90 protein-coding genes (2 of these 90 cut by a window edge) are annotated in these 115,343 nt (G+C 70.1%); 44 read left to right on the top strand and 46 right to left on the bottom strand.

The genetic code is table 11. The features are described from left to right. The 3 genes from RT282_RS05670 to RT282_RS05680 form a co-directional block, all read right to left on the bottom strand. Positions 1–404, bottom strand: partial view of a PLP-dependent cysteine synthase family protein gene (locus RT282_RS05670; RefSeq protein WP_313312360.1) — the beginning only. Its footprint begins 679 nt before the window's first position; only the first 404 of its 1,083 coding nucleotides appear in the window; the start codon lies at positions 402–404; its stop codon lies off the left edge, out of view. 28 nt (positions 405–432) lie between these two features. Then, complete coding sequence (locus RT282_RS05675; protein ID WP_313312361.1) at positions 433–1,590, bottom strand: GGDEF domain-containing protein; 1,158 nt, start codon at positions 1,588–1,590, stop codon at positions 433–435. An 80-nt stretch (positions 1,591–1,670) separates the two neighbouring features. After that, positions 1,671–4,259, bottom strand: a complete 2,589-nt coding sequence (locus RT282_RS05680; protein WP_313312363.1) for an FtsX-like permease family protein — start codon at positions 4,257–4,259, stop codon at positions 1,671–1,673. A 136-nt stretch (positions 4,260–4,395) separates the two neighbouring features. Between RT282_RS05680 and RT282_RS05685 the strand changes: the two genes are divergently transcribed. Further along, positions 4,396–4,830 (top strand): Hsp20/alpha crystallin family protein, encoded by a 435-nt coding sequence (locus RT282_RS05685; protein ID WP_313312365.1) that lies wholly within the window; start codon positions 4,396–4,398, stop codon positions 4,828–4,830. Between the two features lie 21 nt (positions 4,831–4,851). Here the strand turns inward: RT282_RS05685 and RT282_RS05690 are convergent, their stop codons facing one another. The 4 genes from RT282_RS05690 to RT282_RS05705 form a co-directional block, all read right to left on the bottom strand. Further along, on the bottom strand, positions 4,852–5,529 hold the full coding sequence (locus tag RT282_RS05690; RefSeq protein ID WP_312306707.1) for an ABC transporter ATP-binding protein: 678 nt from the start codon (positions 5,527–5,529) through the stop codon (positions 4,852–4,854). Next, positions 5,526–6,497: a tRNA (adenosine(37)-N6)-dimethylallyltransferase MiaA gene (miaA, locus tag RT282_RS05695; RefSeq protein WP_313312368.1), complete on the bottom strand. Its 972-nt coding sequence runs from the start codon at positions 6,495–6,497 to the stop codon at positions 5,526–5,528. Before miaA ends, RT282_RS05690 begins: the two co-directional genes overlap by 4 nt. Continuing rightward, positions 6,494–6,931, bottom strand: a complete 438-nt coding sequence (locus RT282_RS05700; protein ID WP_313312370.1) for an HIT family protein — start codon at positions 6,929–6,931, stop codon at positions 6,494–6,496. The genes miaA and RT282_RS05700 overlap by 4 nt, the downstream gene beginning before the upstream one ends. Positions 6,932–7,081: 150 nt before the next feature. After that, on the bottom strand, positions 7,082–8,101 hold the full coding sequence (locus tag RT282_RS05705) for a porin (RefSeq protein WP_313082681.1): 1,020 nt from the start codon (positions 8,099–8,101) through the stop codon (positions 7,082–7,084). Positions 8,102–8,240: 139 nt separating this feature from the next. On the opposite strand from RT282_RS05705, the gene RT282_RS05710 reads away from it, so the two are divergent. Together RT282_RS05710 and RT282_RS05715 are read left to right on the top strand one after the other, a co-directional pair. Then, positions 8,241–8,864: a Crp/Fnr family transcriptional regulator gene (locus RT282_RS05710; protein WP_312306702.1), complete on the top strand. Its 624-nt coding sequence runs from the start codon at positions 8,241–8,243 to the stop codon at positions 8,862–8,864. 222 nt (positions 8,865–9,086) lie between these two features. Further along, positions 9,087–11,312, top strand: coding sequence for a diguanylate cyclase (locus RT282_RS05715; protein ID WP_313312371.1), 2,226 nt, complete (start codon positions 9,087–9,089; stop codon positions 11,310–11,312). 88 nt (positions 11,313–11,400) lie between these two features. Here the strand turns inward: RT282_RS05715 and xdhB are convergent, their stop codons facing one another. Both xdhB and xdhA read right to left on the bottom strand, forming a co-directional pair. Beyond that, positions 11,401–13,821 (bottom strand): xanthine dehydrogenase molybdopterin binding subunit, encoded by a 2,421-nt coding sequence (gene xdhB, locus RT282_RS05720; protein ID WP_313312372.1) that lies wholly within the window; start codon positions 13,819–13,821, stop codon positions 11,401–11,403. After that, entirely contained in the window at positions 13,818–15,329 is a 1,512-nt protein-coding gene (gene xdhA, locus RT282_RS05725; RefSeq protein WP_313312375.1) for a xanthine dehydrogenase small subunit, read from the bottom strand. Before xdhA ends, xdhB begins: the two co-directional genes overlap by 4 nt. 190 nt (positions 15,330–15,519) lie before the next feature. Here xdhA and RT282_RS05730 point away from each other — a divergent pair, with 190 nt between their 5' ends. The 9 genes from RT282_RS05730 (at position 15,520) to RT282_RS05770 (ending at position 27,573) form a co-directional block, all read left to right on the top strand. After that, entirely contained in the window at positions 15,520–16,452 is a 933-nt protein-coding gene (locus tag RT282_RS05730) for a LysR family transcriptional regulator (protein ID WP_312306698.1), read from the top strand. 81 nt (positions 16,453–16,533) lie between these two features. Next, the gene (locus tag RT282_RS05735) at positions 16,534–18,123 is read left to right on the top strand and encodes an ABC transporter ATP-binding protein (RefSeq protein WP_313312378.1); all 1,590 of its coding nucleotides are present in this window, start codon (positions 16,534–16,536) and stop codon (positions 18,121–18,123) included. Continuing rightward, positions 18,110–19,186, top strand: coding sequence for an ABC transporter permease (locus RT282_RS05740; protein WP_313312379.1), 1,077 nt, complete (start codon positions 18,110–18,112; stop codon positions 19,184–19,186). Before RT282_RS05735 ends, RT282_RS05740 begins: the two co-directional genes overlap by 14 nt. After that, entirely contained in the window at positions 19,186–20,106 is a 921-nt protein-coding gene (locus tag RT282_RS05745; RefSeq protein ID WP_312305884.1) for an ABC transporter permease, read from the top strand. Before RT282_RS05740 ends, RT282_RS05745 begins: the two co-directional genes overlap by 1 nt. Before the next feature lie 39 nt (positions 20,107–20,145). Beyond that, the gene (locus tag RT282_RS05750) at positions 20,146–21,306 is read left to right on the top strand and encodes a BMP family ABC transporter substrate-binding protein (protein WP_312305882.1); all 1,161 of its coding nucleotides are present in this window, start codon (positions 20,146–20,148) and stop codon (positions 21,304–21,306) included. A 50-nt stretch (positions 21,307–21,356) separates the two neighbouring features. Further along, positions 21,357–22,511, top strand: coding sequence for a BMP family ABC transporter substrate-binding protein (locus RT282_RS05755; protein ID WP_313312380.1), 1,155 nt, complete (start codon positions 21,357–21,359; stop codon positions 22,509–22,511). 132 nt (positions 22,512–22,643) lie between these two features. After that, the gene (locus RT282_RS05760; protein ID WP_312305878.1) at positions 22,644–23,948 is read left to right on the top strand and encodes a DUF3422 domain-containing protein; all 1,305 of its coding nucleotides are present in this window, start codon (positions 22,644–22,646) and stop codon (positions 23,946–23,948) included. A gap of 30 nt (positions 23,949–23,978) precedes the next feature. Next, positions 23,979–25,028 (top strand): adenosine deaminase, encoded by a 1,050-nt coding sequence (locus tag RT282_RS05765; protein ID WP_313312382.1) that lies wholly within the window; start codon positions 23,979–23,981, stop codon positions 25,026–25,028. Between the two features lie 133 nt (positions 25,029–25,161). Further along, the gene (locus tag RT282_RS05770; protein ID WP_313312383.1) at positions 25,162–27,573 is read left to right on the top strand and encodes a penicillin acylase family protein; all 2,412 of its coding nucleotides are present in this window, start codon (positions 25,162–25,164) and stop codon (positions 27,571–27,573) included. Positions 27,574–27,693: 120 nt separating this feature from the next. On the opposite strand, the gene flhC is transcribed toward RT282_RS05770, so the two are convergent. The 3 genes from flhC to bfr form a co-directional block, all read right to left on the bottom strand. Continuing rightward, on the bottom strand, positions 27,694–28,233 hold the full coding sequence (gene flhC / locus RT282_RS05775; RefSeq protein ID WP_312759792.1) for a flagellar transcriptional regulator FlhC: 540 nt from the start codon (positions 28,231–28,233) through the stop codon (positions 27,694–27,696). A gap of 56 nt (positions 28,234–28,289) precedes the next feature. Next, positions 28,290–28,619 (bottom strand): flagellar transcriptional regulator FlhD, encoded by a 330-nt coding sequence (gene flhD, locus RT282_RS05780; RefSeq protein ID WP_312759793.1) that lies wholly within the window; start codon positions 28,617–28,619, stop codon positions 28,290–28,292. 253 nt (positions 28,620–28,872) lie between these two features. After that, entirely contained in the window at positions 28,873–29,349 is a 477-nt protein-coding gene (gene bfr / locus RT282_RS05785) for a bacterioferritin (RefSeq protein ID WP_312305867.1), read from the bottom strand. Positions 29,350–29,543: 194 nt separating this feature from the next. Here bfr and ahpC point away from each other — a divergent pair, with 194 nt between their 5' ends. Beyond that, positions 29,544–30,107 (top strand): alkyl hydroperoxide reductase subunit C, encoded by a 564-nt coding sequence (ahpC, locus tag RT282_RS05790; RefSeq protein WP_312305865.1) that lies wholly within the window; start codon positions 29,544–29,546, stop codon positions 30,105–30,107. Between the two features lie 111 nt (positions 30,108–30,218). Next, positions 30,219–31,787: an alkyl hydroperoxide reductase subunit F gene (gene ahpF / locus RT282_RS05795; protein WP_312305861.1), complete on the top strand. Its 1,569-nt coding sequence runs from the start codon at positions 30,219–30,221 to the stop codon at positions 31,785–31,787. A gap of 94 nt (positions 31,788–31,881) precedes the next feature. Here the strand turns inward: ahpF and RT282_RS05800 are convergent, their stop codons facing one another. Further along, the gene (locus tag RT282_RS05800) at positions 31,882–32,346 is read right to left on the bottom strand and encodes a hypothetical protein (RefSeq protein ID WP_313312387.1); all 465 of its coding nucleotides are present in this window, start codon (positions 32,344–32,346) and stop codon (positions 31,882–31,884) included. Positions 32,347–32,544: 198 nt separating this feature from the next. Here RT282_RS05800 and mgtE point away from each other — a divergent pair, with 198 nt between their 5' ends. Beyond that, positions 32,545–33,882, top strand: coding sequence for a magnesium transporter (gene mgtE / locus RT282_RS05805; RefSeq protein WP_313312388.1), 1,338 nt, complete (start codon positions 32,545–32,547; stop codon positions 33,880–33,882). 33 nt (positions 33,883–33,915) lie between these two features. On the opposite strand, the gene RT282_RS05810 is transcribed toward mgtE, so the two are convergent. The 3 genes from RT282_RS05810 to RT282_RS05820 form a co-directional block, all read right to left on the bottom strand. After that, positions 33,916–34,341, bottom strand: a complete 426-nt coding sequence (locus RT282_RS05810; protein ID WP_312759801.1) for a pyridoxamine 5'-phosphate oxidase family protein — start codon at positions 34,339–34,341, stop codon at positions 33,916–33,918. A gap of 167 nt (positions 34,342–34,508) precedes the next feature. After that, complete coding sequence (locus RT282_RS05815; protein WP_313312389.1) at positions 34,509–35,414, bottom strand: DMT family transporter; 906 nt, start codon at positions 35,412–35,414, stop codon at positions 34,509–34,511. A 133-nt stretch (positions 35,415–35,547) separates the two neighbouring features. After that, a complete protein-coding gene (locus tag RT282_RS05820) occupies positions 35,548–37,107 on the bottom strand; it encodes a fumarate hydratase (RefSeq protein ID WP_312305847.1) in 1,560 nt (519 codons plus the stop codon). Between the two features lie 180 nt (positions 37,108–37,287). Between RT282_RS05820 and fumC the strand changes: the two genes are divergently transcribed. Further along, complete coding sequence (gene fumC / locus RT282_RS05825) at positions 37,288–38,697, top strand: class II fumarate hydratase (protein ID WP_312305843.1); 1,410 nt, start codon at positions 37,288–37,290, stop codon at positions 38,695–38,697. A 123-nt stretch (positions 38,698–38,820) separates the two neighbouring features. Here the strand turns inward: fumC and RT282_RS05830 are convergent, their stop codons facing one another. The 5 genes from RT282_RS05830 to proV all read right to left on the bottom strand — a co-directional run bounded on the left by RT282_RS05830 (position 38,821) and on the right by proV (position 45,259). Further along, a complete protein-coding gene (locus RT282_RS05830) occupies positions 38,821–40,119 on the bottom strand; it encodes a DNA topoisomerase IB (RefSeq protein WP_313312391.1) in 1,299 nt (432 codons plus the stop codon). A 219-nt stretch (positions 40,120–40,338) separates the two neighbouring features. Then, a complete protein-coding gene (proX, locus tag RT282_RS05835) occupies positions 40,339–41,370 on the bottom strand; it encodes a glycine betaine/L-proline ABC transporter substrate-binding protein ProX (protein WP_313312392.1) in 1,032 nt (343 codons plus the stop codon). A gap of 172 nt (positions 41,371–41,542) precedes the next feature. Then, positions 41,543–42,580 (bottom strand): glycine betaine/L-proline ABC transporter substrate-binding protein ProX, encoded by a 1,038-nt coding sequence (gene proX, locus RT282_RS05840; protein ID WP_313084091.1) that lies wholly within the window; start codon positions 42,578–42,580, stop codon positions 41,543–41,545. A gap of 64 nt (positions 42,581–42,644) precedes the next feature. Further along, on the bottom strand, positions 42,645–43,949 hold the full coding sequence (proW, locus tag RT282_RS05845; protein WP_313312393.1) for a glycine betaine/L-proline ABC transporter permease ProW: 1,305 nt from the start codon (positions 43,947–43,949) through the stop codon (positions 42,645–42,647). Positions 43,950–43,972: 23 nt separating this feature from the next. Next, on the bottom strand, positions 43,973–45,259 hold the full coding sequence (proV, locus tag RT282_RS05850; RefSeq protein ID WP_313312395.1) for a glycine betaine/L-proline ABC transporter ATP-binding protein ProV: 1,287 nt from the start codon (positions 45,257–45,259) through the stop codon (positions 43,973–43,975). A 769-nt stretch (positions 45,260–46,028) separates the two neighbouring features. Here proV and acs point away from each other — a divergent pair. Next, positions 46,029–48,023, top strand: coding sequence for an acetate--CoA ligase (gene acs / locus RT282_RS05855; RefSeq protein WP_313312397.1), 1,995 nt, complete (start codon positions 46,029–46,031; stop codon positions 48,021–48,023). Positions 48,024–48,183: 160 nt separating this feature from the next. After that, on the top strand, positions 48,184–48,663 hold the full coding sequence (locus RT282_RS05860) for a LapA family protein (RefSeq protein WP_312306349.1): 480 nt from the start codon (positions 48,184–48,186) through the stop codon (positions 48,661–48,663). Positions 48,664–48,751: 88 nt separating this feature from the next. Here the strand turns inward: RT282_RS05860 and RT282_RS05865 are convergent, their stop codons facing one another. Further along, positions 48,752–49,057 carry a c-type cytochrome gene (locus tag RT282_RS05865; RefSeq protein ID WP_312306351.1) on the bottom strand — a complete coding sequence of 102 codons (306 nt, stop codon included), beginning with the start codon at positions 49,055–49,057 and terminating at the stop codon, positions 48,752–48,754. 107 nt (positions 49,058–49,164) lie between these two features. On the opposite strand from RT282_RS05865, the gene RT282_RS05870 reads away from it, so the two are divergent. Further along, positions 49,165–49,407: a TIGR04438 family Trp-rich protein gene (locus tag RT282_RS05870; protein ID WP_312306353.1), complete on the top strand. Its 243-nt coding sequence runs from the start codon at positions 49,165–49,167 to the stop codon at positions 49,405–49,407. Positions 49,408–49,430: 23 nt separating this feature from the next. On the opposite strand, the gene RT282_RS05875 is transcribed toward RT282_RS05870, so the two are convergent. Genes RT282_RS05875 through hemC form a run of 4 tightly spaced genes read right to left on the bottom strand, consistent with a single transcriptional unit; the run spans position 49,431 to position 53,517 of the window. After that, a complete protein-coding gene (locus RT282_RS05875; RefSeq protein WP_313312400.1) occupies positions 49,431–50,696 on the bottom strand; it encodes a heme biosynthesis HemY N-terminal domain-containing protein in 1,266 nt (421 codons plus the stop codon). A gap of 4 nt (positions 50,697–50,700) precedes the next feature. Further along, complete coding sequence (locus tag RT282_RS05880; RefSeq protein WP_313312402.1) at positions 50,701–51,774, bottom strand: uroporphyrinogen-III C-methyltransferase; 1,074 nt, start codon at positions 51,772–51,774, stop codon at positions 50,701–50,703. Beyond that, complete coding sequence (locus RT282_RS05885) at positions 51,764–52,579, bottom strand: uroporphyrinogen-III synthase (RefSeq protein ID WP_313312403.1); 816 nt, start codon at positions 52,577–52,579, stop codon at positions 51,764–51,766. Before RT282_RS05885 ends, RT282_RS05880 begins: the two co-directional genes overlap by 11 nt. Then, on the bottom strand, positions 52,576–53,517 hold the full coding sequence (hemC, locus tag RT282_RS05890) for a hydroxymethylbilane synthase (RefSeq protein ID WP_313312406.1): 942 nt from the start codon (positions 53,515–53,517) through the stop codon (positions 52,576–52,578). Before hemC ends, RT282_RS05885 begins: the two co-directional genes overlap by 4 nt. A gap of 136 nt (positions 53,518–53,653) precedes the next feature. Between hemC and ppc the strand changes: the two genes are divergently transcribed. The 4 genes from ppc to sugE all read left to right on the top strand — a co-directional run bounded on the left by ppc (position 53,654) and on the right by sugE (position 60,628). After that, entirely contained in the window at positions 53,654–56,530 is a 2,877-nt protein-coding gene (ppc, locus tag RT282_RS05895) for a phosphoenolpyruvate carboxylase (RefSeq protein ID WP_313312407.1), read from the top strand. A 15-nt stretch (positions 56,531–56,545) separates the two neighbouring features. Then, positions 56,546–58,759, top strand: coding sequence for a YccS family putative transporter (yccS, locus tag RT282_RS05900; RefSeq protein WP_313312409.1), 2,214 nt, complete (start codon positions 56,546–56,548; stop codon positions 58,757–58,759). A 145-nt stretch (positions 58,760–58,904) separates the two neighbouring features. Further along, positions 58,905–60,125, top strand: coding sequence for an MFS transporter (locus RT282_RS05905; RefSeq protein ID WP_313312412.1), 1,221 nt, complete (start codon positions 58,905–58,907; stop codon positions 60,123–60,125). A gap of 188 nt (positions 60,126–60,313) precedes the next feature. Continuing rightward, positions 60,314–60,628, top strand: a complete 315-nt coding sequence (gene sugE, locus RT282_RS05910; protein ID WP_313312414.1) for a quaternary ammonium compound efflux SMR transporter SugE — start codon at positions 60,314–60,316, stop codon at positions 60,626–60,628. A 73-nt stretch (positions 60,629–60,701) separates the two neighbouring features. Here the strand turns inward: sugE and RT282_RS05915 are convergent, their stop codons facing one another. The 8 genes from RT282_RS05915 to RT282_RS05950 all read right to left on the bottom strand — a co-directional run bounded on the left by RT282_RS05915 (position 60,702) and on the right by RT282_RS05950 (position 71,490). Further along, positions 60,702–61,850: an FUSC family protein gene (locus tag RT282_RS05915; protein ID WP_313312417.1), complete on the bottom strand. Its 1,149-nt coding sequence runs from the start codon at positions 61,848–61,850 to the stop codon at positions 60,702–60,704. Further along, the gene (locus RT282_RS05920) at positions 61,847–62,323 is read right to left on the bottom strand and encodes a MarR family transcriptional regulator (RefSeq protein WP_313312420.1); all 477 of its coding nucleotides are present in this window, start codon (positions 62,321–62,323) and stop codon (positions 61,847–61,849) included. The genes RT282_RS05915 and RT282_RS05920 overlap by 4 nt, the downstream gene beginning before the upstream one ends. An 81-nt stretch (positions 62,324–62,404) precedes the next feature. Continuing rightward, positions 62,405–64,711, bottom strand: a complete 2,307-nt coding sequence (locus tag RT282_RS05925) for an NADP-dependent malic enzyme (RefSeq protein WP_313312421.1) — start codon at positions 64,709–64,711, stop codon at positions 62,405–62,407. A gap of 173 nt (positions 64,712–64,884) precedes the next feature. Beyond that, positions 64,885–66,372 (bottom strand): nucleobase:cation symporter-2 family protein, encoded by a 1,488-nt coding sequence (locus tag RT282_RS05930; RefSeq protein WP_313312424.1) that lies wholly within the window; start codon positions 66,370–66,372, stop codon positions 64,885–64,887. Positions 66,373–66,696: 324 nt separating this feature from the next. After that, positions 66,697–67,965 carry a M20 family metallopeptidase gene (locus RT282_RS05935; RefSeq protein ID WP_313312427.1) on the bottom strand — a complete coding sequence of 423 codons (1,269 nt, stop codon included), beginning with the start codon at positions 67,963–67,965 and terminating at the stop codon, positions 66,697–66,699. 22 nt (positions 67,966–67,987) lie between these two features. Beyond that, a complete protein-coding gene (gene uraD / locus RT282_RS05940) occupies positions 67,988–69,763 on the bottom strand; it encodes a 2-oxo-4-hydroxy-4-carboxy-5-ureidoimidazoline decarboxylase (RefSeq protein WP_313312429.1) in 1,776 nt (591 codons plus the stop codon). A gap of 67 nt (positions 69,764–69,830) precedes the next feature. Then, positions 69,831–70,787, bottom strand: a complete 957-nt coding sequence (gene puuE, locus RT282_RS05945) for an allantoinase PuuE (RefSeq protein WP_313312432.1) — start codon at positions 70,785–70,787, stop codon at positions 69,831–69,833. A gap of 34 nt (positions 70,788–70,821) precedes the next feature. After that, positions 70,822–71,490 carry a GntR family transcriptional regulator gene (locus RT282_RS05950; RefSeq protein WP_312306965.1) on the bottom strand — a complete coding sequence of 223 codons (669 nt, stop codon included), beginning with the start codon at positions 71,488–71,490 and terminating at the stop codon, positions 70,822–70,824. Between the two features lie 93 nt (positions 71,491–71,583). On the opposite strand from RT282_RS05950, the gene RT282_RS05955 reads away from it, so the two are divergent. Together RT282_RS05955 and RT282_RS05960 are read left to right on the top strand one after the other, a co-directional pair. Then, on the top strand, positions 71,584–72,909 hold the full coding sequence (locus tag RT282_RS05955; protein WP_313312437.1) for a glycerate kinase: 1,326 nt from the start codon (positions 71,584–71,586) through the stop codon (positions 72,907–72,909). A gap of 99 nt (positions 72,910–73,008) precedes the next feature. Then, positions 73,009–74,073, top strand: a complete 1,065-nt coding sequence (locus RT282_RS05960) for an NAD(P)-dependent alcohol dehydrogenase (protein ID WP_313312438.1) — start codon at positions 73,009–73,011, stop codon at positions 74,071–74,073. A gap of 67 nt (positions 74,074–74,140) precedes the next feature. On the opposite strand, the gene ggt is transcribed toward RT282_RS05960, so the two are convergent. Next, positions 74,141–75,943: a gamma-glutamyltransferase gene (ggt, locus tag RT282_RS05965; protein ID WP_313312441.1), complete on the bottom strand. Its 1,803-nt coding sequence runs from the start codon at positions 75,941–75,943 to the stop codon at positions 74,141–74,143. Between the two features lie 132 nt (positions 75,944–76,075). Between ggt and uraH the strand changes: the two genes are divergently transcribed. Continuing rightward, positions 76,076–76,426: a hydroxyisourate hydrolase gene (uraH, locus tag RT282_RS05970; protein WP_312760677.1), complete on the top strand. Its 351-nt coding sequence runs from the start codon at positions 76,076–76,078 to the stop codon at positions 76,424–76,426. A 161-nt stretch (positions 76,427–76,587) separates the two neighbouring features. Here uraH and RT282_RS05975 read toward each other — a convergent pair whose 3' ends face one another. Continuing rightward, positions 76,588–77,115, bottom strand: coding sequence for a hypothetical protein (locus RT282_RS05975; RefSeq protein ID WP_313312443.1), 528 nt, complete (start codon positions 77,113–77,115; stop codon positions 76,588–76,590). Positions 77,116–77,183: 68 nt separating this feature from the next. On the opposite strand from RT282_RS05975, the gene xdhC reads away from it, so the two are divergent. From xdhC to argE, 8 genes are all read left to right on the top strand, one after another. Next, positions 77,184–78,047: a xanthine dehydrogenase accessory protein XdhC gene (xdhC, locus tag RT282_RS05980; protein WP_313312446.1), complete on the top strand. Its 864-nt coding sequence runs from the start codon at positions 77,184–77,186 to the stop codon at positions 78,045–78,047. Between the two features lie 177 nt (positions 78,048–78,224). Next, complete coding sequence (locus RT282_RS05985) at positions 78,225–79,451, top strand: urate hydroxylase PuuD (protein ID WP_313312450.1); 1,227 nt, start codon at positions 78,225–78,227, stop codon at positions 79,449–79,451. Positions 79,452–79,521: 70 nt separating this feature from the next. Further along, on the top strand, positions 79,522–80,796 hold the full coding sequence (guaD, locus tag RT282_RS05990; protein WP_313312649.1) for a guanine deaminase: 1,275 nt from the start codon (positions 79,522–79,524) through the stop codon (positions 80,794–80,796). Between the two features lie 94 nt (positions 80,797–80,890). Further along, entirely contained in the window at positions 80,891–81,457 is a 567-nt protein-coding gene (gene dcd / locus RT282_RS05995; protein WP_312304286.1) for a dCTP deaminase, read from the top strand. A gap of 131 nt (positions 81,458–81,588) precedes the next feature. Next, positions 81,589–81,822 (top strand): hypothetical protein, encoded by a 234-nt coding sequence (locus tag RT282_RS06000; protein WP_313312457.1) that lies wholly within the window; start codon positions 81,589–81,591, stop codon positions 81,820–81,822. 62 nt (positions 81,823–81,884) lie between these two features. Next, a complete protein-coding gene (locus tag RT282_RS06005) occupies positions 81,885–82,751 on the top strand; it encodes a neutral zinc metallopeptidase (protein WP_313312460.1) in 867 nt (288 codons plus the stop codon). Between the two features lie 40 nt (positions 82,752–82,791). Beyond that, positions 82,792–84,252, top strand: coding sequence for a DEAD/DEAH box helicase (locus RT282_RS06010; protein ID WP_313312465.1), 1,461 nt, complete (start codon positions 82,792–82,794; stop codon positions 84,250–84,252). Positions 84,253–84,378: 126 nt separating this feature from the next. Further along, on the top strand, positions 84,379–85,539 hold the full coding sequence (argE, locus tag RT282_RS06015) for an acetylornithine deacetylase (protein ID WP_313312468.1): 1,161 nt from the start codon (positions 84,379–84,381) through the stop codon (positions 85,537–85,539). Positions 85,540–85,637: 98 nt separating this feature from the next. On the opposite strand, the gene RT282_RS06020 is transcribed toward argE, so the two are convergent. From RT282_RS06020 to nosZ, 7 genes are all read right to left on the bottom strand, one after another. Next, the gene (locus RT282_RS06020; RefSeq protein WP_313312470.1) at positions 85,638–86,273 is read right to left on the bottom strand and encodes a nitrous oxide reductase accessory protein NosL; all 636 of its coding nucleotides are present in this window, start codon (positions 86,271–86,273) and stop codon (positions 85,638–85,640) included. Between the two features lie 11 nt (positions 86,274–86,284). Further along, positions 86,285–86,836, bottom strand: a complete 552-nt coding sequence (locus tag RT282_RS06025) for a nitrous oxide reductase accessory protein NosL (protein ID WP_409519456.1) — start codon at positions 86,834–86,836, stop codon at positions 86,285–86,287. Further along, entirely contained in the window at positions 86,833–87,648 is an 816-nt protein-coding gene (locus RT282_RS06030; protein WP_313312475.1) for an ABC transporter permease, read from the bottom strand. Before RT282_RS06030 ends, RT282_RS06025 begins: the two co-directional genes overlap by 4 nt. Before the next feature lie 15 nt (positions 87,649–87,663). Continuing rightward, complete coding sequence (locus tag RT282_RS06035; protein WP_313312477.1) at positions 87,664–88,611, bottom strand: ABC transporter ATP-binding protein; 948 nt, start codon at positions 88,609–88,611, stop codon at positions 87,664–87,666. Next, on the bottom strand, positions 88,586–89,857 hold the full coding sequence (locus RT282_RS06040; protein ID WP_313312480.1) for a nitrous oxide reductase family maturation protein NosD: 1,272 nt from the start codon (positions 89,855–89,857) through the stop codon (positions 88,586–88,588). The genes RT282_RS06035 and RT282_RS06040 overlap by 26 nt, the downstream gene beginning before the upstream one ends. After that, a complete protein-coding gene (locus RT282_RS06045) occupies positions 89,854–92,463 on the bottom strand; it encodes a 4Fe-4S binding protein (RefSeq protein WP_313312482.1) in 2,610 nt (869 codons plus the stop codon). Before RT282_RS06045 ends, RT282_RS06040 begins: the two co-directional genes overlap by 4 nt. A 216-nt stretch (positions 92,464–92,679) precedes the next feature. Further along, on the bottom strand, positions 92,680–94,626 hold the full coding sequence (nosZ, locus tag RT282_RS06050) for a TAT-dependent nitrous-oxide reductase (RefSeq protein WP_313312483.1): 1,947 nt from the start codon (positions 94,624–94,626) through the stop codon (positions 92,680–92,682). Between the two features lie 261 nt (positions 94,627–94,887). On the opposite strand from nosZ, the gene RT282_RS06055 reads away from it, so the two are divergent. Both RT282_RS06055 and RT282_RS06060 read left to right on the top strand, forming a co-directional pair. Continuing rightward, positions 94,888–95,385, top strand: coding sequence for a c-type cytochrome (locus RT282_RS06055; protein ID WP_313312484.1), 498 nt, complete (start codon positions 94,888–94,890; stop codon positions 95,383–95,385). 20 nt (positions 95,386–95,405) lie between these two features. Further along, on the top strand, positions 95,406–96,482 hold the full coding sequence (locus tag RT282_RS06060) for an FAD:protein FMN transferase (RefSeq protein WP_313312486.1): 1,077 nt from the start codon (positions 95,406–95,408) through the stop codon (positions 96,480–96,482). Positions 96,483–96,590: 108 nt separating this feature from the next. Here the strand turns inward: RT282_RS06060 and RT282_RS06065 are convergent, their stop codons facing one another. Further along, positions 96,591–97,436 (bottom strand): symmetrical bis(5'-nucleosyl)-tetraphosphatase, encoded by an 846-nt coding sequence (locus RT282_RS06065; RefSeq protein WP_313312488.1) that lies wholly within the window; start codon positions 97,434–97,436, stop codon positions 96,591–96,593. A 344-nt stretch (positions 97,437–97,780) separates the two neighbouring features. Here RT282_RS06065 and RT282_RS06070 point away from each other — a divergent pair, with 344 nt between their 5' ends. From RT282_RS06070 to RT282_RS06090, 5 genes are all read left to right on the top strand, one after another. Then, entirely contained in the window at positions 97,781–98,080 is a 300-nt protein-coding gene (locus tag RT282_RS06070) for an H-NS histone family protein (RefSeq protein ID WP_312304316.1), read from the top strand. Positions 98,081–98,364: 284 nt separating this feature from the next. Next, on the top strand, positions 98,365–101,313 hold the full coding sequence (locus RT282_RS06075; RefSeq protein ID WP_313312490.1) for an aconitate hydratase: 2,949 nt from the start codon (positions 98,365–98,367) through the stop codon (positions 101,311–101,313). Positions 101,314–101,413: 100 nt separating this feature from the next. After that, positions 101,414–104,746 (top strand): EAL domain-containing protein, encoded by a 3,333-nt coding sequence (locus RT282_RS06080; RefSeq protein ID WP_313312492.1) that lies wholly within the window; start codon positions 101,414–101,416, stop codon positions 104,744–104,746. Then, positions 104,743–107,241, top strand: a complete 2,499-nt coding sequence (locus RT282_RS06085; protein WP_313312495.1) for an EAL domain-containing protein — start codon at positions 104,743–104,745, stop codon at positions 107,239–107,241. The genes RT282_RS06080 and RT282_RS06085 overlap by 4 nt, the downstream gene beginning before the upstream one ends. Before the next feature lie 66 nt (positions 107,242–107,307). Continuing rightward, the gene (locus tag RT282_RS06090; protein WP_313312497.1) at positions 107,308–108,531 is read left to right on the top strand and encodes an FAD-dependent monooxygenase; all 1,224 of its coding nucleotides are present in this window, start codon (positions 107,308–107,310) and stop codon (positions 108,529–108,531) included. Between the two features lie 33 nt (positions 108,532–108,564). Here RT282_RS06090 and RT282_RS06095 read toward each other — a convergent pair whose 3' ends face one another. Further along, positions 108,565–109,443, bottom strand: coding sequence for an ornithine carbamoyltransferase (locus tag RT282_RS06095; protein WP_313312499.1), 879 nt, complete (start codon positions 109,441–109,443; stop codon positions 108,565–108,567). 102 nt (positions 109,444–109,545) lie between these two features. Then, positions 109,546–110,808: an MFS transporter gene (locus RT282_RS06100; protein ID WP_313312501.1), complete on the bottom strand. Its 1,263-nt coding sequence runs from the start codon at positions 110,806–110,808 to the stop codon at positions 109,546–109,548. Between the two features lie 193 nt (positions 110,809–111,001). Here RT282_RS06100 and RT282_RS06105 point away from each other — a divergent pair, with 193 nt between their 5' ends. The 3 genes from RT282_RS06105 to RT282_RS06115 all read left to right on the top strand — a co-directional run. Then, entirely contained in the window at positions 111,002–112,000 is a 999-nt protein-coding gene (locus RT282_RS06105; protein WP_312759750.1) for a helix-turn-helix domain-containing protein, read from the top strand. 258 nt (positions 112,001–112,258) lie between these two features. Further along, positions 112,259–114,430, top strand: coding sequence for a DUF1566 domain-containing protein (locus RT282_RS06110; protein WP_313312503.1), 2,172 nt, complete (start codon positions 112,259–112,261; stop codon positions 114,428–114,430). A 39-nt stretch (positions 114,431–114,469) separates the two neighbouring features. After that, positions 114,470–115,343, top strand: the 5' portion of a protein-coding gene (locus RT282_RS06115; RefSeq protein ID WP_313312506.1) for a fibronectin type III domain-containing protein. Its footprint extends 1,655 nt past the window's final position; 874 of the gene's 2,529 nt are visible here — the first part of the coding sequence; it begins with the start codon at positions 114,470–114,472; its stop codon lies beyond the right edge, outside the window.

Consider the following 115,343-nt stretch of genomic DNA (forward strand, 5'->3'; position numbering starts at 1 on the left):
TGGCAGCGTCCGCCGTAGAACTCGATCAGCGCGATCTTCTCGGCCGACGTGCTGCGCGGCATGACGGCCACGAACGGCAGGCCCAGCAGCCGCGCGAAGTAGGCCTCGCTCACAGCCGTGGAGCCGCTGGAGGCCTCGACGATGGTCGAACCCTCGCGCACCCAGCCGTTGCACAGTGCGTACAAAAACAGCGAGCGTGCCAGCCGATGCTTCAGGCTGCCCGTGGGGTGGGTGGATTCGTCCTTCAGGTACAGGTCGATGCCGACGCGCTCGAACGCCGGCAGCGGCAGCGGAATCAGGTGTGTGTCGGCGCTGCGCTGGTAGTCGGCCTCGATGCGGTCGATGGCCTGGTGCAGCCAGGACGGCGCGGCGGCAGGAGCGGAGGAAGAGGGCGTATGCGGCATGGGCGCGATTGTCCCAGGCGCCTGGCGGCTATTGGGCCCATTCGATGCGGCTGCGCCCGGCCGCCTTGCCACGGTAGAGCGCGGCATCGGCCTCCTGCATGGCCGCGTCCAGCCCGTCCGGGCCATGGAAGGGGCGAGAAACGCCCACCGTCGCGGTGCAGCGCAAGGGCTCGGGCGCGCCGGGCAACGGCACCGCCAGCTGCTCGATGGCCGAGTGCACGCGCCCGGCCAGCTGCCTCACGCCCTCGTCGTCCGCGTCCAGGCAGACGATGGCGAATTCTTCGCCCCCTGGGCGGCTGACCAGGTCTCCGCCGCGCGCGTTGCTGCGCAGCACCTCGGCGACCTGGCACAGCACCAGGTCGCCGGCCTGGTGGCCATGGGTGTCGTTGATGCGTTTGAAGTGGTCGAGGTCCAGCATCAGCAGGCGTGCGGGTCCCGCGCTGCGTATGCCGAAATGCCCCTGCAGGCCGGCCAGCAGGCCACGCCGGTTCAGCAGTTGCGTCAGCGGGTCGCGCGCCGCCGTGGCGCGCAGCTCGTCGGTCAGCCGGCGCAGCACCAGCCAGATCATGGCGGGCGCCAGCATCGTCGCCAGGAAGGACATGTAGATGTAGAACACGACCTGGAAGCGATGCTTCATATCCAGCGCTTCCAGGCCGCCCTGCACCACCAGAACGCCCTTGATGGCGTTCATCACGCCCAGACCCCCGATGAGCAGCGCGAACAGCGCCATCTCCATGCGCAGATCCTTGGCGATGTCACGCATGGCGTAGATCACCCCAAGGGTCATGGCCAGGAACATCAACACCATGACGAGCGCCAGCATCGCGTAGCGGGCGACCGGGCCCGCCAGCCACTGCACCAGTACCTGCGCCGCTGCATAGGCCAGCGCCAGGCCAAGCAGAGGCTTGAGCAAGGGAGCCGGCCGGCCAAAGAACCGCATGGCCCCCACCCAATAGGCCAGGGGCGTGCACACCGTCAGCGTGTGATTGACCACGCCGGCCGCATTCCAGCCTGGCCCGCCGCCCAGCAGCTGCAGCACATAGGCCGAGCCCAGCAGGGCGTTGCCCAGCGCGAACGCGTCCATGCCCAGCCGGTTGCCCTGCAGGCGCCTGCCGATCAGCCAGAACATGATGGCAAAGAAGATCAGGTGCATGCAGAGCATGCCGACGATGACGGTGGCGACCATGAACGGGGAAGAAGGCGAGCGGCGGGGCAGACGCGGGGGGCCTGCAGTGTCCCCGATCTGCGGCCCGCCTGCCGCCTGCGCTACCAGTCTTCCTTCACCGCCATGACCGCGTCCCGTCCCGCCGCCATGCGGCCCGTGGCCCAGGCGGTCAGCGTGCCCGCGGCCACCACGGCCAGCGCCAGCGCGGCCAGGCGCGCCCAGGGCACGGTCAGGTCCATGGTCCAGTGGAAGCTCTGCGGGTTGACCACGTGCACCAGCACCACGGACACCGCCAGGCCCAGCAGCGTGCCGGCCACCGTGCCCACCGCCGTCCAGGCCGCGCCCTCGCCGGCCACCACGACCAGGATCTGGCGCCGCGTCAGGCCCAGGTGGGCCAGCAGGCCGAACTCCTTACGCCGCGCCAGCACCTGGGCGCCGAAGCTGGCCGCCACGCCGAACAGCCCGATGGCGATCGCCACGGCCTGCAGCCAGTAGGTGACGGCAAAGCTGCGGTCGAAGATGGCCAGCGAGCGCGCGCGGATGGCGCCGGCCGAGGTGAACTCCAGCGCCTGCGCATCGGCGCCCAGCTGCGCGTGCGCCAGCGCCAGCACGGCCGCGCGCACGGTCTCGTCGCTGGCGCCGGGCACCGGCCACAGCGCCAGGTCGCTGGCACGCGCGTCACCCGTCAGGCGCACCCAGTCCTGCCGGTCGATGGCGATGGCACCGTGCTGGCGCACGTAGTCGCGCCACACGCCCGCTATGAAAAAAGAAGCGGCTTGCGCTTGCCCCGCCTGCGCTACAGGCCTAAAAGACTCTGAGAGCGCCGGCCAGTCGGCGCCCGGGCGCACACCGTACAGGTCGACCACGGCCTCGCTCACGTACAGGCCCACGCGCCCCGGCGGCACGGGCAGCGGTGCGCCCAGCAGCGGCAGGGCATGGGACGCATCGGGCAGCAAAGGCCGCGCCAGCAGGGCCACGGGCGCCCGGCCCGGGGCGATCTGCACGCTGCTCACGCGCAGCGGCTGCACGCGCGCCACGGCCGGCAGGCGCTCCACCTGCCCGACAAAGTCGGGCGGGAACACCGCCGCATCGTCGCCCGCCACGCTGCCGGCCGCGCGCAGGTACAGCGGCGCGGGCAGCACGCCGCCCAGCCACTGGTCGACCGAGGTGCGAAAGCTCGCCACCATCACCGTCAGCGCCACCGACAGGCTGAGCGCCGCCACCACCCCGCCCACGGCCACGGCGGCGCTGGCGCGCTGGCGCTGGGCCCGGGCCAGCGCCAGCAGGCGCAGCGGCCCGCGTGCCGCCAGCGGCGCCAGCAGGCCCAGCAGCAGCTGCACCAGCCAGGGCAGCAGGGCAATGCCGCCGACCAGCAGAAGACCCACCGACACATAGGCCGCCAAAGGGATGCCAAAAATGGGCGGAAGCAGCGCCAGCAAAGCGCTGGCAGCTATCAAAAGCAGACCGACCCAGGCGCGTGCGGCGCGGGTCTCGGCCAGGCCCACGCCCTTGAGCGCCGGGGCCGGCGCCAGGCGCTGGGCCGCGCGCGCCGGCCACCAGCCGCCGGCCAGCGCCGCCGCCACGCCCAGCAGGCCGTACAGCAGCGCGGCGGCGCCGCTCCACTGCAGCGCCGGCTGCACGCCGCTGAAGTAGCCCCCGCCCAGGTCGCCGCCCAGCAGGCGCAGGGCCAGCGCCGCCAGGCCCGTGCCCAGCGCCACGCCGGCGGCGCTGCCCAGGGCGCCCAGCAGGCCGGCCTCCAGCAGCACCAGGGCCAGGCGCTGGCGCGGCGTGGCGCCCAGCACGGCCAGCAGCGCCAGCTGCGGCGTGCGCCGCGCCACGGACAGCGCCAGCACCGAATACACCAGGAAGGCGCCGGTGAACAGGGCCACCAGCGCCAGCACCGTCAGGTTGACGCGGTAGGCGCGCGAGAGCTGGTCCACCTGCGCGGCGGCGCTGCCGGGCGGGGCCAGCACGGCGCCGGGCGGCCAGCCGGGTAGGGCGGCCAGGTGGCGCTGCAGCGCGTCCGGCCGGGCGCCGGGCTGCAGCAGCAGGTCGATGCGGGTCAGTTCGCCGCCGCGGCCGAACAGATCCTGCGCGGCGCCGATGTCCATCACCGCCAGCGGCGCGCCGCCGGCCGCCACGCTGCCGGCCACGCGCACCTGCACCTGCCGCAGCCCGGCCTGCAGCGCCAGGCGGGCGTCCGCGCCCGGCTGCAGGCCGAGCGCCTGCGCGGCGCTGGCGTTCAGAAACACGGTGGCCGGGGCAAACAGCGCCAGCCGGTCGGCGCCGGGCGCCAGCCGCGGCATCAGCTGCGGGGCCATGGCGGGCAGGGCCAGCGCGTCGGCGCCCACCACGCGCAGGGCAACCGGGACCGAGGTGCGGCCGGGCGCGTCGCGCCGGGCGGTGGCCGCCAGCTCCAACACCGGCGCGGCGCGCGCCACCTGCGGCGCGGCGGCGACAGTGGCGAACACCTGCTCGGGCAGCGCGCCGCGCGCCGCGCGCAGCTGCAGGTCGGGCTGGCCGCCGGCAGCGCGCACGGCGCGCGAGAACTCGTCCAGCGCCGAGGCGTTGATCAGGTGCACGGCCAGCGCCAGCGCCACGCCCAGCATGACGGCGGCCGCCGCGACCAGGTTGCGCCCCGGGTTGCGGCGCATGTCCTCCCAGGAAAGGGTGCGCAAAAAGCCAGCCATGGGGACATTGTGCGGGCCGCGCCCGGGTGGTCTTGAAAGCCGCGCCGGCGTACGTATTTACCCGCTATCCCGCCGACCGGCGGGCCTGTTCCACCTCTCTTCTTTGTGTACTTGCCTCATGAAAAGGAGCTTTGACATGAACTCTCTGGTTTCTCGTGGCAGCAGCAGCCTGTTCGACGACTTCTTCAAGGACTTCGCCCCCGGCTTTTACGTGCGCCCGCTGCACGGCGACAACCTGCCCCAGCCGTCGCAGATCAAGATCGACGTGAAGGAGGACGACGGCGCCTACACCGTGCAGGCCGAACTGCCCGGCGTGCCCAAGGAAGACATCCACGTCTCGGTCGACGGCGCCGTGGTCACGCTGCGCGCCGAGGTGCGCCAGCACGACGAGAAGAAGGACGGCGAGAAGCTGCTGCGCAGCGAGCGCTACTACGGCGCGGTGGCGCGCAGCTTCCAGCTGCCGATGGAGGTCGAGGCCGGCCAGTGCAAGGCCCGCTACGACAACGGCGTGCTGAGCCTGACGCTGCCCAAGAAGCAGGGCGGCCGCGTCCAACGCCTGTCCATCGAATAAAGCGGGGGGGGCTGCGCGGGCTCAGGGCTGCGTGTGCGCGGCCGCCCGCATGCCCTGCGCCGTCAGCCGCAGGCTGCGGTCGGCCCGCGCCGCCGCTGCATCCGAGTGCGTGACCAGCACCAGCCCGGCGCGGTGCTCGCGCGTCTGGGCGACGAGCAGATCCATGACCTGGGCGGCCGTGCCCGGGTCCAGGTTGCCGGTGGGCTCGTCGGCCAGCAGCAGGGCGGGGCGGTGCACCAGGGCGCGGGCAATGGCCACGCGCTGCAGCTGCCCGCCGCTGAGCTGCTGCGGCAGCCGCCCACCCAGGCCGTGCAGGCCCACGGCGTCCAGCATCTGCTGCACGCGCTGCGGGTCGGGCCGGCCCAGCAGCATCAGCGGCAGGGCGACGTTCTGCGCCACGTCCAGGTGCGGCAGGACGTGGAAGGCCTGGAAGACGAATCCCACGTGGGCGCGCCGCCACAGGGCGCGCTGGGTGTCGTCCAGCGGGCCGAGGTCCAGGCCCTGGTGCAGCACCTGGCCGGCGTCCCAGTGGTCCAGACCGGCCAGGCAGTTGAGCAGCGTGGACTTACCCACGCCCGAGTCGCCGACGATGGCCACGAACTCGCCGCGCTGCACCTGCAGATCGACGTTCTCGAACACGGCCTGCGCGCCGTAGCGCCGGGCCAGGCCGCGCAGTTGCAGCAAGGGTGCCGTGCTCATGCGGCCATGTCCGATTGGACGTGCGCACAGACGGCGCGCACCAGCTCCTGGGTGGCGCCGGGTGCGTCGCAGGCGATGGTGCGGCGCTGCGGCATGCCACGCAGCCAGGTGATCTGTCGCTTGGCCAGCTGGCGCGTGGCGGCGATGCCGCGCTCGGGCAGGCTGGCCATGGGATGCAGGCCGTCCAGCGATTCCCAGGCCTGGCGATAGCCCACGCAGCGCATGCTGGGCAGGTCGGGGTGCAGGTCGCCGCGCGCGCGCAGGCGCATGACCTCGTCCAGAAAGCCCGCGGCCAGCATGGCGTGAAAGCGCCGGGCGATGCGGTCGTGCAGCCAGGCGCGGTCTTGCGGTTCCAAGGAAAAAAGGGCTCCAGCGCCCATGGGGCTTGCGCTGGCAGCTCCTGTTTTTGTCGTATGAAAGCTCGACAGCGGCCGGCCGGAGACGTGCCATACCTCCAGCGCGCGCTGGATGCGCTGGCTGTCGCCGGGCGCCAGCCGTGCGGCGGTCTGCGGGTCCACCTGGGCCAGGCGAGCGTGCAGGGCGGGCCAGCCCTCGGCGGCGGCCTGGGCGTCCAGCCGCGCGCGCACGTCGGGATCGGCGGCGGGCATGTCGTCGATGCCGTCCATCAGCGCCTTGAAGTACAGCATGGTGCCGCCCACCAGCAGCGGCAGGGCGCCGCGGGCCTGGATCTCGCGGATGTGCCGCGTGGCGTCCTGCACGAACTCGGCGGCGCTGTAGGCCTCGCGCGGGTCGCGGATGTCGATCAGGTGGTGCGGCACGGCAGCGCGCTCGGCCGGCGTGGGCTTGGCGGTGCCGATGTCCATGCCGCGGTAGACCAGGGCCGAGTCGACGCTGATGATCTCCACCGGCACGCGCGGCGCCAGCGCCCGGGCGATGGCCAGCGCGGCGTCGGTCTTGCCCGAGGCAGTGGGGCCGGCCAGGGCGATGGCGGCCCGGGCGTGCGTCACAGCGCCGCGCGCAGCCGGGCCGCGTAGTCCTGCAGCACCTGCGCGCCTGGCTCCTTGCGCGGCCAGGACAGGGCGATGCCGTCGCCCTCATGGCGCGGCACCACATGCATGTGAAAGTGCCCCACGGTCTGCCCGCCCACGGCGCCGTTGGCCTGCAGCAGGGTCAGGCCGGCCGGGTCGAAGGCGGCCTGCACGGCCAGCGCCACGCGGCGCACGGTCTGCATGACGGCGGCGGCTTCTTCGGGCGTCACGTCGGCCAGGGTGGCGGCGTGGCGGCGCGTGGCCACCAGCACGTGGCCGGGGGTGACCTGGCCGATGTCCATGAAGGCCAGGGTCAGCTCGTCCTCGCACACCAGGGCGGCGGGGATCTGGCGCGCCGCCAGGCGGCAGAAGATGCACTCGCCGGGGGGCGAGGTGTCCACGAACATGGGCATGGCGGTGACCTCCGTCTTTGCTATGAATAGATGAGCTTCCGGCGCTTGACTGACGGGCGCTGGAGCCCGTTTTGGCTTGAAATTTTCCGGGGCGAAAAGCAAAAGCCACGCGGCGGGCGGCGCCGCGTGGCTTGCCCGGCCCGCGGGCGCTCAGAAGCGGTGGCGGATGCCCACGCCGAAGCTGTTGCCGGTGCTCTGGCGCGTGATCTTGTCGTTCATCAGCATGGCGTACACGTCCGTACGCTTGGACAGGTTGTAGTCGTAGCCCACGGTCAGCGTCTTGCGGTCGACGTCGGCGGCGGTGAGTTCGGTGCGCGCCCACGAGGCCAGCACCTTGCCGGCGCCCAGCGGCGCGGACAGGCCCAGCTGCAGCGTCTTGGCCTTGCCCGGCAGGTTGTCGGCCTCGGCCTGGCCGTAGGTCAGGTAGGGCTTGACGACGGTGAAGTCATACGCGGCGCCCAGCATCCAGTCCTTCTTGGTGGTGCCCAGGTAGGCGCCCTGGCCGGGGTTGGCGATCTGGTCGCGCTCGTAGTAGCCGGTCAGCAGCAGCGGGCCGCCGAAATAGAAGAAATTGGCGCCCACGTTCTTCTTGCCGTTGTCGCCGGCCTGCTCGCCGAACTGGTACTGCAGGTTGGCCTTGAAGCCGCCGATGTCGGGCGTGGTGTAGGCGATCTGGTTGCTCCAGCCGGTGTCGGAAGGCGTCGTCGCCTGCCAGCCCGAGGCGTTGAACAGCGGCACGTTCATGTGCAGGATCAGCGGCGCGAAGGTGAACGAGTCGCCCAGCGGGTTGGCCAGCACGGAGGGCAGGAAGTTGGGCGCCATCCAGCGGCCCAGGCGCAGCGTGCCGAAGCCGCCTGACAGGCTGACGTTGGCGTCGCGCGAGAAGAAGGTGTCGCCCGGAAAGCGCCCCTGCGTGCCATCGTCCACCTGGATGAAGGAGGTCAGCGCAAAGCCGGCCTTCAGCCCGCCGCCCAGGTCCTCGGTGCCGGTGAAGCCGAACCACGAGGTGGTCATGCCACCGCTGTTGACGACGGTTCTGCGGCCGGCGTCGCCCGCCATGCGGATGGAGCCGGCGTAGACGTCGGTCAGCCCGGTGATCTGGACGGAGCTTTGCGCGTGGGCGCCGGCGGCGCACAGCACGGCGGCCAGCGTGAGGAGTTTGCGGTGCATGGGGTTTCCTGTTCTTGAGGGAAAAAAGGCCCTGCGGCCCGCGGGTATTGTGTGCGAATGGCAGGCCGGTGGCGGCCTTGGGGCGCATTTTTGATATTGCTCAAAGCGCCCGGCGAGGGGGCGCGGCACAGTGGGCGCCATGTTGCCCCTCCCGTCCTCCGAACCATCCGCCCAGATCGAGGTGGCCGCCGCGGGCGAAGTGCTGCGCGAGCGCCACCAGCAACCGTTCTCCGTGCTGTACCTGGACAGCGGCCGCGTCCTGATGGGCGTGCGCGAGGAGGGTGTCATGCGCCACCAGTTGGGTGTGGTGGAGGGGCCGACCTGGCTGGACGCGGCCACCGCGCTGCTGGATCAGCCCAGCGCTGTGGACATCGTCGCCGACACCCGCGTACAGCTGCGCCGCGTGCCGCTGGAGGACTTCCGCCGCGGCCTGGAGCAGCTGCCCGAGTCGGCGCAGATCCTGCTGCGCGACATGGCCACCGGCTACTGCCGCCAGACCGAACTGGCCGTCAGCCGCCTGGCGCAGGACGCCGAGGCGCGCTGCGCCCAGTGGCTGCTGCGCCACGCGCAGAGCGACGACAGCGGCAGCCTGCGCGTGACGCTGCAGCAGCGCAAGCGCCTGATCGCCGCGCAGCTGGGCATCGCCCCCGAGACGCTGTCGCGCGTGCTGCGCCAGCTGCGCGAGCACGGGTTGATCTCCGGCACGGGCAACGTGCTCAGCCTGCCCCAGCCGCGCGCGCTGCGCATGGTCGCCGGCGGCTGAAGGCGCGCGCGCCGGCAGGGCCGGCCAGCTGACCAGCTGTCGGATTTTTCCGTCAGGGTTTTCCTGCGCGGCTCCGAGGGTTGTACCCCAAGCGCATGGGCGATGGCGCTACGTATATTGGTTGGCGCCCGCACGGCACGCTGCGGGATCGCAGCCTTCGCCCCCCATGTCCCGCGCCACGCCCTTCTTCTCTGGCACAGGTGCTCCGCTTGTGGAGCACGCATGACGCCACCCAGCCACGTCGCCGCACTGCACGCGCCGCTGCCCGCGGCCGACGGCCCGCTGCCCGCGCTGGCGGCCGACGCACTCCTGCACGAGGAACTGCAGGAGGACGAGCGTGATGGCGGGCCCGAGGGCCTGTCGGGCTGGTTCCCCGGCCCTCTGGTGCGCCGCCTGCTGCTGGTGGCTGTGTTGGCCGTGGCGGCCGCAGGCGCCCTGGCCGGCTGGCTGGTCTGGCGCGCCGCTGCGCAGGACGCCATGCAGCGCCTGGTGGTGCAGCAAAGCGACGAGGTGGAGCTGGTCTCGCGCCTGCTGGCCAGCAAGATCGAGCAAAGCCAGAAGGTGCTGGCCACCGTGGCCGAGGGCATCACGCCGTCCATGCTGGAGTCGCCCGCCTCGCTCGAATGGCTGCTGCAGCAGGGCCTGCCTGCCGTGCGCTTCTTCGACGCCATGCAGGTCGCGCGCAAGGACGGGCAGCTGAGCGTGAACCTGCGCTACGGCCAGCTGGAAAAGGCCTCGGCCCTGGACCCGGCCGAGCGCGACTACCTGCTGCGCACCCTGGTGGACGGCAAGCCTCTGGTGTCCGAGCTGATCGGCACCACGGCGCAGGACGCGCGCGTCATGTTCACCGTGCCGCTGCTGCGCGAAGGCCGCGTGAGCGGCGCCGTGGCCGGCGTGCTGCGCCTGCAGTCACAGGGCCTGCTGCCGCACTCGCTGGCCCTGCCGGCGCGGCCCGAGTCACAACTGATGGTGTTCACGCGCGACGGCATCATCCTGTCGCACCCGCAGCCCGAGCGCGTGCTGGGCGACGTGCGCGACGAGCCCGGCCTGGCCGAAGCCTTTGAGCGCTGGCGCAGCCGCGGCAAGCCCCTGAGCGGCACTGAGGACATGACCGAGCTGCGCTCGGGCTACGTGGTCAGCCTGTCCAGCGTGCCCATGCCACAGTGGATGGTGGCCCGCGTCACCCACGCGCAGGCCATGCTGGCGCCGGTGCAGGGCGTTCAGCGGCGCGCCTGGGCCCTGGCGGCAGCCGCCACGCTGGCCGTGAGCCTGCTGGCGCTGGCGGCACTGGTCTGGCTGGCCCGGCCGCTGGCCCAGCTGCGCCAGCGGGCGATGCAGCTGCTGGAGTCCGATCCCGCCATGCCTGCGCCGCCCGAGACGGAGGCCGGCGCCAGCACCTGGCCGCGCTCGGCCGGCGAGGTGGACGACGTGGTGCATGTGTGCACCCGGCTGCTGGCCCACCGGCGTGTGCATGAGCAGGACTCTCAGGCCCTCATGCGCCAGCTGCAGGCGGTGCTGGCGCACGTGCCCCTGGGCATCGCCGTGACGCGTGCCGAGCGCGTGGAGGTGGTCAGCCTGCAGGCCTGCCGGCTGCTGGACTACACCCCGGCCGAGCTGTATGGGCGCGACCTGCTGGACCTGCTGGCGCCGGCCAGCGTCGAGGTCGGCAGCATGGCGCGCCAGGTGCGCGCCCAGTTCGCCGCGCACGGCGCCTTCGACGGCGAACTGCCGCTCTTGCGCCGCGACGGCGGCGTGCAGTGGGTGCGCGCCCAGGGCCAGCTAATCCACGCCGGCGAGCCCGACCGGGGCACGGTGTGGATGCTGGAGGACTGCACCGCCACGCGCGATGCGCGCCAGCAGCCCGACTGGAAGGGCGAGCACGACACGCTGACCATGCTGCCGCACCGCGCCGCCTTCGAGCAGCGCCTGCGCGCCCTGCTGGCGGCCCGCGCCGGTCGCGACGGCATGCCGGCGCCGGGCCGCGCCGCGCCCGGGTTGTACGGCGAGGAGGGCAGCGGCGTGCTGCTGTTCCTGGACCTGGACCATTTCACCGTCATCAACGACGTGGCCGGCCACGACGCCGGTGACGACGTGCTGCGCCATCTGGCGCGACTGCTGGAGTCCGAAGTGCGCCAGATGGGCTGGGCCGCACGCCTGGGCGGCGACGAGTTCGCCGTGGTGCTGCCCGGTGCCACGCCGGCGCGCGGCCAGGCCGTGGCCGAGCAACTGCGCGCCGCCGTCCAGGCCTGGGAGCCGGCCTATGGCGGGCGCAGCTTCACCCTGGGCCTGAGCATCGGCCTGGTGCCGCTGCCGGCCGGCCTGCGCGAGGTGGCGCCGCTGGTCTATGCCGCCGACATGGCCTGCTACGCCGCCAAGCGCGCCGGCCGCAACCGGGTGGAAGTGCGCCGCGTCGCGCCCCAGCCGGAATCCGAGGGACTGGCGCCCTGAACTTCGGCGAGGTCTTCACTCTCTTTTGTATAGCTGCCAGCGCTTGACTGGCAAGCGTTTGAGGCCGATTTGATGCCTGAATCGGCCCTCAGTCCGGCACCCGCCCCAGCGCGCGCAGCACGTTCTCGGCCGTCGCGGGCGCCCTGAGGGCGACGCGGGCGGCGCCGGGCGCATCGCCCCGGCCGGCGGCCACGGCGTTGCGCAGCGCCTCGTACACGCTCACCGCCAGCATGAAGGGCGGCTCGCCCACGGCCTTGCTGCCGCCCACGTTGTCCTCGCGGTTGGCCTCGTGCCACAGGGCGATCTTCAGGTGCCCCGGCACGTCACCGGTGGCCGGGATCTTGTAGGTGCTGGGGGCGTGCGTGGCCAGGCGGCCGGTGCTGTCCCAGACCAGCTCCTCGGTGGTGAGCCAGCCCATGCCCTGGATGAATCCGCCCTCGATCTGGCCGATGTCGATGGCCGGATTGATGCTGCGGCCCACGTCGTGCAGAATGTCCACGGCCAGCACGCGGCTCTCCCCGGTCTGGGTGTCGATGGCCACCTCGGTGCAGGCCGCGCCATAGGCGAAGTAGAAGAACGGCCGGCCCGTGAGGGTGGTCTTGTCGTAGTGGATCTTGGGCGTGCGGTAAAAGCCGTCGCTCCACAGCTGGATGCGGTTGGCGTACGCCTCCTTGACCACGTCCTCCCAGCGCCGCGTGGCCGTTGGGGACATGACCTGCCCGCCCTGGAAGCGCACGGCCCCGGCGCCGCAGCGGTCCAGCCCGGCGACGAAGGCTGCCAGGTTGTCGCGGATGGTGCGCGCCGCGTACTGCGCCGCGCGGCCGTTCAGGTCGGTGCCGCTCGAGGCAGCGGTGGCGCTGGCGTTGGGCACCTTGCTGGTGTCGCTGGCGGTGACCAGCACGCGCCCCAGAGGCACGCCCAGCTCGTCGGCCACGATCTGCGCCACCTTGGTGTGCAGGCCCTGGCCCATCTCGGTGCCGCCGTGGTTGACCTGCACGCTGCCGTCCGTGTAGACGTGCACCAGCGCGCCGGCCTGGTTGAACAGCGTGGCCGTGAAGCTGATGCCGAACTTGACGGGCGTGAGCGCCAGGCCGCGCTTGAGCACGGGGCTTTGCGCGTTCCAGGCCGCAATGGCCTTTTGCCGTTGCCTGTACTGCGCGGACTGCTCCAGTTGCGGTAGCAGCTCGTGCAGGATGTTGTCCTCCACCCGCATCTGGTAGTGCGTCACGTCGCGCTCGCCCACGCCGTACAGGTTGCGCAGGCGCACGTCCAGCGCGTCCAGGCCCAGGTGCCGGGCGATGTCGCCCAGGATGGCCTCGATGGCCAGCACACCCTGCGGCCCGCCGAAGCCGCGGAATGCCGTGTGGCTCTGCGTGTTCGTCTTGCAGCGATACGAAGCGATCTCGACGTGTTCCAGGAAGTAGGCGTTGTCGCAATGGAACACCGCGCGGTCGGCCACCGGGCCGGACAGGTCGGCGCTGAAGCCGCAGTTGGCGGCCATCATGAGCTTGAGGCCGGCGATGCGGCCGCTGTCGTCAAAGCCCACGTCCCATTCATAGGCGAACGGATGGCGCTTGCCGGTGACGACGAAGTCGTCGTCGCGGTCCAGCCGCAGCTTGACCGGGTGGCCGAACTTGTGCGCTGCCAAGGCTGCCCACACGGCCAGGTGCCCGGCCTGGGTCTCCTTGCCGCCGAAGCCGCCTCCCATGCGCCGGCATTCGACGCGCACGGCGTGGCTGTCGATACCGAGGGCGTGTGCCACCCAGTGCTGCACCTCGCCCGGGTGCTGGGTGCTGGAGTGGATCCACCACTGCCCCTGCTCCAGCGGCAGGGCGTAGGCGATCTGGCCCTCCAGATAGAAGTGCTCCTGCCCGCCGACCTCCATGCGGCCCTGCAGGCGGTGCGGCGACGCGGCCAGCGCGCCGGCCGCGTCGCCGCGGCGCACGTGCACGGGCGGCAGCACCCAGCTTTGCGCGGCCAGGGCGTCCTGCACCGTCAGCACGGCGGGCAGGGGGGCGATGTCCAGCTTCACCTTGCGCGCGGCGCGGCGCGCGGCCATGACGGAGTCGGCCACCACCAGGCCGATCACCTGGCCCACGTGCTGGACGGTGTCCCGCGCGAAGATGGGCTCGTCGTGGGCGAAGGCGGCCAGCACCGGGTCGCCCGGGATGTCGCCGGCCAGCACCACGCCGCGCACGCCGGGCAGGGCCAGGGCCTCGGCCGGGTCCACGCCGCTCAAGGTGCCGTGGGCCACGGTGCTCAGGATGGGCGCGGCGTAGAGCGTGCCCTTGAGCTCCGGCAGGTCGTCGATGTAGTGGGCGCTGCCCATCACCTGGGCGCGCGCGCTTTCGTGCGGGTGGGCGCGGCCCATGGCGCTTTCCGCCACGGGCGAGCGGGGCGGGCTGGGCACCTGGGGCGTGGCGCCGGCCGCGCCGGCGGCATCGGCCACGATGGCGATGGGGTCGTCCTCGGCATCGCGGCTCAAGAGGGCGTCTTCACGCTGGTTCATGCCAGCACCTCCGCGTTGAGTTGGTCCAGAGAGACGGGCTGCGGCCCGCCCCGAGTTTCGAGCCAGAAGCGCTGCAGCAGCGCGCCCAGCACCGCACGGCGGTAGGCGCCGCTGGCGCGCATGTCGCTGATGGGGCTGAACTCGGCCTGCAGCGCGGCGGCGGCGCGCTCGGCCGCGGCCTGGCTCCAGGGCTGGCCGACCAGGGCGGCCTCGGTGGCGCGGGCGCGCGCCGGGGTGGCGGCCACACCGCCGGCGCCGATGCGCGCGGCGGCCACGGTGCCGCCCTCCACCTGCAGGTTCAGCACCAGGCAGACGGCGGAGATGTCGTCGTCGAAGCGCTTGGAGACCTTGTAGGCCGCCAGCTGCTGGCCGGCCACGGGCGGGGGCACGTGGATGAAGGCCAGCAGCTCGTCCGGCTGCATGACGTTGGTGCGGTAGCCGGTGTACAGGTCTTCCAGGCCTAAGCGGCGGCTGCCGCGGGTGCTGGCCAGCTCCACCTGCGCGCCCAGGGCGATGAGCAGCGGCATGGAGTCGCCGATGGGCGAGCCGTTGGCCACGTTGCCGCCCAGCGTGCCGGAGTTGCGCACCGGCATGCCGGCAAAGCGCTCGGCAAAGCGCGCCAGCTGCGGCCAGCGCGCCACCAGGGCGGCGAAGGCGTCGGTCAGGGTGACGGCGGCGCCGATGGTCAGCAGTCCGTCCGGCTGCTCGCGCACTTCGCGCAGCTCCTGCGCGCGCGTCACGTCCAGCACCTGGGCGAAGCGCTTGTGGCCCTTGGTGATCCACAGGCCGACGTCGGTGCAGCCGGCCACCACCTGGGCCTGCGGGTGGGCGGCGCGGGCGGCCAGCAGCTCGGCCAGCGTGCCCGGGGCTTTATATGTCAAATCGGCCTCCAGCCGTTGACCATCAAGCGCAATCAGCTCCAATTTTTGTAGCAATGCGGACTCGTCCACGCGCATGGGCGGCAGCTCGGGCAGGCTTTGTGCCGCGTCCAGGATGGGCCGGTAGCCGGTGCAGCGGCACAGGTTGCCCGACAGCTCGCGCACCGCCATCTCGCGCGTGACGGGGCGGCCCTGGCAGACGTGGTTCTGGTACATGCCGAACAGGCTCATGGCAAAGCCGGGCGTGCAAAAGCCGCACTGCGTGCCGTGGCACTCCACCAGCGCCTGCTGCACGGGGTGCAGGTCGCCGGCGGGGCTGGCGCTGGCGCCGGCCTCGGGCTGGATCAGCGGATCAGCCGTCAAGTCCTCCACTGTCCACAGCGCCATGCCGTCGATGGAGTGCGCCAGGCGGATGCAGGCGTTCACGGCCTCGTAGCGCACCCGCCCGTCGTGCACGCTGCCCAGCACCACGGTGCAGGCGCCGCAGTCGCCTTCGCCGCAGCCCTCCTTGGTGCCGGTGGCGCCGAGGTCTTCACGCAGCACCTCCAGCAAGGTGCGGTCGGGGGCGACGTGGTCCAGCTGCACGCGCTGGCCGCGGCGGATGAAGCGGATGGGGCTTGTGGTGCTCATGCCCCAAGGGTAGGCCCGCTGCGGCGCCCAGGCATAAGCCCCTGCATATAACCCGGATGCCCGCCGCGCTATGGCGCGTGTAGAGTAGCCCGCACTTTTTCGCCGCCGCCGCCGGCGCGCATGGCGCGTATAGCCCGGCAGGCGGGGCGGTGCATACGCCGCCGCCCATGGCCTGCATGCCCGAGCGCATATGAGAGAACCAGCCCTTTTCGACAAGATCGACCTTCATCTCATCCGGGTCTTGCACACCGTGCTCACTGAACGCAGCGTTTCGCGTGCCGCCATCCGCCTGGGCATGCACCAGCCGGCCGTCTCCAGCGCGCTGCGGCGCCTGCGCGAGCTGGCGGGTGACCCGCTGCTGGTGCGCTCGGGCGCCAGCATGCAGCCCACGGACGCGGCGCTGGCCATGGTGGAGCCGGCCGCCAGCATCCTGCGGGCGGCCGAGGTGCTGTTCTCCGACGCGCGCGGCTTCGAGCCGCGCAGCGCCACGCGCACCTTCCGCATCGCCGCCAGCGACTATCTGGACCCGCTGTTCCTGCCCATGCTGGTGGCGCGCATTAAGGCCGAGGCGCCGCTGTGCCCGGTAGAGATCCTGCCCCTGTCGGCCGACGCCCACTACCACGCCCACCTGGCGCAGGGCGAGGCCGACGTGGTGATCGGCAACTGGCCCGAGCCGCCGGGCGATCTGCACCTGGGGCGGCTGTTTTCCGACGAGGTGGTGTGCCTGGTCAGCCGCGAGCACCCGGCCGTGCGCCGCGGCTGGAGCGAAGGCGAATGGCTGGCCGCCGAGCACGTGGCGCCCACGCCCACCCACCCCGGCGCCCGCGGGGTGATCGACGCGCACCTGGACAGCCTGGGCCTGGCGCGCAACGTGACCGTGCGCTGCGCCCACTTCAGCCTGATCCCGGCCATGGTGGCCGGCAGCCTGCTGGTGCTGACCACCGGCCGGCAGTTCTGCGAGCGCTACGCCGAGCGGCTGCCGCTGGCCGTGCTTGAGTGCCCCGTCGCCTTTCCCCGGCTCATGTACTACCAGCTGTGGCACGCCCGCACGCACCACTCGGCGGCCGGGGCGTGGCTGCGCGAATGCATTCGCAGCGTGGCTGCGTCGCTACGAAAAACATAGCTGCTGGCGCATGGCTGGTAAGCGCTGGGTGCCGATTTGACAAAAAAATACACCGCACGAACTTCGGAGACAATCGCACAGATGAATCCCATCCCCCCTGAAGCCGCGCCGGCCCAGGCCCCGCCGCGGCTGCAATTGACGGGCATCACCAAGCGCTATCCGGCCGTGGTGGCCAATGACGGCGTCTCGCTCACCGTTCTGCCGGGCCAGGTGCACGCCGTGCTGGGCGAAAACGGCGCCGGCAAGTCCACCCTGATGAAGATCATCTACGGCGCCACCCGCCCGGACGAGGGCCAGATGCTGTTCGATGGTCGGCCCGTGCAGGTGAAGAACCCGCAGGAGGCGCGTGCCCTGGGCATCGCCATGGTGTTCCAGCATTTCAGCCTGTTCGACACCCTGACGGTGGCCGAGAACGTCTGGCTGGGCCTGGACAAGGGCCCGCCGCTGGCCGAGGTGACGCGGCGCATCGCCGACAAGGCAGCCGAATACGGCCTGGACATCGACCCGCAGCGCCCCGTGCACACCCTGTCCGTAGGCGAGATGCAGCGTGTGGAGATCATCCGCGCCTTGCTGACCGACCCGCGCGTGCTGATCCTGGACGAGCCGACCTCCGTGCTGACGCCGCAGGCCGTGGACAAGCTTTTCGTGGTGCTGCGCCAGCTGGCCAGCGAGGGCTGCTCCATCCTGTACATCAGCCACAAGCTGCACGAGATCCGCGAGCTGTGCCACGCCTGCACGGTCATGCGCGGGGGCAAGGTGACGGGCGTGTGCGACCCCACGCAGGAGTCCAATGCCTCGCTGTCGCGCCTGATGATCGGCGCCGAACCGCCGGCGCTCGAGCATCGCGCCTCGCAGGTGGGCGAGGTGGTGCTGCGCACGCGCGGCCTGTCGCTGCCGGCCGGCGACGCCTTCGGCGTGCCCCTGGTCAGCGTCGACATGGAGGTGCGCGCGGGCGAAGTGGTGGGCATCGCCGGCATCTCCGGCAATGGGCAGCGGGAGCTGCTGTACGCCCTGTCCGGCGAGGACACGCGGGCCCAGCCGGCCATGGTGGAGGTGGCGGGCCGCCCGGCCGGGCGCCTGGCCCCGCGCCAGCGCCGCGCCCTGGGCCTGCACTTCGTGCCTGAGGAGCGGCTGGGCCGCGGCGCCGTGCCCACCATGGGCCTGGCGCACAACCTGCTGCTCACGCGCGGCAACGCCTTGGGCGCCGGCGGCTGGCTGCGCATGCGCCGGCTGCAGGCCCAGGCGCAGGGCATCATCCAGCGCTTCGGCGTGAAGGCGGGTGGGCCGGATGCGCCGGCCAAGTCGCTGTCGGGCGGCAACCTGCAGAAGTTCATCGTCGGGCGCGAGATCGATGCCAGCCCGAAGCTGCTCATCGTCTCCCAACCCACCTGGGGCGTGGACGTGGGCGCGGCGGCGCAGATCCGCGGCGAGATACTGAAGCTGCGCGACGCCGGCTGCGCCGTGCTGGTCGTCAGCGAGGAGCTGGACGAGCTGTTCGAGATTTGCGACCGCCTGCATGTGCTGGCCAAGGGGCGGCTGTCGCCCTCGGTGCCACGCGCGGAGGCCAGCGTGGAGCGCATCGGCGAATGGATGAGCGGGCTGTGGCACGCCGAGGTGCAGGAGCACCTGGCGCGCCAGGCCGCGGGGGAGGGCAGCCATGCTCAAGCTTGAGGCGCGGCCACAGGCCTCGCGCCTGTGGACCTGGGGCTCGCCCGTGCTGGCGCTGGCCATCACGGTGCTGATCGGAGTGATGCTGTTCGCGCTGCTGGGCAAGGACCCGATGCGCGGCCTGCAGGTGTTCTTCTGGGAGCCGGTCAAGTCGGCCTACGCCCTGGGCGAGCTGGCCGTGAAGGCCACACCGCTGCTGCTGGTGGCGCTGGGGCTGGCGGTGTGCTTTCGCTCCAACATCTGGAACATCGGCGCCGAGGGGCAGTTCGTCATCGGCGCCGTGGCCGCCGGCGGCGTGGCCCTGCTGGCGGACAAGACCACCGGGCCATGGATCATCCCGGCCATCCTGGTGGCCGGCTGCCTGGGCGGCATGGTCTGGGCGGGCATCGTGGCGCTGCTGCGCGACCGCTTCAACGCCAACGAGATCCTGGTCAGCCTGATGCTGGTCTACGTGGCCACGCTGCTGCTGGGCTACCTGGTCTACGGGCCCTGGAAGGACCCCATGGGCTACAACTTCCCGCAGACGCGCATGTTCGAGCGGGTCACGCAGATGCCGAAGCTGTTCACCGGCTCGCGCGTGACCATCGGGCTGCCGCTGGCGCTGATCGGTGCGGCGCTGCTGTGGGTGTTCCTGTTCCGCACGCGGGCGGGCTTTGCCCTGCAGGTGGGCGGCCTGGCGCCGGCGGCGGCGCGCTACGCGGGCTTTTCCTCGCGCCGGGCGCTGTGGACGGCGCTGCTGATCTCCGGCGCCACGGCCGGACTGGCGGGCGCGCTGGAAGTCGCCGGGCCCATTGGGCAGCTGACGCCCTACGTGCCGGCCGGCTACGGCTTCGCGGCCATCATCGTGGCCTTCGTCGGGCGGCTGCACCCGGTGGGCATGGTGCTGTCGGCGCTGCTCATGAGCATGTTCTACATCGGCGGGGAGCTGGCGCAGTCGCGGCTGGGCCTGCCCAAATCACTCACCGGCGTGTTCCAGGGTCTGCTGCTGTTCACGCTGCTGGCCTGCGACACGCTGATCGCCTACCGGGTGCGCTGGGTCGGCATGAACCGCGGGGGGCGGGCCTGATGGAATCGTACGCATTGCTGCTGGGCTCCACGCTCAGCGCCGGCACCGTGCTGGCACTGGCCTCGCTGGGCCTGCTCATCAACGAAAAATCCGGCATCGTGAACCTGGGGGCCGAGGGCATGATGCTGTGCGCCGCCGTGGCGGCGTTCGCCACCGTGGTGCATACGGGCAGCTTCACGCTGGGCTTCGTGGCCGGCATGGCCACCGGGGCGCTGCTGGCGGCGCTGTTCGGCGTGCTGGTGATCTGGTTCAACACCAACCAGTACGCCACGGGGCTGGCGCTGTCGCTGTTCGGCGTGGGCTTCTCGGCTTTTCTGGGCATCGGCTATGTGCAGGCCAAGCTGCCCGACACGCCGAAGTTCGCCTGGCCGGTCTTGAGCGACCTGCCGCTGGTCGGGCCGGCGCTGTTCAAGCTGCATCCGCTGGTCTACCTGACCATGGCGCTGGCGGCGGCCATGGTGTGGTTTTTGTACCGTACGCGCGCCGGGCTGGTGCTGCGCTCGGTGGGCGAGTCGCCCGAGTCGGCGCACGCGCTGGGCTATCCGGTGCGGCGCATCCGCCTGGGCGCGGTGGCCGCCGGCGGCGCGCTGTGCGGGCTGGCCGGGGCCTACATCTCGACCGTCTACACGCCGCTGTGGGTGGAGGGAATGGTGGCCGGGCGCGGCTGGATCGCGCTGGCGCTGACCACCTTCGCCACCTGGCGGCCGGCGCGGGTGCTGCTGGGCGCCTACCTGTTCGGCGGCGTGACCATGCTGCAGTTCCATTTGCAGGCCTCGGGCGTGCAGGTGGCTAGCCAGTTGCTGTCCATGCTGCCTTACGTGGCGACGATCGTGGTGCTGGTGCTGATCTCCCGCAACCCGGCATGGATTCGTGCGAACATGCCGGCCTCGCTCGGCCGGCCCTTCCATCCGGGCGGCTGAGGGGCTCTTTTTCTTTCCATTCCCAACTCCGTCATTGCAATGAATTCGTACCTGAACAAACGGTCTGTGCTGAAGGCTGCGGCGCTCTCGGCCGTGGCGCTGGCCACGCTCGCCGGCTGCGGCAAGAAGGAAGAGGCGGCACCCGCCGCCCCGGCTCCCGAGCCTGCCGCCGCCGCGCCCGCGGCCGACAAGCTGAAGATCGGCTTCATGTACGTCAGCCCCATCGGCGACGGCGGCTGGACCTACCAGCACGACCTGGGCCGCAAGGCAATCCAGGAGAAGTTCGGTGACAAGATCGAGACCTCCTTCGTGGAGAGCGTGCCCGAGAGCGCTGACTCGGAGCGCGTCATGCGCGACATGGCCGGGCAGGGCACCAAGCTGATCTTCGCCACCAGCTTCGGCTACCAGGAATTTGTGCAGAAGGTCGCGGCCGACCTGAAGGACGTGAAGTTCGAGCACGCCACCGGCTACAAGCAGCTGGACAACGTCGCCACCTACGACACCAAGACCTTCGAGGGCGCGTATCTGGCGGGCATCGTCGCCGGCGGCATGACCAAGACCAAGACCATCGGCGTGGTCGCCTCGGTGCCCATTCCCGAGGTGGTGCGCAACGTCAACAGCTTCGTGCTGGGCGCGCAGAGCGTGGACCCGTCCATCAAGGCCAAGGTGGTCTGGGTGAACGAGTGGTTCAGCCCGCCGAAGGAGGCCGAGGCCGCCACGTCGCTGATCAACGGCGGCGTGGACGTGATGTACCAGAACACCAACTCGCCCTCGGTGCTGAAAACCGCCGAGGAGCGCGGCGCGCGCGCCTTCGGCAAGGACGGCGACATGAGCAGCTACGCGCCCAAGGCGCACCTGGGTTCGGCCGTGATCGACTGGACGCCGTACTACACCAAGGTGGTCGAGGACACGCTGGCCGGCAACTGGCCCCAGGGCAACTACTGGTGGGGTGTGAAGGAAGGCGCCATCGACCTGGTGAAGATCGCCGACGACGTGCCCCAGGAGATCAAGGACCGCGTGGCCAAGGCGCGCGACGGCCTGAAGGACGGCAGCTTCGCCGTCTGGACCGGCCCCATCAAGGACAACGCCGGCAAGGAGCTGCTTGCCGAAGGCCAGAAGGCCGATGACAAGTTCCTCACGGGCATCAACTTCTTCGTCGCTGGCGTCGAAGGCAAGGTGCCCGGCACCGAAGGCAAGTGAGCGCAGCACCGTCAACCCAACCCATACTCGTTTAAGTGAAGGACTGCTCCATGACCGATCTGCACAAGCGTTCCCTGTTCAAGCTCGCCGCCCTGGGCGCGGCCGCCGCGGCCCTGGTGGCCTGCGGCAAGAAGGAAGAGCCGGCGCCTGCCACAGCACCGGCCGAGCCTGCCGCTGCTGCCCCGGCACCCAGCAGCGGGCCGCTGAAAATCGGCTTCGCCTACATCGGCCCGGTGGGCGACGGCGGCTGGACGTTCGCGCATGACCAGGCGCGCAAGAAGCTGGAAGCCGAGTTCGGTGACAAGATCCAGACCACTTACGTGGAAAGCGTGCCCGAGGGCGCGGACGCCGAGCGCGTGCTGCGCGACCTGGTCACCCAGGGCAACAAGCTGATCTTCGGCACCACCTTCGGCTACATGGACACCATGCAGAAGCTGGGCGCCGAGTTCCCGGACGTGAAGTTCGAGCACGCCACCGGCTACAAGACCAGCGCCAACGTGCGCACCTACGACAGCCGCACCTATGAGGGCGCCTACCTGGCCGGCATCATTGCCGGCGGCATGACCAAGACCAACACCCTGGGCGTGGTCGGTTCGGTGCCCATCCCGGAGGTGCTGCGCAACCTGAACAGCTTCACCCTGGGCGCGCAGAGTGTGAACCCGGCCATCAAGACCAAGGTGGTCTGGGTGAACGACTGGTTCAACCCGCCGAAGGAAACCGAAGCCGCCACCTCGCTGATCAACGGTGGCGCCGACGTGCTGTTCCAGAACACCGACTCGCCGGCCGTGCTCAAGACCGCCCAGGAAAAGGGCAAGCGCGCCTTCGGCTGGGATTCGGACATGACCAGCTACGGCCCGCAGGCCCACCTGGGCTCGGCGGTCATCAACTGGGTGCCGTACTACACCAAGAGCGTCAAGGACGTACTGGACGGCACCTGGACCACCGGCCAGGCCTGGTGGGGCGTGAAGGAAGACGCCGTGGACCTGGTGTCCATCGCCGAGGACGTGCCTGCCGAGCTGAAGGCCAAGGTCGAGGAGGCCAAGAAGGGCCTGAAGGAAGGCACGCTGGTCATCTGGAAGGGCCCGATCGCCGACAACGCCGGCAAGGAAGTGCTGGCCGCCGACGCCGCGGCCGACGACAAATTCCTCACCGGAATCAACTTCTTCGTCAAGGGCGTGGAAGGCCAGGTGCCCGGCGCCAAGTGACGCCGGGCCGGTGCTCCGGCGTGCCCCGGGGCGCGCCGCACGCATGATGCAGGGGCCGCCGCGAGCGGCCCTTTTCTTTTTCCTTTCTGCAGCGCCTGGCGCGCTGCACCCACCGTTTTGGCCCCACCGCCCATGCCCGCGCTGCCCCTGCCACCCCAGCACCCCGATCGGGCCGTGCTGCACAACGAAGTGCACGCCCGGCCGCCCGAAGCGCTGAGCGCGCCGCTGGCGCTGACCCACATCGTCATGCAGGCCGACGCCGCCGGGCGCGAGGCCAGCCGCGCCCATCTGGCCGCGCTGCTGCGCGACCACCACTTGGCGCCGCCCGACGCCCACTGCGTTCATCTGCGGGTGGACCTGGGCGCCTGGCGCCTGCGCTGGGAGCTGCACACCGAGTTCGTCACCTGGACCTTCACCGTGGCGCTGGAGGACGGCGAATGGGACGAGCGCAACCCGCCGCCCAGCGCCCTGCAGTCCGTACCCCAGGCGTGGGTGGCCGGGTTGCCCGGCCAAGCCCTGACCGCCATGCACCTGTGGGTGCTGCCGGCGCGCAGCGTGCCCGAGGGCGGGCTGGTCCGGCACCTGCTGCGCGAGGAGAACCTGGTCGCCTCCACCGTGGCCGACGGCTATGGCGAGGTCTACACGGACTTCTGCATCCACGCCGATGGCTACTCGCGCATGGTGCTGCTGGCCGGCAGCCTGACGCCGCGCCGCCTGGGGCGCCTGGTGCTGCGCCTGCTGGAGATCGAGACCTACCGCATGGCCGCCATGCTGGGCCTGCCGGCCGCGCGTGCCGCCGGGCGGGAACTGGCGCTGGCCGACAACGAACTGGCCGCGCTGGCCGAGGCCATCCGCAGCGCCAGCCGCAATGACGAGCCCGAGCTGCTGGACCGCCTGACCCGCCTGGCCGGCAAGGTGGAGAGCCAGTACGCCGCAACGCACTCGCGCTTTTCCGCCAGCCGGGCCTACTTCGAGCTGCTGGACACGCGCATCCAGGACATCGCCGAGTCGCGCCTGGCCGGCCTGCAGACCATCCGTGAATTCATGGACCGGCGCCTGTCGCCCGCCCGCGCCACCTGCGAATGGGCGGCGCGGCGGCAGGACGCGCTGTCGCAGCGGGTCTCGCGCATCAGCAATCTGCTGCGCACCCGCGTGGAGATCGAGCAGCAGCAAAGCAGCCAGGCCCTGCTGGCCGCGATGAACCAGCGCCAGGGCCTGCAGCTGAAGCTGCAGTCCACCGTGGAAGGCCTGTCGGTGGCGGCCATCACCTACTACATCGTCGGCCTGGTCAGCTACCTGGCCAAGGGAGCACAGGCCCTGGGCTGGCCGCTGGCGCCCGAGACCACGGCGGCGCTGGCCATTCCCGTGGTGGCGCTGTCGGTGTGGTGGTCGCTGCGCCGGCTGCACCACCGGATGTTCTCCGCTTCCCCCCATTGATGACGAAGACGACGACTGGAGATGATCGCCATGTACACACCGCCCCCCATCGCCCGAGAGCGCCTGCCGGCGCTGCTGGCGGCCATGCCCAAGGCCGAGCTGCACATCCACATCGAAGGCTCGCTGGAGCCAGAGATGATCTTCGCCCTGGCGCGGCGCAATGGGGTGGATCTGGCGTACGACAGCGTCGAGGCGCTGCGCCGCGCCTATGCCTTCACCGATCTGCAGAGCTTCCTGGACATCTATTACGCCGGCGCCAGCGTGCTGCTGCATGAGCAGGACTTTTACGACATGGCCCGCGCCTACCTTGCGCGGGCAGCTATGCAAACGGTAGCGCACGCCGAGATCTTCTTCGACCCGCAGACGCACACCGCGCGCGGCGTGGCGATGGACACGGTGGTGCGCGGCCTGCACCGCGCCTGCGTGGACGCGCAGGCCGAGCTGGGCATCTCCTCCTCGCTCATCCTGTGCTTCTTGCGCCACCTGAGCGAGGAAGACGCCTTCGCCACGCTGGAGCAGGCCACGCCGCTGCTGGAGCACATCATCGGCGTGGGCCTGGACAGCAGCGAGCTGGGCCACCCGCCGGAGAAGTTCGCGCGCGTGTTCGCGCGCTGCCGCCAGCTGGGCCTGCGCCTGGTGGCGCACGCGGGAGAGGAAGGCCCGCCCGCCTATATCTGGAGCGCGCTGGACGTGCTGAAGGTGGAGCGCATCGACCACGGCGTGCAGGCCGTGCATGACGCAGCGCTGATGCAGCGCCTGGCGAGCGAGCGCATCGCGCTCACCGTCTGCCCGCTGTCCAACCACAAGCTGCGCGTGTTCCAGGATCTGTCGCAGCACAACCTCAAGCAGCTGCTGGACGCGGGCCTGGTGGCCACCGTGAACTCCGACGACCCGGCCTACTTCGGCGGCTACGTGAACGACAACTTCACCCAGCTCTTTGCCGCCGTGCCCCAGCTCACCGCGCAGGACGCCTGGCAGCTGGCGCACAACAGCTTTGCCGCCAGCTTCGCGCCTGAAGCTCAACGCCGCGCCTGGCAGGACCGGCTGGCCGAGAGTTTCGAGGCCTTCGCTCGCGTGTAGGACAAGACGCCGTCTTCTTCGCCCGGACGAAGGCGCGCCGGGCGCATTTGCCCTGTAGCCCCTTAAGCTGCTCCTGCCCGGCCGCTGCGTGCCAGCGGCCAGAGGGCATAGCAACGACAACAGGAGACAACGCATGAGACAGACGATGCAGCGCGGCGCCCAGCCGCGCCTGGTACTGACGCTGGCCGCCGTGGCGGCGCTGGCAGCCTGCGGCGGCAGCGGCGGGGGAGGGGATGACGGCGTCAACTACCGCGCCGAGATCCGCCGCACCACCATGGGCGTGCCGCACATCAAGGCCGATGACTGGGGCGGCCTGGGCTACGGCGTGGGCTATGCCCAGGCGCAGGACAACCTGTGCACCATGGCCGATTCCTTCCTGACCTACCGGGGCGAGCGCTCGCGGTACCTGGGCGGCGACGCCATCGCGGTGTACGACAGCACCATCGACCGGCCGCGCAACATCGACTCCGACTTCTTCTTCCGCCACGTCGTCTCGTCCGACGTGGTGGCCGCCATGTCCGGCGCCCAGGACGCCAAGATGCATGCCATGGTCGGCGGCTTCGTGGCCGGCTACAACCGCTACGTGGGCGAGGCCAAGGCCGGCGGCACGGCTCACGCCGCCTGCCGCGGCGAGGCCTGGGTGCAGCCCATCACCGAGCAGGACCTGTGGCGGCGCATGTACACCGCCAACCTGGCCGGGGGCTACAGCAACTTCCTGGCGGCCATCGCCAACGCCACGCCGCCGGGCGCGGCTGCGCCGGCGGCCAAGGAGCAGCTGGCGGCGCTCGAGCCCGGGGACATCACGGCGCCGCGCCTGCAGGTCGGCGGCACCACGGGCATCGGCAGCAACATGTACGGCTTCGGCAGCGCCGTCACGGGCGGCGACGGCCCCGTCATGTTCGGCAACCCGCACTGGTTCTGGAAGGGGCCGGACCGCTTCTACCAGGCCCAGCTGACCATCCCCGGCGAGGTCAACGTCAGCGGCGCCACCTTCCTGGGCGTGCCCATGGTGCTGATCGGCTTCAACGACAGCGTGGCCTGGAGCCACACCGTCTCCACCGCGCGGCGCTTCGGCTTCTTCCAACTGACCCTGGCCCAGGGCGACGCCACCAGCTACATGGTGGACGGCAAGCCGGTGAAGATGAAGGCCGTGCCGATCAGCGTGGAGGTGCGCCAGGCCAACGGCAGCACCGCCACGGTGAGCCGCACCCTCTACAAGAGCGAATACGGGCCCATGGTCAACCTGGGCAGCATGAACCCGGCGCTGGGCTGGAACGCCCAGTCGGCCTTTGCCATCCGCGACATCAACGCCGACAACTACCGCACCTTCCGCAACTGGATGCGCTGGAACCAGGCCAAGAGCCTGGACGAATTCATCGCCATCCAGAAGCAGGAATCGGCCATCCCCTGGGTCAACACGGTGGCCGTGGGCCGGGGCAGCAGCCAGGCCTGGTATGCCGACATTGGCGCCGTGCCCAACGTCTCGCCCGCGCAGGTCGCCCAGTGCACCACGCCGGTGGGCCAGGCCATGGCGCCGCTGCTGCCGGGCGTGCCCATCTTCAACGGCTCCAGCTCGGCCTGCCAGTGGCAAAGCGATGCCGACTCGGTGCAGGCCGGCGCCATCGGCCCGTCGCGCATGCCCAGCCTGCTGCGCGACGACTATGTGGGCAACATGAACGACAGCTACTGGCTGGCCAACGCCACGGCGCCGCTGACGGGCTACCCAGCCATCTTCGGGCCGGCCGGCACCGCCGCGCAGAGCCTGCGCACCCGCCTGGGCCACACCATGGCGCTGGAGCGCCTGGCCGGCACCGACGGCTACGCCGGCAAACAGGCCAGCAGCGCCATCGTGCGCCAGATGGTGCTCAACAGCCGTGTCTTCAGCGCCGAGCGCTTCAAGGACGAGGCGCTGGCACTGGTGTGCGGTGACGCCGCCACGGCCGCCGCCTGCGACGTGCTGCGCCAGTGGGACAACCACGGCAACAAGGAGTCGCGCGGCTCGCACCTGTGGGACGAGTTCTGGACGCGCGCGGCCAAGTTGCCAGACGCCCAGCTGTACGCCGTGCCGTTCGACCCGGCCCAGCCGCTGGACACGCCCAAGGGCATCAACCCGGCAGCGGCCGGCGCGCTGAAGCAGGCATTTGGCCAAGCCGTGCAGGCGGTGCAGGCCTCCGGCTTTGCGCTGGACGCGCCGCGCGGCGAGGTGCTGTTCGCCACCCGCGGCAGCGGCAAGATTCCCTTATACGGCGGCTGCGGCGGCGTGGGCTACTTCACCATCACCTGCTCGGAGAACCCCATCACCGCAGGTGGCTACAGCATGGACGGCCAGCCGCACGGCAACAGCTACATGCAGGTGGTGAACTTCCCCGCCGGCGGCGTGCAGGCATACACCTTCCTGACCTTCTCGCTGTCGGACGACCCGGCCTCGCCGCACTACGGCGACTACACCCGCGCCTACGGTGCCAAGGAGTGGGTGCGCATGCCGTTCACGGAGGGCGAGATTACCGGCAACGCCGACTACCGCACGCAGACCGTGAGCCAGTAACGCCGCTCGCCGGCTGAAAAGCACGAAGGCCCCGCTGCCGCAGCGGGGCCTTTTTCTATGGTTTTGATAGCTGCCAGCGCTTGTCCCATAAGCGCTGGCGGCATTTTTGACTGATATTTTTCAGTGCAGCGTCAGGGCGCCGGCGCTCTTGCTCTTGCCGGCGCGCGCCGGCGGGTTGCACAGGCCGCAGGTGTAGTGGCGGTTCTCGTACAGCTCGGAAACGAACTGCCCGCCGCACTGCGAGCACTTGGTGCGCGTGAGCATGCCCGCGTCGACGAACTTCACCAGCCGCCAGGCACGGGTGAAGGACAGCAGCGGCTCGATCTCGGCGGCCGCCACCTGCTCGTTGTACAGACGGTAGGCCTTGGTCAGCAGCTCCACCGCGTCCAGCGCCACGCCCTTGGACAGGTATTCGTAGATGTTCAGGAACAGCGAGCTGTGGATGTTTTCCTGCCAGGTCAGGAACCAGTCGGTGGAAAACGGCAGCTGGCCCTTGGAGGGCGACTTGCCCGCCACTTCCTTGTACAGGCGGATCAGCCGCTCGTACGACAGTGTGGTCTCCGACTCCAGCACCTGCATGCGGGCGCCCATTTCGATCAGCATGACAGCGCGCTCGATCTGCTTGGAATCTTGAAGGACGCTCTTGGCGGGTGCGGACATGGCAGGCTTTCGGTAGAAGTCGGTAGGCAGGGGGCAGGCTGTCTGGCTGCGAGCGGTCAGAGCACTTCGGATACGCGGCTGGCCATCAGGATGTTGGCGTGCAGCGCGTTGGTGGCCTCGCTGCTGTTCTTGCGCGGCGCGTTGTGGCTGGTCAGCAGGCTCCACACCAGCTCGTCGTCCACGCGGAAACTGCAAAGAAGGGTGTTGCGCGACGCCAGTTTCAGGATTTGCGCGGCCGACAGGGCTGCCAGAATGTCGGCGGCCTCCTCGCTCAGGCCGAGGCGGAACACGGCTTCGGCCTTGTCCTGGCGCACCAGGGTCTGGGCCAGCATCAGGTAGGTGAGGTTGGCTTCGCGGATTTCGGCGAGCAGTTGTTCGGAGGTCATGGCGCGGTTCCTTTTCAGCGGCGTCTCGTTGCGTTGCATGCGGTTGCATGTGTTGCGCGATTCGTTGAAATGGATTGTGAAACCAGGCCAAAAGGAAATTAAGTCGGGGTTCGGCGCTGCGCTGCGTCTGGTCGGGGGTCGTGCCTTGTAGGAATTTGCCTTACAAGCGCGTCGGGTCCACCTCGCCTTGCACGGGCATGAAAAAAACGGGCGCGCGGCCCGTTTTCCCTCGGTGCGGCAGCCCGGCCGCGCGTCAGCTGCCGTCGCCCATCTGCGACTGCAGGTAGTTCGGCAGGCCGACCTTCTCCACCAGGGCGATTTGCGTCTCCAGGTAGTCGATGTGCTCCTCGGTGTCCTCCAGGATGTCCTCTAGCAGGTCGCGCGAGACGTAGTCGCGCACCGATTCGCAGTAGGCGATGCCGTCCTTGATGGTGGCCTGGGCGCCGCGCTCGGCGCGCAGGTCGCATTCGAGGATCTCGGGCACGTCCTCTCCCACCTGCAGCTTGGCCAGGTCCTGCAGGTTGGGCAGGCCGTCCAGCATGAAGATGCGGTCCATCAGCCGGTCGGCGTGTTTCATCTCCCCGATGGACTCGTCATATTCGCGCTTGGCAAGCTTGTCCAGGCCCCAGTGCTTGAGCATGCGGTAGTGCAGGAAGTACTGGTTGATGGCGGTAAGCTCGTTCTTCAGCTGGGCCTGCAGATGGGCGATGACCTGGGGGTCGCCTTTCATGATGCTTCTCCTTTCGTGGGTGACAGGGCATTGTCATGACAGGTGCGGGTTGCGGCAAGACAATGACCGGTGGTCCGGAGCTTGATATAGATTAAAACTATTAACTTGATGCCATCAATTAATTGGATTTATTATCAATAAAGGCCTAGACTTCAGTCTCGTTCCACCCATCAACCAACCCGAGAGGAAACGCAATGTCCGTGCTCAACACCACCATCAAGCCCTTCAAGACGCAAGCCTTCAAGAACGGCAAGTTCATCGAAGTTTCCGAAAAGGACGTCCTGGGCAAGTGGGCCGTGTTCTTCTTCTACCCCGCCGACTTCACCTTCGTGTGCCCCACCGAGCTGGGCGACGTGGCTGACCACTACGACGAGCTGCAGAAGATGGGCGTGGAGGTGTATTCCGTCTCCACCGACACGCACTTCGTGCACAAGGCCTGGCACGACACGTCCGACACCATCCGCAAGATCAAGTACACCATGCTGGGCGACCCCAGCTGGCAGATCAGCCAGAACTTCGACTGCCTGCGTGAAGGCCAGGGCCTGGCTGACCGCGCCACCTTCATCGTCGACCCCGATGGCGTGATCCAGGCCATGGAAATCACCGCCGAAGGCATCGGCCGCAACGCCGCCGACCTGCTGCGCAAGGTCAAGGCTGCCCAGTACGTGCGCAACCACCCCGGCGAGGTCTGCCCCGCCAAGTGGGAAGAGGGCGCCAAGACCCTGGCTCCCTCGCTGGACCTGGTCGGCAAGATCTAAGGCGGCACGCACCTGACCGCAGCGGCCCTTCAAGCGGCCGACTCAAGACGCCCGGGTGCCTGGCGCCCGGGCTTTTTTTTGCCCAACAACTACACCTACAGGAGTGAACGCATGCTCGACACCACCTTGCAAACCCAATTGAAAGCCTATCTGGAGCGCCTGCAGCGCCCCGTGGAGCTGGTGGCCACCCTGGACGACAGCGCCACTGCCGCCGAGCTTCGCGAACTCCTGCACGAAATCCGCGACCTGTCGGACAAGATCACTGTGGTCGAGGCCAACGATCTGCCCGTGCGCAAGCCGTCGTTCCTCATCACCAACCCCGGCGTGGACACCGGCGTGCGCTTCGCCGGCGTGCCACTGGGCCATGAATTCACCTCGCTGGTGCTGGCGCTGCTGCAGGTCGGCGGCCACCCGAGCAAGGAAGCGGCCGACCTGCTGGAGCAGGTCAAGAACCTGCCCGGCGAGCACCACTTCGAGACCTACTATTCGCTGTCCTGCCACAACTGCCCGGACGTGGTGCAGGCGCTCAACCTGATGAGCGTGCTCAACCCCAACATCACGCACACGGCCATCGACGGCGGCGTGTTCCAGCAGGAGATCAAGGACCGCGAGGTCATGGGCGTGCCCACCGTGTTCCTGAACGGCGAGCGCTTCGGCCAGGGCCGCATGGAGCTGGCCGAGATCGTCGGCAAGATCGACTCCGGAGCCGCCGCGCGCGACGCGCAAAAGCTCAATGCCAAGGAAGCGTTCGATGTGCTGATCGTCGGCGGCGGCCCCGCCGGCGCGGCGGCTGCCGTGTACGCCGCGCGCAAGGGCATCCGCACCGGTGTGGCCTCCGAGCGCTTCGGCGGCCAGGTGCTGGACACCGTGGACATCGAGAACTACATCTCCATCCAGAAGACCGAAGGCCCGCAGTTCGCCGCCGCGCTGGAGCGCCACGTGCGCGACTACGAGGTGGACATCATGAACCTGCAGGCCGCCCGTGCCCTCAAGCCCGCGGCAACCGAAGGCGGCCTGGTCGAGGTGGAGCTGGAGAACGGCGCTACCCTGCGCAGCCGCACCGTCATCCTGGCCACCGGCGCGCGCTGGCGCAGCATGGGCGTGCCCGGCGAGGAGCAATACCGTACCAAGGGCGTGACCTACTGCCCGCACTGCGACGGCCCGCTGTTCAAGGGCAAGCGCGTGGCGGTGATCGGCGGTGGCAACTCCGGCATCGAGGCGGCCATCGACCTGGCCGGCGTGGTGGCGCACGTGACGGTGCTGGAATTCGCGCCCGAGCTGAAGGCCGACGCCGTGCTGCAGCGCAAGCTGCGCAGCCTGCCCAATGTGGACATCATCCTGAACGCCCAGACCACCGAAGTGACCGGCGACGGCAGCCGCGTGAACGGCCTGGCCTACAAGGACCGCACGACGGATGAGGTCAAGCAGCTTGCCCTGGAAGGCATCTTCGTGCAGATCGGCCTGCTGCCCAACACCGATTGGCTCAAGGGCACGGTGGAGCTGAGCAAGTTCGGCGAGATCGTGGTGGACGCGCGCAACCACACCAACGTCCCCGGGGTGTTCGCCGCCGGCGACTGCACCACGGTGCCCTACAAGCAGATCGTGATCGCCGCCGGCGAAGGCTCGAAGGCCGCGCTGTCCGCCTTCGACTACCTGATCCGCACGACCGCGCCTGCTTAAACACTCCCGTAGGCTGCCACGGACCGATGAACGAAAAAGCGCCCGGCAGGCAACTGCCGGGCGCTTTTCTTCTTTGGTTTGTTCAGCCGTCCGCTCAGCGCGTGGCCCACGCCGCCTCCTGCAGCGGTGCCGGCAGCTCGTGCGCCAGGGCCGTGTGCTCGCGCTCGTGGTGGTGCTCGATCACGTGGCGCAGCGCATGCGCGCCGTCCACCAGGGCCAGGATGGCCTCGCGTCGCTGCTGTTCGCCCTGCGCCGGGTGCGCCGCCGCCGCGCGCACCTTTTCCAGGTATTCGTCGGCCAGCAGGGCGATGCGGTCGTGCTCCACCAGATACACCCGCGCTGCCCAGCGCGCGCCTTCGGGCACATGCGGCAGCAACTGTGTGTTCTCGATCTCGATGTGCCGCACCAGCGCCCCGCGCCAGTCGATCAGGCGGCGCAGCGCGGCGGCGAAGTCGCCGCCGATCACGTCCAGCAGGTGGGCGTGCAGCTGCGCGTCCAGCTGCTGGTGCTCGCGCTCGAAGAACGGCGGGGACGAAGGCGGTGGGGTGGACGATGGCATGGAATGCGGCCTGTGAGTGTGGTGGATGCTATTGAAAGAGTAGCTGCCAGCGCTTGTCCAAAAATGGCTGCAGCCCAAAAACACGTGCAATGATGAGCCTAGGATAAACCCTTGCCGCCCGGCGCCATGCAGGCCAGGCGTGCAGAACCCGGACGGATGCGCCATCCTGCCGGTGAGCGACCGACCAAGGGACCCGCAATGAACCCCACCTCCACGCCGCCAGCCGGTGCCTTTCGGCACGTGCCGGATGCCGTCATCCACCTCAACGCCCTGAAACCTGACGAGGCCATCGTCTGGGCCGGGCAGCTGGACGATGCCACGCTGGCCGGGGTGCTGGAGAGCCCCGAGCTGCGCCGCGGCCCGGCCATCGCCCAGGCCGTGGTCGAGGCCGGCCGGACCGGCATCCTGCAGGCCGTGGCCGGCGACCGGCTGGCCGACCTGCTGGCCCAGCTGCCGCAGCGCGAACGGGATGCCGCCCTGAGCCTGCTGAGCCCGGCCACGCAGGCCAGCCTGGCGCGTCTGATGACCTACCCCGAGGGCACGGCCGGCAGCATCATGACGACCGAGTTCGTCGAGATACCCGAGCACTGGAGCGTCGCCCAGGCGCTGGCGCACATCCGGCAAACGGGCCAGCAGCACGAGACGGTCTACGCTCTGTACGTGGTGGACGGACAGCGCCGGCTGCGCTTCGTGCTGTCGCTGCGCCAGCTGGTGTGCGCCGATCCGGAGCAGCCGCTGGTCGAGCTGTGGAACGGCAGCGTACCCATCACCACCCATGCCCAGGCCTCGCGCGAGGAGGTGGCCCGGCTGATCCGCCTGTACGACTTCCTCGCGCTGCTGGTGGTGGACGACGCGCGGCGCGTGATCGGCATCGTCACGGTGGACGACGTGATCGATGCCCTCATGGACGAGGCGCAGGAGGACATGAACCGCTTCGGTGGTGGCGAGCGCATGGGCGCGCCGTACCTGGAGGTGGGCTTTTTCGACATGCTGCGCAAGCGCGGCGGCTGGCTGGCCATGCTGTTCGTCGGCGAGATGCTGACGGCCAGCGCCATGCAGCATTTCGAGGTCGAGCTGGAAAAGGCCGTGGTGCTGGCCATGTTCATCCCGCTGATCATGAGCTCGGGCGGCAATTCGGGCTCTCAGGCCACGTCGCTGCTGATCCGCGGCCTGGCCCTGGGCGAGGTGCGCCTGCGCGACTGGTGGCGCGTGCTGCTGCGCGAGCTGCCCACCAGCGCGCTGCTGGGTGCGGGCCTGGGCGCCATCGGTTTTGCGCGCATCCTGTTGTGGCAGCGCCTGGGGCTGTATGACTACGGCGAGCACTACTTGCTGATCGCCTTCACCATCTGGGCGTCGCTGGTCGGCATCGTGTGCTTCGGCTCCAGCATCGGCTCCATGCTGCCCTTCGTGCTGCAGCGCCTGGGGCTGGATCCGGCAAGCGCCTCGGCGCCGCTGGTGGCGACGCTGGTGGACGTGCTGGGGCTGGTGATCTATTTCTCAGTGGCGGCAGCCGTGCTGGGCGGCACCCTGCTCTGACGAAGTACAGGCGGGCCCGGTGCGCGGCCGCGCTCAGGCGTCCAGGTGCAGCGTGTGCTCGCCCATCTGGCCCCAGCTCTGGATGCGGCTGGCGCTGACCTTGATCAGCACCAGGTCCTCGTCATCGGGGCCCTGCGGGAACCATTCTTCCAGCTCCTCGCGCCACAGCTTTTTCTTCAGGTCGACATCCTTGACCACCTCGCCCCGGCCCCAGACCGAAATGAAGTTCACGGCCTGGCTGTCGACAAAGACCAGCTGCACCCGCGCATCCTGCCGGATGTCACGCACCTTGGCGGTGTCCACGCTGGTGAAGAACCAGTTGTCGCCGTCGTATTCGACTTCGCCGTTATTAGACATCGGCCGCGTGTTCACGCCGTGCGGGCTAACGGTCTGCATCATGCAGAAGTCGATCTGGCCCATGGTCTTGGCGATGTCCTTGAATTCCTGGCTGCGCTGCATGTGTGCTCCTGTGAAGGGGTGATTCAAGGCACCAGTCTGGCCGCGTGGCTTGCCGCCGTGCCGCCGACGTTTTCTGGCGCGCATGTCGTGCAAAGCCGCGTCGCAGGGTGGGCCTGCGTACGGTCAGGTCCCGGCGATGGCTGCTGGCATGCCCGGGCAGGGCGCCGTCAGCGGGCGGGGCCGTGCGCGCCGGGCGGTGGCGCAGGCTGCGCCTTGTGCCACACCACCAGGGCTATGCCGCCCAGTATGGCCAGCGACGAAAGCACGAACCGCGGCGTCATCACTTCCTGCAGCAGCCATGCTCCGCCGAGGGCCGTCAGCACGGGAACGCTCAACTGCATGATGGCGGCGCTGGTCGCGCGCAGGGCCGGCAGCGCCGCGTACCAGACGATGTAGCCCAGGCCCGAGGCCACGGCACCGGACAGCACGCCATAGACTAGTCCCGGTCCATCCCAGCGCGCACTGCCTGCCGCCAGCGCGCCCAGCGCCAGGGCCAGCGCCAGCCAGGCCGCCCGGCCAAAGTTGCCCGCCGTGACCCCTAGCGGATCCAAGGCGCCGCGCCCGCGCAGCGAGTAAATGCCCCAGGCAGCGCCGGCCGCCACCATGAGCAGAGCCCCGCCCGCCGGGGGGGGCGCCAGGCCGGGCGCCAGCAGGGCGGCCAGCCCGCCAACGGCCAGCGCCACGCCTGCCAGCTGGCCTGGGCGCAGCCGCTCTCCCCGCCACAGTCCATAGCCGATCATCGTCGCCTGCACCGCGCTGAACAGCAGCAGTGCACCCGTGGCGGCTGTCAGGCTGGCATAGGCATAGGAAAACGTGGCGGCATAGGCGAACAACGCCGTGGCCGAGCGCCAGTCGCCGCCGGCGCGCGCGCCCCGGCGCAGGCGCACGATCAGCCACAGCACGGCTGCGCCGGACACCAGCCGGATGGCGGCGAAGGACGCCGCGTCGACGCCGGTCTGCGTCAGCGCCAGCCGGCACAGCAGCGAGTTGCAGGCAAAGGCCAGCATCGCCAGCGCCGACAGCGCGGCCAGGCGCAGCGGGCTCATCAACGGCCTGGAAGTGGCGCCGGGCATGCAGGGGCGCAGGAAAAGGCTGCCAAGCGCAATGGGCATGGCAGCACGGCCCTGGGCTGCCCGCCGGTGCGTGTGACAAGGCGCATGGTTGAATCCCCCCTTCGCCTGGCAGCCGCAGCGGGCCGTTGCCGCCTCAGGCCGTGGCCAGCGCGATGCCCTTGAACTCGCCGCTGGCGATGCGCTTCTGCCACTCGGCCGGGCCGGTGATGTGGGCGCTGGTGCCGCCCGCGTCCACCGCCACGGTGACGGGCATGTCGACCACGTCGAACTCGTAGATGGCCTCCATCCCCAGGTCCTCGAAGCCCACCACGCGGGCGTGCTTGATGGCCTTGCTGACCAGGTAGGCGGCGCCGCCCACGGCCATCAGGTAGGCGCTCTGGTTGTCCTTGATCGCCTGGATGGCCACCGGGCCGCGCTCGGACTTGCCGATCATGGCGATCAGGCCGGTTTGCTCCAGCATCATGCGGGTGAACTTGTCCATGCGCGTGGCCGTGGTCGGGCCGGCCGGGCCGACGACTTCGTCGCGCACCGGGTCGACGGGGCCGACGTAGTAGATGACGCGGTTGGTGAAGTCCACGGGCAGCGGCTGCCCGGAAGCCAGCATGTCCTGGATGCGCTTGTGCGCGGCGTCGCGGCCGGTGAGCATCTTGCCGTTCAGCAGCAGCGTCTGGCCGGGTTTCCAGCTGGCAACCTCTTCCTTGGTCAGGGTGTTGAGGTCGACGCGCTTGCTGGTCTCGGTGTTGGGCGCCCACTGCACCTGGGGCCACAGGTCGATGCTGGGCGCCTCCAGGTACACCGGGCCGCTGCCGTCCATGACGAAATGCGCGTGCCGCGTGGCGGCGCAGTTGGGAATCATGGCCACGGGCTTGCTGGCCGCGTGGGTGGGGTACATCTTGATCTTCACGTCCAGCACGGTGGCCAGGCCGCCCAGGCCCTGCGCGCCAATGCCCAGGGCGTTGACCTTCTCAAACAGCTCCAGGCGCAGCTCCTCGACCTGATCGAGCTTCTCGCCGCGCGCGGCTTTGGCCTGCAGCTCGTACATGTCCAGGTCGTCCATCAGGCTTTCCTTGGCCAGCAGCACGGCCTTCTCGGCCGTGCCGCCGATGCCGATGCCCAGCATGCCGGGCGGGCACCAGCCGGCGCCCATCTCGGGCACGGTCTTCAGCACCCAGTCCACCAGGCTGTCGCTGGGGTTCATCATCACCATCTTGGACTTGTTCTCGCTGCCGCCGCCCTTGGCGGCCACGGTCACATCCAGGGTGCTGCCGGGCACCAGCTGCATGCTGATCACGGCCGGGGTGTTGTCCTTGGTGTTTTTGCGGGCGAAGTGCGGGTCGGCCACCACGCTGGCGCGCAGCGTGTTGTCCGGGTGCTGGTAGCCGCGGCGCACGCCTTCGTTGATGGCATCCTCCAGGCCCTGGCCGGCCGGGAAGCCCTCCCAGCGCACGTCCATGCCCACCTTCAGGAAGACGTTGACGATGCCCGTGTCCTGGCAGATGGGGCGGTGGCCGAAGGCGGCCATCTTGCTGTTGGTGAGGATCTGCGCCATCGCGTCCTTGGCGGCGGGCGACTGCTCGCGCTCGTAAGCGCGGGCCAGGTGCTGGATGTAGTCGGCGGGGTGGTAGTAGCTGATGTATTGCAGCGCGCCGGCGATGGATTCCACCAGGTCTTGGTAGCGGATGGTCGTGGTCATGAGGCGGAAGACGTGGGTGACGTGTAACAGAAATGACGGGCGGGATTATCCCCCTCGCACCTTGCAGGAGCCTGGCGCCAGGGCTTTGCGGGAAAAACCCGCCAGCTTCCGGCGCCGCGCGGTTTGGAGTGAAATGCCCCTGATCCACCCACCCGTCTTCATCCAAGGAACAGGCCCGACATGGACAGCAGCAGCCACCACCCCCGCAGCACCCGCACTGAGCGCGACACCTTCGGCCCCATCGAGGTGCCGGCCGACCGCCTGTGGGGGGCGCAGACGCAGCGCTCGCTGCAGAACTTCGACATCTCCGGCGAGCGCCAGCCGGCCGAGCTGATCCGCGCGCTGGTGCAGGTCAAGCGCGCTTCGGCCCGGGTCAACCACGCGCTGGGCCTGCTGCCGGCGGACCGCACGCGCGCCATCGTGGCCGCCGCCGACGAGCTGCTGGAGGGCGGGCACGAGGGCGAATTTCCGCTCGTCGTGTGGCAGACCGGCTCGGGCACGCAGACCAACATGAACGTCAACGAGGTGCTGGCCAACCGCGCCAGCGAGCTGATGGGGGGCGAGCGCGGCGAGGGCCGGCTGGTGCACCCCAACGACGACGTAAACAAGAGCCAGTCCAGCAACGACGTCTTTCCCACCGCCATGCACGTGGCGGCGGTGCAGGCTATCGCGCACCGGCTGCTGCCGGCCCTCGGCGAGCTGCGCGAAACGCTGGCCGCCAAGGCCGAGGCGTTTGACGACATCGTGAAGATTGGCCGCACCCACCTGCAGGACGCCACCCCGCTCACCCTGGGCCAGGAGATCTCCGGCTGGGCGGCGCAGCTGGCCCACGGCGAGCGCCACGTGCGCGCGGCCCTGCCTCACCTGTGCGAGCTGGCCCTGGGCGGCACGGCCGTGGGCACGGGGCTGAACGCGCCCGCGGGCTATGCCGAGCAGGTAGCGCAGGAGCTGGCGAACTTCACCGGCCAGCCCTTCGTCACCGCCCCGAGCAAGTTCGAGGCCCTGGCCAGCTGCGACGCGCTGGTGGCGGCGCACGGCGCCTTGAAGACGCTGGCGGCCAGCCTGACCAAGATCGCCAACGACGTGCGCTGGCTGGCCAGCGGGCCGCGCAGCGGCATCGGCGAGATCAGCATCCCCGAGAACGAGCCCGGCTCGTCCATCATGCCGGGCAAGGTCAACCCCACGCAGTGCGAAGCCATGACCATGCTGTGCGCCCAGGTCATGGGCAACGACGTGGCCATCAACATCGGCGGGGCCAGCGGCAACTTCGAGCTGAACGTGTTCCGCCCCATGATCGCGCACAACTTCTTGCAGAGCGTGCGCCTGCTGGCCGACGGCATGGTCAGCTTCAACGAGCACTGCGCCGTGGGCATCGAGCCGCAGCGCCAGCGCATCGCCGAGTTGGTCGAGCGCTCGCTGATGCTGGTCACCGCGCTCAATCCGCACATCGGCTACGACAAGGCCGCGCAGATCGCCAAGCGCGCGCACCAGCAGGGCACCAGCCTGCGCGAGGCCGCGCTGGCCTCCGGCCACGTGACGGCCGAGCAGTTCGACCAGTGGGTGGTGCCGGGCAGGATGGTAGGGCGCTGACGGGCGTCCGCCTGGCCAAGCCCGTTCGGGTCCGCGCCAGGAATATGGGTCAAAAAGGCCTGTAGCGGCCGTCAGTCAAGCGCCAGCAGCTACTAAAAGAGGAGCGACGCAGCGCTGATCCTCTCAGGCGGCGGCGGACGCCACGGCCGCACCGGCGCGTACGGCGCGCCTGGCCGCGGCAGGAGAGGCGCGTCCGGCCCCGCCGGCCTGGCCGCGCCGGGGCGCCTGCGCCGCCAGGCGCCGGCCCGCGCCGGCGGACCGGCCGGTGCGCGCCGCCCCGCCCGGGCGCCTGCCCCGGGCCTGCGCGGGCGCGGCGCGCGGGCGCGGCGGGTGGCGCAGAAAGGCCAGCAGCCGCCGCTCGGCCGCGCTCAGGCCCCGCGGGCTGCTGCCCGCGCGGCCCAGGCGCTGCCACAGGCGCTGCAGGCCCGGGCCGACGTCCGACGCCAGCCCTTCGCCCAGCGCCAGCACGGCCGGGTGCACATAGGACTTGCGGCACACCGCCGGGGTGTTGCCCAGCTGGCGCGCCACCTCGACCAGGATCTGCCGCGCCACGCCGCGCGCCGGCAGCGCGTCGCCGTCGGCCGCGCGGGTGCAGGCCACGCGCGTCAGTTCCAGCGCCTGGACCGTGCCGTGCCAGGTGCGGAAGTCCTTGGCCGTGAAGTGCCCGGTCTCGCCAGCGATCTCGGCCAGGTAGGCGTTCACGTCGCCCGAGCCGACGCTGTGCAGCCCGCCGTCCGCGTCCTGCCACTGGAACAGCTCCTGGCCCGGCAGCTGCTGGCAGCGGCGCACCACGCGGGCCACGCGCGGGTCCTCCAGTTTCGCCTCCTGCATCACGCCGCTCTTGCCGCGAAAGCGCAGCAGCGTGCTGGCGCCGCGCACGGCGGCGTGGCGCGTGCGCAGCGTGGTCAGGCCGTACGAGCCGTTGGTGACGGCATATTCCTCATTGCCCACGCGCACATAGGTCGTGTCCAGCAGCCGCACGATGGTCGCCAGCACGCACTGGCGCGACAAGGTCTTCTTGCGGCACGACTGCAGGTCGCGCTCCACCTGCCGGCGGATGCGCGGCAGCGCCTGGCCGAAGGCGCGCATGCGCTCGAACTTGGAGCCGTCGCGCACGCGCCGCCAGTCGGGGTGGTAGCGGTACTGCAGCCGCCCGCGCGCGTCGCGCCCGGTGGCCTGCAGATGGCCCTGCGGCAAGGGGCAGATCCACACGTCGGTGTAGGCCGGCGGAATGGCCAGGCGGCGGATGTGCGCCAGGTGGTCTTCGTCCTGCAGCCAGTCGCCGGCCGGCGTGCGGTAGCGAAAGGCATCGCCCTCGCGCACGCGGGTGATGCCGGGCTGGCTGCGGTCCACGTAGACCAGGCCGGCGGGAAGGCGGGGCGGACGCGGTGCGGCGGAGGGAGTGCGGGCGGGCTCGGGCATGGTGCCGATCACACCCTGCGCAGGCGGGCGCGGCTGTCGGCAGGCGCCAACGCCGCACGTGGGACGGGGCTTGGGCAGGCAGGTGCCGCCGCGTTTTAGGTGTTTTTGGCCTCCAGCGCTTGCTGGACAAGCGCTGGCAGCTATCAAAAACAAAGCGGGCCCGGCGATGCTGACATCGCGGGGCCCGCTGCCTTGGCCGGTCGGCCCGGCCTCAGGGGCTTACTTGGCGGCGGCGCGCGCCTGCGCCAGCCAGCCGTCGAAGGTCTTCTGGTGCGCGCGGATCCAGGCATCAGCATGGCGCTCGACGTCAGCGGCGCTCTTCTCGCCCTGGTGCACCAGGCGGTTCTGGGCGCTGATGTCGGCCAGCGGCACCTGCATGACCTCGAACAGCTTGCCTGCCGCCGGGTTCTGGGCCACCCATTCCTTGTTGGCCACGATGTACTGGTTGTTCAGCGGAAAGCCGTAGTTCTTGCCGTTGGCCAGCTGGGTGTCGGTGCCGGCCTGCACGCCGGGCATGGCCGAGTAGGGCACTTGCAGCCAGACCACGTCCTTGCCGGTGCGCAGCACGTTGCTCAGCCAGTGCGGCGTCCAGGCATAGAACAGCACCGGCTTGCCGTCCTGAAAGCGCGCCAGCGTCTCGGAGATCAGCGCCGTGTAGTTGCCCTGCACGTAATCGACCGTGGGACGCAGGCCGAAGGTGTCCAGGTGATGCTCGACCACGGCCTCGCCGCCCCAGCCGGCGTTGGGGCCGACCAGATCGGCCTTCCCGTCGCCGCTGCTGTCGAACAGCCGGGCCAGCTTCGGGTCCTTGAGCTGGTCCAGATGGGTGATGCCGTACTGCTCGGCCGTCTTCCTGTCGATCATGTAGCCCTGCACGGCGCCGGCGGAGTACACGCCCTTGCGCGACAGCTTGGAGTCGCCGCCAGCGGCCTTGTAGAACTCGGAGTGGTGCGGGTTCCAGTGGTTGGCGATCAGCGTGGCGTCGCCGCTGGCCACGGCCATGTGGGCCAGGGGGTAGTCCAGCTCCTTGTAAGGGGCGACGTCGTAGCCCAGCTGCTGCAGGGCCTTCATGACGAGCACGGTCTGGAAGGATTCCTCGGCCAGGGAGCTTTTCAGCACCACGACCTTGACGCCCTGGCCGGGCTGGGTGTCGACGGCGTGGGCGGCGGGTGCGGCCAGGGCCGTCAGCGAGAGGGCCGCGATGGCGGCAGTGTGGCGAATGAGGGTGTGGAGTCGTCGGATTGCTTGCATGCCTTTGAAACGGTGGGGCCGGCGCCCGCGCGCAGCAATGCGCTGCGCCCGGGCGCGGCAGGGTGAGGGAGAACGGGCCGTGCGCCGGCCTGGGGCCGGCAGCCGCGGCAAGGAGGTCGCCGGCGCAGGGGCCGGGCGGTCGCGGCGCGCGTGGGGCGCGCCTGTGCTGGCCTTACTGGGCCGCGGCGCGGGCCTGCGCCAGCCAGCCGTCGAAGGTCTTTTGGTGGGCCTTGATCCAGCCGTCCACGTGGCGCTCGATGTCGGCCGGCTTGTTCTGGCCCTGGCTCATCATGTGGTTCTGCGCATTGATGTCGGCCACCGGCAGCTGCATCACGGCGAACAGCTTGGCCGCGGCCGGGTTGGCCTCGGCCCAGGCCTTGTTGGCCAGGATGTGCTGGTTGTTCACCACGAAGCCGTAGTTCTTGCCGTTCGGCAGCTTGGTGTCGGTGCCCTTTTGCTCACCGGGCAGGGAGGAGAACGGCACCTCCAGCCACACTACGTCGCGGCCGGGCTTGAGCTCGTTGCTCACCCAGTAGGGCGTCCAGGTGTAGTACAGCACCGGCTTGCCCTCGCGGTAACGGGTGATGGTGTCGGCAATCAGCGCGGAGTACGAACCCTGGTTGTGCGTCACGGTGGGGCGCAGGCCGTAGGCGTCCAGCTGGTGCTCGATCACGGCCTCGCAGCCCCAGCCGGGGTTGCAGCCCGTCAGGTCGGCCTTGCCGTCGCCGTTGGTGTCGAACAGCTTGGCGATCTCGGGTTTTTTCAGCTGCTCCAGGTTGGTGATCTGGTACTGGTCGGCCGTCTTCTTGTCGATCAGGTAGCCCTGGGCGGCGTTGCCCGAGAAGACGCCCTCGCGGTAGAGCTTGGCCGCGCCGCCGGCGTTCTTGTAGTAGTCGGCGTGCAGCGGGTTCCAGTGGTCCGCGAGGAAGGTGGCATCGCCATTGGCGATGGCGACGTGGGCCGTGGGGTATTCCACTTCCTTGATGGGCTTGACGTCATAGCCCAGCTTCTCCAGCGCCCGCATGACCAGCAGGGTCTGGAAGGTTTCCTCGGCGATCGAGCTCTTGAGCGGCTGCACCGTCACGCCCTTGCCGGGCTGGTCGGCGGCCAGGGCGCTGCCGCCCGCAAAAGCCAGGGTCACGCTGGCCAAGGCGGTGGCCAGGCCGGCGCGCAGGGCGCGCGCGCGGCGCGGGGGAGTGTGGGTGGTCATGGTCATCCTTGGTTTTCCTTTCGTTGTGGTCATCGGTAAAGAGGTCCGGGGCATGCAGGCCGCGTCAGAGCGCGGGCTGGCGGCCCATGGGGGCTTGCTTGGAGGGCGCCGCGGCGGCAGCGGGCGCGGCGGCTGCCGGGGGCAGGGGGGTGGCCGGCACGTCCGCCGCAGCGGCCGCGCGGCGGCGCAGCAGGCGCAGCACCAGGCCGGCCGGGCCGGTATGCCACCAGCGCTGGCCGCCGCGGCCGGGCTCGCCCATGGCCTGGGTCAGGCGGTCCAGCACGATGGCCAGCAGCACGATGCCCAGGCCGCCCACGGTGGCCAGGCCCATGTCCAGGCGGCCGATGCCGCGCAGCACCATCTGGCCCAGGCCGCCCACCGCGATCATGGAGGCGATGACCACCATGGACAGTGACAGCATCAGCGCCTGGTTGACGCCGGCCATGATGGACGGCATGGCCAGGGGCAGCTGCACCTTCCACAGCAGCTGCCAGGGCGAGGCACCGTAAGCGCGGCTGGCCTCGATCAGGTCCGGGCGCACCTGGCGGATGCCCAGGTTGGTCAGGCGGATCAGCGGCGGCAGGGCGAAGACGATGGTCACGATGACGCCCGGCACGTTGCCGATGCCGAACAGCATGACCACCGGCACCAAGTAGACGAAGGCCGGCGTGGTCTGCATGGCGTCCAGCAGCGGGCGTGTAACGCGCTGGGCGCGGTCGCTGGCCGCCAGGGCCACGCCGGCCGGCAGGCCCAGCAGCACGCAAAACAGCAGCGAGGTCAGCACCAGCGCCAGCGTCACCATGGCGTCGGGCCAGATGCCCAGCAGCATCACCAGCGCCAGCGACACGCCCGTGCCGATGGCCAGCGCGCGGCCGGCGAACTGCCAGGCCAGCAGCGCGGCCAGCACGATCATCAGCGGTGCCGGCACGGCCAGCAGGGCGTCGGTCACGCCCGTGAGGGTGGCGTCGATGGGCGCGCGCACGGCCTGGAAGAAGGGGCGGAAGTTCTCCACCACCCAGTGCAGACTGTCATTGATCCAGCCCTGGATGGGCAGGCCGTCGGTCTGCAGCTGCTGCCACATCGCGGCGAAGCCGGTGTCGGCCGTGGCGTCCTCGCCCGCGCTAGCCGCGGCGCCCAGCCAGTCGGCGCCGGCGGCCGGATCGGCGGTGGCGTCCGAGCCACCCCAAGGGTCGCCCGCGGGAGTCGCGGTGGCGCCGGTGGCGCTGTCGCTCCAGGGATCGGCCGGGGCGGCGGCGTCCGCACCGCTCCAAGGGTCGGCCGCCTCGGGGCTGGCGACGGGCTCCTGGGCGCTCCAGGGGTTGCCGGTCTCTTCGAGAGGGGATGGGTTGGCCATCGTGCTGTCCTGCATGGTCTTGTTGCCTCCTTGTCGTGTCAGTGCAGCGGCGCCACGGGGTCAGTGGCCTGCGGAAAGTGGGGGTTGAGCTGCAGCGGCGCGCGCTCTTCCTGCGGCGGGGGCACGGGCGGGGTGTCGCGGTCCAGGAAACGCATCACGCCGGTGCGGCTGACCACGCCCAGGTACTTGCCGGCCTCGGTGACCACCGGCAGCGGGCACGGCGCCGTGGACATGGGGCCGAACAGGTCGGCCACCGGTGTGTCGGCGCTGACCGGCTGGGCGCCAGGCAGAAAGGCGTGGCGCAGGCCCAGCGGGCCATGGTGGCCGTGCAGCGCCTCGCGCAGCGACTGCGAGGAGACTACGCCCAGCAGGCGCTGGTCATTGCCCAGTACATAGGCGTGTTCGCGGTCGGAATCCTCCAGGATGCGCAGCGCGGCGCGGCAGCCTCGGTCCTCGTGCGCCGAGACCACGGTGAGCGCCTGGCGGGCGATGTCCCCGGCCTTGAACACGGCGGCGGCGTCCACACCGCGCACGAAGCTGCGCACGTAGTCGTTGGCCGGGCAGCGCAGGATCTCGTCGGGCGTGCCCACCTGCACCACCTGGCCGTCCTTCATGATGGCGATGCGGTCGCCGATGCGCATGGCCTCGTCCAGGTCGTGCGAGATGAAGACGATGGTGCGGCGCTTGTGCTCCTGCAGGCGCAGCAGCTCGGACTGCATCTCGGTGCGGATGATGGGGTCCAGCGCCGAGAAGGCTTCGTCCATCAGCAGGATGGAAGGGTCTGAGGCCAGCGCCCGGGCCAGGCCCACGCGCTGCTGCATGCCGCCCGACAGCTCATCGGGGTAGCTGGCGCCCCAGCCGGCCAGTCCTACCTGGGCCAGCGCCTGTTCGGCCGCCTGCTCGCGCTCGGCCTGGCCGACGCCGGCCAGTTCCAGGCCGAAGGCAGTGTTTTGCAGCACTGTGAGGTGGGGCATCAGCGCGAAGGACTGAAACACCATGGAGATGTCCTTGCGTCGCAGGGCGCGCAGGTCGCGATCGCTCAAGGCACTGATGTCCTGGCCTTCGACCAGGATGCGTCCGCTGGTGGGCGCGATCAGGCGGTTGAGCATGCGCACCAGGGTGGACTTGCCCGAGCCGGACAGGCCCATGACGACGAAGATCTCGCCGGGCTCGATGGTGAAGCTGGCGTCGAACACGCCGATGGAGTTGCCGGTGCGCGCCAGGATGTCCTGCTTGGACAGGCCCTGCTGCACGAGTTCGAGCGCGCGCTGCGGCGCCTCGCCGAAGACCTTGAAGACGTGGTCGATGATGATCTGCTTGGCCATGGGATGGCTTCCTCCCTCGCTGTAGTAATGGCTGTGAAGAGCCCCTGCGCGCACGGCGGCGCCCAGGGCATGGAAGCCGAAGCAAGGACAGGACAAGCCTGCGAAACCCCGATGCGCCGGCACCGCCCGGGCAGCACGCATCCGCAATGGGTAACGCGCGCGGCGGGCAGGGCCGGCAAGGCGGACACGGGAAAGACCACCAGTGACCTGGACGGCCCGAATGGCACGCAGCAAGGGTGCGCAAGGGCCTGGGATCAGCGCGGGAAGGCAAGAAAAAAGCCGCAAATGGCACTTGCCTGGCGCCGCGGGTGCCACGCCGCCCGCTGGGAAGCGGCCAGGCACCAGAAAATCAGCATCAGGGCCGAAACTTCGGCCGGACGACGCGCGCCGTGTCCGTCAAATGGATGGAACGAGGGCGCTGCGACGCGAAGATCCGCCGTGGTCACACGGCCCGGCCAAAGAGCCGGCGGGAGGCGGATTACCTGCGTGGCAGGTTGTAAAACACCGGCGAAGTATAAAAATTGAGATACTTTGCGTCAAAAGAAAGGTTTTTGCTTTTGTGTTATCCCTAATCTGTTTTGCTATGTTTTAAATAGCTGCCGGCGCTTGCCTGGCAAGCGTTGGGGCCCTTTTTTGCCTAAAAATTCCGCAGCTAACCCCCACGGCCGGGCGCTTGAGATGCGTCAGTGCTTTGTAAGTCCCAGGGTCGACAGTCAGGCGGAGAATTTCGTGCCTATCCGTGCCATTCGTGCCTAAAGGAGACAAAACCATGAGCGCTTCCCCGTCCGCGATCGAATCCGTGCTGATCGAAAACCGCGTCTTCCCACCTTCCGACAGCATGGTGCGGGCCGCCCGCATCTCCGGCATGCAGGGCTACGAGGCGCTGCGCGCCGAGGCCGATCGCGACTTCGATGGCTTCTGGGCGCGCCTGGCGCGCGAGAACCTGCAGTGGAGCAAGCCCTTCACGCGCGTGCTGGACGAGTCGGGCGCTCCCTTCTACAAGTGGTTCGAGGACGGCGAGCTGAATGCCAGCGCCAACTGCCTGGACCGCCACATGGGTACGCCGGTCGAGAACAAGACGGCCGTGATCTTCGAGGCCGACGACGGCAAGGTCACCCACTACACATACCGCGACCTGCTCACGCGCGTGAGCCAGTTCGCCAACGCCCTGAAGGCCAGCGGCGTGGCCAAGGGCGACCGCGTGCTGATCTACATGCCCATGGGCGTGGAAGGCCTGGTGGCGATGCAGGCCTGCGCCCGCATCGGCGCCACGCACAGCGTAGTCTTCGGCGGTTTTTCGGCCAAGGCGGTGCAGGAGCGCATCGTGGACGCGCAGGCCGTGGCCGTGGTCACCGCCAACTACCAGGTGCGCGGCGGCAAGGAGCTGCCGCTGAAGGCCATCGTAGACGACGGGCTGGCCATGGGCGGCTGCGAGTGTGTCAAGAGCGTGCTGGTGTTCGAACGCACCGCCACCGCCTGCAACATGGTGGCCGGGCGCGACAGGACCTTCACCGAAGCCCTGGCCGGCCAGAGCACGGAATGCCCGCCCACGCCCGTGGGCGCCGAGCACCCGCTGTTCATCCTCTACACCAGCGGCTCCACCGGCAAGCCCAAGGGCGTGCAGCACAGCACCGGCGGCTATCTGCTGTGGGCCAAGCTGACCATGCAGTGGAGCTTTGACCTCAAGCCCGAGGACGTGTTCTGGTGCACGGCCGACATCGGCTGGGTCACCGGCCACACCTATGTGGTCTACGGCCCGCTGGCCGCAGGCGGCACGCAGATCATCTTCGAGGGTATTCCCACCTACCCGCACGCCGGCCGCTTCTGGGAAATGATCGAGCGCCACAAGTGCTCTGTCTTCTACACCGCGCCCACGGCCATCCGCTCGCTGATCAAGGCGGCAGATTCCGATGAGAAGGTGCATCCGAAGAACTGGGACCTGTCCAGCCTGCGCGTGCTGGGCAGCGTGGGCGAGCCCATCAACCCCGAGGCCTGGATGTGGTACTACAAGAACGTGGGCGGCGAGCGCTGCCCCGTGGTGGACACCTGGTGGCAGACCGAGACCGGCGGCCACATCATCAACCCGCTGCCGGGCGCCACGCCCATGGTGCCGGGCTCGTGCACACTGCCACTGCCGGGCATCTACACCGCCGTGGTGGACGAAACGGGCCAGGAAATGCCCAATGGCGCGGGCGGCATGCTGGTCATCAAGCGGCCCTGGCCCAGCATGATCCGCACCATCTGGAACGACCCCGAGCGCTTCAAGAAAACCTATTTCCCCGAGGAGATGCGCGGCGCCTACCTGGCTGGCGACGGTGCGGTACGCAGCAAGGACAACGGCTACTTCCGCGTCACCGGTCGCATCGACGACGTGCTGAACGTCTCGGGCCACCGCATGGGCACCATGGAGATCGAGTCCGCCCTGGTGGCCAAGTCCGACATCGTGGCCGAGGCCGCCGTGGTGGGCCGTCCCGACGACCTGACGGGCGAGGCCATCTGCGCCTTCGTGGTGCTGAAGCGCCCCCGCCCCGTGGGCGACGAGGCCAAGCAGATCGCCAAGGAGCTGCGCGACTGGGTGGCCAGGGAGATCGGCCCCATCGCCAAGCCCAAGGACATCCGCTTCGGCGATAACCTGCCCAAGACGCGCTCGGGCAAGATCATGCGCCGCCTGCTGCGCTCGCTGGCCAAGGGCGAAACCATCACCCAGGACACGAGTACCTTGGAGAACCCCGCCATCCTGGATCAGTTGGCAGAGAACAACTGACCCAGGCGCGGCGCCAGCCGCTCAGGCCGCCCGCTGCAAGGCCGGGCGGCTTTTTTTCGTCCTGCTGTAGGAGCGTTGCGCGAATGGCTCCGCGCGCGCCGTGCACAGGCGGGTCATGGGTTACAACAGCGTCTGCCCAATTTGCCGAGGAGTTTTTCCCATGAACCTGCGATCCCTTGTCCTGGTGCTCATCATGCTGGCCATCGCCGCGCTGGCCGTGCTGAACTGGCCCACGTTGTCGATGCCCACCACGGTGTCGCTGGGCCTGACGACGGTCCAGGCCCCGCTGGGACTCATCATGCTGGCGCTGACCGGCGTGATGGCCATCATCTTCCTGGCCTACGTGCTGACGCTGCACGGTTCGGTGCTGATGGAGACGCGCCGCCACTCTAAGGAAATGGCGGCCCAGCGCGAACTGGCCGACAAGGCCGAGGCCTCGCGTTTCACCGAGCTGCGCGGCTTTCTGGAAACTCAGCAAAGCGTGATGCTGGCGCGCATGGACACCCTGGAAGCGCGCCTGAACGCCCGCGTGCAGGAATCGGACAACGTCACGGCGGCCTACGTCGGCCAGCTGGAGGACCAACTGCACCGCCACGGCGATGCTGTCCCTCCGCGCGTCGAGCCCGGTCTGCGCCTGTAAGCGGTCTTTCAGGCAAACAGCAAAAAGCCGCGGCGCCCCAAAGGCGCTGCGGCTTTGTCGTACTTAAGAGGCTCTGCGGCCTGGCTTCTTACTTGGTCGCCAGGATCCAGGTGGCCAGCTTCTTGGCTTCGTCGGCGCTGACCTGGGCGTTGGCGGGCATGGGCACGGGGCCCCACACGCCGGAGCTGCCCTTCATGATCTTCTCGGCCAGCTTGTCGGCAGCGCCGGCCTGGCCGGCGTACTTGGCGGCCACTTCCTTGTAGGCGGGGCCCACCAGCTTCTTGTCCACGGCGTGGCAGGCCATGCAGTTCTTGGACGTGGCCAGGGCCTGGTCGGCCATGGCGGGCACGGCAACCGACAGCGTCATGGCGAGGGTGATGAGAGTGCGCTTCATGATGAGTTTCCTGTGGGGGTTGAAGTACATTTTGACCTTGATTGGATTGTAGTGTTCGCGGTTGACGGGAGGCCTTCAAAGCCCGCTCCGCAGAGGAGGATGTGACCGTGTATACGCTGCTTTTGGGCCTGCTGTTGATACTGCTCAAATACCTGGAGATCGACCCTGTGGCGCAGTGGTCATGGTGGTGGGTGCTGTCTCCGTTCGCCGTGACCGCGGCCTGGTGGGCCTGGGCCGATGCCTCGGGCTACACCAAGCGCCGCGCCGTGGAGCGCATGGACCAGCGCAAGCGCGACCGCATCGCCAAGCAAAAGGAAGGCCTCGGCATGGGCCCGCGCAAGCGCCGCTGAGCGCTGCTTGCCCATCAACGCTGTTAGCGGGCGACCTGCGCGGCTTGCTTCCAGGCGGTCAGTGCCTCGGCTTCGTCGCCGCGCTGCTCGGCCAGTTGCGCCAGGGCGCGCCAGGCGCTGGCACGCAGGGCCGGGTCGGCCAGTTGCGGCGCGGCCTGACCCAGCAGCTGGCGCGCTTTGCCCCACAGCTCGCGCTGCAGGCAGGCCATGGCCGACAGGTACTGCAGACGCGCGTCGCGCGGGCGTGCCTGGCTGGCGGCCTCGATACGGGCCAGCCAGGGCCCGTCCAGCCCGTCCAGGTTGTCCTGCAGCACACCGATGAGCTTGAGCGCCTGGTGCTCTGGCAGTGGCTCGGCCAGGCGCTCCCACACCGGCAGCAGCCAGGCGCGTACCTGCGTCGGCTCGCCGCCCAGTTGGGCCAGGCGCTGCGCGGCCTGCACCGCCACCTCGGGCATGGCGCGCTCGGCGGGCTCAAGGTTCTGCCAGATACGCTGCAGCTGGGCCGTGTCGTGGGCGCCGTCGACCAGCTCCAGCAGCAGGCTGCGGACAATGCTGGCCGCCGCGGCCGGCGGGAAAGCATGGTGCTTGGCCAGCAGGCGGGCCGTATCCAGGGCGTCGGCCGTGCGGTGGTCCAGGCGCGCGGCCTTCAGACGCGCGCGCAGGGCCAGGGTGCGGCGCGCGGCGCCCACGGGCAGGGCGGCCAGGCGCTCCAGCGCGGTGGCGGCGTCGCGGTCATCCAGCGCCCAGCGGGCGGAGCGCAGCTGGGCGCCCTCGCGCAGTTCGGCATCGGGGCCGCGCTCGGGTACGCCGTCCAGGGCCTGCTGCAGGTGGGCGTCGCGAGTGGCGGCGTCCTGCAGCGCATGCGAGGCCTCGGCAGCCAGCAGGTGGGACAAGGCGCGCAGCCGGCGCCGGTGCGGCACGGCGCTGCGCGCATCGGCCAGGGCGCGCTCCTGGGCGACGGCCCCTTCGGCAGCGCGGCGGGCGCGCAGAAAGCGCCCGGCCAGCAGCTGCGTCATGGCATCCAGCAGCGCTGCGTGCATGGCGCGCTCCTTTTGCATCAGGCGCCAGCGGCGCGCCCGTCCGGGCAACTCCAGCAGGGTAGCGGTGCCGCGCAGCGCCGCGTACAGCAGGGCGAAGCCGGCCACCAGTAGCAGCAGGACGAGGTTCAGCGACAGGTCCACCCGGTAGGGCGGCCAGAACAGGGTGACCGTGCCCTGGTTGTTGCCGGCGAACAGGGCCACGGCGACGGCGACGCCGAACAGGGCCAGCAGCCACAGGGCGGCGCGCATGGCGTCAGCGCCCCGCGGCCGCGGTGGCCAGCGCGGCGAAGGTGTCTTCCAGCTGGGGCACCTCGGCGCTCTTGAGGTGGGACTGCACCAGCACCAGGGCCTGCAGGGCGCCTTGCGTGCGGCGCGAGGCCGGGTCGAAGTAGCGCGCCACGCCGGCATGCACGGCCTGCAGATCGGTGCGCGCGGAGTCCATCCGGCGCGTCAGCAGCGCCAGACGCGCATTGAGCAGCTTGAGCTTGAGATTCTCGCGCAGGAAGAAAGCCTGCTCGGGTGCGACCAGCATGGCCTCGGGGCGGTCGATGCGGCTCACGCGCACCAGGCTGCGCACCTCGTCGCGCACGGCATCCCAGCCCGTGCGCAGCGCGGCCTGCCAGCGCGGCTGCTCGGGGGCTTCGCCCGCTGCACCGGACGACGGCGCGGCGGCCGGCGGGCGTGCCGCATGGGCCGGCCCGACGTCGTTGGACAGCGGCAGCTCATCGACCTGGCGCGCAAGGTCGTCGATGCGCACCAGCAGGCCGGCGGTGTCGGTGACGCTGGCACGCTGCAGCCGCTCCAGGTCCTGCGCCATGGCGCGCTGCAGCGGCGCCAGGCGCGGCTGGGCGGCGCGCTCGATGCGCTGGCTGGCGCCCTTGAGGGCGGCCACCAGGGGCTGCAGACTGCCGGTCAGCTGCGACTGCTGCTGCGCCAGGCGCAGGGCGGCCTCGATGTCCACCACCAGGTTCTCGTCGCGGGTGCGCGACAGGCTGTGCATGAGTTCTTCGAGCTGGCTTCGCTGCAGTGCCACCTCGGCCACGCGCGCCTCGGTGAGGGCCAGGCGGGCGGAGGCGTCGCGCGCCAGCTCCTGCGCCTCGCGCGCCATGGCACGGGCCTCGATGGCCTGGGTGCCGGAGTCGGCGCTCTGGCGCGCCAGCTGTTCCTGGATGCCGGACAGGCGCTGCCACAGCAGCACCGAGCTGGCCAGCGCCGCTGCGGCCACCACGCCCAGCACCATCAGCGCCAGGCGCGACGCGGCGGCAGGGGCCGGCGGCAGCGGGGCTGCCGGGGGGGCAATCAGCTCGGTGGAGGGCTCAGCGGGCATGCAGTGATTTTATCGACGCGGCCACGTCTGCGAGGGCCGGACGGCACTCGTGCACATGGCCGAAACCGGCGGCCCGCGCCGCCTGTGCGATGCGCGGGTGCGTGGCCAGCGCGCGGGCGTGCTGCCAGTCCTGGCCCGGCATGGCTTGGACCAGATGCGCGAGCGCTTCGGAGCTGCTCAGCAGCCACAGCGACCCGTCCTGCGCCGCCTCGCGCGCCAACGCCAGGGCCGGCACGTCCAGCGCCGGGGCGCAGCGCTCGTAGGCGGCGACGAAGTCCACCTGCACGCCGGCCTCGGCCAGGTGGGCGGCCAGCCATTCGCGGCCGCTGCCGCCGGGCGCGGCCGGGGCGCTGGCGCCGCGCACGATGAGCACCCGGTCGCCGGCTCGCAGCTGCGGCGCCACCACGGGCCACAGCGCCTCGGAGTCGAACTGCGCGCTGCTCGGCGGCGGGGCGTCGATGCGCGCAGCGGGGACGCCGGCGGCCAGCAGCGCCTGGACGGTGCCGGGGCCGGGTGCCCATGCTCTTGTATTAGTAGCTGCCAGCGCTTGTCCAGCAAGGGCTGGAGCCGTATTTGGCTCAAAGAAATGCGTGACGGCATTGCCGCTGACGAACATCAGCGCGCGGTAGCCGGCGGCGGCCGCGCGGGCCTGCTGCAGCGCCTGGACCAGCGCCGGCCCGGCCACGGTGCGGATGGCAATCAGCGGCAGGGCCTGGGCGGCGATGCCCTGGGCGCCCAGGTCGCGTACCCACTGCGCCGCGTCGTGCGCCGGGCGAGTGACGATGGCGCGGGGGGCGGAATTCAAAGGGGGCCAGCTCCGGTGGCGCCGCCCTCGCGCAGCAGCGCCGCCACGGCCAGACCGAGGGCGTCGGCCTGTTCCAGCGTGCGCACCTGCGCCTGACCCTGAGCGTGCACCAGCGGCACGCGGCCCTGCACATCGCCCCAGGCGGCGCGCAGTTGCAGCGTGCCCTCCTGCCACTGGCCGTGCGCGGCTAGCGGCATGGAGCAGCTGCCGCCCATGGCGCGGCTGACAGCGCGCTCGGCTGTCACCGTCAGCCAGGTCTGCTGGTGGGCCAGCGGCGCCAGGGCGTCAAACAGGTCGGCGCGGGCCGCGCGCACCTCGATGCCCAGGGCGCCCTGGCCGGCGGCCGGCAGCATCTGCTCGGGCGTGAAGATGGCACGGATGCGCTCAGCCAGGCCCAGGCGCTTGAGGCCTGCGGCGGCCAGCACGATGGCGTCGTACTGGCCTTCGTCCAGCTTGCGCAGGCGGGTGTTCACGTTGCCACGCAGCGGTTCGATCTTCAGGTCGGGGCGCAGCGCCTGCAGCAGCACCTGGCGGCGCAGGCTGGAGGTGCCGACCACGCCGCCCTGCGGAATCTCGTCGAGCGCGGCGTAGCGGCTCGAGACGAAGGCGTCGCGCGGGTCCTCGCGCTCCATCACGCAGGCCAGGGCGAAACCGGTGGGCAGCTCCATGGGCACATCCTTGAGGGAGTGCACGGCGATGTCGGCGCGGCCTTCTTCCAGTGCCACCTCCAGCTCCTTCACGAACAGGCCCTTGCCGCCCACCTTGGACAGCGAGCGGTCCAGGATCTGGTCGCCGCGGGTGGTCATGCCCAGCAGCTGCACGGCGTGGCCGCGCGCCGTCAGCAGCTGCTGCACGTGCTCGGCCTGCCACAGGGCCAGCTGGCTTTCGCGCGTGGCGATCACGATGGAGGAGGGGGTGGCGGGGCGGGTGTGGCTCATCGGAAAAAAACAGTCTCGCGCGGCCCCGGCGGCGGTCGGCCAGGGCAGCGGGGGATGCTAGCATGCTGCGCTGCAACAGCCGCGCCGCGACCGCCTCTGCCCCCCTTTGTCCGGCGCATCAGGAGACCTCCCGCGCATGAACGCTCCCGCAGCCCAGGCCGCCGACTCCGGCACGCCCGACCAGACCGCTTCCGCTCACGCCGGCGGCGCCCGCCGCGCCGGCAGCAAGGACCAGCCGCTGACGCAGGACATCCGCCTGCTCGGGCGCATCCTGGGCGATGTGATCCGCGAGCAGGAGGGCGTGGCCGCCTATGACCTGGTCGAGCAGGTGCGCAAGCTGTCTGTGGCCTTCCGCCGTGACGCCGACCAGGAAGCCGACCGCGCGCTGAAAAAGCTGCTCAAGTCCCTCACCGGCGATCAGACGGTGAGCGTGATCCGCGCCTTCACCTATTTCAGCCACCTGGCCAACCTGGCAGAGGACCGGCACCACATCCGGCGCCGGGCCGTGCACGAGCGCGCCGGCAGCAGCCAGGAAGGCAGCATCGAGGTGGCGCTGGCGCGCCTGCGCTGGGCCGGCATCGCCCCGCGCGCCGTGGCGGAGACGCTGGCCGCCGCCTACGTGGCGCCGGTCCTCACCGCCCACCCGACAGAGGTGCAGCGCAAGAGCATCCTGGACGCCGAGCGCGGCATCGCCCAGCTGCTGGCCCAGCGCGACGAGATCGCCACCCGCGCCCAGCTGTACAAGGCGGCGCGCGACACGCTGACGCCGCGCGAGCTGGCGGCCAACGAGGCGCAGCTGCGCGCCCGCGTGGCCCAGCTGTGGCAGACGCGCCTCTTGCGCTACTCCAAGCTCACCGTGGCCGACGAGATCGAGAACGCGCTGTCGTACTACGAGTCGACCTTTCTGACCGAGATCCCCAAGATCTACGCCGAGCTGGAGCGCGAGCTGGGCGCGCAGCACCCGGTGGCCAGCTTTCTGCGCATGGGCCAGTGGATCGGCGGCGACCGCGACGGCAACCCGAACGTGAGCGCCGGCACGCTGTCGCTGGCGCTGTCGCGCCAGGGCGAGGTGGCGCTGCGCCACTATCTGACCGAGGTGCACCAGCTGGGGCGCGAGCTGTCTCTCTCCAGCAACCTGGTGGAGGTCTCGCCCCAGATGCAGCAGCTGGCCGAGCGCTCGCCCGACGCCAGCGTGCACCGCCAGGACGAGCCCTACCGCCGCGCGCTGACCGGCATCTACGCCCGCCTGGCCGCCACGCTCAAGGCCCTGACCGGCACCGAGGCCGCGCGCCACGCCGTCGCGCCGCACAGCCCTTACGACAGCGCCGAGGACTTCCTGGCCGACCTGCGCGTGATCGAGGCCTCGCTGCGCTCGCACCGCGGCGGCGCGCTCACGGCCGAGCGCCTGCGGCCGCTGATGCGCGCCGTGGAGGTCTTCGGCTTCCATCTGGCGACGGTGGATTTGCGCCAGAGTTCCGACCAGCACGAGCGCGTGGTGGCCGAGCTGCTGGCGCTGGCGCGGGTCGAGACGGACTACGCCCAGCTGCCCGAGGCCGAGCGCCGCGCCCTGCTGCTGCGCCTGCTGGGCGACGCGCGCCCGCTGCGCGTGGTGGGCGCGCGCTACAGCGAGCACACGCAGGGCGAGCTGGCCATCTTCGAGACCGCGCTGGCCCTGCGCCGGCGCTACGGCCCCCAGGCCATACGCCATTACATCATCAGCCACACCGAGACGGTGAGCGACCTGCTGGAGGTGCTGCTGCTGCAAAAGGAAGTGGGCCTGATGCAGGGCGCTTTGGGCGACAGTGACGCGCGCGTGCAGCTCATCGTCGTGCCGCTGTTCGAGACCATCGAAGACCTGCGCAACGCCGCGCCCATCATGCGCGAGTTCTACGCGCTGCCGGGCGTCGCGCAGCTGGTGCGCGCCAGCGGCGCGCTGCAGGACATCATGCTGGGCTACAGCGACAGCAACAAGGACGGCGGCATCTTCACCAGCAACTGGGAGCTGTACCGCGCCGAGATCGCGCTGGTGGCGCTGTTCGACGAAATGAACGCCGGGGCGCGCACGCCGATCGCGCTGCGCATGTTCCACGGCCGCGGCGGCACCGTGGGGCGCGGCGGCGGGCCCAGCTACCAGGCCATCCTGGCGCAGCCGCCGGGCACCGTGCGCGGCCAGATCCGCCTGACCGAGCAGGGTGAGGTCATCGCCTCCAAGTACGCCAACCCCGAGATCGGCCGGCGCAACCTGGAGACGCTGGTCGCCGCCACGCTGGAGGCTACGCTGCTGCAGCCCACCAAGCCGGCCAGCCCGGCCTTCCTGGAGGCGGCCGAGGAGCTGTCGCGCGCCGGCATGGCCGCCTACCGTGCGCTGGTGTACGAAACCCCGGGCTTCACCCAGTACTTCTTCGGCTCCACGCCGATCCGCGAGATCGCCGAGCTGAACATCGGCTCGCGCCCGGCCTCGCGCAAGGCCAGCCAGAAGATCGAGGACCTGCGCGCCATCCCCTGGGGCTTCAGCTGGGGACAGTGCCGACTGACGCTGCCGGGCTGGTACGGCTTCGGCGCGGCGGTGGAGGCCTTCACCAAGGCCCCGGGGGAGAACCCCAAGGCGCGCTTGCAGCTGCTGCAGAAGATGTACCGTCAGTGGCCGTTCTTCCACACCCTGCTGTCCAACATGGACATGGTGCTGGCCAAGAGCGATCTGGCCCTGGCCTCGCGCTACAGCGAACTGGTGCAGGACGCGCGGCTGCGCCGGCGGGTGTTCGCCGCCATCGAGGCCGAATGGCACCGCACCGCCGAGGCGCTCACGCGCATCACCGGCGAGCGCCAGCGCCTGGCGGCCAACACCGCGCTGGCGCGCTCCATGCGCCACCGCTTCCCCTACATCGATCCGCTGCACCACCTGCAGGTGGAGCTGATCCGCCGCTGGCGCGCGGGCCAGGGCGACGAGCGCGTGCAGACCGGCATCCACATCTGCATCAACGGCATCGCCGCCGGCCTGCGCAACACGGGCTGATTGATTCATCCCGCCATGGACGGTTCGACCGCGCAGTGGCTGCAGCGCCTGGGCGCCGAGATCGCCTGGGCCTACGCGCTGCGCCTGGCGGTGGCGCTGGCCAGCGTGCTGGCGCTGGGCGTCGCCAGCGGGCGCGGCGACCTGATGGTGCCGCTGTTGCTGGGCGTGTTCGCCAGCGCGCTGGCCGAGGCCGACGACAGCTGGCGCGGCCGCCTGAAGGCCCTGGCCGTGACGCTGGCGAGCTTCGCCGTCGTGGGCCTGGGGGTCGCGGAACTGGCCGCGCGGCCGCTGGCCCTGCTGGCGGCGCTGCTGGGGTGCAGCTTCGTCTTCACCCTGTTGGGCGCCGTGGGCGGGCGCTACCGCACCATCACCGCGGCGACCATCATCCTGGCGCTGTATGCCGCCATCAGTGAGCCGGGGGCCGGCCGGGCACCGATGCCGGCGGGACGGGTCGCCGCGCTGCTGGTGGCCGGCGCGGCCTGGTATGGCCTGCTGTCGGTGCTGTGGAGCGCCGCGGCGCCGGTGCTGCCCGTGCGGCATGCGCTGTCCGGCGTGTACCTGGCGCTGGGCGGGCACCTGCGCGTCAAGGCCGGCATGTTCGAGCCCGTGCGTGGGGTGGACCTGCGCGCGCGGCGGCTGCAGCTGGCACGCTCCAACGCGCACGTGGTGGCGGCGCTTAACACGGCCAAGGACGCCATCCTGGCGCGCACCGTGCCCGGCCGCGCGCCGCAGGGCGCGCTGGCCCAGCTGCTGGGCCTGTACTTCATCGCCCAGGACATCCACGAGCGCGCCAGCGCCTCGCATTACCCCTACGGCGACTGGACCGAGGTGCTGTTTCACAGCGACGTGCTGTACCGCTGCCAGCGCGTGCTGCACCTGCAGGGCGACGCCTGCACGCAACTCGCCGAAGCGCTGCGGCGCCGCCGCGCTCCCGAGGTGCAGGCGCCGCACGGCCCGGCGCTGGCTGATCTGCACGCCTCCCTCGACTGGCTGGGCCGGCAGGCGCAGCCGGAGTGGCAGCGGCCGCTGCGCTCGCTGCGCGCGGTGGCGCGCAACCTGGACCGCCTGAGCACCCAGCTGGCCACAGCCACGCGGCCGCCGACCGAGCCGCTGCGCGGCGACACCAGTCTGCTGGACCTGGCGCCGCACTCCTTGCGCGAGGCCGGGGCGCGGGTGCGTGCGCAGCTGCACGTGCGCTCGGCGCTGTTTCGCCATGCGGTGCGGCTCACGCTGGCGCTGGCCGCCGCCTGGGGCGCCATGCAGCTCACCGACCCGCAGCACGGCTACTGGATCATGATGACCACGCTCATCGTCTGCCAGCCCACCTATGGCGCCACGGTAGCGCGCCTGGCGCAGCGGCTGGGCGGCACGGTGCTGGGGCTGGTGCTGGGCTGGGCGCTGATGCGGCTGTTTCCGCAGCCCGCGGTACAGGCGCTGCTGGCAGTGCTGGGCGGTGTGGCGTTCTTCCTCACGCGCACGCAGCGTTACACAACGGCCACGGCCGCGGTCACGCTGATGGTGCTGATGCTGTTCAACCACGGCACGGGCGCCGGCTATGCGCTGATCGTGCCGCGCCTGTTGGACACGCTGGTGGGCGCAGCCATTGCCGCCGCCGGGCTGCTGCTGGTGCTGCCCGACTGGCAGGGCCGGCGCCTGGGTGCGGGTGCGGCCGACGCGCTGGCGGCCTGCGCGGCCTACCTGCGCCAGATCGTCGCCCAGTACGCCACGGGCCGCAGCGACGACCTGGCCTACCGCGTGGCGCGCCGCCGCGCGCACGACACCGATGCCGCCCTGACGACCATGCTGTCGCACATGCTGCACGAGCCGCCCTGGGTGCGCCGCCATGCGCGCGCGGGGCTGGACCTGCTGGGCAGCACGCACACCCTGCTGGGCTGCCTGTCCGCTCTGGGAGCACACCGCGACCTGCAGCCGGACCCAGGGGCGCATACGTTGCCCCAGGACGACCTGGCCGGGCGCGCGGCCGAGGCCCTGGCCGGGCAGATCGAGGCGGTGGCGCAGGCGCTGCGCACCCACACCCCGCCGCCGCCGGGCGATTGCAGCGCCGACGCCTGGGCGCGGACGCTGGACGCGGCGCCGCCTGCGCTGCACGCCGAACCTTCGCTGCTGCACCTGCAGCTGGCCCAGGTATGCCGCCAGATGGAGCCGCTGCGCGCGGCCGCGGCACAACTGGTGCAGGTGGCGCCCGCGCCTGCGCACCGGCGCACTTAGAAAGATGCTTCTAAATAGATAGCTGCTTGCGCAGGATGGGTAAGGGTTTGAGCCTGAAAAGATTCATACCTATCACAATGGCCCGCTGCAACCTTTGCCATCGCGCCCGGATGACAATCACAGGGTTTTCCCTGATTTCTCCGCGATGACCTCTGCCACGTCCCAGCCCGCTTCCCCCGCCACGCCCGCCGCGGCGCCCCAGCGCCGCACCTACGGCCCGGCCGTGCTGGCGCTGGCCGTGGGCGGCTTCGGCATCGGCACCGGCGAGTTCGCCATCATGGGCCTGCTGCCGGAGGTGGCGCAGGAGCTGGGCGTGTCCATCCCGCGGGCCGGGCACGTCATCAGCGCCTACGCACTGGGGGTGGTGGTGGGCGCGCCGGTGCTGGCGGTGCTGGGCGCTCGCATGGAGCGGCGCGCGCTGCTGATGGCGCTGATGGCCTTCTTTGCGCTGGGCAACTTCGCCAGCGCGCTGGCGCCCGGCTATGCCAGTCTGAACCTGCTGCGCTTTGCCACCGGGCTGCCGCACGGCACCTATTTCGGCGTGGCGGCGCTGGTGGCTGCGGGGCTGGCGCCAGCGGGCCGGCGCGCGGCGGCGGTGGGCCACGTCATGCTCGGGCTGACGCTGGCCGTCGTCGTGGGCGTGCCGCTGGCGGCCTGGATGGGCCAGGCGCTGGGCTGGCGTGTGGCCTTCGCGCTGGTGGGCGCTATCGGTGTGCTGGCGATCGCCCTGGTGCGCCGCTGGCTGCCGCGCACGCCGGCGCCGGTGCAGGCCAGTGCGCTGCGCGAGCTGGGCGCACTGCGCCGCGCGCAGGTCTGGCTCACGCTGGGCGTGGGCGCCATCGGCTTTGGCGGGCTGTTTTCGGTGTTCAGCTACATCAAGCCCACGCTGCTCGAGCTGGCGAGGCTGCCGCCCGAGGTGCTGCCTTTCGCTCTGGCGCTGCTGGGCCTGGGCATGGTGGCGGGCAACGCGGTCGGCCCGCGCTTCATGGATCGACACCTGCTGGGCACCATCGCCGGCCTGCTGGTCTGGGGCTGCGCGGTGCTGGCGCTGTTCGCGCTCACGGCGCCGATGTTGCCGTGGGCGCTGGCCAGCACCTTCCTGGTGGGCACCCTCGGCGCGCTGGGCCCGGCGCTGCAGGTGCGGCTGATGGACGTGGCCGGCGACGCGCAGGCCCTGGCCGCGGCACTGAACCACTCGGCCTTCAACGCGGCCAACGCCCTGGGCGCCTGGCTGGGCGGCATGGCCATCGTCTGGGGCTGGGGCTGGGCGTCCACCGGCTGGGTGGGGGCGGTCCTGGCGCTGGGCGGGCTGGCGGTGTTCGGGCTGTCGCTGGCGCACCAGCACCGCACACGGTCTGGCCGCTGAGCGGGGCGCGCCACGGTCGCGCCGCAGCCACCCACGGCGCACGGGGGCTTGCCGGCGCGCGCTGCCGGGGCCAGCGCCGCCGCCTACACTGGCCGGGCCTGGCGCGCTGCCGCCCAGGCCCCGGCGGGGACGGCCCCGGCGGCGTGTCTCCATCCACCCGGGACGGCCCGCGGAGCAAGGAGGCGTTCATGGCATGGGTGCTGCTGGTGGTGGCCGGCCTGTTTGAAATCGGCTGGGCCATCGGCCTGAGATACACCGAGGGCGTCACGCGACTGTGGCCCAGCGTGGGCACGGTGGTGGCGATGACGGTGAGCGTGGGGCTGCTGGGCCTGGCAATGCGCACGCTGCCCGTGGGCACGGCCTACGCCGTGTGGACGGGCATCGGCGCGCTGGGCACGGTGGCGCTGGGCATCGTGCTGTTCGGCGAACCGGCGACCGTCGCGCGGCTGGCCTGCGCCGGACTCATCCTGGCCGGCATCGTGGGGCTGAAGCTGACGGCCTGAGCGCCGCAGCCCTGCGCTATTAAAATAAGAGCTGCTTGCGCTTGACTGGCGCGCGCTGCAGCCTGTTTTTGTCTCAATTCTTCAGGCTGCCGTGGTGGCGCGCGAGGTGCACGCGCTCGTCCAGCGACGACAGCACCAGCGCCAGCGCAATGCCCACGGCAGCGCCCAGCGTGGTGTCGTAGATGCGTGCCAGCGCCATGTCGGCCGGCTCGCCGTGGCTGGCCAGGTTGGTCATCAACAGCGCCATGGGCGTGATGAAGATCTGCCCCAGCGCGTAGTTGAAGCCGATGACCACCTCCGTGAGTATCTGCAGCACGGCTACGGCCAGCAGCAGCGCGGCGAACGAAGGCGAGGCCGACAGAATGGCCCAGGCCACGGCCGCGCCCACCAGCGTACCCAGCGTGCGCTGCCAGGCGCGGTGCATGGTGCCGGGCAGGTGGGCACCCTGCAGCACGGCCACCGCGCCAATGGCTGCCCAGGCCGGGTGCGACCAGCCGGCCGCGTACGCCAGCAGCGCGGCCAGCGCCGCACACAGCGCCACGCGCAGGGCCTGCAGCGGCGCGTAGCCCGGCGACAGGGGTGGCCGCACGCCGGCCGCGGCTGCGGGGGCCGGCGGCGCCACCTCCAGGTCGCGCAGGCGGTCGGTCAACAGGCACAGCAGCCATGCGGCGGCCACGCCCAGCGCGGTGGCGGCGGTGCGCTCGGTCCACGCGGTCATGCCGGAGATGGGGCTGATCGCGGCGCTGGCCGCGAAGATGAAGATCACCGCCCCGGGCGCCCCGATCTGCGTGCGGTGCGCCAGCGATGCCAGCGCCCCCGCCATGGCCGACAGCGCCAGCAGCAGTGCCAGCGGTGGCCACCCTGCCCAGGCCAGCAGTGACAGCAGCGCCACCGGCAGGACCAGCAGCGCCCCGGCCACCAGCACCATGCGTCGACGCCGCGCCAACGGCGCGAAGCGGCCGAACAGCGCCGCCAGCGCGCCCAGCCCACCGAAGCCGGCCACGTGCGCCCACGGCGAGGCATGCAGCGCCGCGGCCGCCAGCACCACGGCCAGGGCCGCCTGCAGGCCGGCGATGGCGGCATTGCGCACCGAGGGTGGGCGCTGCAGCGCCAGGCTCTCGCGCAGCCGTGCGGGCGCGGCGAGGTGGCGCAGCGCGTGGCCGCGCGAGACGAGGGGCAAGGACGGCGAGGGTGCGGGGGTGCGGCGGGCCATGGCGGTCATGCCGGCTGCTGGGCGGCGGCGATGCGCGCCTCGATACGGTCGAATGCCTGCAGCAGGGCCTGGGCGGTGGCGTCGTCCAGGTCGGCCAGCAGTTCGTCCTCGATGGCCGCCAGGCGCTTGCGGATGCCGGCGGCTGTGCGCCGGCCGGCGTCGGTCAGGTGCACCAGCTTGACGCGCCGGTCGCTGGCATGGGGCTGGCGTTCTATCAGGCCCTGTGCCACCAGGGCGTCCAGCAGGCGCACCAGGCTGGAGCCGTCCAGCCCCACGGCCGCGGCCAGCTCGGTCTGCGACAGGCCGTCACCCCGGCGGTGCAGGTGCACCAGCGGAGTCCAGACGGCGTCGCTCAGGCCTTCGGCGGCCAGCCGGGTGTCTAGCGTCTTGCGCCAGCGCCGGCCCAGGCCGACCAGGCGCACGCCCAGCAGGCGCTTGGCAGGAAGGGAGGGGGTAGGGCGGGGCGACGGGGCATGTTCCATCCCCTAATTCTAGCAAATGATTTGAATTCAAATCATTTGCTAGTCAATTAAACCCGGCCTGTCCCGCTGGGGGCCGGCAGCCTACTTGCGCTTCGCGGCGCTGCTGGCGACGGCCAGGGCGGTCATGTTCAGCACTCGGCGCATGGTGGCGGCGGGCGTGAGGATGTAGGCCGTGGCGGCAGTGCCCATCAGGATGGGGCCCACCGTCACGCCGCCGCTGCTGGTGGTCTTGAGCACGTTGTAGAGGATGTTGGCCGAGTCCAGGTTGGGGCAGACCAGCACGTTGGCCGAGCCGGTGAGCGTGGAGTCGGCCAGGTAGGCGGCGCGGATCTTGGGCTCCAGCGCGGCGTCGCCGTGCAGCTCGCCATCGCACTCGATATCCGGGTGGCGTTCGACGAACAGGTCGCGCGCGGCGCGCATCTTGCGTGCCGAGCCGCGGCGCGACGACCCGTAGCTGGAGTGGGACAAAAAAGCCACCTTGGGCGGCACGCCGAAGCGCTGCACCTCCTGCACCGAGGCCCAGGCGATCTCGGCGAGCTCCTCGGCCGTGGGGTCGTCGTTGACGTAGGTGTCGGCGATGAACAGCGGGCCGCTGCTGGCGGTCATCACGGCGTTCAGGGCGGCGTACTGGCGGGCGTCCTCAGCGCGGCCCAGCACGCTGTCGATGCGCTCCAGGTGCGTTTCGTAGGTGCCGGCCAGGCCGCAGATCATGGCGTCGGCGTCGCCGATGCGCACCATCAGCGCGGCGATGATGGTGTTGGAGCGGCGCACGGCGGCCTTGGCCACCTCGGGCGTGGCGCCGCTGCGCTTCATGAGCTGGTGGTACAGCTCCCAGTACTGCCGAAAGCGCGGGTCGTCCTCGGGGTTGACGATCTCCACGTCCACGCCCGGCTGCATGCGCAGGCCGGCCTTGGCGATGCGCGTGGCGATCACGGCGGGGCGGCCCACCAGGATGGGGCGGGCGATGTGGTCGTCGATGGCCACCTGCGCCGCGCGCAGCACGCGTTCGTCCTCGCCGTCGGCGTAGGCCACGCGCTTTTGCTCCTCGGGCAGGGCCTTGGCGGCGTTGATGACCGGGCGCATCAGCATGCCGGTCTGGTAGACGTAGCGCGACAGGTGCTCGCGGTAGGCCTCCATGTCCTCGATGGGGCGCGTGGCCACGCCCGACTCAAAGGCCGCCTGCGCCACGGCCGGGGCGATCTTCAGGATCAGGCGCGAGTCGAAGGGCGTGGGGATGAGGTAGTCGGGGCCGAAGGTGAGTTCGGTGCCGGCGTAGGCCGCGGCCACTTCCTCGCTGATGTTCTCCTTGGCCAGGGCGGCGATCTGGCGCACGCAGGCCAGCTTCATCTCCTCGGTGATCTTGCTGGCGCCGCAGTCCAGCGCGCCGCGGAAGATGTAGGGAAAGCACAGGACGTTGTTGACCTGGTTGGGGTAGTCCGAGCGCCCGGTGGCGATGATGCAGTCCGGACGCACGGCGCGCGCCAGCTCGGGACGGATCTCCGGCTCGGGATTGGCCAGGGCCAGGATGATGGGCTTGGCGGCCATGGTCTTCACCATTTCGGCCGTCAGCACGCCGGGGGCAGAGCAGCCCAGGAACACGTCGGCGCCGGCCACCACGTCGGCCAGGGTGCGGGCCTCGGTGGCCTGTGCATAGCGCGCCTTGGATTCGTCCAGGCCGGTGCGGCCGGTGTGGATCACGCCCTTGGAGTCGACCATGAAGATGTGCTCGCGCTTTACGCCCAGCCCCACCATCACGTCCACGCAGGCGATGGCCGCCGCGCCGGCGCCGGAGACGGCGACCTTCACCGTGCCGATGTCCTTGCCTACCAGCTCCAGGCCGTTGAGCAGGGCGGCGCTGCTGATGATGGCCGTGCCGTGCTGGTCGTCGTGGAACACCGGGATGTTCATGCGCTTGGACAGCTCGCGCTCGATGTAGAAGCACTCGGGTGCCTTGATGTCCTCCAGGTTGATGCCGCCCAGCGTCGGCTCCAGCGCGGCGATGATCTCGATCAGCTTGTCCGGGTCGCGCTCGGCCAGCTCGATGTCGAACACGTCCACGCCGGCGAACTTCTTGAACAGGCAGCCCTTGCCTTCCATGACCGGCTTGCCCGCCAGCGGGCCGATGTCGCCCAGGCCCAGCACGGCCGTACCGTTGGTGATGACGCCCACCAGGTTGCCGCGCGAGGTGTAGTCGAACGCCTTGGACGGATCGGCCTGGATGTCCAGGCAGGGATAGGCCACCCCGGGCGAGTAGGCCAGCGACAGGTCGCGCTGGTTGGACAGCGGCTTGGTCGGCGTGACGGAAATCTTGCCGCGGGTAGGGTTGCGGTGGTATTCGCGGGCGGCGTCGCGCAGGGCGGATTCGGCGGCGGAGAGGTTCTGTGTCATGGCGGGAACGGAGCGTTGAGCGCTCGGAAAACGGTCAAAACGAGCTTACTGCATGCTGACGGCGCTGGGGCCGCCAGCAGGGCCAAAAAATGCCCCGGCAGCCAGCGGCCGACGGGGCATCGTCAGGGGTCTTTTACCTTCGGGTGGAGGGTATCGAATGGCGCGGCGCTTGTTCAGTGGGCGTCGGCCTGCCGGGCGGCGAGCACGGCCGCAGAGGTGTCGCGGCTGGCGCCGTTGAAGAATACGTTCAATGCCACGGCGGCGAGAGACGACAGCAGGATACCGGATTCGATCAGCGGATGGATGGCGTGCGGCATCCACTGGCGGAAGTTGGGCGCCACCAGCGGGATCATGCCCACGCCGATGGAGACGGCCACGATCATGGCGTTGTTGCGGTTGTGCTGGAAATCCACGTTGGACAGGATGCGGATGCCCGTGGCCGCCACCATGCCGAACATGACCAGGCCGGCACCGCCCAGCACCACGGTGGGCAGCGACTCCACCAGCGCCGCCATCTTGGGCAGCACGCCCAGCACCACCAGAACGAAGCCGCCGGCCACGCAGACCCAGCGGCTCTTCACGCCGGTCACGGCCACCAGGCCCACGTTCTGCGAGAAGCTGGTGTAGGGGAAGGTGTTGAAGATGCCGCCGATCAGCGTGCCCAGGCCGTCGGTGCGCAGGCCGCGCTTGAGGTCTTCGGAGGTGATCTCCTTGCCCGTCATGTCGGCCAGTGCCAGGAACATGCCCAGGGATTCGATCATCACCACGATCATCACCAGCGTCATGGTCAGGATCAGCACCGGGTCGAACACCGGCGTGGCGATCTGGAAGGGCAGCACCACGTCGACCCACTTGGCCTGGGCCACCTTCTGAAAGCTCATCAGCCCCATGGCAGCGGTGAGGACGCCGCCAACGAGGATGCCCAGCAGCACCGAGATGTTGGCCACGAAGCCGCGGCCGAAGCGTGCCACCAGCAAGATGGTCAGCAGCACGATGCCGGAGATGCCCACGCCCGTCAGGTCGGCGTACTTGGGGTTGGGGACGGTGGGCACCACTGCGAAGCCCTTGGGCACCGGGGGCAGCGCCGAGCCCGGCGCGCCGGCGGCGGCCTGGGCCTCGGCCAGCCACTTCAGGTGCTCGGGATTGGGCACCGAGGGCGCCGTGGGGCCCACGGGGTTGCCGAAGATCCAGTTGATGCCCACGCGCATCAGGCTGATGCCGATCACGGCGATGATGGTGCCGGTGACCACCGGCGGGAAAAAGCGCAGCATGCGGCTCATGAACGGCGCGATCAGGATGGAGACCACCCCCGCGCCGATCACCGAGCCGAAGATCAGCCCCGCGCCCAGCTGCCCCCCCGTGGCCTGCGCCATGGACACCATAGGCGCCACGGCGGCGAAGGTCACGCCCATCATCACCGGCAACCGGATGCCGAACCACTGCGTGCAGCCCCATGCCTGGATCAGCGTCACCAGGCCGCAGACGAACAGGTCGGCCGAGATCAGGTGGGCCACCTGGTCGGGCGGCAGGTTCAGTGCCCGCCCCACGATCAGCGGCACCGCCACCGCGCCGGCATACATGACCAGCACGTGCTGCAGCCCCAGCGTGGCCGCGCGGCCCCAGGGGAGTTTTTCGTCAACGGGATGGACGGTCGTGGACATGGGTCTTCCTTGGTTCCTCACGGGCGCGCCGCAGCAGCGGCGTGGCAGGTTGGTCCGGTCGTGGGGCGATTGCGCACACCGATCCATACAAAAAGTGTATACAAAACCCTTTGCGTCAGACACCGGGAAAACGGCCGCGGCAGGCCCGTTTTGCTAGGGGTTTGCCCGTGTCAGGATGGCCTTTTCGGCCCGTTGGCCCCGTCTCGGCCCTGCCGTGTTTTGCACCGCAGCAAGTCACGCCGCAATATGAAAAATGCCGCCAGGCGCGGGCATGAAAAACTCGGCCTGGGCCGGGTTGCGTGAGGCGGGAGGGGAAGGGCCGCGTCAGGCCAGCAGGTCCACCAGGCTGCGCGCCACCACCTTGGTGGCGCGGCGCAGGTCAGCCAGCTCGATGCGCTCGTCGGCGCGCTTGGCGTGGCTGTCCAGCACCGTGCGCGGGCCGGCGCCGTAGATCACGCCGGGGATGCCGCGCTCCACGTACAGGCGCACGTCGGTGTACAGCGGCGTGCCCACGGCCGGGGGCTTTTCGCCAAAGACCGCCTCACCGTGCTTCTGAATGGCGTCCACCAGCGGCGCATTGCCGGGAAGGGGCGTCATGGCATTGGCCAGCAACAGCCGCCGGATGTCCACGCGCACGGCGTCCTCGCCGGCGTAGCCGTGCTCGGCGTTGAACTTCTGCACGGCCTGGGCGATCACGGCGCGCAGGCTGGCCTCCACCTCGGCCGGCTTCTCCTCGGGGATCATGCGGCGGTCGAGCTTGAGCACCACCTTGCCCGGAATGACGTTGGTGTTGGTGCCGCCCTCGATGCGGCCGATGTTCAGATAGGGGTGGTCGATGCCCGGCACCTGCGAGCGCACTTGGCGGTACCTGGCGTTCTCGGCGTACAGCGCGTTCATCAGCGCCACGGCGCCCTGCAGCGCGTCCACACCAGTGCGCGGCACGGCGGCGTGGGCCATCTTGCCGTGCACCGTGACCTCCATCTGCAGGCAGCCGTTGTGCGCGGTGACCACCTCGTAGGAAAAGCCCGCGGCGATCATCAGGTCGGGCTTCGTCAGCCCCTGGGCCAAAAGCCAGCCGGGGCCCAGCAGGCCGCCGAACTCCTCGTCGTAGGTGAAGTGCAGCTCCACCGCGCCCTGGCGCGGCCGGGCCACGGCCTCCAGCGCGCGCACGGCCCAGGTGAAGGTGGAGAAATCGCTCTTGCTCACGGCGGTGGCGCGGCCGTACATGCGCCCGTCCACCACTTCGGCGCCGTAGGGGTCGTGCGTCCAGCCCTCGCCCGGGGGCACCACGTCGCCGTGGGCATTCAGGGCGATGGTGCGGCCGCCATCGCCATAGGGGCGGCGCACGATGAGGTTGGTGATGGACTGCATGCCGTAGTCGCGCACCGCGCTTTCGGGCACGGCGTGGCGCTCGGCCTCAAAACCGAAGGGCGCGAGCAGCTCGGCCGTGCGTTCGGCATGCGGCGCGTTGTTGCCCGGCGGGGTGTCGGTGGGCACGCGCACCAGCGCCTGCAGAAACTGCACCTGCTCGTCGAAGTGCTGGTCGATCCACGCATCCAGCGCGGCATAGGTGGCTTGGCGGTCGGGGTTCATGGCGGTCCGTGTGAAAGAGGTATCAGGCCATCTCGGCGGCGAGCTGGCCCAGCAGGTGGCTGAAGGCGTCTACGGCCAGCTGCATGTCGTCGCTGGTGGTGGACTCCAGCGGGTTGTGGCTGATGCCGCTGTGGAGCCCGCGCACGAACAGCATGGCCTGGGGCATCAGTTCGTGCAGCTTCATGGCGTCGTGGCCGGCGCCGCTGGGCAGGCGGTACAGGGGTGCGCCCACGGCCTGCACGGCGGACTCCCAGCGCCGCTGCCAGACGGGGTCGCTGGGCGCGGCCGAGGCCTGCATGGCCAGCTCGGCCGTGTACTGCAGGCCGCGGCGCTGGGCGATGGCGCGCAGGCGCGCCAGCACGTCGGCCACCAGGGCGTCGCGCTGCGCGTCGGTGGGTGCGCGCATGTCCATGCTGAAGGCGCAGCGCCCGGGCACCACGTTGATGGAGCCCGAGGGCACGGCCAGCATGCCCATGGTGGCCACGCAGCCGCTGTCCTGCAGGGCGCGCTGCTCCATGTACAGCGCCAGCTCGGCCACACCCAGGGCGGCATCGCGGCGGCGGTCCATGGGCGTGGTGCCGGCGTGGCTGGCCATGCCCGTCATCTCGCAGACGTAGCGGGCGCAGCCGTTGATGCTGGTGACCACGCCCAGCGGCAGGTCCAGCTCGGCCAGCACCGGGCCCTGCTCGATGTGCACCTCCACGAAGCCCAGGTAGCGGGCCGGGTCGCGCTTGAGCTTGGGGATATCCTGAACGCACAGGCCGGCGTGCTGCATGGCCTGGCGCATGGTGATGCCGTCGGCATCGCGCTGCTCCAGCCAGGCGGTGTCGAAGTGGCCGGTCAGCGCTCCCGAGCCCAGGAAGGTGGCCTTGTAGCGCTGGCCTTCCTCCTCGGAGAACGCCACCACCTCGATGCCGAAGGGCAGGCGCCGGCCTTGCCGGTGCAGCTCGCGCACGGCGGCCATGGGCACGAAGATGCCCAGGCGTCCGTCGTACTTGCCGCCGTTCCTCACCGTGTCGTAGTGACTGCCGGTCATGAGATATTTGCCGTCCCCTGCCGCGGGGCGGTAGCGCCCGACCACGTTGCCCACGGCGTCGATCTCGACCTCGTCGAAGCCGCTCTCGCGCATCCAGTGGCTGATGTGCTGGGCGCAGGCGCGGTGCGCGTCGGTGAGGTAGGTGACGGTGAGCTGGCCCTGCTCGGCGTAGCCCGGGTCGCTGTGGCGGGCCAGGCGCTCGTGCCAGTCCCACACGTCGTTGCCCAGGGTAGGCTGGTAGCCGAACTTGTCGTTCAGCCGGATCTCTGCGATGCGGTGGATGTTGCGTAGCGCCTCTTCGCGCTCGAACTGGGGCGGGTTGCCCAGGCGGCGGGCGAAGGTGTCGATGATCTCGCTGCGCGGCAGGCCCAGGCCGCGCGGGCCGCGCACGGCCAGGATGAAAGGAAAGCCGAAGCGCGCGTTGTACTCGGCGTTCAGCTGCTGGATGCGGGCGAACTCCTCGGGCGAGCAGTCGGTCAGCCCGGCGCGGCTCTGCTCGTTGGTGGATTCGGCCGTCAGCTGCTGGCTGACCGCGGCCCTGCCGGCCAGCTCCGGGTGCGCGCGGATCAGCGCCAGCTGTTTGTCCACGCCCGCCTGGGCCAGCACCCGCACCATGGCGTGCTTGAGGTGGGCCAACGACCTGAAGGGCCGCTGCGCCAGCGCGGCTTCGGCGATCCAGGGCGAATGCTCGTACACGCCGTCCAGCAGGGCCACGGCGTCGGGTAGCGACGCGGCGTTCAGTTGTTCCAGGGTCAGGGCCACGGTGTCTCCTACTATGAAAATGTGAGCTGCCAGCGCTTGCTGCATAAGCGCTGGAGGCCTTTTTTATTCAAATCGCCGGTGCCGGGTGCTGTGTGGCCCAGTGGCGCGCCAAGTCGATCCGGCGGCACACCCAGACGTGCTCGTGCCGCTGGATGTGGTCCAGAAAGCGCTGCAGCGCGGCGATGCGCCCGGGCCGGCCCAGCAGCCGGCAGTGCATGCCGACGCTCATCATCTTCGGGCGGTCTTCGTCGGCCGGGTTGCCCTCGGCGTACAGCACGTCGAAGCTGTCGCGCAGATACTGGAAGAACGGATCGGCGTGCGAAAACCCCTGGGGCAATGCAAAGCGCATGTCGTTCACGTCCAGCGTGTAGGGCACGATGAGCTGGCGGTGCGCGCTGCCGTCGCTCTTGCCGACCTGCATCCAAAAGGGCAGGTCGTCGCCGTAGTAGTCGCTGTCATAGACGAAACGCCCCGCGTCGGCCACCAGGCGGTGGGTGTTGGGGCTGTCGCGGCCGGTGTACCAGCCCAGGGCGTGGTCGCCCCCCTGGCCGTACAGCGCGTCGAAGATGGCCAGGCACTCATGCATGTGGGCGCGCTCCAGTTCTTCGGGCGCGTCCTGGTAGTGAATCCACTTCAGCCCGTGGCAGGCGACCTCGTGGCCCAGCTCGTCGAAGGCCTGGGCCACCTCGCGGTGGCGCTTGAGGGCCGTGGCCACGCCGAAGACCGTGAGCGGCAGGCCGCGTCGCTCGAACTCGCGCAGCAGGCGCCACACGCCGGCGCGCGAGCCGTATTCGTAGATGCCCTCCATGCTCATGTGCCGCGCCGGGTAGGCCGCGGGGTTGAACATCTCGGACAGGAACTGTTCGCTCGCCGCGTCGCCGTGCAGCACGCTGTTCTCGCCGCCTTCCTCGTAGTTCAGCACGAACTGCACGGCGATGCGGGCCTTGCCCGGCCAGCGCGGGTGGGGCGTGTGGCGGCCGTAGCCGACCAGGTCGCGGGGGTAGGGGGCGCGGGCGTCGTACATCGTGCTGCTGCTCGTTGCGGGGAATCGGGGGATTTCAGGAGGACAGGGCCATGGACAGGTCGCTGGTGGGCAGCTCGCGGTCGAACACCAGCCCGGCCTGCACGTTGTCCAGGTGCTCCTGCATCAGCAGCACGGCGGCTTCCTCGTCGCGCCGGGCCAGCGCCTCGACGATGCGGGCGTGCTCCTCGTGCGAATGCTCGGCGGCGCTGGTGGACTGGTACATCAGCGTGATCAGGGCGCAGCGCGAGATCAGCTCGCCCAGCAGCTGGGCCAGCACGGCGTTGCCCATCAGCTCGGCCATGCGCACGTGGAAGTCGCCCAGCAGCTCGGTGCGCTGGCCGACGTCGCCGCCGTCCATGGCCTTCTTCTCGGCCGCCACGTGGGCCTTCAAGGCGCGGATCTGCGCGGCCGTGCTCTGCGCCACGAAGGCGCGCACCATGGCGCCCTCGAGCATGCGGCGCACGGCGAAGACCTGCTGCGCCTCGTCCACCGAAGGCGTGGCCACGAAGGCGCCGCGTGCCGGCTCCAGGCGGATCAGGCGGTTTTGCGACAGCTGGAACAGTGCCTGGCGCACCAGGGTGCGCGAGACGCCGAAATGGTCCGCCAGCTTCTGCTCGGCCAGCTTGGTGCCGGGCAGCAGGCGGTGCTCGACGATGGCCCGGGTCAGGCTCTCGACGATGTGGCTGGTGGTGGAGGTGTCCATGCGGTCATCATAGCGCCGTAAAACAATTTTTGTATACAGTTTTGGTGAACCGGTTGACCGACCCGGGCTATGTCGGCTTTCATAATGCGGCGCATGACCCGTCCCCAGATCCACGACCCGCACACCCAGCCGCAGCCGTTCCTGCGCGACCTGTTTGACGCCGCCGTGCAGCGCGCCCAGCCGCTGCACACCCTGGGCGCGCACCTGCCGGCGCCACCCAAGGGGCGCACGCTGGTGCTGGGCGCGGGCAAGGCCGGCGGGGCCATGGCGCAGGCGCTGGAGGCGCTGTGGCCGGCCGACGCGCCGCTGTCCGGGCTGGTCGTCACACGCTACGGCCACGTGCCGCCGCGCCCGGCCGGTCTGGCGCAGCGCATCGAGGTGGTCGAGGCCGCCCACCCCGTGCCCGACGCCGCCGGCCTGGCCGCGGCTGAGCGCATTCTGGCCCTGGCGCAGGGCCTGACCGCGGACGACCTGGTGCTGTGCCTGATCTCCGGCGGCGGCTCGGCCCTGCTGACGCTGCCGGCCGACGGGCTGGAGCTGGCCGACAAGCAGCGCATCAACCGCGAGCTGCTGCAAAGCGGCGCGGCCATCGGCGAGATGAACTGTGTGCGCAAGCACCTGTCGCGCATCAAGGGCGGGCGCCTGGCGGCCGCCTGCGCCCCGGCTCGGGTACTGACCCTGGCCATCAGCGACGTGCCGGGCGACGACCCGTCGGTGATCGCCAGCGGCCCCACCGTGGCCGACGCCAGTACCTGCGCCGACGCGCTGGCTGTTCTTGAGCGCTACCGCATCGACATCCCTGCCGACGTGCGCCAGGCGCTGCAGCGCGGCGAACTGGAAACTCCGAAGCCCGGCGATGCGCGGCTGGCGCGCAGCGAGGTGCGCCTGATCGCCACGCCCGCACAGTCGCTGGCGGCGGCGGCCGAGGCGGCGCGCGCTGCGGGCATTGCCGCGCACGTGCTGTCCGACGAGATGGAGGGCGAGTCGCGCGAGGTGGGCAAGGTGCACGCGGCGCTGGCGCGCGCCGTGGCGCGGCACGATGCGCCCTTCACCCGGCCGTGCGTCCTCCTGTCGGGCGGCGAGACCACGGTCACCGTGCGCGCGCAGCCCCCGGGCACGCCGCGCGGGCGCGGCGGGCGCGCGGGCGAGTTCTGCCTGGGCCTGGCCCAGGCGCTGCAGGGCCAGCCGGGCGTCTGGGCGCTGGCGGCGGACACCGACGGCATCGACGGCATGGAGGACAACGCCGGCGCCCGCGTGACCCCCGACACGCTGGCGCGCGCCGCCACGCAGGGCCTGTCGCTGCCCGGGCATCTGGACCGCAACGACGCCTACGGCTTCTTCGATGCGCTCTCGGACCTGGTGATCACCGGGCCCACGCACACCAACGTGAACGACTTCCGCGCACTCCTGATTTTGTAGCTGCTGGCGCTTGACCAGCAAGCGCTGGGGGCGAAAAATGCTTGAAACCCCGGGCCTGTGTCCGCTACGGCGACCGGTCTGCAACCAAGGAGCCTCGCCATGACGACCGCCACCGACACCATCCACGCCTACGGCGCCCAGGCCGCCGACCAGGCCCTTGCGCCGCTGCGCATCACCCGCCGCGCCCCGGGCGCGCACGACGTGCAGATCGCCATCGCCTACTGCGGCGTGTGCCACTCCGACCTGCACCAGGTGCGCGCCGAATGGGCCGGCACGCTCTACCCCTGCGTGCCCGGGCACGAGATCGTCGGCCGCGTCACCGCCGTGGGCCCGCACGTCTCGGGCTTCGCGCCGGGCGACCTGGTCGGCGTGGGCTGCATCGTCGACAGCTGCCGGCACTGCGCCGAGTGCGAGGACGGGCTGGAGAACTACTGCGACCAGATGGTCGGCACTTACAACGGCCCCACGCCGGACGCGCCCGGGCACACGCTGGGCGGCTATTCGCAGCAGATCGTGGTGGATGAGCGCTACGTGCTGCGCGTGCGCCACCCCGAGGCGCAGCTGGCTGCCGTGGCGCCGCTGCTGTGCGCGGGCATCACCACCTACTCCCCGCTGCGCCACTGGAAGGTGGGGCCGGGCCACAAGGTGGGCGTGGTGGGCATCGGCGGGCTGGGGCACATGGGCATCAAGCTGGCCCGCGCCATGGGCGCGCACGTGGTGGCGTTCACCACCTCGCCCTCCAAGCGCGAGGCGGCCAAGGCGCTGGGCGCGCACGAGGTCGTGGTCTCGCGCGACCGCGGGGAGATGAAGGCGCATGCCAAGAGCCTGGACTTCATCCTGAACACCGTGGCGGCGCCGCACGACCTGGACGCCTTTCTGGCCCTGCTCCGGCGCGACGGCACCATGGCGCTGGTGGGCGCGCCGGCCACGCCGCATCCGCCCTCCAACGTGTTCAACCTGATCATGAAGCGCCGCAGCCTGGCCGGCTCGCTGATCGGCGGCATTGCCGAGACGCAGGAGATGCTGGACTTTTGCGCCGAGCGCGGCATCGTCGCCGACATCGAGATGATCCGCGCCGGGCAGATCAACGACGCCTACGAGCGCATGCTCACCGGCGACGTGAAGTACCGCTTCGTGATCGATTGCGCGAGCCTGGCGCAATAAAGGAAGGTAGCAAAAACAAAAGCCGCGCTGGCCGGGCGCGGCTTTCGTTGTGGCGTATGGCAGGCGCTCAGTAGCCCAGCGTCTGCCCGTCCGGGTTGCGCGGGTCGGACGCGCCGTACAGCATGCCGTCGCGTAGCTGGATGGTCTGCGTGCGGCCCATGGATGCCTTCAGGGCCACCTTGTGCCCCCACTGGCGCAGCAGGGCGAGGGTGTCGTTGGAGAAGCCCTTTTCGATGCGCAGCTCGTCGGGCGTCCACTGGTGGTGGAAGCGCGGCGTGGCGGCGGCCTCGGCGGGGTTCATGCCGTAGTCGATGGTGTTGACCACCGTCTGCAGCACCGTGGTGATGATGCGCGCGCCGCCGGGGCTGCCGGTGACCAGCACCGGCTTGCCGCCCTGCAGCACCATGGTGGGCATCATCGACGACAGCGGGCGCTTGCCGGCGGCCACGGCGTTGGCGTCGCCGCCCACCAGCCCGTAGGCGTTGGCCACGCCGGGCTTGGCCGAGAAGTCGTCCATCTCGTTGTTCAGCAGGATGCCCGTGCCCTTGGCGACGATGCCGCTGCCGAAGTTGGTGTTCAGCGTGTAGGTCACGGCAACGGCATTGCCGGCCTTGTCGACCACCGAGTAGTGCGTAGTCTGGTCGCTCTCGTAGGGCTGCGGCTGGCCAGGCTTGATGGCCTTGGCGTCGCGCGCCTGCGTGGGCGAGATGGTGGCGGCCAGCTGCTCGGCGTAGCGCTTGGAGGTCAGGCCCTTGAGCGGCACCTTCACGAAGTCCGCATCACCCAGGTACTCGGAGCGGTCGGCGTAGGCCAGCTTCATGCTCTCGGCCATGTGGTGCATGCTGCGGGCGCTGTTTACGCCCCATTCCTTCATGGGCCAGCGCTCCATCATGTTCAGCATCTGGATCAGGTGCGCGCCGCCCGAGGATGGCGGCGGCATGCTGACGATCTGATAGCCGCGGTAGCTGCCGCGCACCGGCTCGCGCTCCACCACCTTGTAGCTCTTCAGGTCCTGCAGCGTGATGGCGCCGGCGTGCGGCGACATCTCGGCGGCTATTTTTTGCGCGATGGCGCCTTCATAGAAGGCCTTGGCGCCCTGCTGGCCGATCAGGCGCAGCGACTGCGCCAGGTCCTTTTGCACCAGCAGGTCGCCGCGCTGCAGCGGCTCACCGTTTTTCCAGAAGATGGCCGTGGTGGCGGGCCACTTGCCCATGTTCTTCTTTTCCTGCTGCAGGATCTTGGCCAGCGTTTCGCTGACCGGGTAGCCCTTGTCGGCCAGCGCCACGGCCGGCGCGATGACCCGCGACAGCGGCAGGGTGCCCCACTTCTTCAGCGCATGCTCCATGCCGGCCACCGTGCCCGGCACACCCACGGCGTAGTGCGTGTAGAGCGACTTGCCGTCGATCACGTTGCCCTTGGCGTCCAGGTACATGTCGCGCGTGGCCCTGGATGGGGCGACTTCGCGGAAGTCCAGTGCCACCTCTCGCCCGGTGCGCGCATCGTGCACCATCATGAAGCCGCCGCCGCCGATGTTGCCGGCGTTGGGCAGCGCCACGGCCAGCGCAAAGCCCATGGCCACGGCCGCGTCCACCGCGTTGCCGCCGGCCTTCAGGATGTCCAGGCCGATGCGCGAAGCCAGTTCCTGCTCGCTGGCGACCATGCCGTTCTTGGCCACCACGGGGTGGAACACGTCCATGTCGAAGTCGTAGGCGGCAGCGGCGGCCTGCGCGGCGCTGGGCTGGGCCGGCTGTGCGACGACGGCGGCCTGCGGCGCTGCGGCGGCCGCGGGCGGCTGCGTGCTGCCGCAGGCGCTGAGGCCGGCCAGCGCCAGGGCCAGGCTGCCCGCAAGCAAGGTGGTGCGCAAGTTCATGGGAGGTCTCCTGGGTTGTTGTGATGACCCGGGAGCGTAAACGCGGCCATCCAGCCTGGCAAGAGAATACAAAAACTGTATACACTTGCCCTGAACATCCTGCTGACTTTTTGCCCTCAAGAGGAGACGACCATGGGCCTGAGCACCCACGTCCTGGACACCATGCACGGCTGCCCCGCGGCGGGCATGGCCGTCGCCCTGTACGCCACCGATGGCGAGCAGGCCACGCTGATCAAGCGCCTGACGCTGAACCACGACGGCCGCACCGACGCGCCGCTGTTCGACAACGCCAGCCTGCGCCCCGGCACCTACCGGCTGACCTTCGACGTCGATGCCTACTTCAAGGCCCGCGGTGTGCAGCTGCCCGAACCTGCCTTCCTGAACCGCGTCAGCCTGGACTTCGGCATCGCCCACGCCGACCAGCACTACCACGTGCCCCTGCTGGTCAGCCCCTGGAGCTACTCCACCTACCGCGGCTCCTGACCAACTGCTGCGTGCAGGGCGTGCCCTTCGAAACTGGCGCGCCTCACACCAGCAACCGCCTTGCAAGGGGCGCCCCGCAGCACCGGCGGTGCCCCACTTCCCGCAAAGCCCAGCTTCGCGAGAGAAGGGGGAGGGCGCGCAGCACCTCAGGGGGTTTGCTTCTAATCCTGCCCTTCGGTCAGCGTGTCCAGCTGGAAGCGCCCGGATTTCTCCCACAGCCACGTGTCCGTCCAGGTCACCTTGCCCATGCGCGCCGGCGCCGGGTAGGGCGCCGCCGCGCGCACGGTGCGCTCGATCTCGGCCATCACCTCGGGCGCATGGCGCGGCGCGCGCATCCAGCGCACGGCCGTCACGCGGCCGGCGCCGTCGATGTCCACCTGCAGCACGCCAATGGCATACAGCAGCGGTGGCAGCCGGCCCTGGTGGATGCGTGCGGCGTTCAACCCGTACAGGTGCGTCGCTGCGTCGCGGCGGTAGGCCAGCGGCGTGGTGGCGGCCGAGAGTCGCGCCGACCCCTGCGCGGCCGGCACCGGGCCGATGACGGCGGGCTTGCCGGCCCCGGCATCGGCCGCCGGAGGCGCTGCCGGCGGGCCCGAGCGGCAGGAGGCGAGCAGCGCCGCCGCGGCGGCGGCCACGCTGGCCGGCAGCCAGCGGCGCCAGCGTGCGGTGGGCAGTTCGGGTAGGGGCATCGCTATGCTGTGCTGCAGATAAAAAGGATGACGGCGGCCGCAGGGCGCGCCAGGATGGAGGCACAAGGATGACGACGACCGCGCTGCAGGCATCGCTGCAGCAACTGCTGCAATGCCTGCAGGACGGCCCCGCCTGCCTGGTGACGGTGCAGTCTACCCAGGGCTCGGTGCCGCGCGAGCGAGGCGCCTGGATGGCCCTGCCGGCAGGGCAGGCGCAGGCGCTGATCGGCACCATCGGCGGCGGCCACCTGGAGCTGGCCGCGCTGCAGCAGGCCCGGCTGCTGCTGGACGAGCACCTGGCCGGCCGTGCGCCTGCGCCGGTCATGCTGCGCCAGGCCCTGGGCCCCAGCCTGGGTCAGTGCTGCGGCGGCGTGGTGCACCTGCAGCTGGAATGCGTCACGGCGCAGGACGCCCCCGCGCTGCGCCAGCGCCTGGCGCCGCCGCTGCACCCGGTGGCGCTGTTCGGCGGCGGCCACGTGGGCCATGCGCTGGCGCGCACCCTGGCGCCGCTGCCGTTTGCGCTGCACTGGATCGACAGCCGCGATGGCGTGTTCGACCGCCAGGCTGCGCCCGGCGCGCTGTGCGAGCACTCCGAGCCGGTGCACGCCGCCGTGCCCACGCTGGCCGCGCAGTCCTTCGTGCTCATCATGAGCTTCAGCCACGCCGAGGATCTGGACATCGTCGCCGCCTGCCTGGCGCGCCATCGCCACCAGCGCGACCTGCCCTTCGTCGGCCTCATCGGCAGCCGCACCAAGTGGGCCACCTTCCGCCACCGGCTGGAGGCGCGCGGCTTCAGCCAGGAGGAGCTGGCCCACGTCACCTGCCCCATCGGCGTGCCCGGCATCAACGGCAAGGAGCCCGAGGTGATCGCCGTAGCCGTGGCCGCGCAGCTGCTGCAGCGCCTGGGCGGGCCGGCAGGCGACCCAGGGTGAATCCCGAGCCCTTGGGCGCCAAAAATTGCATACACTTCGTGTCTACAAAAATTTGGTCGCAGCGGTGCCTGGCAGCTTGCTTGAGGGTGCGCGGCCGCCTCCATTCCTGACTGCTCAGAGCGCCCGCAGTGGTGAGCAGCATGCTGCCGGCCCGCGCGCCGGCGAGATCGGGACCTCATGGAAAGCTATCTTCTGGACTGGGCCAACCTGCTGCTGCGCTGGCTGCACGTCATCACCGCCATCGCCTGGGTGGGTTCGTCGTTCTACTTCGTCTTCCTGGACAGCAGCCTCACGCCTCCGGTCGATGAAGACCTCAAGCGCCAGGGCGTGAACGGCGAGCTGTGGGCCGTGCACGGCGGGGGCTTCTATCACCCCGTCAAATTCAACGTCGCACCCCCTAAGCTGCCCGGCCACCTGCACTGGTTCTTCTGGGAGAGCTACACCACCTGGCTGTCGGGCTTTGCGCTGCTGTCCGTCTCCTACCTGTGGAACGCCGGCATCTACCTGGTCAACCCGGCCAACCCGCTCATGTCGCCAGCCATGGCGGTGGTGGCGGCGCTGGCCTTCCTGGCGGTGTTCTGGCTGCTGTACGACGCTATTTGCCGGGTGTTCGGCCAGCGGGCCAATGGCGACGCCATCGTCGGCGCGCTAGTCCTGGTGCTGGTGTGCATCGCCGCGTACCTGGCCTGCCACATCTTCCCTGGCCAGGCGGCCTTTTTGCTGATGGGCGCCATGCTGGCCACGTCGATGAGCGCCAACGTGTTCTTCTGGATCATCCCCGGCCAGCGCAAGGTGGTCGCGGCCCTCAAGGCCGGCCAGCCGGTGGACCCCATCCACGGCAAGCGCGGCAAGCAGCGCAGCGTGCATAACACCTACTTCACGCTGCCCGTGCTGTTCGCCATGCTGTCCAACCACTACGGCTGGCTCTACAACCATGACCTGAACTGGCTGGTGCTGATCCTGATGATGTTCGCCGGCGCCGCCATCCGCCAGTTCTTCGTCATGCGCCACGGCTTCAAGCTGGGCCGCAACGCCCACCCCTGGCCCTACGCCGCCGTGGGCGTGCTGGTGCTGCTGGGCGTGGTGGCCTGGCTCAAGCCTGCGCCGGCCCCGGCGGCCAGCGCCGCGCCGGCCGCCGCGGGTGCGCCGGCCCAGGGCGATGCCGGCTTTGCCGCGGTGAACGCGCTGATCAGCCAGCAATGCGTGCTGTGCCACGGCGCCGCCATCGCGCAGAAGAATGTGCGGCTGGACTCGCCCCAGGGCATCAAGGACCACGCGCAGCAGATCTACCAGCAGGTGGTGCAGCTCAAGAAGATGCCGTTCGGCAACTCCGGCGCGCTGACGGACGATGAGCGCGCCGTGTTCAAGCGCTGGTTCGAGGCCGGCGCCCCGGTGGCCCCCTGACCGAAAACATATAGCCGCCATGGCCCGCGCCGCATGGCGCGGCGCACCGCGCACGCCTACAGTGGCGGCCATGCACCTGTACCGATCCGCGCTGCTGCGCTTTGCCGACGATGGCTCGGCCCTGTACGACGAAGACGGCCTGCTGGCCACCGCCCCTGATGAGCGCGGCGTGCAGCGCGTGGTGGCCGCCGGCCCGTGGCAGGCGCTGGCCGCGCGCCACGCCGGCCAGCCGGTGACGCACTGGCCCGGCCGCCTGATCGCGCCGGGTTTCGTCGACCTGCACATCCACTACCCGCAGACGGACGTCATCGGCTCGCCCGCCGACGGTCTGCTGCCCTGGCTGGAGACCTACACCTTCCCGCACGAGTCGCGCTTTGCCGACCCCGCGTACGCCGCCGGCGTGGCGCGCTTCTTCCTGGACGAGCTGGCGCGCAACGGCGTGACCACGGCGCTGGCGTTTGCCACCTCGCACCCCGGCTCGGTCGATGCGCTGATGGCCGAGGCCCGCGCGCGCCGCCTGCGGCTGATCGGCGGCAAGGTGCTGCAGGACCGCCATTCGCCCGACGGCGTGCGCGACCAGACCGAGCAGTCGCTGATCGACACCGAGGCGCTGATCCACCGCTGGCACGGCGTGGACCGGCTGGGCTACGCCATCACGCCGCGCTTTGCCCCCACCAGCACGCCCGCCCAGCTGGCCGGCGCCGGCGAGATCGCCGCGCGCCACCCTGGTGTGTGGATCCAGTCGCACGTGGCCGAAAACGTGGACGAGATCCGCTGGGCGCGCGAACTGTTCCCGGCCGCGCGCAGCTACCTGGGCGTGTATGGCGACTGCGGCCTGCTGCGCGAGCGGGCCATCTACGCCCACTGCATCCACCTGGACGACGCCGACCGCGCGCTGATGCGCGAGACCGGCGCCGCCGCCGCCGTCAGCCCGACCAGCAACCTGTTTCTGGGCAGCGGCTTCTTCGACTACGCCGCGGCCGACCGCGCGGGCATGGCCTACGGCCTGGCCAGCGACGTGGGCGGGGGCACGTCCTTCAGCCCGTTCCGCACCATGCTGGCCGCCTATTACGTGGGGCGCGAGGGGCAGACCAAGGCAGGCGTGTCGCTGTCGCCCGAGCAGCTGTGGTGGCAGCACACGGCGGGCGCCGCCCGGGCGCTGGGGCTGGAGGGCGTGGTCGGCAACCTGCAGCCGGGCTGCGAGGCGGACTTCGTCGTGCTCAACCCCGCCGCCACGCCGCTGCTGGCGCGTCGCACCCAGGCTGCGAGCAGCCTGGCGGAGCTGCTGTTCGCGCTGATTGTGCTGGGCGACGATCGGCTGGTGGAGCGCACGGTTATTGCATAAAAAAGGCCTAAAACCCATATGCAACAACCGCTAGTAGCTATTATTTAAGTAGCAAAAAGGATGCGTAAAATCGCGCGCCAGGAGAGAACCCCCCATGAGCATCAAGAGCGACAAGTGGATCCGCCGCATGGCCGAGCAGCACGGCATGATCGAGCCGTTCCAGCCCGGTCAGATCCGCGAGCAGGACGGCCGCAAGATCATCAGCTACGGCACCAGCAGCTACGGCTACGACATCCGCTGCGCCCGCGAATTCAAGGTCTTCACCAACATCCACAGCACCGTGGTGGACCCGAAGAATTTCGATGAAAAGAGCTTTGTCGACTTCGAGGGCGACTACTGCATCATCCCGCCCAACAGCTTCGCGCTGGCGCGCACGGTGGAGTATTTCCGCATCCCGCGAGACGTGCTCACCGTCTGCCTGGGCAAGAGCACCTACGCGCGCTGCGGCATCATCGTCAACGTGACGCCCTTCGAGCCCGAGTGGGAAGGCTACGTGACGCTGGAATTCAGCAACACCACGCCGCTGCCCGCCAAGATCTACGCCGGCGAGGGCTGCGCCCAGGTGCTGTTCTTCCAGGGCGACGAGGAGTGCGAGGTCAGCTACCGCGACCGCAACGGCAAATACCAGGGCCAGCACGGCGTGACGCTGCCCAAGGCCTGACGCCCGCTCCAGCCCCCGCTTGCAGCGCCATCCGCAGCCGTCCTACGCGGCTTCGGGCCGGCGGGGCGGGGCGGCCGCCGGTGCGTTGCCTAGTATCGGCTCCAGTTTTTGCACCTCACGCTGGAGCCCTCATGAACAACAACGATTCCGCCCTGCAAACCCCTGCCTCCGGTCCTTCGCGCTGGATCGTGGTGTCCGGCGTGGCGCTGATCGCCCTGCAGCTGCTGACCCTGGACGTGGTGCTGGAACGCCATGCCCGCACCGCCCAGGCGCAGGCTGCCAACTACGTCACCGTGACGCTGCAGCCGCCCGTGCAGCAGACCGCAGCGACTGGCGCCCAGCCGGTGCTGGTTGCCGGCAACTGAACGCCCGGCGGGCGTAACATCCACAGCCCCGCGCTCCGCGCGCCAGACACAAGAGCAGCACCATGAGATGGGAAGGCAATCGCGAGTCCGACAACGTCGAGGACCGCCGCAGCGGCGGTGGCGGCGGCTTCATCGGCGGGCGCAGCATCGGCATCGGGACGGTGGTGGTGGCGCTCATCGGCTGGGGCGTATTCGGCATCAACCCGCTTACCACCATCGGCATGCTGTCGGGTGGTGGGTCGCCGCAGGTGCAGCAGCAAGGTCCGGCCCAGCGCCCGCCCGAGGGCGACCGGCAGGCGGCCTTCGTCTCCACCGTGCTGGCCTCTACCGAGGATGTCTGGGCGCAGGTCTTCAGCCAGGGCGGGGCGCAGTACCAGGTGCCGCGGCTGGTGCTGTTTCGCGGTGCCACGCCTACGGCCTGCGGCACCGGACAAAGCGCCATGGGGCCGTTCTACTGTCCTGGCGACCGCAAGGTCTATCTGGATATGGACTTTTTTGACACCATGCACCGTCAGCTGGGTGCGCCGGGCGAGTTCGCCCAGGCTTACGTGGTGGCACATGAGGTCGGCCACCACGTGCAGACGCTGCTGGGCACCACCGGCCGAGTGGACGGCATGCGCGGGCGCATCAGCCAGCGTGAGCAGAACGCGCTGTCCGTGCGGCTGGAGCTGCAGGCCGACTGCTACGCCGGCATCTGGGCGCACCACTCGCAGCAGGCACGCAACTGGCTGGAAGCGGGCGACATCGAATCGGCCGTGAACGCCGCCCAGCAGATCGGCGACGACACCCTGCAGCGCAAGCAGACCGGCACCGTGCGCCCGGACGCCTTCACGCACGGCTCAAGCGCCCAGCGGGTGCGCTGGTTCACCCAGGGCTACAAGACCGGCAGCGTGCAATCTTGCGACACCTTTAACACATCCAGCCTTTGACGCTGACTGTTTTTTGCTGCAGTGCGACAATAGCGGGTTGATGACACAAGCTTATTCCACCCTCGCGCTGGCCGAACCCCTGAAGCGCGCCGTAGCCGAAATGGGCTACGAGAACATGACGCCCATCCAGGCACAGGCCATTCCCGTCGTGCTGACCGGCAAGGACGTGATGGGCGCCGCCCAGACCGGTACCGGCAAGACGGCCGCCTTCTCGCTGCCGCTGCTGCAGCGCCTGCTCAAGCACGAAAACGCCTCGGCTTCGCCCGCGCGCCATCCGGTGCGCGCGCTGGTGCTGCTACCCACGCGCGAGCTGGCCGACCAGGTGGCCCAGCAGGTGGCGCTGTACGCCAAGTACACGAAACTGCGCAGCGCCGTGGTTTTCGGCGGCATGGACATGAAGCCGCAGACGCTGGAGCTGAAGAAGGGCGTCGAGGTGCTGGTGGCCACGCCCGGGCGCCTGCTGGACCACATCGAGGCCAAGAACGCCGTTCTGAACCAGGTCGAGTACGTGGTGCTGGACGAGGCCGACCGCATGCTGGACATCGGCTTCCTGCCCGATCTGCAGCGCATCCTGAGCTACCTGCCCAAGCAGCGCACCACGCTGCTGTTCTCGGCCACCTTCTCGCCAGAGATCAAGCGCCTGGCCGGCAGCTACCTGCAGGACCCGGTGGTCATCGAGGTCGCCCGCCCCAACGAGACCGCCTCCACCGTCGAGCAGCGGTTCTTCAGCGCCGACGGTGACGACAAGCGCCGCGCCATCCGCAAGATCTTGAAGGACCGCGAGCTGCGCCAGGCCTTCATCTTCGTCAACAGCAAGCTGGGCTGCGCCCGGCTGGCGCGCACGCTGGAGCGCGAGGGCCTGAAGGCCACGGCGCTGCACGGCGACAAGAGCCAGGACGAGCGCCTGAAGGCGCTGGAGGCCTTCAAGAGCGGCGAGGTCGATCTGCTGGTCTGCACCGACGTGGCCGCCCGCGGGCTGGACATCAAGGACGTGCCGGCGGTCTTCAACTTCGACGTGCCCTTCAACGCCGAGGACTACGTGCACCGCATCGGCCGCACCGGCCGCGCCGGCGCCTCCGGCCTGGCCGTCACGCTGGTGGCCGGCAGCGACACGCGCCTGGTGGCCGATATCGAGAAGCTGATCAAGAAGAAGATTGAGCTGGAGCCCATCGAGCTGGAGGGCGACCGCCCCCGCGGCCGCTTCAACGACGGCCGCCGCGCCTGGAGCGAGGGCGAGGGGCGCGGTGCATCCACCGGTGCGTCCGCAGGCTCGTCGGCACCGCACCGCAGCCCGCGCGGCGGCGGCTATCGCGCCCCCAGCGCATCGCGCGACCCCTTCTTCGACAAGCCCTACGAGCCCAGCAATGCCGCCGCCGAGGCACCCGCCAGCTGGGAGGCCACGGCCCGCACCGCGCCAGCGCGCAGCGGCATCTCGGCCAACATCAAGCCGCGGCGCAAGGTGGCGGCCCTGTTCAAGGCACCGGTGCCCGAGCCGCAGTAAGCGGCAGGCGCGTCCTTAGTCATCAAAACAGCTGCCAGGGCTTGCCAAGCAAGCGCTGGCAGCTCTTTTTTTGATAGCTTGGGCGGCACGCCTGCGCCGGCGTCCGCTCCCAGGCATGATGCGCACATGACCTGGCACAACTCCCTTCAATGGCTGCAGACCCTGGTGGCCTTCAACACCACCAGCCGTAATTCCAACCTGGCCCTCATCGAACACGTGCAGGGCGCCCTGGCGGGCCTGGGCGTGCAGGCCGAGCGGATGCATTCGCCCGATGGCACCAAGGCCAACCTGTTCGCCACCCTGCCGGCGCAGGACGGCAGCGTGCAGGGCGGCGTGGTGCTGTCCGGCCACACCGACGTGGTGCCGGTGGATGGCCAGCCCTGGAGCAGCGATCCCTTCACTCTGACGCAGCGCGGCGAGCGCCTGTACGGGCGCGGCAGCTGCGACATGAAGGGCTTCATCGCCGTGGCGCTGGCCCTGGTGCCGCAGTTCCTGGCCCTGCCGCGGCGCCAGCCGCTGCACCTGGCGCTGTCGTATGACGAGGAGGTGGGCTGCATGGGCGCGCCCGTCATGATCGACGCGCTGGTACGGCGCGGCGCGCGTTTTGACGGCTGCGTGGTGGGCGAGCCCACGTCCATGCAGGTGGTGGTGGCGCACAAGGGCATCAACCTGTACCGCTGCCGGGTGCACGGGCGGGCGGCGCATTCCTCGCTCACGCCGCGCGGCAGCAACGCCATCGAGCACGCGGCGCGGCTGATATGCCACATCCGCGACCTGGCCGAGCACTTCGCGGCGCACGGGCCATACGACGAGTTCTTCGATGTGCCCTTCACCACCCTCACCACCAACGAGATCCGCGGCGGCATCGCCGTGAACACCATCCCCGACCTGTGCGAATTCAGCTACGAGTTCCGCAACCTGCCGGGCATGTCGCCACAGTGGCTGCAGGCGCAGGTGCAGGAGTACGTGCAGGGCCAGCTGCTGCCGCGCATGCGCCGCGAGCACGAGGGCGCGCGCATCGACATCGAGCCCGTGGCCGCCGCCCCGGCGCTGCAGGCGGCCGAGGACGCCGCCATCACCCAGCTGGTGCGCGCGCTGACGGCCGACCAGGGCACGCGCAAGGTGGCCTACGGCACCGAGGCGGGGCTGTTCCAGCAGGCGGGCATCCCGACGGTGGTTTGCGGGCCGGGCTCCATCGAGCAGGCGCACAAGAGCGACGAATACGTGGAGCTGGCGCAGCTGCAGGCCTGCGAGCGCTTTCTGCAGCGGCTGGCGCAGTCGCTGTAGGGGGACAAAAAATGCATGAAAAACGGCTTCATCGCCCGCCAGTCAAGCGCTGATAGCTATCTTTTCAGTAGCAAGCCGGGTGCCTGCCCGGGCTGCCCTCAGTGCACCCCGTGGCCGCCGCTGCCCGCCAGCGAGGCAATGAGGTCCCGGCCCACCTCGCCGTAGCCCAGCACGCGGCCGCCGCGGCGCTGAGCGAAGGCCTGGGCCGCCTCGCGTGTGGCAAACGCCGGCAGGTTGCCCGCGCGCATCGGGCCGCGGGCGCTGGAGCGGTGCACGTACCAGGCGCGGCGCGCGTCCAGCCACGTGCCGGGGCCGGCGCCGGCGTCGGTGACGTAGTGCGCGGCGATGGCCTGCGGCGCGCGGCCGGGGCTGTAGCGCCGGGGCTCGTGCAGGTACATGAACAGCGACAGGGGCGAGTCGAAGAAGTGCGCGTCGCCACCCTCGAAGATCAGCTGCGCCGCCCACTCGGGCGCGCGCTCGGGGAACATGCCGCAGACCGGGCAGCGGGCGCCGGCCGGCAGGGGCCGCGCCGCCGCCAGGTCCAGGCCGCTGGCCGGGTCGTAGGGCGTGGCCGGGGCGACCAGGCAGACGTCGTCCTCGGGCAGCCCGGCCGCGCCGGCGCCCGGCGCCAGGGCCCGCCACTGCCGCCAGCCCAGCGCGCCGGCGGCGCCGGCCGCGCCGACGAGGGCGGCGGCCAGCCAGGCGCGGCGGTGGACGAGGGCGATGGCGGCCATGGTCGCAAGGCCTACATGCGGGTGTCGTGCAGCGCGCCGCCGCTCAGGTCCACCATGTCGGGCTTGACGTCGCCATAGCGCATGACCTTACCGCCGTACTCGCCAGCGAACTTCGTGGCGTCCGCCTCCTGGGCGAAGCTGGCGATCGTCGGGCCCATGGAGCCGTGGCGCTTGCTGCCCAGCACGTAGAAGGCGCCCTTGGCGTCGATCCAGTGGCCCTGGGGTTCTTCCCACTTCGCCTGGCCCATGTCCTGCACCCAGGCGGCGCGCACGGCGCGCACCTGCTCGCCGGCCAGCATGGTGCTGAAGAACTCCACGGTGTCGCAGAAGAACGAGGGCTTGTCTTGGCCCGCGAAGACCACCTGCGCCTTGGGGCCGGGGTAGTCGGCCAGCAGCATGCCGTCCAGCTCGCAACTCGTGCCGCGGTCGATCTCCAGAGGCGCCAGCGCCTGCTGGCTGCTAGCGCCCTGGTCGCCGCAGGCGGCCAGCAGGCCGGTGGCGGACAGGGCGGCGAGGGCGGCCAGGCCCAGGGCGCGGCGGCGGTTCATGCAGTGGCAGTTCATGGCTTGAATCTCCAGTTGGCAAGCGCCAGGGGCAGCACGATCCAGGCGAGCATCACGCCGCCCATGGTCAGGGGGTTGCCCAGCGACGCGGGCACGACGCTGGCCAAGCCGTACAGGGTGCGCACGTCCTCGAGCGAGAACACGTTGAGGATGCGGAACACGTCCGCGGGGTTGAGCAGCAGCAGCCAGGCGAAGGCATCGCCCGCGAAGCGGCCGCCGGTGGTGACCAGCAGGCCGAGCACTAGCAGGTCGAACACCAGTACGAAGAAGAACCACGTGGCGATGGCCAGGCCGGAGGCGCGCGTGCGCTCGCGTGCGAGCACCGACAACAGCACCGCCAGGCTGAGGAACGCCAGGCCCAGCAGCACCGACGAGATGATGAAGCCGCCGTAGTGGTACAGCGCGGCGGCGTTCATATGCCGCCACAGCAGGAGCGCCACCGAGCCGAATCCGGTCAGCGTGGACAGCGTGAGCGCCAGCGCCAGACCCAGGTATTTGCCCAAGAGCAGCTCCAGCCGGGTGATGGGCAAGGCCAGCAGCAGATCCAGCGAGCCGCGCTCGCGCTCGCCCACGATGGCGTCGAAGCCCAGCAGCAGGGCGATCAGCGGAATCAGGTAGATGACCAGGCTGACCAGGCTGGCGATGGTGAACTCGATGGAGCGAAAGCCCACCTGGCCCTGCTGCGCGCCGCCGAAGTAGGCGATGACCAGGGAGAACGCGGTGAACACCAGGGCCACCGCCAGCACCCAGCGGTTGCGCATGCGATCGCGGAACTCCTTGGCCGCGATGGTGAAGATCTGGGACAGTTCCATGGATGTCGGGCTTTGTCAGGCAGAAAAGCCGAAGAACACGTCTTCCAGCGAGGGTTCGATGAGTTTCACGTCGCGTGCGCGCGCACCCAGGGCGGCCACCGCCGCCAGCACGGCCATCTTGTGCTCGCGCATGCACTGCAGGCGCAGGCCGGTGGCCATCACTTCGGGCTGCACGCCCGTGGCATGGAGCAGCGCGGCGGCGGCGGCGGGGCGGTCGGCCTCTGCCACCTGGAGCTCCACCGTCAGCGGCATCTGCGTGCGTTCGCGCAGCTGCTGCACGCTGCCCACGGCCTGCAGCCGACCGGCGGCCAGGATGGCCAGGCGGTCCACACGCTCCTGCAGCTCGGCCAGGATGTGCGAGGTGATGACGACGGTGACGCCGCCGGCCTGCAGCTCGCGCAGCGTGGCGTAGAAGTCGCGGATGGCTTGCGGATCCAGGCCGTTGGTCGGCTCGTCCAGGAACAGCACGCGCGGGCTGCCCAGGAGCGCCTGCGCAAACCCCAGGCGCTGGCGCATGCCCTTGGAATACTCGCGCACCGGCCGCTTGCCGGCGTGGGCCAGGCCCACGCGCTCCAGCATCTGCGGGCATTGGCTCAGCGGCGCGCCCTTCAGGCGGGCGAAGAAGCGCAGCGTCTCCAGGCCGTCCAGGTTGTCGTAGAGCACCACGTTCTCGGGCAGATAGCCCAGCTGGCGCCGCGCTGCGCGGGCGCCGCGCCCGGCAATCGGCGCGCCGGCCACACGGATGTCGCCGGCCGTGGGCGTGACCAGGCCCAGCATCATCTTGAACAGCGTGCTCTTGCCCGCGCCGTTGTGGCCGATCAGGCCGAAGATCTCGCCCGCAGGGATGTCCAGGTCCACACCGTCGACGGCGTGCAGCGCGCCATAGTGCTTGCTCACGCCGCGCAGGTGGATGGCCAGCGCCTCGCTGGCCGGACGGTCATTGGCCGGGGAAACGCTTACCACGCCATTCGCTCCAGTCGTTATGGGCGGGCCGCATGCGCGGGTGGGGGTCCACCACCGAGGGGGCCCGCAGGATGGGAAATTGCCGGCCCACCAGGCGCAGGGCCTGCACCGCGGGGCTGGCCAGCAGCAGCTTGACGGCGGGGTGGCGCCAGGTCAGGCGGTCCACCATGTCGTTGGCCTCGTAGGGCACATCGCCCCGGCCGTCGCCGTCGCGGTCCCAGCCCAGGTAGTTGCTCCAGTGGTTGCCGCTCTTGGTGCCCCAGGGCTCGTCGCGCGCGCCCACGTAGCGCACCTGTTCGCGGTTGCCGATCAGGTCGTTGCCCTCGACCTCGTTGTTCTTGGAGCCCGCCGCCAGGTGCACGCCCACGGTGTTGTCCACGATCAGGTTGCCGTTCAGGTGGATGTATTCCACGTCGTAGATGAAGAAACCCCGGCTGTTGCCGGCCACGACGTTGTTCTCGATGACCGAGTCCTGCAGCGTGCGCAGCATGATGCCGTGGTCGGAGTTGCCCCAGGCGCGGTTGTTGCGCACCTCCTGGTGGCGTACCTCCATCAGCGCCAGGCCGCCGCGGTTGTAGTACGTGTCGTTGTCCTCCCACAGGTTGTAGTAGGAGTTCATGTAGTGCGTGCCGTAGCGGCTGTGGTGCAGCTTGTTGCCCTTGAACAGCGCGTTGTGCGAGACGTCCACGTACAGCGCGTCGCGCACGAAGCTGATCTCGTTGTTGAGAATCTTGGCGCGCTTGGTGTTGTACAGCTGCACCCCGTTGCCGCGCTGGGGGGAGGCGTACTCGCGCTTGCCGGTGATGTTGTTGTGCTCGATGAGCACGTCGTCGGCTTTTTCGATCCACAGACCGAACAGGTTGTAGGCCAGGTCGCAGCGGCGCACGACGGCCCGGTGCGCTCCGGGGTAGATGTAGATGCCGGCGTTCTGCTCCTTCAGGCTGTCACCCGAGTCGCGCACGATCAGGCCTTCGATGAGCACATCCGGCGCCGTGACGCGGATGGTGTCGTTCTGGTTGCCGCCACTGATGGTGGGGCGGTCGATGCCGCGCAGGGTGAGCGGCTTGTCGATCAGCAGGTTGGCGCGGTAGTGGCCGCGCGCGACTTCCACGGTGTCGCCGGGCTGCGCCGCCTGCACGGCGGCGGCCAGGTCGTCGCCCGGGCGCACGCTCACGGTAGCCGCCTGGCAGGCCCCGGCGATCCACAGCGCCAGGGCCGCACTTAAGTGGGTGATGCTGCCCTTCATGGGGTGAACAAGCCCAGTGCCTGCAGCACCAGGAACAGCGCCGCGCCGATCATCAGGTTCTTGAAGCCCACGTAACTCATCATGTCCATGATGCCAGCGATGCGGTAGTTGTCGCGCCACCACGGGCCGTCCTTGACGTAGCGCCGGCCCGACAGGCGGATCAGCACCTCGTACACGCTCCAGCCGAACCACCAGCCGATGATGGCGCCCGAGGACAGGTGCCCCAGGGCCGTCATGACCCAGGCCACGGTGGCCGCCACGGCCAGCGACAGGCCGGCGATCTGCAGCGCGCGCTGGCTGCGCCAGCCCTCGGCGCTCCAGGGCCACAGGTGGTCGCGCAGCTCCAGCAGCAGCCAGCGCACGAAGCCCACGCCGCGCTTGTGCGCCGGCAGGGTGGGGTCGGTGGGCATGCGCGGGTCCACGCCGTCCCGTGCCTTGGGCAGGATCTGGTCCTCGACCTTGGCCGGGTGGATGGGGATGAAGTAGCCGTTCTTGCCGATGGGCGTGATCTCCAGGCCGTCCTTTTCGCGGCGCTTGCGTTCCTTGGCCAGGGGCGGGCAGCCCTTGGTGTCGGTGTACAGGATCATGCAGTCCAGGCAGTGCAGGCACTCGCGGTGGTCGATGCGGCCATCGGCATCGATGGCCTGCGCGCCGCAGCCCACGGCGCAGGCCTTGCAGCTGTTGCAGTCCTGCTTGCGCTTGAGGCCAAACCAGCGGAACGTGCTGGGCATGGCCAGCGAGGCGCCCAGCGGGCAGATGTACTTGCAGTAGGGCCGCTCGATGAAGATGGACACGCCCAGGATGGCGGCCACGAACAGGCCGTAGGGCCAGGCGCGGTTCATCACACCGACCAGGAAGGTGGTCTTGAAGGGCTCGACCTCGGCCAGCTTCTCGGCCAGGCCCATGGAGAACATGGACACCGTGAGCAGGACGAAGAACACCGCGTACTTCACCCACTTCAGGCGGTCATGCCACTTCTGCGGCAGCTTGGTCTGGAAGCGCCCCAGGCCAATGGCGCGAGAGATCTTGTAGATGCCCTCCTGCAGCGAGCCGAACGGGCACATCCAGCCGCAGAACAGCCCGCGTCCGAACAGGAACACCGTGACGATGATGAAGATCCAGAACAGGAAGATGAACGGATCGGACAGGAACAGCGACCAGGTCCACTGGAACAGGATGGAGTGGAACCAGGTCAGCACCTGCGTGATGGACGGCTGGGCCATGTAGCCGAAGCCGATCCAGAAGATGCTGATGGCCCAGAAGGTGTACTTGAAGCCGTTGACCGGCCACTTGTTCTTGTGCGTGGACAGGCGGGTGAGCTTCTCGCGCAGGGCGTAGACCACCGTGACGGCCACCAGCAGCAGCGCGAACAGGCTGATGGGCAGGGCCTGCGACTTCCAGATACGCACCCAGGGCGCGGCCGGCTCCTCGACCTTCGGGCGGCCGCCTTCGAGCAGAGCGGCGGGCAGCCAGTACTTGGACTCGAACACCGCGAAGCTGCGGTGGCCCGTGGCGCGGTCCACGCGGTTGCCCAGGAAGGCGAACTTCCAGGGGTAGGCGGCCGAGAACGAGGGCGAGCGGATGATGAAGATGCTCGATTCGGTGTAGCGCGGCGCGCCGGCCGCGTCCAGGCCGTAGAGGTTGAGCGAGTCCAGGTCGCGGAAGGTGAACGAGTCCGCCCCCTGCTTGACCTGCACCCGGTCGAAGATGCCGCCGCGCACGAAACCCGAGCCCTTGAAGGACTCGTCGCCCGCCGTCTTGATGACGAACAGGGCGTTCTCGCCCTCGTGCAGGCGCGAGCGCAGGTTCTCAAAACCGTTCTTGCCCAGCAGGCTGGTGCCGATGTCGGGGTGATTCAGGTCGCCAAACCACAGCTCGATGAAGGGCTCGGGGCCGCGCGGCAGGCCTACCTGTTCGGGCTTGACGAGCAGGCGCTGCACGGCGCCCATCTGCACCAGCTGGGCCCAGTCGTACGTCTGGCCGCTGGCGACGAAGCGCGCCGGCTCGCGCACCGTGGGGGCGATGATGCCGGTCTGGCGCGCCACGGCGGAGCCGGAGGCCATGACCACCTGGTTCTGCGCGACGACGGTGACGGTGGCGCCGGAGATGGCGTCCACGCCGATCACGTTCTCGTCGGGGCGCGAGGGGCCGACCTCGATGGTGTCGGTGACCGACTTGCCGACGTACTGGTTGTTGAAGTTGATGAGCGCCGACTCGGGGATGCCCAGCAGCAGGATGGGCTCGGAGTGCTTGAGCACCTTGATGCCGACGAAGTGCCCTTCCTTGTCCATGCCGATCAGTGTGACCACCGGCTTGCCGGAATACGCCGGCGTGTCGGTGATGTCGGTGGACAGCATGACGTAGCCCAGCAGCGTGCCGCCGGGGGCGTCGTAGGCCTCCACGTAGGGCGGCTGGCCCTTGCGCTCGGAGAAATGCCCCGCTTTCGGGAAGACCTCGGCGCAGGGCAGCAGGGCGCACATGTCCGGCGCGGTCGCCAGGTTGGCCGGCAGCTCGGCCTCGTACGCACCTGCATGGACGCGCGGCGCCAGCAGGGACAGCAGCAAGGCCAGGAGAAAAGCGGCGAACCGGAAACCGTGGGCAGGCATGGCACTACTTATTTGATAGCTGCCAGCGCTTGCCTGGTCAGCGTTAGAAGCCAATTTGGCTTTAAAAGAGGGCGCGATCTCCATTACTGGCGCGACCGATCCCAGCAGACACCGTGGATCTGGCTTTGCCAGTCCGCCGGTGTCGTCCCCCTTCCCAGCGCGCAGCGCGCCAGAGAAGGGGGAAGGCCCGTCAGCGCCTCAGGGGGATGTGCCGAATCACGGCTCCACGATCATCCGCGTACGCATCTCCAGGTGCAGCGCGTGGCAGAAGTGCGTGCAGTAGGCCCAGAACACGCCCGGCTTGTCGGCGATGAAGGTCACCGACTTGGTCTCCAGCGGATTCACGATGAAGTTGACGTTGTAGTTCGGAATGGCGAAGCCGTGCGTCAGGTCCTCGATCTTGTCCAGGTTGGTCAGGATCAGCGTGACCTCGTCGCCCTTCTTCACCGTGAACTCGCGCAGGCTGAAGGCCGGCGCCTGCGAGGTGATCTTCACCGTGACCTTCTTGCCGTTCCTCGTCACGCCCGACTCCTTGGGATCCGTGATGGCCAGCGGGAAGTCGTCGTGCGAGTACACCTGCTTGGGCTTGAGCAGGTCGCGCTTGAAGATGATGAAGTCGTGCGGCTCGCCGCGCACCGGGTGGTCGGCCAGCAGCACCATCTTCTCGCCGCTGATGTCGATCAGCTGCTCGTTCTCGGGGTGCAGCGGGCCCACGGGCAGGAAGCGGTCCTTGGAGAACTTGCAGCCCACGGCCAGGATCTTGCCGTCGGCGGCGCGCGTCTCGGACTGCGAGCCGTTGATGTGGCCGGGCTGGTAGTGCACGTCCAGGCGGTCCACCACGTACTTGGCGCTCTTGTCGCCGGCGTGGAACTTGATGGCGGCGTCCACGTTCCACTTGACCACCTGGCTGTCTAGGAACAGCGTGGTGTAGGCGTTGCCGCGGCCGTCGAAGGCGGTGTGCAGCGGGCCCAGGCCGATTTCCACCTCGGCGACGATGGCGTCGTCGAGCTTTTCCATCTTGCCGTCGAACCAGTCCAGCACCTTGGCCAGCTCGATCACCGTGGCGGTGGGCGAGAGCTTGCCGGCGCAGATGAAGTACTTGGCGTCGGGCGAGGCGTTCACGCCGTGGGGGTTCTTGGGCACGCTCACGTAGGCGGTCAGCGCGGTCTTGGGGTCCTTGTTGGACTCGCGCGTACCGTCCACCACGGGCACCTTGGAGGTGCCGATGGTCTTGAACTTGCCGGCCTTCACGGCCTCTTCGATGCGGGCGATGTTGAAGAACAGGCAGGCATCGCGCTCGGCGGACATCATGTCCTCGTAGTGGATGCCGTTCTCGACGTTGTACTGGTTGGTGGCGGCCAGCTTGCCGTCATACGACGTGGCCGTCAGGTCGCAGTTGCCGTCGATCAGCACCTGCCAGCGCACTTCCATGCTCTCGGCGTCCACGCAGGTGAACATCGAGCGGTACTTCTCGGGGTTGTTGATGTCCTGGCCGTTGTTAGGCAGCGGAATGGCGAACTCGCCGCCGCAGAACACGCGCGTGGTGTAGTTGATGGCCGGATCGACCGGGTCGGCCTTGTCCGGAAAGATGCCGTGAAAGCCCTGCACGTTGGGCAGCTCGGTGATCTTGTCGCAGACGAAGTAGTCCAGGCGCACGCGGGCGATGCGGCTGTTGATCTTGTCGTTGATCCAGGCGTAGCGGCCGTCGTAGTTGCCGTCCTTGTAGGAGGCGTGCGTGTGGTGCGTGTCGGCGACGGTGTACTTCAGGCTGCCATCGGGCTTGGTGCCCATGACGGCCTTGGATTCGTTGGTGATGCCCCAGCCCACCAGCGCGTCCGGCACGAAGCAGGGGACGCGGTGGATCTCGCGGCCCGAGGGCAGGCCCAGGATGCGCATGTCGCCCGTGTGGCCGCCGCTCCAGATGCCGTAGTAGGTATCGAGCTCGCCGGGCTTGAGGTGGACATTGGTGCCACCGGCGGCGCTGGCCACGGGGGCGGGCGCCGGTGCCGGAGCGGCGGCCCCGCTGGCGGCGGGCGCGGCAGCGGGCTTGTCGTTGCACGCGGCAACGCCCACGGTCAGGCCGGCCAGCGCGGCCGAGTTGAGGAAGCGGCGACGGCCCAGGCCGGCGGTTTCCTTGGTCGAATTCTCTGTCTTGTTGCTCATGGAGTCCTCTCGGGGGATTGGCAGGGAAGAACGGTGGTTCGCGCGGCGCGGCAGGGGAGAAGCGGTGCATAGGCCGCCGGGACGGGCTGGGGCAAATATTCACACCTAATGTTTCTTTTTGAATTGATGTGAATCAATAAAAATATTAGAAAAACTCCCACACTGCATCCGCATGCAAAGCGCATGATCGGAGCCCGCCGCGTCGCGGCCCCCCTGCGGCGCTCTAACGGTTTGCAACCACTGATAGAAAGAAAGGCTTTCATGTACAAGAAGACAACCCTCGCGATGGCCCTGGCCTGCTCGGTCCTGCTGCTGACCGCCTGCGGCAAGAACGACACCCCCGCGCCCACGGCGCCCGCTCCGGTCAGCGAGGCTCCGGCCCCCGCTCCCGCCGCCGCGCCCGAGCCGACGCCCACGCCCGCTCCCGCCGCCGAATCCGCCCCTGCCGCAGCGCCTACCGCTGACGCCTCCGCCGCCGCTGGCGGCGCCACGCCCGTCGCCAGCCTGGACGCCGGCAAGAGCGTGTTCAACAAGACCTGCGCCCTGTGCCACTCTGCCGGCGTGGCCGGCGCGCCCAAGCCGGGCGACAAGGAGGATTGGGGTCCGCGCATCGCTCAGGGCAAGGACACGCTGTACAAGCACGCCATCGAAGGCTTCACCGGCAGCAAGGGCATGATGCCCGCCAAGGGCGGCGCCGCTTCCCTGTCGGACGACGAGGTCAAGTCCGCCGTCGACTACATGGTCAGCCAGTCCAGCTGACCAGGAGGAGAGCGCGCACCATGAAGGCTGATCTGCCCTGCACGCCGTCCCTGCGCGGCCAGCTGTCGCGGCGCCGCTTTGCGCTGGCGCTGCCGCTGCTGGCCGGGCTGCCCCATCTGGCCGGCGCGGCCACGGCGCCCGCCGGTGGTGCTCCGGCGCTGGCGCGGCACAGTCGCGAACTGATGGGCACCCGCGTGGACATCGCCGTGCCGCTGTCGGGCGCGGTGACGCAGCAGCAGGCGGGCCGGGCCATGGAGCGCGCCTTCGCCGAGATGCAGCGCCTGGAGGCGCTGATGAGCCGCTATCGGCCGGACAGCGACATTGCCCGCCTGGCCGCCGCCGCCGGGCGCCAGCCCGTGCGCGTGGCGCCCGAGGTGCTGGCCGTGCTGCGCACCGCGCAGCGCCTGCACCAGAGCAGCGCCGGCGCGTTCGACCCCACGGTCGGCGCGCTGGACGGCTGGCACTTCGGCGGCGCCCCGCAGGCGGTACCGGCCACGGCCGAGATCGCCCGTGGCCTGCGCCTGGTGGATGGCCGCGCGCTGGTGCTCGACGAGCGCGCCGGCACGGCCTATCTGGCCCGGCCCGGCATGCGCCTGGACCTGGGCGGCGTGGCCAAGCTGCCCATCCTGCAGGCCGGCCTGCAGGTGCTGGCGCGCGAAGGCGTAGCCGATGCGCTGGTCAACGGCGGCGGTGACGTGCTGGTGGCCGGCAGCAACCAGGGGCAACCTTGGCGCGTGGGGGTGCGCGACCCGGCCGCGCCCCAGCGGCTGCTGGGCGTGCTGGCGCTGCAGGGCCGCGCGGTGGTGGCGTCGTCGGGCGACTACGAGCGCGGTTTCGAGTACCAGGGTCGGCGCCTGCACCATGTGCTGGATCCGCGCACCGGCTGGCCGACGCACGGCGTGCACGGCGTGGCGCTGCTGGCGCGCGATGTGGACGAAGTCAACGGCTGGGGCACGGCACTGATGGTGCAGGGCCCGGCCCAGGCCGCCGCCTGGTCTGTGCGCCACCCGGGCGTGGAACTGCTGGTGGCCGGCGTGGACGGCACCCGCTGGACGTCGCCCGGCATGACGGCGCGCCTGCAACCCGTGGCCGCCTAGCTAGCATTCACCTTAAAAAAAATAGCTGCTGGCGCTTGCCCTGCCTCGTTTTCAGCCATAAAAGTGGTTGAAAACGGCCAGGAATAAGCGGAAGCAGCTATTTTTTCGCTAGCGCCCCGGCGCTTGCGCCTGCGGGCAGTGCACCTCGAAGAACTCGCGCTCGGCCAGCGTGGCCCCCAGGCGCACGGCGGTGAGGCAGCCGCCCCAGACACAGCCCGTGTCCAGCCCCAGCAGGTCGGGGCGGTCCAGACGGCCCAGCGTGGACCAGTGGCCGAAAGCGATCAGCGTGCCGGCGCTGCGCCGCTGTGGCGCGTCGAACCACGGCAGCAGTCCCGGCGGCGCCTGGCTGGCGCTCTCGGCGCTGTCGAAATCCATGCGGCCCTGCGGCGTGCAAAAGCGCAGCCGCGTGAAGGCGTTGACGATGACGCGCAGGCGGTCGGCACCGGCCAGATCGGCGCTCCACTGTGCCGGTGCGTTGCCGTACATCTGCGTCAGAAAGGCAGGCAGGGCGTCGCCCTGCAGCGCCTGCTCCACCTCCGCGGCATGGCCCAGCGCGTCCTGCACGCCCCACTGGGGCAGCAGCCCGGCGTGCAGTGCCAGGAAGTGCCCGCCGCCATGCGCCACCTGCCGCGCCAGGGGCTGACGGCGCAGCCACTGCAGCATGGTCTCGCGGTCCTGGGCCTGCAGGATGCCGTCCAGCGTGTCGCGCCGCGAAGGCGGGCGCACGCCGTGGGCCACGGCCAGCAGGTGCAGGTCGTGGTTGCCCAGCACCGGCAACAGGCTGCCTTCCAGCGCCATGCAGCGGCGCAGCACGGCGGCCGATTCCGGTCCGCGGTTGACCAGGTCGCCCAGCAGATAGACGGTATCGCGGCTGGGTGAAAAGCCGATGTGCGACAGCAGCCGCTCCAATGCGTCGCCGCAGCCCTGTATATCGCCTACGCAGTAAATGCTCATCGGGTTTTTTCGTCGTCAGTGTCGAGAATGGCCGCCGATTGTCGCGCAAGGAGCGCTGGGGGCTGGGCTTCGGCCGGGAATGTCGGGCTCGGGGTGCAATAGATGAATCCGTTAGTAACTAACAGGAATGCAAGGAGACGAGAAGCTGGTGAGGGCAGGGAGCTTTCAGCCGCTTCTCATCATTTGGACTGGCTGTGGCAGCCCTTTGCAGCACCGGGTCAGGTTCAGGTATGCAAGAGAGTTAAATAACGTGAATGAATACCGCGCAGCGGCTATGCAATGTCTATAATCGCCCGGCGTATTCGATACACCTTCCTCCACGTTTTCTCATCCTCCTGACCATCATGAATGAAACCAGCTACAAGGATCTCCTGAAGCAGCGCGAAGCGCTGGAGCAGCAAATCAACGAAGCCCGCCAGCGCGAGCTTTCCACGGCCGTGACCCGCGTGCGTGAATTGGTGGCTGAATATGGATTGACGCAGCAGGACGTGTTCCCGGCTGGCCGCGCGGCTCGTGCGGCTTCCGGCCCGGCCGCCAAGGTGGCGCCCAAATACCGCAATCCCGCCACCGGCCAGACGTGGACGGGCCGCGGCAAGCCGCCGCGCTGGATCCAGAACGAAGACCGCGAGAAGTTCGCCATTTAAGGCTAACCCGGCGCCGCTCTGCTGCGCCGGCTTTCTGTCTGATGTGCTGACTCCGTGCGCTGCCATTGCAGTGCATGTGCGTAGTTTTACGAATAGCCCGCCATGTGCGGGCTTTTTCCTTTGGAAGGCTATATCCCGGCAAGGGACAGTCAATATGCGGGGCGAAAGCGGGGTGCCGCTGGTATCCGGGAGTTTCCGGCCGCCGCCGCAAGGCCCCCGATTTGGCATTGACCGGCCGGGCTGCCAGAATGGGACCAGTGTTGTCAACGAAATGGAGTCGTCCCATGTCTGCAGTTTCCTCCGAGAACAAGAATTCCAACGCCGGCGCGCATGCCTTCGCGTCCACCGTCCAGAGCTTTGCCACCGCTTCCGGCCGCCAGGGCCGGTTTTTCTCGTTGCCTGAACTGGCGCGCCAGTTTCCCTCCGTCAACCGCCTGCCCCTGTCCATTCGCATCGTGCTGGAATCGGTGCTGCGCAACTGCGACGGCCGCAAGGTGACGCCCGAGCACGTGGCCCAGCTGGCGCAATGGAACCCCACCGCACCGCGCAAGGACGAGATTCCCTTCATCGTCTCGCGCGTGGTGCTGCAGGATTTCACCGGCGTGCCGCTGCTGGTAGACCTGGCCGCCATGCGCAGCGCCGCGCAGCGCCTGGGCAAGGAGCCGCGCAAGATCGAGCCGCTGGTGCCCGTGGACCTGGTGGTGGACCACTCCATCATGGTCGACCACTACGGCACGCCCAACGCGCTCGACCTGAACATGAAGCTGGAATTCCACCGCAACCGGGAGCGCTACGAGTTCATGAAGTGGGGCATGCAGGCCTTCGACACCTTCGGCGTGGTGCCTCCGGGCTTCGGCATCGTGCACCAGGTGAACCTGGAATACCTGGCGCCCGGCGTGCACCATAGCCAGGACGGTTTGTACTACCCCGACACCCTGGTGGGCACCGACAGCCACACCACCATGATCAACGGCATCGGCGTGGTCGGCTGGGGCGTGGGCGGCATCGAGGCCGAGGCGGCCATGCTGGGCCAGCCGGTGTACATCCTCACGCCCGACGTGGTCGGCTTCGAGTTGACGGGCCAGCTGCGCGAGGGCGTTACCGCGACCGACCTGGTGCTCACCGTCACCGAGATGCTGCGCAAGGCGAAGGTGGTGGGCAAGTTCGTCGAATTCTTCGGCGAGGGCACGCGCTCGCTGGCTGTGCCCGATCGCGCCACCATCGGCAACATGGCTCCCGAGTACGGCGCCACCATGGGCTTCTTCCCCGTGGACGAGAAGACGCTGGACTACTTCCGCGGCACCGGCCGCAGCCAGGAAGACATCGAGGCGCTGGAGGCCTACTTCCGCGCGCAGGGCCTGTTCGGCGTGCCCAATGCGGGCGACATCGAATACTCGCAGGTGCTGCGCCTGGACCTGTCCAACGTCACGCCCAGCCTGGCCGGCCCCAAGCGGCCGCAGGACCGCATCGAGCTGGACAACGTCTGCCACCAGTTCACCTCGCTGTTCTCCAAGCCCATGGCCGACGGCGGATTCAACCAGCCGTCCGAACTGCTGCACACCCGCCACCAGGTGCGACATGGCGAAGCCGAGGCGCGCGACACGGCGCCCGAGGCGGGCCCTACGCCGCCCGGCGCACCGCGCTTTCTGGAGGAGATGGAGAACAACAAGCCCAAGCTGGAGGTGGCGCATGACGAGGCCGCCGGCGCCACCTCGCTGCCGGAGAGCGAATCGGACTTCAGCCTGGGCAACGGCGACGTGCTGATCGCCGCCATCACCAGCTGCACCAACACCTCCAACCCCAGCGTGCTGCTGGCGGCGGGCCTGTTGGCCAAGAAGGCGGTGGAGGCGGGCCTGACCGTGCAGCCACACATCAAGACCTCGCTGGCCCCAGGCTCGCGCGTGGTGACCGAATACCTCACTCAGGCCGGCCTGCTGCCCTACCTGGAAAAACTGGGTTTTGCGCTGGCCGGCTACGGCTGCACGACTTGTATCGGCAACGCGGGCGATCTGGCGCCAGAGATCAATGAGGTCATCACCCGCAACGACCTGGTGTGCGCAGCCGTGCTGTCGGGCAACCGCAACTTCGAGGCGCGCATCCACCCCAATATCAAGGCCAACTTCCTGGCCAGTCCGCCGCTGGTGGTGGCCTATGCCATCGCCGGCACCATGCTGCGCGACCTGACCTCCCAGTGTCTGGGCCGGGGCAAGGACGGGCGCGAGGTGTTTCTGCGCGACATCTGGCCCACCAGCGAGGAAATCCACGCGCTGATGAACTTCGCCATGAACGGCCAGGCCTTCCGGGAGAACTACGCCAAGGTCAAGACCGACCCTGGCGCGCTGTGGAACTCCATCCGCGGGGTGACGGGCGAGGTCTACTCCTGGCCGCAAAGCACCTATATCGCCGAGCCGCCGTACTTTGATAATTTTGCTATCAGTTCAGGAGCTGACAGCGCAGTTGTGGCGGGCGCTGGAGGCCAAAATGACACTGCATCCGTGCAGGGCGCGCACATCATGGCCCTGTTTGGCGACTCCATCACCACCGACCACATCTCTCCGGCTGGCGCCATCAAGCAGGACGGTCCCGCTGGCCGGTGGTTGATGGAGCACGGCGTGGAGCGCCTGGACTTCAACAGCTACGGCTCGCGCCGCGGCCACCACGAAGTCATGATGCGCGGCACCTTCGCCAACGTGCGCATCAAGAACCTGATGATCCCGCCGCTGGAGGACGGCTCGCGCGAGGAAGGCGGCCTGACCCTGTACCAGGGCGAAGGGCCGCAGCGCGGCGTCAAGATGTCCATCTTCGACGCCGCCATGCAGTACCTGGCAGCCGGCCGCTCCACCGTGGTGCTGGCCGGTGAAGAGTACGGCACCGGCTCCAGCCGCGACTGGGCGGCCAAGGGGACGCAGCTTCTGGGCATCAAGGCCGTGGTAGCCAAGAGCTTTGAGCGCATCCACCGCTCCAACCTGGTCGGCATGGGCGTGCTGCCGCTGCAGTTCCGCGGCAACGACTCCTGGCAGACCCTGGGCCTGAAGGGCGACGAGCTGATCGACATCCTGCCCGACGCCGAGCTGACGCCGCAAAGCGAGGCCCGCATGGTTATCCGCCGCGCCGACGGCAGTGTGGTGCAGGAGGTGGCACTGACCCTGCGCATCGATACCCCCATCGAGGTGGACTACTACCGCGCCGGAGGCATCCTGCCCTACGTGCTGCGCCAGCTGCTGGTCGGCTGAGCCCGTCGCTACGCGAGGCCGGGAGGACCCTGAGGCCGCACCCCCCGGCGGCCCGGTAGACTTGTATCCATATGTTTGGATGCTTGCAGCGCGCGCTTCGATGAATACGCGCTCCCCTCTGCCGCCCCTTCCCGGACTCGGCGACCGCTCCTCGGGCAGCCCCTGGGCCACGGTGGGCTGGGTGGCGCTGTCCGTGGCGCTGGTGGCCGGCGCCTGCCTGGCGGGCCGGGGCTTGGACGAGACCACTTGGCGCCTGCTGGGACGGCTGATAAACGCCGCGGTGCTGCTGACCGGCCTGCTGGCGGTGGCCATCTCGCTACAAAGCCTGGACGTGCGCGAGCAGCCGCGCTCCAACGTGCTGGTTGTCGGTCTGGCGCTGGCACTGGTGCTGGGCGCCGTACACGCCGCGATGGTGTTGGGCTTCCAGGGCGTGCCGCCGCCTGCTTCGGCGCTGCTGCCCATGCTGTCCCACGCGGCCGAAGCTGCCGCGCTGCTGGTCTTCGCCCAGCGCTGGCGCGCCGCCGGGCGCAGCCTGGCCTGGCTGGCGGGCGCCCTGGCCCTGGGGCTGGCAACGGCCTGGCTCGGCTTGCGCCTGCCGCTGTCCCTGGCCGATGCGCCGCAGCTGCTGGCCACCGCGGCCTGGGCCAACGCTGTGGCTTTCGCCCTGGCCGGGCGACTGCTGTGGCGGCGCAACCCGCGCGGCGTGCGCCGGCGCAACGGACGGCTGCAACTGGTGGGTACGGCCGCGCTGTGTCTGGCCGCGGCCGAGCTGCTGCTGGCCCTGCTGCAGACATTGGCAGACCCCGCGTCCCGCCTGGCGCTGCTGCCCCAGGGGCTGCGGCTGGCCGGCTACGTGCTGCTCCTGCAGGCCATGTACATCTCCGGGGTCAAACTGCCCTACGAGCGTGCACGCCACGCCGAGGCGCGCATGCGCGAGGGCGAGGTGCGCCTGCAGCTGCTGGGGCGCAACCTGCCGGGCACCGTGCTGTACCAGCAGGTGCGCGAGGGACCGGGCGCCAGCCGCTTCGTGCACATGAGCGAGGCCGTCGAGCGGCTGCTGGGCCTGAGCGCGCAGCAGGTGATGCGCGATGCCCAGCTGCTGTACGGCCTGATACTGCCGGAAGACCGCTCCCTGAGCAGCTGGGCGCTGGAGCATTCCTACCGCACCCGTGGCGTGAGCGAATGCGTGGTGCGCATGCGCCGCGCCGACGGCGCGGTGCGCTGGGTGCGCATGAGCGCCTCGCCGCGCCAGCAGGGCGACGGCGGCACCATTTGGGACGGCGTGCTCAGCGACGTCACCGAGCAGCGCGAGGCCGAGCGCCTGGCGCGCGAGCGCGACGAGCAGCTGGCCAGCGTGCTGCAGCACCTGCCCGCCGGCATCTCCCGCATTGATCCGCAGGGCCGTGTGCTCTACGTCAACCCGGTGCAGGCGGCCGCGCTGCGCTGCGCCCCGGCGGCGCTGGAGGGCCAGCAGGCGCGCGACGTGGTGCCCGCCCACATCATGGACCGCATGCAGGCGCCGCTGGAGCGCGCCCTGCGCGGCGAAACCGCCGTCACCGAGCTCAGCGTGGTGGGGCACAAGCATCGCGTGGACTGGCACGTCACGTTCGTGCCCGAGCGGGTGGGCGCGGGGCCGGTCAATGCCGTGGTCGTCTTTGCCTATGACGTGACCGAGCAAAAGCGCCTGGCCCAGGCCCTGGGTCAGCAGCGCGCGCAGCTGGCCAGCCTGGTCAACACCATCCCCGACCTGGTCAGCCTCAAGGACGCACAGGGCCGCTACCTGTCGGCCAATCCGGTGTTCGAACGCTTCATCGGCCGGCCCGAGCAGGCCCTGGTCGGCCAGACCGACGCCCAGCTGCTGCCCGCCCAGGAGGCGCGCCGCATCCGCGCCCTGGACAAGCGTGCCATGGCTGCCTGGCAGCCGCTGGTGGTGGAGGAGACGCTGAGCTTTGCCGAGGACGGCTACCAGGGCCGCTTCGAAACCGTCAAGACCGCCACGCACGACGCCCACGGCCGGGTCAACGGGGTGCTGAGCATCAGCCGCGACATCACCGACCGCCAGCGCGCCGCGCAGGAGATCGAGCGGCTGGCCTTCTACGACGCGCTCACCGGTCTGCCCAACCGACGCCTGCTGCTGGACCGGCTGGAGCACGCCCTGGCCAACGGCCTGCGCCACCAGGGCCTGGGTGCGCTGCTGTTCATCGACCTGGACAACTTCAAGGACCTGAATGACACCCTGGGCCACGACATGGGCGACCAGCTGCTCGCCCGCGTGGCGGGGCGGCTGCAGGAAGGCATGCGCGAGAGCGACACCGTAGCGCGGCTGGGTGGGGACGAGTTCGTGATCATGCTGGAAAACCTGGGTGCGGACCCGACGCAGGCTGCGGCCTGCGTGGAGCAGGTGGGTGCCAAGCTGCTCTCCGTGTTGAACGAGCCCTACGCCATGGCCGGGCAGCAGCACCACAGCACGCCCAGCATAGGCGCCACATTGTTCGGCCAGGAGCGCTGCACCGTCGAGGAGCTGCTCAAGCGCGCCGACCTGGCCATGTACCAGGCCAAGGCGGCAGGGCGCAACACGCTGCGCTTTTTCGACCCTGCCATGCAGCAGGCGGTCAACGAGCGCGCCCAGCTGGAGGCCGACCTGCGCCTCGCCCTGGCGCGCGGCGAACTGGTGGTGCACCTGCAGCCGCAGATGGACGGGCGCACCCAGCTGTGCGGCGCCGAGGCGCTGGTGCGCTGGCAGCATCCCGAGCGCGGCCTGCTGGGGCCGGTGCACTTCATCCCGCTGGCGGAGCAGACCGGCCTCATCGTGCCGCTGGGTCGTCAGGTGCTGCAGGCCGCGTGCCGCCAGCTGGCGCGCTGGGCCGGCGACGAGGCGGCGCGCGAGCTGGCGATCTCCGTCAACGTCAGCGCGCGGCAGTTCCGCCACCCCGGCTTCGTGCAGGAGGTGCTCCAGGTGGCCGCCGAGGCGGGCGCCCCGCTGCACCTCCTGAAGCTGGAGCTGACCGAAACCCTGCTGCTGGGCGACGTGGAAGACACCGTGCAGCGCATGCGCCAGCTGCGCGAGCATGGCGTCAGCTTCTCGCTGGATGATTTCGGCACTGGCTACTCGTCGCTGAGCTACCTCAAGCAGCTGCCACTGTCGGAAATCAAGATCGACCAAGGCTTCGTGCGCGACCTGCTCACCGACCCCAACGACGCGGCCATCGTGCGCACCATCCTGGCGCTGGCGCGCAGCCTGGACCTGCAGGTCGTGGCCGAGGGCGTGGAGACCGAAGGCCAGCTGCATTTCCTGCGGCGCCACGGCTGCGGGGGCTTCCAGGGCTGGCTGTTCGGGCGGCCGGGGGGGATCACCGAATTCGAGCAAGATCACCTGCCAGGCCTGCATCAGCCGGCGCGGCAGTGCAGGCAGCAGCAACCGGAGATCGCATGACGAGCACGACGCGCATCGCCTGGATCGATGCCGACGCCGCCCACGCGCGGCGCGCCCTGGGCTTGCTGGCACTGAGCGGGCAGGGCTGGCTGGCGCTGCAGGTGCCGCAGCCGGACTTCGGCGCCGCGCCCGCCCAGGGCTGGAGCGCCGTGGTGCTGTGCCTGCCGCCCGGCGCTGCGGAGCTGCCCGCCTGGGCCGGTGCCGATGGCCCCGACCCGCTGCTGCTGTGCGTCTGGCCGCAACAGGAAGGCTTGGCCGCCCGCGCGCTGCGCCACGCCGCCCGCTCCGGGCGCCGCTGCGACTACCTGCTGCGCGGGACCGGTGGCGACCATGTGCCCGAGCTGCTGCAGCGCCTGGGCGCCCTCGTGGACCAGCCGCCCGTGCCCCGGGCGGGCAAGGCGGAGGCCGGCGCGCAGGAGCAGCTGGACCACATGCGCACGGCCCTGGCCAGCATGAGCCAGGGCATCTTCCAGACCGGGCCGGACGGGCGCATCAACGTCTACAACCAGCGCGTGCTGGAGCTGCTGGAGCTGCCCGAATCCCTCATGGCCCGGCGCCCCACGCTGGCCGAGCTGACGCAGGTGCAGATCAGCCGCGGCGACTACGGCCAGAGCTTCGGCCTGATCGACGAGCGCGGGCGCGACTACGTGCGCAGCGGCGCCGCAGGCGACTCGCCCGCGGTGTACCGGCGCCACACCCTGGACGGCCGCACGCTGGAGGTGCGCACGCAAGTGCTGCCCGACGGCGGCCTGGTGCGCACCTTTGCCGATGTGAGCGACTACGTGCGCGTGCACACCGAGCTGCAGCGCAGCGAGGCACGCTTTCGCAGTCTGTGCGACCTGTCCTCCGACTGGTACTGGGAGCAGGACGCGCAGGGTCGCTTCACCGACATCGCCGGCGTGGCCGCACACCGCGACACGCGGCTGCAGGCCCTGCGCGGGCACACGCTGTGGGATGTCGGTGCGGCCAATATGGGCGATGCCGAATGGACGGCGCACCGCGAGCGCCTGGCCGCGCGCCAGCCCTTTCGCGAGCTGGAGCTCAAACGCGTGGAGCCCAGCGGAGAGAGCTCCTGGATCGCCCTGAGCGGCGAGCCCATCGTCAGCGCGCGCGGCACCCTGCTGGGCTACCGCGGCGTGGGGCGCGACATCAGCGAGCGCAAGCGCGTGGAGGGCGAGATCGAGCGACTGGCCTTCTACGACGCGCTCACCGGCCTGCCCAACCGCCGCCTGCTGCTGGACCGCCTGCAGCGCAGCTGCGCGGGTCTGCAGCGCAGCCGCCGCCACTGCGCGCTGCTGTTCATCGACCTGGACAACTTCAAGGATCTGAACGACACCCGCGGCCATGATGTGGGTGACCGCCTGCTGAGCATGGCGGCGCAGCGCCTGCGCCAGTGCGTGCGCGCCAGCGACACCGTGGCGCGCTTCGGCGGCGATGAGTTCGTGGTGCTGGCCGACGGCCTGCCGAGCGAGGTGCGGGAGGCGCGCGAGGGCGCGCAGCGCCTGGCGCGCAAGATCGCCGGCGCCATGGCACGGCCCTTCCCGCTGGGCGACGGCTATTCGCACCACACCACCTGCAGCATGGGGCTGACGCTGTTCAACCACCCGGCGCAGCCGGCCGACGAGCTGCTCAAGCAGGCCGACTTCGCCATGTACCAGGCCAAGGCCGCCGGGCGCAACGCGCTGCGTCTGTTCGACCCCGGCGTGCTGGCGCAGATGCGCGCACGCACCGAGCTGGAGACCGAGCTGCGCCACGGCCTGGCCCGCGGCGAGCTGCTGCTGCATTACCAGCCGGTAGTCAACGCCGCTGGCGCCATCCTTGGCGCCGAGGCGCTGGTGCGCTGGCAGCATCCCACGCGCGGGCTGGTGCCGCCGGGCGAATTCATCGCCCTGGCCGAGCAGACCGGCCTCATCCTGCCCCTGGGCCGCTGGGTACTGGAGACCGCCTGCATGCAGCTGGCCGCCTGGGCCGCGCGGCCGGCCATGCAGTCGCTGGTGCTGTCGGTCAACGTAAGCGCGCGCCAGTTCCGCCAGGGCGAATTCGCCAACCAGGTGCTGGCCGCCCTGCGCGCCAGCGGCGCGCCGCCCCAGGCGCTGCGCCTGGAGCTGACCGAAAGCCTGCTGCTAACCGACACCGAGGAGATGATCGCCAAGATGGACTACCTGCGCGCGCAGGGCGTGGGTTTCTCGCTGGACGATTTCGGCACCGGCTACTCCTCGCTGTCCTACCTCAAGCGCCTGCCGCTGGACCAGCTCAAGATCGACCGGGGCTTCGTGCGCGACGTGCTCACCGACTCCAACGACGCGGCCATCGTGCGCACCATCCTGGCGCTGGCGCGCAGCCTGGACCTGGACGTGGTGGCCGAGGGCGTGGAGACTGCCAGCCAGCTCGACTTCCTGCGCCGCCACGGCTGCCCGGCCTTCCAGGGCTACCTGTTCGGACGGCCGGCGCCAGCGGCGGTGCTGGAGCAGGCCATGGCCCCCGTCTCCCCCTAGCGCCGCTGCTGCCTGGTCGACGTGCAGCTGCGCAGACGGGCGCGCCAGCGCCGACAATCGCAGCCCATGCAACAACAGATTCTGGTGGCCGGCGGCGGCATCGGCGGCCTGGCCGCGGCGCTGGGCGCCGCCCGCGCCGGCTGGGAGGTGCGGCTGTACGAACGCGCGGGCGCCTTCACCGAAGTGGGTGCCGGTGTGCAACTGGGCCCCAACGTCGTGCGCCGGCTGCAGGCGTGGGGCCTGCAGGGCCCGCTGCAGGCGGTGGCGGCCTTTCCGCAGCGCCTGGCCGTGCGCAGCGCGCGCAGCGGCGCCGAACTGGCGTCCATGCGCCTGGGCAGCCACATCATCGAGCGCTACGGCGCCGCCTACGCCACCATCCACCGCGCCGATCTGCACGGCGTACTGCTGGCCGCCGTGCAGCCGCTGCCCGGCGTGTATCTGAACGTCGGCCACACGGTGCAGCAGCACGCGCAGGAGGGCAGCGCCGTCACCTTGCGCCTGCTGCGCCAGCGCGACGGCCGCGTGATCGAGGTGGAGGGCGACGCCCTGGTCGGGGCCGACGGCCTGCGCAGCGGCACGCGCGCGCAGCTGCTCGGCGAGGCGCCCACGCGGGTGTCCGGCCACCTGGCCTACCGCGCCGTGGTGCGCCAGGACGCGCTGCCCGCGGCCCTGCGCTCGCAGCAGGTCACCGCCTGGCTGGGCCCGAGGCTGCACGTGGTGCACTACCCGCTGCGCGGCGGCGAGCTGCTGAACGTGGTGGCCATCCGCCACGGCCAGGCGCCTGCGGACCTGGACGGCTGGGACCACGGCGCCAATGCCGCCGAGCTGGAGGCCGCCCTGGCCCGCACCTGCACGCCGCTGCAGGATCTGGTGCGCGCCGTGCCGCAGGCCGGCAGCGGCTGGCGCCTGTGGCCGCTGGCCGACCGCCTGCCCGTGGCTGGCCCGCACGAGATGGCCAGCGGCCTGGTGGCCCTGCTGGGCGATGCCGCCCACCCCATGCGCCCGTACCTGGCTCAGGGCGCGGGCATGGCCATCGAGGACGCCGCCGAGCTGCAGCGCGCCTTGGCCATGGACGACCTGGAGGTGCCGCTGCGCCTGCGCCGCTACGCGCTGAACCGCTGGCAGCGCAACGCCCGGGTGCAGGAGCGCTCGCGCCGCAACGGCGTCATCTTCCACGCCCGCGGCCCGCTGCGCTGGGGGCGCGACGCCAGCCTGCGCCTGCTGGGCGAGCGCATTCTGGACGTGCCCTGGCTGTACCGCGGTGATGGTTCCAGCGCCAGTTCGCTCTGAAAATAATAGCTGCTGGCGCTTGTCTGAAGCGCGCTAGAGGCCGATTTGGCTTGAAGCCTGGGCAGCGCCTTGCCCCGCACTGCAGTCCGCCTTCGATGCCAGGGCCCAGCGCACGATGGCGGCCTGCACCGGCAGCAGCAGTTGCTTTTGCGCATAGCCCACGAAGCCGGGGTAGGCGAGCGGGTCCAGCGCCAGCTCGCGTCCCAGCATGAACGGTGGGGTGGGCAGCAGGGCTGGGCTGCCCAGGGCGGCCAGGTGCTCGGCGGTCAGGGGCGTGAGGGCGGGCTGTGCGGCGGCGCCGGAACCGGCGTGAGCAGGACTGCTGTCGGTGATCACGATGTCCACCGCGCCCGGCAGGTGCGAGGGCTCGGCAAACGCCACCTGCGGCAGCGGCTCGTGAAATCGCCGGTCGCACACCTGCACCAGCTCGAAGCCCTCCACCTGCGACAGTTCGTGCCAGGAGCGGAACACGTTGGTGCTGGGCCCCCACAGGCACACGCGGGCATCGCGCAGCGGCCGGATGGCGGTGTCGATGTAGTACGCATCGGTCAGCACTTCGCAGGGATGGCCCTGGGCAGACATGGCGTTGATCACCGGCCGGCGCGACGCCTTGGCGAAAGCAGACAGTCGGGCATGGTCGGGCTCACGCACCACGTACAGCGCATAGAACGGGTCGAGGTAGCCCGCCAGATCCTCGGGCCGTTCGCTGGTCTGCAGCAGGCGGGGCAGCTCTGTGAACGCCAGTCCCAGCTGACGGAAGGCCTGGATGAACGTAGTACGCGTGCGGATGCCGCTGCCCTCGAACGACCAGCCCACGGTGCCGCTCAACACGGGGCTGGCACCGTCGTTGACCAGTGACCAGATGTGACGGATGTCGGCGGGCTGCAGGTCGGACAGCTGAAGAAGGTCCATGGGGCGGTTTACGTAAAAAGTGCTTGGCCCGGCAGCGTACTTCAGCCGGCCCTGTGTGCGCCGTGCGTGCCGGAGTCTGGCGCCAGGCTTCGGCTGACCGCCCTAGTGCGCCGGTACCAGCGCCGCTGCCGGTGGCGCCGGCAGCAGCCTGAAGGCCAGGGCCGCCACCGCCAGCACGGCGGCGATGGCCAGCATTACGGCCACGTAGGGGTCGCCGCCGCGTGCCGCGGCCAGCGTGGCGATCCAGCCCGTGGCCCACTGCATCAGCGCCACGCCCAAAAACATGGCCATGGTGAACACCGCCATGGCGCGGCCCGTCAGGTCGGCCGGGTAGGCGGCGCGCACGTCGGCGTACTGCAGCACGATGAAGCCCGACAGCAGGCCCACGGCCAGCATCAGCGCCACATCCAGCCACGATGGCCCGCCGGCGGCCAGCGCGGCGAACAGGGCGGCCATGGCCAGCGTGCAGGCCACCAGCCAGCGCCGGCGCCGGCGCGCGTCGGGCGGGTCGATGCGGCCGAACAGCACCGGACCGGCCAGCGCCACCACCGACAGCGCCAGCGCCACGTTGCCGCTGGCCACCAGCGACCAGCCGTGGCGCTGCATCAGCATGGGCCCCAGCCACAGGCCACGCAGCGCGATCAGCGCGGCATAGGTGACAGCGCCCAGCACCACGATGCCCCAGGTGTGCGGCAGGGTGAACAACGTGCCGAAGCGCGCCACCGCCTGGCGCACCGACTCGCGCTGCGGCGCATGCGGGGCGGCGGCCGGCTCGTGCACGCTGCGCCATATCCACAGCCAGGCCAGCACGGCCAGCGCCGTCAGCACGGCAAACCCCACGCGCCAGGACCACTGCTGCACCAGCCAGGCCAGCGGCGTGCCGGTGAACAGCATGCCCAGCGTGCCGATGGCCATGGCCGTGCCCGACATGGCGGCAAAGCGCTGCGGCGCGAAGTGCCGCGCGATGAACACAGTGCACACCAAGAAGGCCGGCGCACAGCCCACGCCGACGAGCACCTGCGCCAGCGCCAACCAGCCAAAGCCCGGCGCCAGCGCCGACAGCACCGCCCCGGCAATCGCCAGCGGAAAGGCCGCCAGGATGGTGCGCCGCACGCCGTACAGGTCGATGCCGATGCCCATGAAGACCTGCATGGCCCCGAAGGCGAAGTGGAAGGCCGCGGCAAACAGCCCCAGTTGCTGCGGCGACAGGGCGAAGTCGGCCTGCAGCGGCGCCGCCATGATGGCCGCCACGGTGCGAAAGGCGTTGCTCAGGCCGAAGCCCGAGGTCAGGGCCAGCAGCATCAGCAGCAGCGTCCGTGGCGGCGGGGCAGGGCGGGCGGCGGGGGCGGACGGGGCGGGGCTCATCGGCCGCAAGGCTACCTGAACGCCCGGTTTTTCGCCTGCCGCGCGGTTGACAGGGCCGCCCGACCGGTGGGTCGCCAGGCGCCGCCAATCCACGCACCGGGCTTCGCCTTTTTTGCCTGCAACACGCCTTACAGTCCGCGCTGCGCAGCTCCACCCACCACCCAGGCGCTTTCGACCCAGGCGACACGGCGACATGGCCTTCATCGAATTCAACACCCGCAACCACCTGCCCGGCGAGCGCGCGGACGCCGTGCGCGAAACCTGCGCCGCCCTGGCCAACATGGCGCCCGACATCTCGGGCGGTGATGGGCTGGAGATGTCCATGCGCATCCGCCTGCTGCCCGGCGTATCCATCGCCTCGGTCGAAAGCTCCGCCCTGAGCGTCAGCCGCAGTCCGCGCCAGCTGGCCGACGGCAATGACGACGTGCTGCTGTTCCTCAACCCTGCCGACGCACCCCGCGCGCCCCGGCAGGGCGGCTGGGTGCTGCGCCAGCGCGGCGAGATGCCCTGCACCGGCGGCCCCGGCTATGTGGGCCTGAACGAGCAGGCGGGGCGCATCGACTTCCATGGCGCCCGGGCGAGCGTGCTGCTGATCGCCTTTGCACGCCAGCACGTGCTGCCGCACGTGGCCGACGTGGACCGCGCACTGCGCCACAGCCTGCCCGACACGCTGGCGCTGCGCTTGCTGGCGCGCCAGGCTTCGGCGCTGGCGCGGCCCGTCGGCGATGGCGCCGAAGTGGGCGACGACGAGCGCGTGCGCATGGGCCAGCAGCTGCTCGACCTGGGCGTGCTGGCGCTGGGCGCCAAACCCCAGGCACGGGCGGCCGCCAGCGCACGCGGGCTGCGCCAGGCGCGCCTGAAGGCCATCCAGGCGGACCTGCGCGTCAACGCCTGGCGCGGCGACCTGTCACTGGAGTGGGTGGCGCAGCGCCACGGCATCTCCGCCCGCTACGTGCGTGCCCTGTTCGAGCACGACGGCGCCGTCTTCAGCGACTACGTGCTGGAGCAGCGCCTGCAGCGCGCCTTCGGACGGCTGGCCGACCCGCAGCATGCGCAAAGCCAGATCAGCGCCATCGCCTACGACGCGGGCTTCAACAACCTGTCGTGGTTCTACCGGGCCTTCAGGCAGCGTTTTGCCATGGCGCCCGGCGACGTGCGCCAGCTGCACGCGCAAGAGGGCCTACCGGCGTAAGCCTGCGGCCGCAAAGCGCCGCGATGTGGCGCTCAGTGGAGGCGGTTTCCGCGGTCCCTGCATAGCCTTGGCCCCATGGCTACGCATGTCTTTCCCGTTCCAAGCTTCCACACATTTCTCAGGCTGTGCTGCGTTCCCCGTCCCCACACGGGGCAGTTAGGGCGTGCTGCGGCTGGCAGAACAACGCTAAATCGGTCCGAAATGCTTGATGTGAAAGCGCTGGCAGCTACAAAAAGAAGAGCGAGAGAGGGGATTTCCGTGAAGGGCGCACTGGCCGCGTTGTGCCTGTGCGCCATGCCTTTGCTGGCGCACGCGGGCTACACCAAGGTGTCCAACAGCGGCAGCACGCTGCCCGACACCGCCGCTCCGGGCACCGGGGCGGGCGACTGGGCGTGCACGCGTGACGATGACACCCAGCTGATCTGGGAGGTCAAGACCACCAGTGGCCTGCGCAACAAGGACAACCTCTACCAGTGGCAGGACGGCCCCCAGTTTGCCCAGAGCGTGAATGCAGCCGGTTTGTGCGGCGCCACGGATTGGCGCATGCCCACGAAGGATGAACTGCTGGGTATCGTGGATTTGGCGCAAGCCAGCCCTCCCAAGATCAACCCCTTTTTCTTTCCGAATACGGAATTTCTCTACTGGTCGGCATCGCCCCATGCCACTTCTTCGGCCATGGCCTGGGGGGTCAATTTTTCACATGGGGGTGCCTACGACGGCTTTGCCACTTTCAACCCCATGAGTGCCCGCCTGGTGCGCGGCGAGCCCTCCCCAGCCCCTTTGCTGACGGCCTTGGGAGTGCAAGGCGTCACGCACAACGCAGCGACCCTGCGGGCCACCAGCAGCATTGCGGGAACGGGCTGGTGGCAGCTGCGGCCCAGGGGCAGCGCCGTACCCAGCCCGGCCCAGGTCAAGGCGGGCGGCCAGAGCTTCGCCATGGCCGCAGGCAACCCGGTCAGCCGCGCCATCACGGGCTTGAGTGTCAGCACGGCCTACGACCTCTATCTCGTGGCCGAAGCCGCGGGGCGCCTGAGCACGCTGGCCGGGCCGGTGCCCTTCACGACCGCGACCCCGGTGAACGGCGCCTGTGCTGGCGTGGCTGCCAGTGCTACGCAGCCGTCGTCCGGCCTGTGTGCCGCTGGCACGGCCACCGGCGTGACGGGGAGCCATGGCCAATGGAGTTGGGGCTGCAATGGCAGCAACGGGGGCACCAGCACGTCGGCCCAGGCCTGCATCGCACCCTATGCCAGCCAGACGCTGTCCTTGAGCGCCGGCGCCAGCTCCCTTGCGGTGGGCGCCACCAGAGTCCTGACCGCCAGCAGCACCTCGGGCCTGCCCGTCAGCCTGGTGGCCAGCGGCCCGTGCACCCTGAGCGGCCACCAGCTCACCGGCACCGATGCGGGCAGCTGCACGGTCGCCGCCAGCCAGGCGGGCACCGGCGACAGCGGCGCCCTGCGCTACCTGCCCGCGCCGGACAAGGCGCTGACCCTCACCGTCCAGTTCGTGCCGGTGACCGGGGCCTGCGGCAGCGCCGATGGCGTGGCGGTGCAGGTGGCGCCAACGGCGGGCCTGTGCACCGCGGGCACCGCCGGCGCCGTGGACGCTGTCGGCGGGCGCTTCAGCTGGGCCTGCACGGGAGCCTATGGAGGCGGCAATGCGCAGTGCAGCGCCCCCGGGCTGTGGGCCATTGCCACCACCGCTGGCAGTGGCGGCACGCTGGCCTGCGCGCCCAACCCGGTGCCGCACAGCGGCGACGCCACCTGCACCGCCACGCCCGGCGCAGGCCACCGCCTTGCCGGCTGGACGGGCGACTGCGCCGCCAGCGGCGCCAGTGCCTGCCAGCTCGCCGGCGTGGACGGCCCGCGCAGCGCGGGGGCGCGGTTCATCCCCGGCGCCGTCCTTGACGTGGCCGAAGGCCCCCACCAGGGACAACCGCTGCTGCTGGACGTGTCGCCCGGCCAGGACTGGCAGCTGGCTGCCGCGTCCACCGCCACCGCCGGCAGCGTGGGCACGGCGCTGCCGCAGGGCGTGAGCCTGCCGCACGGCGTGGTGAGCGTGCAGCTGCACCAGGGCGTGCGCGCCAGCGCCGCCGAGGTGGTGCTGACCTACCCCATGGCGCTGCCGCCGGGCACCGTCTACTACAAGTTCGGTCCCACGCGGGACGATGCGCAGCCGCACTGGTACCCCTATGCCGGCGCGCGCATCCAGGGCAATCGCATCACGCTGACGCTGACCGATGGCGGTGCGGGCGACAGCGACCTGGCACAGGACGGCGCCATTCAGGACCCGGGCGGGCCAGCACTGCTGGCCGGGCTGCGTGGTGCGCAGGCCATTCCGACGCTGGGGCAGTGCGGCGTGCTGCTGCTGTCTGCGCTGGCGGCGCTGCTGGGACTGCGGAGTGTTTATGTCAAATCGGCCTGCAGACATTGAGAGTCAAGCGCTGGCAGCTATCAAAAAAGTAGTGAAAAAATGAATATGAATCGTATCGGCGGCCTGTGGGGTGCCCTGGTGCTGGCCTGGCTTGTAGCGGCCGGCATGCTGGCGCCGGGTGGTGCATGGGCCAGCGGCGGGGCGGGAGGGGCGGGCTCCTATGGCGAGTTGTATGGAGGCGCGGGTGGAGCGGTGGACCCGCTCACCGGGCTAGCGGTTTTGGGCGCCAGAGGCCATAGCGGCTTCAGCGGCGATGGCGGCGCCGGCGGCGATGGCGGCAGGTTGGGCCTGGAGAGCCTTGGGGGCGAGCTGGCCGCCAGCGCTGCTGGTGCCCCGGGAGGTGACGGCGGGGGCTGCCAGATCAGGGTGGGCTGCTCAGGCTGCAGTGGTGGCGGCGGCGGTGGGGGCGAGGGCGGCATGGGGTTGCTGTTGCCCCCGACGGCCGGTGCACTCACGGTGGCGGCCGGCGGGGCAGCCACAGGTGGGTACGGCGGCGGCGGTGGCAGCCAGGCCACCTGCCTGCGCGGCGGTGGCGGCGGTGGCGGTGGCGCAGGCCTGGTCACGCGGGGCGCTCCCCTGATCGCCAACGCAGGGACCATTGCTGGCGGGCGTGGCGGCAGCGGCGGCACCAGCAGCTGGCGCATAGGGGCCGTGCCTGGTCATGGCGGCGGGGGCGGCGTGGGGCTGCTGGCTCTGGGTGCGGTGCGCATCGACAATCGGGGCACCTTCAAGGGCGGCGAGGGAGGGATGGACGGCGCCACTTCGACGGGCATTCGGGGCGCCGGCAGCGGCGATGGCGGCGCCGGCATCGCCGCGGACGCCGGCGTTGTCCTGGAGGTGGACAACCACGGCACCATCCAGGGCGGGGCCAGTGCCGGCGCGGGTGCAGGTGGCCCCGGCCTCAGCGGGCAGG

It is taken from the genome of Pulveribacter sp. (genome assembly GCF_032079985.1).
Lineage (GTDB): Bacteria > Pseudomonadota > Gammaproteobacteria > Burkholderiales > Burkholderiaceae_C > Melaminivora.

Coding starts and splice junctions, on each gene's coding strand:
- RT282_RS05675 (WP_313312361.1), bottom strand. CDS start 1,590: ATGGTCGCCACCGTCATCGTCGGCATGCTCTGCATGCACCTGATCTTC.
- RT282_RS05680 (WP_313312363.1), bottom strand. CDS start 4,259: ATGGCTGGCTTTTTGCGCACCCTTTCCTGGGAGGACATGCGCCGCAAC.
- RT282_RS05685 (WP_313312365.1), top strand. CDS start 4,396: ATGAACTCTCTGGTTTCTCGTGGCAGCAGCAGCCTGTTCGACGACTTC.
- RT282_RS05690 (WP_312306707.1), bottom strand. CDS start 5,529: ATGAGCACGGCACCCTTGCTGCAACTGCGCGGCCTGGCCCGGCGCTAC.
- RT282_RS05700 (WP_313312370.1), bottom strand. CDS start 6,931: ATGCCCATGTTCGTGGACACCTCGCCCCCCGGCGAGTGCATCTTCTGC.
- RT282_RS05705 (WP_313082681.1), bottom strand. CDS start 8,101: ATGCACCGCAAACTCCTCACGCTGGCCGCCGTGCTGTGCGCCGCCGGC.
- RT282_RS05710 (WP_312306702.1), top strand. CDS start 8,241: ATGTTGCCCCTCCCGTCCTCCGAACCATCCGCCCAGATCGAGGTGGCC.
- RT282_RS05715 (WP_313312371.1), top strand. CDS start 9,087: ATGACGCCACCCAGCCACGTCGCCGCACTGCACGCGCCGCTGCCCGCG.
- xdhB (WP_313312372.1), bottom strand. CDS start 13,821: ATGAACCAGCGTGAAGACGCCCTCTTGAGCCGCGATGCCGAGGACGAC.
- xdhA (WP_313312375.1), bottom strand. CDS start 15,329: ATGAGCACCACAAGCCCCATCCGCTTCATCCGCCGCGGCCAGCGCGTG.
- RT282_RS05730 (WP_312306698.1), top strand. CDS start 15,520: ATGAGAGAACCAGCCCTTTTCGACAAGATCGACCTTCATCTCATCCGG.
- RT282_RS05735 (WP_313312378.1), top strand. CDS start 16,534: ATGAATCCCATCCCCCCTGAAGCCGCGCCGGCCCAGGCCCCGCCGCGG.
- RT282_RS05740 (WP_313312379.1), top strand. CDS start 18,110: ATGCTCAAGCTTGAGGCGCGGCCACAGGCCTCGCGCCTGTGGACCTGG.
- RT282_RS05745 (WP_312305884.1), top strand. CDS start 19,186: ATGGAATCGTACGCATTGCTGCTGGGCTCCACGCTCAGCGCCGGCACC.
- RT282_RS05750 (WP_312305882.1), top strand. CDS start 20,146: ATGAATTCGTACCTGAACAAACGGTCTGTGCTGAAGGCTGCGGCGCTC.
- RT282_RS05755 (WP_313312380.1), top strand. CDS start 21,357: ATGACCGATCTGCACAAGCGTTCCCTGTTCAAGCTCGCCGCCCTGGGC.
- RT282_RS05760 (WP_312305878.1), top strand. CDS start 22,644: ATGCCCGCGCTGCCCCTGCCACCCCAGCACCCCGATCGGGCCGTGCTG.
- RT282_RS05765 (WP_313312382.1), top strand. CDS start 23,979: ATGTACACACCGCCCCCCATCGCCCGAGAGCGCCTGCCGGCGCTGCTG.
- RT282_RS05770 (WP_313312383.1), top strand. CDS start 25,162: ATGAGACAGACGATGCAGCGCGGCGCCCAGCCGCGCCTGGTACTGACG.
- flhC (WP_312759792.1), bottom strand. CDS start 28,233: ATGTCCGCACCCGCCAAGAGCGTCCTTCAAGATTCCAAGCAGATCGAG.
- flhD (WP_312759793.1), bottom strand. CDS start 28,619: ATGACCTCCGAACAACTGCTCGCCGAAATCCGCGAAGCCAACCTCACC.
- bfr (WP_312305867.1), bottom strand. CDS start 29,349: ATGAAAGGCGACCCCCAGGTCATCGCCCATCTGCAGGCCCAGCTGAAG.
- ahpC (WP_312305865.1), top strand. CDS start 29,544: ATGTCCGTGCTCAACACCACCATCAAGCCCTTCAAGACGCAAGCCTTC.
- ahpF (WP_312305861.1), top strand. CDS start 30,219: ATGCTCGACACCACCTTGCAAACCCAATTGAAAGCCTATCTGGAGCGC.
- RT282_RS05800 (WP_313312387.1), bottom strand. CDS start 32,346: ATGCCATCGTCCACCCCACCGCCTTCGTCCCCGCCGTTCTTCGAGCGC.
- mgtE (WP_313312388.1), top strand. CDS start 32,545: ATGAACCCCACCTCCACGCCGCCAGCCGGTGCCTTTCGGCACGTGCCG.
- RT282_RS05810 (WP_312759801.1), bottom strand. CDS start 34,341: ATGCAGCGCAGCCAGGAATTCAAGGACATCGCCAAGACCATGGGCCAG.
- RT282_RS05815 (WP_313312389.1), bottom strand. CDS start 35,414: ATGCCCGGCGCCACTTCCAGGCCGTTGATGAGCCCGCTGCGCCTGGCC.
- RT282_RS05820 (WP_312305847.1), bottom strand. CDS start 37,107: ATGACCACGACCATCCGCTACCAAGACCTGGTGGAATCCATCGCCGGC.
- fumC (WP_312305843.1), top strand. CDS start 37,288: ATGGACAGCAGCAGCCACCACCCCCGCAGCACCCGCACTGAGCGCGAC.
- RT282_RS05830 (WP_313312391.1), bottom strand. CDS start 40,119: ATGCCCGAGCCCGCCCGCACTCCCTCCGCCGCACCGCGTCCGCCCCGC.
- proX (WP_313312392.1), bottom strand. CDS start 41,370: ATGCAAGCAATCCGACGACTCCACACCCTCATTCGCCACACTGCCGCC.
- proX (WP_313084091.1), bottom strand. CDS start 42,580: ATGACCACCCACACTCCCCCGCGCCGCGCGCGCGCCCTGCGCGCCGGC.
- proW (WP_313312393.1), bottom strand. CDS start 43,949: ATGCAGGACAGCACGATGGCCAACCCATCCCCTCTCGAAGAGACCGGC.
- proV (WP_313312395.1), bottom strand. CDS start 45,259: ATGGCCAAGCAGATCATCATCGACCACGTCTTCAAGGTCTTCGGCGAG.
- acs (WP_313312397.1), top strand. CDS start 46,029: ATGAGCGCTTCCCCGTCCGCGATCGAATCCGTGCTGATCGAAAACCGC.
- RT282_RS05860 (WP_312306349.1), top strand. CDS start 48,184: ATGAACCTGCGATCCCTTGTCCTGGTGCTCATCATGCTGGCCATCGCC.
- RT282_RS05865 (WP_312306351.1), bottom strand. CDS start 49,057: ATGAAGCGCACTCTCATCACCCTCGCCATGACGCTGTCGGTTGCCGTG.
- RT282_RS05875 (WP_313312400.1), bottom strand. CDS start 50,696: ATGCGCGCCGCCCTGTGGCTGCTGGCCCTGTTCGGCGTCGCCGTCGCC.
- RT282_RS05880 (WP_313312402.1), bottom strand. CDS start 51,774: ATGCCCGCTGAGCCCTCCACCGAGCTGATTGCCCCCCCGGCAGCCCCG.
- hemC (WP_313312406.1), bottom strand. CDS start 53,517: ATGAGCCACACCCGCCCCGCCACCCCCTCCTCCATCGTGATCGCCACG.
- ppc (WP_313312407.1), top strand. CDS start 53,654: ATGAACGCTCCCGCAGCCCAGGCCGCCGACTCCGGCACGCCCGACCAG.
- yccS (WP_313312409.1), top strand. CDS start 56,546: ATGGACGGTTCGACCGCGCAGTGGCTGCAGCGCCTGGGCGCCGAGATC.
- RT282_RS05905 (WP_313312412.1), top strand. CDS start 58,905: ATGACCTCTGCCACGTCCCAGCCCGCTTCCCCCGCCACGCCCGCCGCG.
- sugE (WP_313312414.1), top strand. CDS start 60,314: ATGGCATGGGTGCTGCTGGTGGTGGCCGGCCTGTTTGAAATCGGCTGG.
- RT282_RS05915 (WP_313312417.1), bottom strand. CDS start 61,850: ATGACCGCCATGGCCCGCCGCACCCCCGCACCCTCGCCGTCCTTGCCC.
- RT282_RS05920 (WP_313312420.1), bottom strand. CDS start 62,323: ATGGAACATGCCCCGTCGCCCCGCCCTACCCCCTCCCTTCCTGCCAAG.
- RT282_RS05925 (WP_313312421.1), bottom strand. CDS start 64,711: ATGACACAGAACCTCTCCGCCGCCGAATCCGCCCTGCGCGACGCCGCC.
- RT282_RS05930 (WP_313312424.1), bottom strand. CDS start 66,372: ATGTCCACGACCGTCCATCCCGTTGACGAAAAACTCCCCTGGGGCCGC.
- RT282_RS05935 (WP_313312427.1), bottom strand. CDS start 67,965: ATGAACCCCGACCGCCAAGCCACCTATGCCGCGCTGGATGCGTGGATC.
- puuE (WP_313312432.1), bottom strand. CDS start 70,787: ATGTACGACGCCCGCGCCCCCTACCCCCGCGACCTGGTCGGCTACGGC.
- RT282_RS05950 (WP_312306965.1), bottom strand. CDS start 71,490: ATGGACACCTCCACCACCAGCCACATCGTCGAGAGCCTGACCCGGGCC.
- RT282_RS05955 (WP_313312437.1), top strand. CDS start 71,584: ATGACCCGTCCCCAGATCCACGACCCGCACACCCAGCCGCAGCCGTTC.
- RT282_RS05960 (WP_313312438.1), top strand. CDS start 73,009: ATGACGACCGCCACCGACACCATCCACGCCTACGGCGCCCAGGCCGCC.
- ggt (WP_313312441.1), bottom strand. CDS start 75,943: ATGAACTTGCGCACCACCTTGCTTGCGGGCAGCCTGGCCCTGGCGCTG.
- uraH (WP_312760677.1), top strand. CDS start 76,076: ATGGGCCTGAGCACCCACGTCCTGGACACCATGCACGGCTGCCCCGCG.
- RT282_RS05975 (WP_313312443.1), bottom strand. CDS start 77,115: ATGCCCCTACCCGAACTGCCCACCGCACGCTGGCGCCGCTGGCTGCCG.
- xdhC (WP_313312446.1), top strand. CDS start 77,184: ATGACGACGACCGCGCTGCAGGCATCGCTGCAGCAACTGCTGCAATGC.
- RT282_RS05985 (WP_313312450.1), top strand. CDS start 78,225: ATGGAAAGCTATCTTCTGGACTGGGCCAACCTGCTGCTGCGCTGGCTG.
- guaD (WP_313312649.1), top strand. CDS start 79,522: ATGCACCTGTACCGATCCGCGCTGCTGCGCTTTGCCGACGATGGCTCG.
- dcd (WP_312304286.1), top strand. CDS start 80,891: ATGAGCATCAAGAGCGACAAGTGGATCCGCCGCATGGCCGAGCAGCAC.
- RT282_RS06000 (WP_313312457.1), top strand. CDS start 81,589: ATGAACAACAACGATTCCGCCCTGCAAACCCCTGCCTCCGGTCCTTCG.
- RT282_RS06005 (WP_313312460.1), top strand. CDS start 81,885: ATGAGATGGGAAGGCAATCGCGAGTCCGACAACGTCGAGGACCGCCGC.
- RT282_RS06010 (WP_313312465.1), top strand. CDS start 82,792: ATGACACAAGCTTATTCCACCCTCGCGCTGGCCGAACCCCTGAAGCGC.
- argE (WP_313312468.1), top strand. CDS start 84,379: ATGACCTGGCACAACTCCCTTCAATGGCTGCAGACCCTGGTGGCCTTC.
- RT282_RS06020 (WP_313312470.1), bottom strand. CDS start 86,273: ATGGCCGCCATCGCCCTCGTCCACCGCCGCGCCTGGCTGGCCGCCGCC.
- RT282_RS06025 (WP_409519456.1), bottom strand. CDS start 86,836: ATGAACTGCCACTGCATGAACCGCCGCCGCGCCCTGGGCCTGGCCGCC.
- RT282_RS06030 (WP_313312475.1), bottom strand. CDS start 87,648: ATGGAACTGTCCCAGATCTTCACCATCGCGGCCAAGGAGTTCCGCGAT.
- RT282_RS06040 (WP_313312480.1), bottom strand. CDS start 89,857: ATGAAGGGCAGCATCACCCACTTAAGTGCGGCCCTGGCGCTGTGGATC.
- RT282_RS06045 (WP_313312482.1), bottom strand. CDS start 92,463: ATGCCTGCCCACGGTTTCCGGTTCGCCGCTTTTCTCCTGGCCTTGCTG.
- nosZ (WP_313312483.1), bottom strand. CDS start 94,626: ATGAGCAACAAGACAGAGAATTCGACCAAGGAAACCGCCGGCCTGGGC.
- RT282_RS06055 (WP_313312484.1), top strand. CDS start 94,888: ATGTACAAGAAGACAACCCTCGCGATGGCCCTGGCCTGCTCGGTCCTG.
- RT282_RS06060 (WP_313312486.1), top strand. CDS start 95,406: ATGAAGGCTGATCTGCCCTGCACGCCGTCCCTGCGCGGCCAGCTGTCG.
- RT282_RS06065 (WP_313312488.1), bottom strand. CDS start 97,436: ATGAGCATTTACTGCGTAGGCGATATACAGGGCTGCGGCGACGCATTG.
- RT282_RS06070 (WP_312304316.1), top strand. CDS start 97,781: ATGAATGAAACCAGCTACAAGGATCTCCTGAAGCAGCGCGAAGCGCTG.
- RT282_RS06075 (WP_313312490.1), top strand. CDS start 98,365: ATGTCTGCAGTTTCCTCCGAGAACAAGAATTCCAACGCCGGCGCGCAT.
- RT282_RS06080 (WP_313312492.1), top strand. CDS start 101,414: ATGAATACGCGCTCCCCTCTGCCGCCCCTTCCCGGACTCGGCGACCGC.
- RT282_RS06085 (WP_313312495.1), top strand. CDS start 104,743: ATGACGAGCACGACGCGCATCGCCTGGATCGATGCCGACGCCGCCCAC.
- RT282_RS06090 (WP_313312497.1), top strand. CDS start 107,308: ATGCAACAACAGATTCTGGTGGCCGGCGGCGGCATCGGCGGCCTGGCC.
- RT282_RS06095 (WP_313312499.1), bottom strand. CDS start 109,443: ATGGACCTTCTTCAGCTGTCCGACCTGCAGCCCGCCGACATCCGTCAC.
- RT282_RS06100 (WP_313312501.1), bottom strand. CDS start 110,808: ATGAGCCCCGCCCCGTCCGCCCCCGCCGCCCGCCCTGCCCCGCCGCCA.
- RT282_RS06105 (WP_312759750.1), top strand. CDS start 111,002: ATGGCCTTCATCGAATTCAACACCCGCAACCACCTGCCCGGCGAGCGC.